105 protein-coding genes and 1 pseudogene (2 of these 106 cut by a window edge) are annotated in these 111,766 nt (G+C 62.1%); 52 read left to right on the forward strand and 54 right to left on the reverse strand.

Annotated elements, in window-relative coordinates; genetic code table 11:
- Positions 1–21, reverse strand: partial view of a glucose-6-phosphate dehydrogenase gene (zwf, locus tag J3A98_RS24500; RefSeq protein WP_209969084.1) — the beginning only. The gene continues 1,422 nt to the left of window position 1, outside the view; only the first 21 of its 1,443 coding nucleotides appear in the window; it begins with the start codon at positions 19–21; its stop codon lies beyond the left edge, outside the window.
- Between the two features lie 103 nt (positions 22–124).
- On the opposite strand from zwf, the gene hexR reads away from it, so the two are divergent.
- Positions 125–991 (forward strand): transcriptional regulator HexR, encoded by an 867-nt coding sequence (gene hexR / locus J3A98_RS24505; protein WP_003253273.1) that lies wholly within the window; start codon positions 125–127, stop codon positions 989–991.
- A 211-nt stretch (positions 992–1,202) separates the two neighbouring features.
- Complete coding sequence (locus J3A98_RS24510; protein WP_061405728.1) at positions 1,203–1,421, forward strand: hypothetical protein; 219 nt, start codon at positions 1,203–1,205, stop codon at positions 1,419–1,421.
- Here J3A98_RS24510 and J3A98_RS24515 read toward each other — a convergent pair.
- A complete protein-coding gene (locus J3A98_RS24515) occupies positions 1,363–2,325 on the reverse strand; it encodes a LysR family transcriptional regulator (protein WP_281067765.1) in 963 nt (320 codons plus the stop codon). The genes J3A98_RS24510 and J3A98_RS24515 overlap by 59 nt on opposite strands.
- Positions 2,326–2,514: 189 nt before the next feature.
- Between J3A98_RS24515 and J3A98_RS24520 the strand changes: the two genes are divergently transcribed.
- Positions 2,515–3,930 carry an acetyl-CoA carboxylase biotin carboxylase subunit gene (locus J3A98_RS24520; RefSeq protein WP_003253279.1) on the forward strand — a complete coding sequence of 472 codons (1,416 nt, stop codon included), beginning with the start codon at positions 2,515–2,517 and terminating at the stop codon, positions 3,928–3,930.
- A gap of 11 nt (positions 3,931–3,941) precedes the next feature.
- Entirely contained in the window at positions 3,942–5,750 is a 1,809-nt protein-coding gene (gene oadA / locus J3A98_RS24525; protein WP_209969087.1) for a sodium-extruding oxaloacetate decarboxylase subunit alpha, read from the forward strand.
- A gap of 92 nt (positions 5,751–5,842) precedes the next feature.
- Here the strand turns inward: oadA and J3A98_RS24530 are convergent, their stop codons facing one another.
- Genes J3A98_RS24530 through J3A98_RS24540 form a run of 3 tightly spaced genes read right to left on the reverse strand, consistent with a single transcriptional unit; the run spans position 5,843 to position 7,609 of the window.
- Positions 5,843–6,514, reverse strand: coding sequence for a GNAT family protein (locus J3A98_RS24530; RefSeq protein WP_209969090.1), 672 nt, complete (start codon positions 6,512–6,514; stop codon positions 5,843–5,845).
- 7 nt (positions 6,515–6,521) lie between these two features.
- Positions 6,522–6,968: a GNAT family N-acetyltransferase gene (locus J3A98_RS24535; RefSeq protein ID WP_003253286.1), complete on the reverse strand. Its 447-nt coding sequence runs from the start codon at positions 6,966–6,968 to the stop codon at positions 6,522–6,524.
- Positions 6,969–6,979: 11 nt separating this feature from the next.
- Complete coding sequence (locus tag J3A98_RS24540; protein WP_176682921.1) at positions 6,980–7,609, reverse strand: FMN-binding negative transcriptional regulator; 630 nt, start codon at positions 7,607–7,609, stop codon at positions 6,980–6,982.
- Positions 7,610–7,698: 89 nt separating this feature from the next.
- Between J3A98_RS24540 and J3A98_RS24545 the strand changes: the two genes are divergently transcribed.
- Positions 7,699–9,228: a PLP-dependent aminotransferase family protein gene (locus tag J3A98_RS24545; protein WP_209969093.1), complete on the forward strand. Its 1,530-nt coding sequence runs from the start codon at positions 7,699–7,701 to the stop codon at positions 9,226–9,228.
- A gap of 31 nt (positions 9,229–9,259) precedes the next feature.
- Here J3A98_RS24545 and J3A98_RS24550 read toward each other — a convergent pair whose 3' ends face one another.
- The 4 genes from J3A98_RS24550 to aspA all read right to left on the reverse strand — a co-directional run bounded on the left by J3A98_RS24550 (position 9,260) and on the right by aspA (position 14,345).
- On the reverse strand, positions 9,260–10,363 hold the full coding sequence (locus J3A98_RS24550; RefSeq protein WP_209969096.1) for an extracellular solute-binding protein: 1,104 nt from the start codon (positions 10,361–10,363) through the stop codon (positions 9,260–9,262).
- Positions 10,363–11,406 carry a histone deacetylase family protein gene (locus J3A98_RS24555; protein ID WP_209969099.1) on the reverse strand — a complete coding sequence of 348 codons (1,044 nt, stop codon included), beginning with the start codon at positions 11,404–11,406 and terminating at the stop codon, positions 10,363–10,365. The genes J3A98_RS24550 and J3A98_RS24555 overlap by 1 nt, the downstream gene beginning before the upstream one ends.
- A gap of 293 nt (positions 11,407–11,699) precedes the next feature.
- On the reverse strand, positions 11,700–12,692 hold the full coding sequence (locus J3A98_RS24560; protein WP_209969102.1) for an AraC family transcriptional regulator: 993 nt from the start codon (positions 12,690–12,692) through the stop codon (positions 11,700–11,702).
- Between the two features lie 228 nt (positions 12,693–12,920).
- Positions 12,921–14,345 carry an aspartate ammonia-lyase gene (aspA, locus tag J3A98_RS24565; protein ID WP_028697462.1) on the reverse strand — a complete coding sequence of 475 codons (1,425 nt, stop codon included), beginning with the start codon at positions 14,343–14,345 and terminating at the stop codon, positions 12,921–12,923.
- 182 nt (positions 14,346–14,527) lie between these two features.
- Here aspA and J3A98_RS24570 point away from each other — a divergent pair, with 182 nt between their 5' ends.
- From J3A98_RS24570 to J3A98_RS24590, 5 genes are all read left to right on the forward strand, one after another.
- Positions 14,528–15,445 (forward strand): LysR substrate-binding domain-containing protein, encoded by a 918-nt coding sequence (locus tag J3A98_RS24570; RefSeq protein ID WP_199880454.1) that lies wholly within the window; start codon positions 14,528–14,530, stop codon positions 15,443–15,445.
- A gap of 529 nt (positions 15,446–15,974) precedes the next feature.
- The gene (gene purE / locus J3A98_RS24575) at positions 15,975–16,466 is read left to right on the forward strand and encodes a 5-(carboxyamino)imidazole ribonucleotide mutase (protein WP_176682914.1); all 492 of its coding nucleotides are present in this window, start codon (positions 15,975–15,977) and stop codon (positions 16,464–16,466) included.
- Between the two features lie 10 nt (positions 16,467–16,476).
- Complete coding sequence (locus J3A98_RS24580; protein ID WP_176682913.1) at positions 16,477–17,559, forward strand: 5-(carboxyamino)imidazole ribonucleotide synthase; 1,083 nt, start codon at positions 16,477–16,479, stop codon at positions 17,557–17,559.
- 108 nt (positions 17,560–17,667) lie between these two features.
- Positions 17,668–17,913: a GlsB/YeaQ/YmgE family stress response membrane protein gene (locus tag J3A98_RS24585; protein ID WP_176682912.1), complete on the forward strand. Its 246-nt coding sequence runs from the start codon at positions 17,668–17,670 to the stop codon at positions 17,911–17,913.
- A gap of 12 nt (positions 17,914–17,925) precedes the next feature.
- A complete protein-coding gene (locus J3A98_RS24590; RefSeq protein WP_209969105.1) occupies positions 17,926–18,495 on the forward strand; it encodes a DUF3299 domain-containing protein in 570 nt (189 codons plus the stop codon).
- Between the two features lie 124 nt (positions 18,496–18,619).
- Here J3A98_RS24590 and J3A98_RS24595 read toward each other — a convergent pair whose 3' ends face one another.
- Positions 18,620–19,516 carry a D-hexose-6-phosphate mutarotase gene (locus J3A98_RS24595; protein WP_209969108.1) on the reverse strand — a complete coding sequence of 299 codons (897 nt, stop codon included), beginning with the start codon at positions 19,514–19,516 and terminating at the stop codon, positions 18,620–18,622.
- 71 nt (positions 19,517–19,587) lie between these two features.
- Positions 19,588–19,986 (reverse strand): acyl-CoA thioesterase, encoded by a 399-nt coding sequence (locus J3A98_RS24600; protein WP_003253317.1) that lies wholly within the window; start codon positions 19,984–19,986, stop codon positions 19,588–19,590.
- A 361-nt stretch (positions 19,987–20,347) separates the two neighbouring features.
- Between J3A98_RS24600 and J3A98_RS24605 the strand changes: the two genes are divergently transcribed.
- The 8 genes from J3A98_RS24605 to J3A98_RS24640 all read left to right on the forward strand — a co-directional run bounded on the left by J3A98_RS24605 (position 20,348) and on the right by J3A98_RS24640 (position 30,859).
- Entirely contained in the window at positions 20,348–21,637 is a 1,290-nt protein-coding gene (locus J3A98_RS24605) for an MFS transporter (RefSeq protein WP_014592874.1), read from the forward strand.
- A gap of 235 nt (positions 21,638–21,872) precedes the next feature.
- The gene (locus J3A98_RS24610) at positions 21,873–22,871 is read left to right on the forward strand and encodes a phosphate ABC transporter substrate-binding protein PstS (protein ID WP_176682909.1); all 999 of its coding nucleotides are present in this window, start codon (positions 21,873–21,875) and stop codon (positions 22,869–22,871) included.
- Positions 22,872–23,009: 138 nt separating this feature from the next.
- On the forward strand, positions 23,010–25,298 hold the full coding sequence (locus J3A98_RS24615) for an ABC transporter permease subunit (protein ID WP_176682908.1): 2,289 nt from the start codon (positions 23,010–23,012) through the stop codon (positions 25,296–25,298).
- A 71-nt stretch (positions 25,299–25,369) separates the two neighbouring features.
- On the forward strand, positions 25,370–26,986 hold the full coding sequence (gene pstA, locus J3A98_RS24620) for a phosphate ABC transporter permease PstA (protein ID WP_176683051.1): 1,617 nt from the start codon (positions 25,370–25,372) through the stop codon (positions 26,984–26,986).
- A gap of 72 nt (positions 26,987–27,058) precedes the next feature.
- A complete protein-coding gene (gene pstB, locus J3A98_RS24625) occupies positions 27,059–27,892 on the forward strand; it encodes a phosphate ABC transporter ATP-binding protein PstB (protein ID WP_021785270.1) in 834 nt (277 codons plus the stop codon).
- A 101-nt stretch (positions 27,893–27,993) separates the two neighbouring features.
- A complete protein-coding gene (gene phoU / locus J3A98_RS24630) occupies positions 27,994–28,764 on the forward strand; it encodes a phosphate signaling complex protein PhoU (protein ID WP_176682907.1) in 771 nt (256 codons plus the stop codon).
- 162 nt (positions 28,765–28,926) lie between these two features.
- Positions 28,927–29,817: a response regulator gene (locus J3A98_RS24635; protein WP_176682906.1), complete on the forward strand. Its 891-nt coding sequence runs from the start codon at positions 28,927–28,929 to the stop codon at positions 29,815–29,817.
- A 145-nt stretch (positions 29,818–29,962) separates the two neighbouring features.
- Entirely contained in the window at positions 29,963–30,859 is an 897-nt protein-coding gene (locus J3A98_RS24640) for a peptidoglycan DD-metalloendopeptidase family protein (protein WP_209969111.1), read from the forward strand.
- Positions 30,860–30,871: 12 nt separating this feature from the next.
- On the opposite strand, the gene J3A98_RS24645 is transcribed toward J3A98_RS24640, so the two are convergent.
- The 3 genes from J3A98_RS24645 to phoB form a co-directional block, all read right to left on the reverse strand.
- Positions 30,872–32,212 (reverse strand): hemolysin family protein, encoded by a 1,341-nt coding sequence (locus J3A98_RS24645; protein ID WP_209969115.1) that lies wholly within the window; start codon positions 32,210–32,212, stop codon positions 30,872–30,874.
- 173 nt (positions 32,213–32,385) lie between these two features.
- Entirely contained in the window at positions 32,386–33,693 is a 1,308-nt protein-coding gene (gene phoR / locus J3A98_RS24650; protein WP_209969119.1) for a phosphate regulon sensor histidine kinase PhoR, read from the reverse strand.
- 48 nt (positions 33,694–33,741) lie between these two features.
- A complete protein-coding gene (gene phoB / locus J3A98_RS24655) occupies positions 33,742–34,431 on the reverse strand; it encodes a phosphate regulon transcriptional regulator PhoB (protein WP_003253341.1) in 690 nt (229 codons plus the stop codon).
- Positions 34,432–34,603: 172 nt separating this feature from the next.
- Between phoB and J3A98_RS24660 the strand changes: the two genes are divergently transcribed.
- Complete coding sequence (locus J3A98_RS24660) at positions 34,604–34,975, forward strand: hypothetical protein (RefSeq protein WP_209969122.1); 372 nt, start codon at positions 34,604–34,606, stop codon at positions 34,973–34,975.
- Positions 34,976–35,008: 33 nt separating this feature from the next.
- On the opposite strand, the gene ubiA is transcribed toward J3A98_RS24660, so the two are convergent.
- Positions 35,009–35,899: a 4-hydroxybenzoate octaprenyltransferase gene (gene ubiA, locus J3A98_RS24665; RefSeq protein WP_176682901.1), complete on the reverse strand. Its 891-nt coding sequence runs from the start codon at positions 35,897–35,899 to the stop codon at positions 35,009–35,011.
- Complete coding sequence (locus J3A98_RS24670) at positions 35,899–36,456, reverse strand: chorismate lyase (protein ID WP_176682900.1); 558 nt, start codon at positions 36,454–36,456, stop codon at positions 35,899–35,901. Before J3A98_RS24670 ends, ubiA begins: the two co-directional genes overlap by 1 nt.
- Before the next feature lie 199 nt (positions 36,457–36,655).
- On the opposite strand from J3A98_RS24670, the gene J3A98_RS24675 reads away from it, so the two are divergent.
- The 4 genes from J3A98_RS24675 to J3A98_RS24690 all read left to right on the forward strand — a co-directional run bounded on the left by J3A98_RS24675 (position 36,656) and on the right by J3A98_RS24690 (position 38,998).
- A complete protein-coding gene (locus J3A98_RS24675) occupies positions 36,656–36,823 on the forward strand; it encodes a rubredoxin (RefSeq protein ID WP_003253349.1) in 168 nt (55 codons plus the stop codon).
- A 16-nt stretch (positions 36,824–36,839) separates the two neighbouring features.
- Positions 36,840–37,988 (forward strand): FAD-dependent oxidoreductase, encoded by a 1,149-nt coding sequence (locus J3A98_RS24680; RefSeq protein ID WP_209969125.1) that lies wholly within the window; start codon positions 36,840–36,842, stop codon positions 37,986–37,988.
- Positions 37,989–38,175: 187 nt separating this feature from the next.
- Positions 38,176–38,475 carry an HU family DNA-binding protein gene (locus J3A98_RS24685; protein ID WP_003253355.1) on the forward strand — a complete coding sequence of 100 codons (300 nt, stop codon included), beginning with the start codon at positions 38,176–38,178 and terminating at the stop codon, positions 38,473–38,475.
- A 148-nt stretch (positions 38,476–38,623) separates the two neighbouring features.
- Positions 38,624–38,998, forward strand: a complete 375-nt coding sequence (locus J3A98_RS24690; protein ID WP_176682898.1) for a helicase — start codon at positions 38,624–38,626, stop codon at positions 38,996–38,998.
- A 178-nt stretch (positions 38,999–39,176) separates the two neighbouring features.
- On the opposite strand, the gene J3A98_RS24695 is transcribed toward J3A98_RS24690, so the two are convergent.
- From J3A98_RS24695 to exbB, 6 genes are all read right to left on the reverse strand, one after another.
- Positions 39,177–40,580 (reverse strand): aminoacyl-tRNA deacylase and HDOD domain-containing protein, encoded by a 1,404-nt coding sequence (locus J3A98_RS24695; RefSeq protein WP_209969127.1) that lies wholly within the window; start codon positions 40,578–40,580, stop codon positions 39,177–39,179.
- Between the two features lie 78 nt (positions 40,581–40,658).
- On the reverse strand, positions 40,659–42,737 hold the full coding sequence (gene recG, locus J3A98_RS24700) for an ATP-dependent DNA helicase RecG (RefSeq protein WP_176682896.1): 2,079 nt from the start codon (positions 42,735–42,737) through the stop codon (positions 40,659–40,661).
- 3 nt (positions 42,738–42,740) lie between these two features.
- Entirely contained in the window at positions 42,741–43,667 is a 927-nt protein-coding gene (locus J3A98_RS24705; RefSeq protein WP_012274839.1) for a hydrogen peroxide-inducible genes activator, read from the reverse strand.
- 94 nt (positions 43,668–43,761) lie between these two features.
- The gene (locus tag J3A98_RS24710) at positions 43,762–44,493 is read right to left on the reverse strand and encodes an energy transducer TonB (RefSeq protein WP_176682895.1); all 732 of its coding nucleotides are present in this window, start codon (positions 44,491–44,493) and stop codon (positions 43,762–43,764) included.
- Complete coding sequence (gene exbD, locus J3A98_RS24715) at positions 44,490–44,918, reverse strand: TonB system transport protein ExbD (protein WP_176682894.1); 429 nt, start codon at positions 44,916–44,918, stop codon at positions 44,490–44,492. The genes J3A98_RS24710 and exbD overlap by 4 nt, the downstream gene beginning before the upstream one ends.
- 3 nt (positions 44,919–44,921) lie before the next feature.
- Positions 44,922–45,896 carry a tonB-system energizer ExbB gene (exbB, locus tag J3A98_RS24720; RefSeq protein ID WP_209969130.1) on the reverse strand — a complete coding sequence of 325 codons (975 nt, stop codon included), beginning with the start codon at positions 45,894–45,896 and terminating at the stop codon, positions 44,922–44,924.
- Between the two features lie 190 nt (positions 45,897–46,086).
- On the opposite strand from exbB, the gene J3A98_RS24725 reads away from it, so the two are divergent.
- Positions 46,087–46,944 carry an SDR family oxidoreductase gene (locus tag J3A98_RS24725; RefSeq protein ID WP_209969132.1) on the forward strand — a complete coding sequence of 286 codons (858 nt, stop codon included), beginning with the start codon at positions 46,087–46,089 and terminating at the stop codon, positions 46,942–46,944.
- Between the two features lie 169 nt (positions 46,945–47,113).
- Here J3A98_RS24725 and J3A98_RS24730 read toward each other — a convergent pair whose 3' ends face one another.
- The 5 genes from J3A98_RS24730 to J3A98_RS24750 form a co-directional block, all read right to left on the reverse strand.
- Positions 47,114–47,845: a hypothetical protein gene (locus J3A98_RS24730; protein ID WP_209969135.1), complete on the reverse strand. Its 732-nt coding sequence runs from the start codon at positions 47,843–47,845 to the stop codon at positions 47,114–47,116.
- 56 nt (positions 47,846–47,901) lie between these two features.
- Positions 47,902–48,282 carry a RidA family protein gene (locus tag J3A98_RS24735; RefSeq protein ID WP_003253379.1) on the reverse strand — a complete coding sequence of 127 codons (381 nt, stop codon included), beginning with the start codon at positions 48,280–48,282 and terminating at the stop codon, positions 47,902–47,904.
- A 23-nt stretch (positions 48,283–48,305) separates the two neighbouring features.
- Positions 48,306–50,414 (reverse strand): bifunctional GTP diphosphokinase/guanosine-3',5'-bis pyrophosphate 3'-pyrophosphohydrolase, encoded by a 2,109-nt coding sequence (gene spoT / locus J3A98_RS24740; protein ID WP_176682890.1) that lies wholly within the window; start codon positions 50,412–50,414, stop codon positions 48,306–48,308.
- Positions 50,415–50,473: 59 nt separating this feature from the next.
- Entirely contained in the window at positions 50,474–50,737 is a 264-nt protein-coding gene (gene rpoZ / locus J3A98_RS24745; protein WP_003253383.1) for a DNA-directed RNA polymerase subunit omega, read from the reverse strand.
- Between the two features lie 239 nt (positions 50,738–50,976).
- Positions 50,977–51,849: a LysR family transcriptional regulator gene (locus J3A98_RS24750; RefSeq protein ID WP_176682889.1), complete on the reverse strand. Its 873-nt coding sequence runs from the start codon at positions 51,847–51,849 to the stop codon at positions 50,977–50,979.
- Positions 51,850–52,053: 204 nt separating this feature from the next.
- On the opposite strand from J3A98_RS24750, the gene J3A98_RS24755 reads away from it, so the two are divergent.
- The 3 genes from J3A98_RS24755 to J3A98_RS24765 all read left to right on the forward strand — a co-directional run bounded on the left by J3A98_RS24755 (position 52,054) and on the right by J3A98_RS24765 (position 55,869).
- A complete protein-coding gene (locus J3A98_RS24755; RefSeq protein ID WP_176682888.1) occupies positions 52,054–53,436 on the forward strand; it encodes a glutamine synthetase family protein in 1,383 nt (460 codons plus the stop codon).
- Positions 53,437–53,440: 4 nt separating this feature from the next.
- Positions 53,441–54,208, forward strand: coding sequence for a gamma-glutamyl-gamma-aminobutyrate hydrolase family protein (locus tag J3A98_RS24760; RefSeq protein WP_209969137.1), 768 nt, complete (start codon positions 53,441–53,443; stop codon positions 54,206–54,208).
- A 119-nt stretch (positions 54,209–54,327) separates the two neighbouring features.
- Complete coding sequence (locus J3A98_RS24765; RefSeq protein WP_209969140.1) at positions 54,328–55,869, forward strand: APC family permease; 1,542 nt, start codon at positions 54,328–54,330, stop codon at positions 55,867–55,869.
- A gap of 131 nt (positions 55,870–56,000) precedes the next feature.
- Here J3A98_RS24765 and gmk read toward each other — a convergent pair whose 3' ends face one another.
- On the reverse strand, positions 56,001–56,621 hold the full coding sequence (gene gmk / locus J3A98_RS24770) for a guanylate kinase (protein WP_209969144.1): 621 nt from the start codon (positions 56,619–56,621) through the stop codon (positions 56,001–56,003).
- Positions 56,622–56,634: 13 nt separating this feature from the next.
- Positions 56,635–57,498 (reverse strand): YicC/YloC family endoribonuclease, encoded by an 864-nt coding sequence (locus J3A98_RS24775; RefSeq protein ID WP_176682884.1) that lies wholly within the window; start codon positions 57,496–57,498, stop codon positions 56,635–56,637.
- Between the two features lie 227 nt (positions 57,499–57,725).
- Between J3A98_RS24775 and rph the strand changes: the two genes are divergently transcribed.
- Together rph and J3A98_RS24785 are read left to right on the forward strand one after the other, a co-directional pair.
- Complete coding sequence (rph, locus tag J3A98_RS24780; RefSeq protein ID WP_176682883.1) at positions 57,726–58,448, forward strand: ribonuclease PH; 723 nt, start codon at positions 57,726–57,728, stop codon at positions 58,446–58,448.
- A gap of 23 nt (positions 58,449–58,471) precedes the next feature.
- Positions 58,472–58,840, forward strand: a complete 369-nt coding sequence (locus J3A98_RS24785; RefSeq protein WP_176682882.1) for a DUF4870 domain-containing protein — start codon at positions 58,472–58,474, stop codon at positions 58,838–58,840.
- A 33-nt stretch (positions 58,841–58,873) separates the two neighbouring features.
- Here the strand turns inward: J3A98_RS24785 and J3A98_RS24790 are convergent, their stop codons facing one another.
- Complete coding sequence (locus J3A98_RS24790) at positions 58,874–59,653, reverse strand: exodeoxyribonuclease III (protein ID WP_003253401.1); 780 nt, start codon at positions 59,651–59,653, stop codon at positions 58,874–58,876.
- An 80-nt stretch (positions 59,654–59,733) separates the two neighbouring features.
- Here J3A98_RS24790 and pyrE point away from each other — a divergent pair, with 80 nt between their 5' ends.
- Entirely contained in the window at positions 59,734–60,375 is a 642-nt protein-coding gene (gene pyrE, locus J3A98_RS24795; RefSeq protein ID WP_003253405.1) for an orotate phosphoribosyltransferase, read from the forward strand.
- Between the two features lie 180 nt (positions 60,376–60,555).
- On the opposite strand, the gene argB is transcribed toward pyrE, so the two are convergent.
- From argB to coaBC, 4 genes are all read right to left on the reverse strand, one after another.
- A complete protein-coding gene (argB, locus tag J3A98_RS24800; RefSeq protein WP_176682881.1) occupies positions 60,556–61,461 on the reverse strand; it encodes an acetylglutamate kinase in 906 nt (301 codons plus the stop codon).
- Between the two features lie 30 nt (positions 61,462–61,491).
- Positions 61,492–62,892 carry a phosphomannomutase/phosphoglucomutase gene (locus J3A98_RS24805; RefSeq protein WP_209969147.1) on the reverse strand — a complete coding sequence of 467 codons (1,401 nt, stop codon included), beginning with the start codon at positions 62,890–62,892 and terminating at the stop codon, positions 61,492–61,494.
- Positions 62,893–63,003: 111 nt separating this feature from the next.
- Positions 63,004–63,459: a dUTP diphosphatase gene (dut, locus tag J3A98_RS24810; RefSeq protein WP_176682879.1), complete on the reverse strand. Its 456-nt coding sequence runs from the start codon at positions 63,457–63,459 to the stop codon at positions 63,004–63,006.
- Positions 63,460–63,464: 5 nt separating this feature from the next.
- Positions 63,465–64,676 carry a bifunctional phosphopantothenoylcysteine decarboxylase/phosphopantothenate--cysteine ligase CoaBC gene (coaBC, locus tag J3A98_RS24815; protein WP_176682878.1) on the reverse strand — a complete coding sequence of 404 codons (1,212 nt, stop codon included), beginning with the start codon at positions 64,674–64,676 and terminating at the stop codon, positions 63,465–63,467.
- A 125-nt stretch (positions 64,677–64,801) separates the two neighbouring features.
- On the opposite strand from coaBC, the gene radC reads away from it, so the two are divergent.
- Entirely contained in the window at positions 64,802–65,482 is a 681-nt protein-coding gene (gene radC / locus J3A98_RS24820; RefSeq protein ID WP_176682877.1) for a DNA repair protein RadC, read from the forward strand.
- Positions 65,483–65,616: 134 nt separating this feature from the next.
- Here radC and J3A98_RS24825 read toward each other — a convergent pair whose 3' ends face one another.
- Positions 65,617–67,206 (reverse strand): ABC transporter substrate-binding protein, encoded by a 1,590-nt coding sequence (locus tag J3A98_RS24825; RefSeq protein WP_176682876.1) that lies wholly within the window; start codon positions 67,204–67,206, stop codon positions 65,617–65,619.
- Between the two features lie 361 nt (positions 67,207–67,567).
- Here J3A98_RS24825 and rpmB point away from each other — a divergent pair, with 361 nt between their 5' ends.
- Both rpmB and rpmG read left to right on the forward strand, forming a co-directional pair.
- Positions 67,568–67,804 carry a 50S ribosomal protein L28 gene (gene rpmB, locus J3A98_RS24830; RefSeq protein ID WP_003253504.1) on the forward strand — a complete coding sequence of 79 codons (237 nt, stop codon included), beginning with the start codon at positions 67,568–67,570 and terminating at the stop codon, positions 67,802–67,804.
- 11 nt (positions 67,805–67,815) lie between these two features.
- Entirely contained in the window at positions 67,816–67,971 is a 156-nt protein-coding gene (gene rpmG, locus J3A98_RS24835) for a 50S ribosomal protein L33 (RefSeq protein ID WP_003253507.1), read from the forward strand.
- A 65-nt stretch (positions 67,972–68,036) separates the two neighbouring features.
- Here the strand turns inward: rpmG and J3A98_RS24840 are convergent, their stop codons facing one another.
- Together J3A98_RS24840 and J3A98_RS24845 are read right to left on the reverse strand one after the other, a co-directional pair.
- The gene (locus tag J3A98_RS24840; RefSeq protein ID WP_020190325.1) at positions 68,037–68,240 is read right to left on the reverse strand and encodes a hypothetical protein; all 204 of its coding nucleotides are present in this window, start codon (positions 68,238–68,240) and stop codon (positions 68,037–68,039) included.
- A gap of 95 nt (positions 68,241–68,335) precedes the next feature.
- A complete protein-coding gene (locus tag J3A98_RS24845; RefSeq protein WP_010955786.1) occupies positions 68,336–68,695 on the reverse strand; it encodes a cupin domain-containing protein in 360 nt (119 codons plus the stop codon).
- 196 nt (positions 68,696–68,891) lie between these two features.
- Between J3A98_RS24845 and J3A98_RS24850 the strand changes: the two genes are divergently transcribed.
- On the forward strand, positions 68,892–70,385 hold the full coding sequence (locus J3A98_RS24850; protein WP_021785237.1) for an aldehyde dehydrogenase: 1,494 nt from the start codon (positions 68,892–68,894) through the stop codon (positions 70,383–70,385).
- A gap of 110 nt (positions 70,386–70,495) precedes the next feature.
- Entirely contained in the window at positions 70,496–71,635 is a 1,140-nt protein-coding gene (locus tag J3A98_RS24855) for an MFS transporter (protein ID WP_209969149.1), read from the forward strand.
- 35 nt (positions 71,636–71,670) lie between these two features.
- Here the strand turns inward: J3A98_RS24855 and J3A98_RS24860 are convergent, their stop codons facing one another.
- Together J3A98_RS24860 and J3A98_RS24865 are read right to left on the reverse strand one after the other, a co-directional pair.
- A complete protein-coding gene (locus tag J3A98_RS24860; protein ID WP_209969152.1) occupies positions 71,671–73,224 on the reverse strand; it encodes a phospholipase D family protein in 1,554 nt (517 codons plus the stop codon).
- A 60-nt stretch (positions 73,225–73,284) separates the two neighbouring features.
- Positions 73,285–74,715, reverse strand: a complete 1,431-nt coding sequence (locus tag J3A98_RS24865) for a PLP-dependent aminotransferase family protein (protein ID WP_176682872.1) — start codon at positions 74,713–74,715, stop codon at positions 73,285–73,287.
- 178 nt (positions 74,716–74,893) lie between these two features.
- Between J3A98_RS24865 and J3A98_RS24870 the strand changes: the two genes are divergently transcribed.
- Entirely contained in the window at positions 74,894–75,124 is a 231-nt protein-coding gene (locus J3A98_RS24870) for a DUF1127 domain-containing protein (protein ID WP_176682871.1), read from the forward strand.
- A gap of 200 nt (positions 75,125–75,324) precedes the next feature.
- Here the strand turns inward: J3A98_RS24870 and J3A98_RS24875 are convergent, their stop codons facing one another.
- Complete coding sequence (locus tag J3A98_RS24875) at positions 75,325–76,617, reverse strand: FAD-binding oxidoreductase (RefSeq protein ID WP_176682870.1); 1,293 nt, start codon at positions 76,615–76,617, stop codon at positions 75,325–75,327.
- Positions 76,618–76,760: 143 nt separating this feature from the next.
- On the opposite strand from J3A98_RS24875, the gene J3A98_RS24880 reads away from it, so the two are divergent.
- A complete protein-coding gene (locus tag J3A98_RS24880; RefSeq protein ID WP_176682868.1) occupies positions 76,761–77,114 on the forward strand; it encodes a YkgJ family cysteine cluster protein in 354 nt (117 codons plus the stop codon).
- 2 nt (positions 77,115–77,116) lie between these two features.
- Here J3A98_RS24880 and J3A98_RS24885 read toward each other — a convergent pair whose 3' ends face one another.
- Positions 77,117–77,605 (reverse strand): Lrp/AsnC ligand binding domain-containing protein, encoded by a 489-nt coding sequence (locus J3A98_RS24885; RefSeq protein ID WP_003253520.1) that lies wholly within the window; start codon positions 77,603–77,605, stop codon positions 77,117–77,119.
- 156 nt (positions 77,606–77,761) lie between these two features.
- Between J3A98_RS24885 and dadA the strand changes: the two genes are divergently transcribed.
- The 6 genes from dadA to J3A98_RS24915 all read left to right on the forward strand — a co-directional run bounded on the left by dadA (position 77,762) and on the right by J3A98_RS24915 (position 84,691).
- Positions 77,762–79,066 carry a D-amino acid dehydrogenase gene (gene dadA / locus J3A98_RS24890; RefSeq protein WP_209969156.1) on the forward strand — a complete coding sequence of 435 codons (1,305 nt, stop codon included), beginning with the start codon at positions 77,762–77,764 and terminating at the stop codon, positions 79,064–79,066.
- Between the two features lie 142 nt (positions 79,067–79,208).
- The gene (gene alr, locus J3A98_RS24895; protein ID WP_176682866.1) at positions 79,209–80,282 is read left to right on the forward strand and encodes an alanine racemase; all 1,074 of its coding nucleotides are present in this window, start codon (positions 79,209–79,211) and stop codon (positions 80,280–80,282) included.
- A gap of 107 nt (positions 80,283–80,389) precedes the next feature.
- Complete coding sequence (locus J3A98_RS24900) at positions 80,390–80,938, forward strand: cupin domain-containing protein (RefSeq protein WP_021785230.1); 549 nt, start codon at positions 80,390–80,392, stop codon at positions 80,936–80,938.
- Between the two features lie 154 nt (positions 80,939–81,092).
- A complete protein-coding gene (locus J3A98_RS24905) occupies positions 81,093–81,497 on the forward strand; it encodes a c-type cytochrome (protein ID WP_176683050.1) in 405 nt (134 codons plus the stop codon).
- Positions 81,498–81,811: 314 nt separating this feature from the next.
- Positions 81,812–82,699, forward strand: a complete 888-nt coding sequence (locus J3A98_RS24910; protein WP_209969158.1) for an RHS repeat-associated core domain-containing protein — start codon at positions 81,812–81,814, stop codon at positions 82,697–82,699.
- Between the two features lie 132 nt (positions 82,700–82,831).
- Positions 82,832–84,691, forward strand: coding sequence for an acetyl-CoA hydrolase/transferase C-terminal domain-containing protein (locus J3A98_RS24915; protein ID WP_209969161.1), 1,860 nt, complete (start codon positions 82,832–82,834; stop codon positions 84,689–84,691).
- Positions 84,692–84,800: 109 nt separating this feature from the next.
- On the opposite strand, the gene J3A98_RS24920 is transcribed toward J3A98_RS24915, so the two are convergent.
- Positions 84,801–85,373 (reverse strand): xanthine phosphoribosyltransferase, encoded by a 573-nt coding sequence (locus J3A98_RS24920; RefSeq protein ID WP_003253535.1) that lies wholly within the window; start codon positions 85,371–85,373, stop codon positions 84,801–84,803.
- Between the two features lie 111 nt (positions 85,374–85,484).
- Positions 85,485–87,494 carry a DNA helicase Rep gene (rep, locus tag J3A98_RS24925; RefSeq protein WP_021785228.1) on the reverse strand — a complete coding sequence of 670 codons (2,010 nt, stop codon included), beginning with the start codon at positions 87,492–87,494 and terminating at the stop codon, positions 85,485–85,487.
- A 294-nt stretch (positions 87,495–87,788) separates the two neighbouring features.
- Between rep and J3A98_RS24930 the strand changes: the two genes are divergently transcribed.
- Positions 87,789–89,456, forward strand: a complete 1,668-nt coding sequence (locus J3A98_RS24930; RefSeq protein WP_209969164.1) for a bifunctional diguanylate cyclase/phosphodiesterase — start codon at positions 87,789–87,791, stop codon at positions 89,454–89,456.
- Positions 89,457–89,547: 91 nt separating this feature from the next.
- Here the strand turns inward: J3A98_RS24930 and J3A98_RS24935 are convergent, their stop codons facing one another.
- On the reverse strand, positions 89,548–90,936 hold the full coding sequence (locus J3A98_RS24935; RefSeq protein WP_209969168.1) for a NorM family multidrug efflux MATE transporter: 1,389 nt from the start codon (positions 90,934–90,936) through the stop codon (positions 89,548–89,550).
- Positions 90,937–91,092: 156 nt separating this feature from the next.
- Between J3A98_RS24935 and J3A98_RS24940 the strand changes: the two genes are divergently transcribed.
- Complete coding sequence (locus J3A98_RS24940; protein ID WP_209969172.1) at positions 91,093–92,019, forward strand: LysR substrate-binding domain-containing protein; 927 nt, start codon at positions 91,093–91,095, stop codon at positions 92,017–92,019.
- 98 nt (positions 92,020–92,117) lie between these two features.
- On the opposite strand, the gene J3A98_RS24945 is transcribed toward J3A98_RS24940, so the two are convergent.
- Positions 92,118–93,512: a VOC family protein gene (locus tag J3A98_RS24945; RefSeq protein ID WP_209969175.1), complete on the reverse strand. Its 1,395-nt coding sequence runs from the start codon at positions 93,510–93,512 to the stop codon at positions 92,118–92,120.
- Between the two features lie 175 nt (positions 93,513–93,687).
- Complete coding sequence (locus J3A98_RS24950; protein WP_209969177.1) at positions 93,688–94,578, reverse strand: LysR family transcriptional regulator; 891 nt, start codon at positions 94,576–94,578, stop codon at positions 93,688–93,690.
- 135 nt (positions 94,579–94,713) lie between these two features.
- On the opposite strand from J3A98_RS24950, the gene J3A98_RS24955 reads away from it, so the two are divergent.
- Together J3A98_RS24955 and J3A98_RS24960 are read left to right on the forward strand one after the other, a co-directional pair.
- Positions 94,714–96,204: an aldehyde dehydrogenase family protein gene (locus tag J3A98_RS24955; RefSeq protein WP_003253547.1), complete on the forward strand. Its 1,491-nt coding sequence runs from the start codon at positions 94,714–94,716 to the stop codon at positions 96,202–96,204.
- Between the two features lie 157 nt (positions 96,205–96,361).
- Complete coding sequence (locus tag J3A98_RS24960) at positions 96,362–97,648, forward strand: FAD-binding oxidoreductase (RefSeq protein ID WP_209969179.1); 1,287 nt, start codon at positions 96,362–96,364, stop codon at positions 97,646–97,648.
- Between the two features lie 598 nt (positions 97,649–98,246).
- Here the strand turns inward: J3A98_RS24960 and J3A98_RS27220 are convergent.
- A pseudogene (locus tag J3A98_RS27220) lies at positions 98,247–98,481 on the reverse strand (hypothetical protein); the annotation flags it as partial.
- 115 nt (positions 98,482–98,596) lie between these two features.
- Here J3A98_RS27220 and ycaC (J3A98_RS24965) point away from each other — a divergent pair.
- From ycaC (J3A98_RS24965) to J3A98_RS24980, 4 genes are all read left to right on the forward strand, one after another.
- Positions 98,597–99,226 carry an isochorismate family cysteine hydrolase YcaC gene (gene ycaC, locus J3A98_RS24965; protein WP_019096461.1) on the forward strand — a complete coding sequence of 210 codons (630 nt, stop codon included), beginning with the start codon at positions 98,597–98,599 and terminating at the stop codon, positions 99,224–99,226.
- A 117-nt stretch (positions 99,227–99,343) separates the two neighbouring features.
- Positions 99,344–99,652 carry a hypothetical protein gene (locus tag J3A98_RS24970; RefSeq protein ID WP_176682857.1) on the forward strand — a complete coding sequence of 103 codons (309 nt, stop codon included), beginning with the start codon at positions 99,344–99,346 and terminating at the stop codon, positions 99,650–99,652.
- A 40-nt stretch (positions 99,653–99,692) separates the two neighbouring features.
- The gene (locus J3A98_RS24975) at positions 99,693–100,511 is read left to right on the forward strand and encodes an alpha/beta hydrolase (protein WP_209969182.1); all 819 of its coding nucleotides are present in this window, start codon (positions 99,693–99,695) and stop codon (positions 100,509–100,511) included.
- Positions 100,512–100,851: 340 nt separating this feature from the next.
- Positions 100,852–102,693, forward strand: a complete 1,842-nt coding sequence (locus J3A98_RS24980) for an amidohydrolase (protein ID WP_209969949.1) — start codon at positions 100,852–100,854, stop codon at positions 102,691–102,693.
- A gap of 177 nt (positions 102,694–102,870) precedes the next feature.
- On the opposite strand, the gene J3A98_RS24985 is transcribed toward J3A98_RS24980, so the two are convergent.
- From J3A98_RS24985 to J3A98_RS24995, 3 genes are all read right to left on the reverse strand, one after another.
- Positions 102,871–104,469, reverse strand: a complete 1,599-nt coding sequence (locus J3A98_RS24985; protein ID WP_209969187.1) for an MFS transporter — start codon at positions 104,467–104,469, stop codon at positions 102,871–102,873.
- A 1-nt stretch (position 104,470) separates the two neighbouring features.
- Positions 104,471–105,733, reverse strand: coding sequence for an OprD family porin (locus tag J3A98_RS24990; RefSeq protein ID WP_209969190.1), 1,263 nt, complete (start codon positions 105,731–105,733; stop codon positions 104,471–104,473).
- A 208-nt stretch (positions 105,734–105,941) separates the two neighbouring features.
- Entirely contained in the window at positions 105,942–106,853 is a 912-nt protein-coding gene (locus J3A98_RS24995; protein ID WP_209969193.1) for a LysR substrate-binding domain-containing protein, read from the reverse strand.
- A 262-nt stretch (positions 106,854–107,115) separates the two neighbouring features.
- Between J3A98_RS24995 and ycaC (J3A98_RS25000) the strand changes: the two genes are divergently transcribed.
- A complete protein-coding gene (ycaC, locus tag J3A98_RS25000) occupies positions 107,116–107,745 on the forward strand; it encodes an isochorismate family cysteine hydrolase YcaC (protein ID WP_012274792.1) in 630 nt (209 codons plus the stop codon).
- A 195-nt stretch (positions 107,746–107,940) separates the two neighbouring features.
- Here the strand turns inward: ycaC (J3A98_RS25000) and J3A98_RS25005 are convergent, their stop codons facing one another.
- From J3A98_RS25005 to J3A98_RS25020, 4 genes are all read right to left on the reverse strand, one after another.
- On the reverse strand, positions 107,941–108,519 hold the full coding sequence (locus tag J3A98_RS25005) for a PBECR2 nuclease fold domain-containing protein (RefSeq protein ID WP_209969196.1): 579 nt from the start codon (positions 108,517–108,519) through the stop codon (positions 107,941–107,943).
- A 170-nt stretch (positions 108,520–108,689) separates the two neighbouring features.
- Positions 108,690–108,983 carry a hypothetical protein gene (locus tag J3A98_RS25010; protein WP_209969199.1) on the reverse strand — a complete coding sequence of 98 codons (294 nt, stop codon included), beginning with the start codon at positions 108,981–108,983 and terminating at the stop codon, positions 108,690–108,692.
- Positions 108,984–109,672: 689 nt separating this feature from the next.
- Positions 109,673–111,460: a monovalent cation:proton antiporter-2 (CPA2) family protein gene (locus tag J3A98_RS25015; protein ID WP_209969202.1), complete on the reverse strand. Its 1,788-nt coding sequence runs from the start codon at positions 111,458–111,460 to the stop codon at positions 109,673–109,675.
- 154 nt (positions 111,461–111,614) lie between these two features.
- Positions 111,615–111,766, reverse strand: the end of a protein-coding gene (locus J3A98_RS25020) for a GlxA family transcriptional regulator (protein ID WP_176682851.1). It continues 823 nt past the right edge of the window; only the last 152 of its 975 coding nucleotides appear in the window; its start codon lies off the right edge, out of view — the gene reads right to left on this strand; the stop codon is at positions 111,615–111,617.

Consider the following 111,766-nt stretch of genomic DNA (forward strand, 5'->3'; position numbering starts at 1 on the left):
AATGTCGCAAGGAATAGTCAAACCACCACTCTCCACGTTCGTTTAACTGGGCGGGTTGGCGTCCATGTAGTATAACTACAAGAAAGCTACAACCCGGCAAGCCGATCATAACCGAGTCCAGCCTGTGAATCTGTTGCAACATATCGCCCAATCGCGCCACCTGCTGCGCAAATCGGAACTGAAAGTGGCCGACCACGTGCTGCTCGACCCGGCTGCCGTCATGCACAGCTCCATGGCCGACTTGGCGCACAGCGTGGGTATCAGTGAGCCGACCATCGTGCGTTTCTGCCGGGCCATTGGCTGCTCGGGCTTCCAGGACCTGAAGCTGAAGCTGGCACAAAGCCTGGCTGCAGGGGCCAGTTTCGGTCAGTTCGCCATCCACGAAGATGACTCGGTCGCCGACTACAGTCTGAAGATTTTCGACACCACCCTGCACACCCTGATGGAAGTGCGCGAGCACCTTGATCCGCAGGCGCTGCAACAAGCAGTGAGCGCCATGGCCCAGGCGCAGCGGGTAGAGTTTTATGGCTTTGGCGCGTCCGGTGCGGTTGCAGCCGATGCCCAGCACAAGTTCTTCCGCCTGCTGCTCAGCGCGGCAGCGTATTCCGACCCGCACATGCAAGCGATGTCGGCGGTTACCCTGAAACCCGGTGATGTGGCGGTGTGTATTTCCCAGTCGGGCCGTTCCAAGGACCTGCTGATCACTGCCAACCTGGTGCGTGAGAGCGGCGCCAACCTGATTACCCTGTGCCCCAGCCAGACGCCGCTGGCCGAGCTGTCAACGGTCAACCTGGCGATCGACGTGCATGAGGACACCGAGATCTACACCCCTCTGACCTCGCGTATTGCCCATCTGGTGGTGATCGACGTGCTGGCCATGGGCGTTGCCATGGCGCGCGGGCCAAGCCTGGTCAACCACCTGAAGAGCGTGAAGCGCAGCTTGCGCAGCTTGCGTCTGTCGCCCAAATCGATCAAGGCTACAGACGACTGAATTCAACCTGTAATGACCTCTTCGCGGGCTTGCCCGCTCCCACAGGTACTGTGCACCTGTATAAATCGGTGCCATTCCTGTGGGAGCGGGCAAGCCCGCGAAGAGGCCGGTACAGGCAGTGAAAATTCACGATTCTGTCACCATTCCACCGCAAAACGGTAAACCATCAAGGCCAGTCTGAAACTCCCGCATCCTATCTGGGAGACAGGCAATGGCTCGTGACTTCGACGGTACGTACCAACCCAACGCCAAGGCTCGCAAGCAGCAGGAAAAGGATCAGCGCCGTATGGAATACCGCCGCGCGATCGAGAGCTATTGCGACCAACGTCAACTGCTCCGCGACCTGGCGGACTACCCTGAGCTGCAAGCACTCACGGTATGGCAGTCGTCTGCGGCAACTTCCCCGAAAAACGTTCAACAAGCGCGCTGATCAGCGCACGTTCGCCGCGGATGAATGCCAGAAATGCCAAGGCCACCGGCGACTGTCGCTTGGCCTTGGCCTGCACCACGCACCAGCTACGGTACAGCGGCAGTTCCTCGACCGGCAATTCCTTCAGCACCCCGGTGGCCAGTTCCAGGTTGACTGCGTGGCGGGTCAGCAGGGCGATCCCCAAGCCGGCGATCACGCATTCGCGTTGGGCATCGGCCGAGGCTACTTCAAGCGTTTGGGCGAAATGCACGCGCTTGTCCTTGAAGTACTCTTCGCACGCCTTGCGTGTTCCCGAACCTTGCTCGCGGATTAACAGGGTATGAGGCTCCAGGTCCTGCATGCGCAAATGCTCCAGCTTGCACAGCGGGTGCTGCGGCGGGGCCACCGCAACGATCGGGTTGTTGAGGAACGGCAGAAACTCCAGGCCCATGTCTTGCGGCACCATCGACATGATGATCAGGTCGTCGCGGTTATCGGAAAGGCGGCGGATGGCTTGGGCGCGGTTGACTACCGTCAGGGTCAGGTTGACCTCCGGGTGACGCTGCTTGAAGGCGGCGAACAGGTGTGGCACGAAGTACTTGGCACTGGACTCGATCGCCAGTTTCAACTGGCCCTGCAATGAGCCCTGCATGTCCGACAGCTGCATGTCCAGGCTTTCCAGGCGCCCGAAGATATCGTGGCTGGCGCGCTGAAGGGCCTCGGCCGCCTCAGTCAGGTAGAGCTTCTTGCCCACGTACTCGAACAGCGGCTGGCCGATCAGCTCTTCAAGCTGGCGGATCTGTAGACTAACGGCGGGTTGCGTCAGCGCCATCTCCTCCGCAGCACGGCTGTACGAGCGCAAATCGCACACCTCATTGAAGATCTGAAGTTGACGCAATGTCATACGCATCAAGGACTTACGCATTTTAATCGGCTCCTCGGCAACACCCTGTTACCCAACTATAAGCTTTTACTAATACAGCCTCTAACAAATATTGATTTTTGTTTATCGACCTACAGCGCTAGGGTGATTACGCGACTGGCCAGCAACGTCTGGTCACGCGCCGACCGGTAGAACCGGCTCGACTGTTCCTACGGCTTTGGGAAGACTCCAGTGATAAAAAAAATCCTGATCGCCAACCGAGGTGAAATCGCAGTTCGGATCGTGCGTGCTTGCGCCGAGATGGGCATTCGCTCGGTAGCGATCTTTTCCGACGCCGACCGGCATGCCTTGCACGTCAAGCGCGCTGACGAAGCCCACAGCATCGGTGCCGAGCCGCTGGCCGGTTACCTGAACCCGCGCAAGCTGGTGAACCTGGCTGTGGAAACCGGCTGTGATGCCTTGCACCCGGGCTATGGTTTCCTTTCGGAAAACGCCGAACTGGCAGAGATTTGCGCCGAGCGCGGGATCAAGTTCATTGGCCCGGCCGCCGACGTGATCCGCCGTATGGGCGACAAGACCGAAGCGCGCCGCACCATGATCGCCGCCGGTGTGCCGGTAACCCCGGGCACCGAAGGCAACGTTGCCGATATTCATGAAGCCCTGAGCGAAGGTGACCGCATCGGTTATCCGGTGATGCTCAAGGCCACCTCCGGTGGTGGCGGTCGCGGTATTCGCCGTTGCAATAGCCGTGAAGAACTGGAACAGAATTTCCCGCGGGTTATTTCCGAGGCGACCAAGGCCTTTGGTTCGGCCGAAGTGTTCCTGGAGAAGTGCATCGTCAACCCGAAGCACATCGAGGCGCAAATTCTCGGTGACAGCTTCGGCAACGTAGTGCACCTGTTCGAGCGCGACTGCTCTATCCAGCGCCGTAACCAGAAGCTCATCGAAATTGCCCCCAGCCCACAGCTCACTCCCGAACAGCGTGCCTACATCGGCGACCTGGCGGTGCGTGCGGCCAAAGCGGTGAATTACGAGAACGCCGGTACCGTGGAGTTCCTGCTCGCCGATGGCGAAGTGTACTTCATGGAAATGAACACCCGGGTGCAGGTGGAACACACCATCACCGAGGAAATCACCGGGATCGACATCGTTCGCGAGCAGATCCGCATTGCCTCGGGGCTGCCCCTGTCGGTCAAGCAGGAAGATATTCAGCACCGTGGCTACGCCTTGCAGTTCCGTATCAATGCTGAAGACCCGAAAAACAACTTCCTGCCCAGCTTCGGCAAGATCACCCGTTACTACGCCCCCGGCGGCCCGGGCGTGCGTACCGACACGGCGATCTACACCGGCTATACCATTCCGCCGTTCTACGACTCCATGTGCCTGAAACTGGTGGTGTGGGCGTTGACCTGGGAAGAAGCCATGGACCGCGGCCTGCGGGCCCTGGACGACATGCGCGTGCAAGGGGTGAAGACCACCGCCGCGTACTACCAGGAAATCCTGCGCAATCCGGAATTCCGTAGCGGCCAGTTCAATACCAGCTTCGTTGAAAGCCACCCTGAATTGACCAACTACTCGATCAAGCGCAAACCCGAAGAGCTGGCCCTGGCCATCGCTGCCGCCATCGCCGCCCACGCAGGCCTGTGAGGAACCCCATAATGTCCAAGAAAATTCACGTAACCGACACGATCCTGCGCGACGCCCACCAGTCCCTGCTGGCCACCCGCATGCGTACCGAAGACATGCTGCCGATCTGTGACAAGCTCGACAAGGTCGGCTACTGGTCGCTGGAAGTCTGGGGTGGTGCCACCTTCGACGCCTGCGTGCGCTTCCTCAAGGAAGACCCGTGGGAGCGCCTGCGCAAGCTGCGCGCGGCGCTGCCCAACACCCGCCTGCAAATGCTGCTTCGCGGTCAGAACCTGCTGGGCTACCGCCACTACAGCGACGACGTGGTCAAGGCCTTCGTCGCCAAGGCTGCGGTCAACGGCATCGATGTGTTCCGCATTTTCGACGCCATGAACGACGTGCGTAACCTGCGCGTGGCCATCGAAGCGGTCAAGGCCGCCGGCAAGCACGCCCAGGGCACCATCGCTTACACCACCAGCCCGGTACACACCATCGAAGCCTTCGTGAAGCAGGCCAAGCAGATGGAAGCCATGGGTTGCGACTCGGTGGCGATCAAGGACATGGCTGGCCTGCTGACCCCGTTCGCCACTGGCGAACTGGTCAAGGCGCTGAAGGCTGAACAGTCGCTGCCGGTGTTCATCCACTCCCACGATACCGCCGGCCTGGCTGCCATGTGCCAGCTCAAGGCAGTGGAAAATGGCGCCGACCACATCGACACCGCCATCTCCAGCTTCGCCTGGGGCACCAGCCATCCAGGTACCGAGTCGATGGTTGCTGCACTCAAGGGCAGCGAGTTCGACACCGGCCTGGACCTGGAGCTTCTGCAGGAAATCGGCTTGTACTTCTACGCCGTGCGCAAGAAGTACCACCAGTTCGAAAGCGAGTTCACAACGGTGGACACCCGCGTGCAGGTCAACCAGGTACCGGGCGGCATGATTTCCAACCTGGCCAACCAGCTCAAGGAGCAGGGCGCCCTCAACCGCATGAACGAAGTGCTGGCCGAGATCCCGCGTGTGCGTGAAGACCTCGGCTTCCCACCGCTGGTCACCCCGACCTCGCAGATCGTCGGCACCCAGGCGTTCTTCAACGTGCTGGCTGGTGAGCGCTACAAGACCATCACCAACGAGGTGAAGTTGTACCTGCAAGGTGGTTATGGCAAGGCACCGGGTGTGGTCAACGAGCAACTGCGTCGCCAGGCTATCGGCAGCGAAGACGTGATCGATGTGCGCCCGGCTGATCTGCTGAAGCCGGAAATGGCCAAGCTGCGTAGCGACATCGGTACCTTGGCCCGTTGCGAAGAAGACGTGCTGACCTTCGCCATGTTCCCTGACATTGGCCGCAAGTTCCTCGAAGAACGCGAAGCTGGCACGCTGACGCCTGAAGTTCTGCTGCCGATTCCGGAAGCCGGTGCCGTGGCTGCGCCCGGTGGTGAAGGCGTGCCGACCGAGTTCGTCATCGACGTTCACGGCGAAACCTACCGCGTTGACATTACCGGTGTGGGCGTGAAAGCCGAAGGCAAGCGTCACTTCTACCTGTCGATCGACGGCATGCCGGAAGAAGTGGTCTTCGAGCCACTCAACGAGTTCGTCAGCGGTGGCGGCAGCAAGCGCAAGCAAGCGACTGACCCTGGCCACGTAAGCACCACCATGCCAGGGAACATCGTTGATGTGCTGGTCAAGGAAGGTGACATGGTCAAGGCCGGCCAGGCCGTCTTGATCACCGAAGCCATGAAGATGGAAACCGAAGTGCAGGCGGCCATCGCCGGTAAGGTCGTGGCCATCCATGTGGCCAAGGGTGATCGCGTGACGCCAGGTGAGATCCTGATCGAGATCGAGGGCTGATTTAAGCCCTCATCTACAAGTGGTTAACCTCTGGGGAGCGGATGCTCCCCTTTTTTGTGCTGGATTCACTAGCCTCTGATTCAGCACACCGTTCAACCTTTACGGCACACCTCAAGGCTTTCCACCTGGCCACCCGGTTGCTGGTTCTCTTCACTCAGCCACCGCTCAAACCCGGCAGCCACCGCCGGCCATTCATCATCGGTGATCGAATACCACGCCGTGTCGCGGTTATGGTCCTTGACCACCAGGTGCTTGCGGAACACCCCTTCGTAGACGAAGCCGAATCGTTCTGCCGCGCGTTTGGAACGGGCATTGGCGTTATTGCACTTCCACTCCAGCCGTCGATTACCCAGCTCGAAGCCCAGCTTGCCCAGCAGGTACACCGCCTCGGTACCCTTGGGCGTGCGCTGCATGGCGGCGCCGAAGGCGATGTGGCCGATCTCGATTCGGCCGTGGTCAGGCACGATCGACATCAGGCTGAGAATGCCTTGGGCCTGGCCACTGGCGCGGTCGATGACGGTGTAGAAAAGCGGGTCGCGGCCAGCTGCGTTGCCTTCCAGCCAGCGGTCAAAGGCGGCACGTTCGGCGAACGGACCGTAGGGCAGGTAGTCCCACAGTACCGGATCGGAGGCCGGCCCCTGCAGCACCTCCCAGAGGTCTTCGCCATGGCGCCCTGGATCGAGCTTTTCCAGGCGAATAAAGCGGCCTTCAATGGGCTCAGCCTTGGGGGTTGCGGCGGGTTTCCAGTTCAATACGTCTGTCATGTTCGACCTACAAGCCTTTGCGGAATTGGATGAAACCCGAGCGCTCGGCAACCTGCTGGTACAGGCTGATGGCGGTGGCGTTGGTTTCGTGGGTCAGCCAGTGCACCTTGATGCAGTTGTCGGCCTTGGCGGTGGTGTAGACGTGCTCGATCAACTGTCGACCAATGCCCAGGCCACGTTGCGTGCTGTCCACATACAGGTCCTGCAGGTAGCAGGAATTTTCGATGCTCCAGTTGGAGCGATGGTAGATGAAGTTGACCATCCCCACCGCCTTGCCGTCGACCCAGGCCAGTGCCGAATGGGTTGGCTCGCTGGGGTCGAGCAGGCGTTGCCAGGTGCTCAGGCTGACGGCATCGGCCAGCTCGGTCTCGTAGAAGTGCAGGTAGGCCTGCCACAGGGCGTGCCAGGCTGCGTGATCTTGGGCCGTGACAGGGCGCAGGGTAAGGTTGGGCATGGGCTATTCCTTCAGAGTTGGCGCATGTGCGCCGCGAGTTGATTGTCCAGTTGATCGGGACTGGCGCTCAGGCCTTCGCGCACGCCTTCGATGTCGTGCCCGGAGCGGTTCTGGCTGAGCTTGCGCGCACCTTGCAGGCGCGCAATGGGTAGGCGAATGCCGACGATGGCGCGGAGCATGCCGTCGATGTAGTCGGCAGGGGCGTCGGTGACTTTCCATGGTTCGCTGCGACCCTGTTCGTGACGGTCGGTCAGGCGGCTAACGATAGCCAGTAGCGGCTCGGCCTCATGGATGACTTCGGCCGAGCCGTAAGCGTGCACCGCCAGGTAGTTCCAGGTCGGCACCACCTTGGGGTTATCGGCCTTGCTTGGGTAATAGCTGGGGCTGACATAGGCATCGGCGCCGGGGAATACCAGCAGCGCTTCGCCGCCTTGCTGCAGGTCTTGCCATTGGCGGTTGGCCCGGGCCAGGTGAGCATACACAGTGCCGAAATCACCCTCGGCGGTATCGACCAGCACCGGCAGGTGTGTGGCCAGAAGGCCCTGTTCGCCCTGACTGACCAGAACGGCCAGGCGGGTGTCTAGCATGTGCTGGTGCAGGCGGGTGAGGTCGTGTTCCTGGTGAGGCTTACTGTTGTACATGGCGGGATCCTTGTCGAATGGCTCCATCCTAGGCAGGCTATTGGTTCTGGGTAAGAGCCATTACTGCCTGTTTTGATAGGTCCAATACCATGAGCGAGTCCCCCCTCATACTGCCTTTCGACCCTGCCGGGATCGCCCTCGATCGCCGCTGCGGGCTTAGCCAGCAGCTATATCAGGCGTTGCGAGCGCGGGTACTGGATGGACGCCTGAGCAGTGGTACGCGGCTGCCGGCCACGCGCGACCTGGCTGCCATGTTGGCGCTTTCACGCAACAGCGTGGTGCGCGCCTACGATCAACTGTATGCCGAGGGCTTCATCGAAAGCCGCGTCGGGGATGGCACTTACGTCAGCCGACTGCCAAAACTGTCCACACAAGTATCCACAGGGTTATCCCGGGGTTTATCAACAGGTTTATCCACATTTTGCGAAGAGAGTACTGAGGATTTATCCAGCGGAAGACTTCTTAGTGAGCCTCTGCAGCGCCTGAAAAGCAACCATTTGCCACCGCCCAGAAGCGGTGCGCCGCGTGCTTTTCGTGTTGGTATTCCGGCATTCGACCTGTTCCCGTTTGACGTCTGGGCCAAGCTACAGGCGGGTTTCTGGCGCAACCCGTGCCCTGCGCAACTGGGCTATGGTGATCCGGCAGGCGAGCCGGCTTTGCGCGATCTGATTGCGGCCTACCTACGACGCTCGCGGGGCCTGAACTGCACGGCTGAACAAATTGTGATCACTAGCGGTGCGCAGCAGGCCATCAGCCTTTGTGCACAGTTACTGCTGCAACCGGGCGACGGTGTGGCTGTGGAAAACCCAGGCTATCGGGCGGCCGCTCATGCCTTCACGCTCGCGGGTGGCCGGGTGGTTGGCGTGCCTGTGGATGAAGACGGACTGGACTGCAGCCGGCTGGAACAGTTGACGAATTGCCGACTGACCTATGTCACGCCTGCGCACCAATACCCGACCGGGGTGACCATGAGCCTTGCACGTCGCCTGGCATTGCTGGCCTGGGCTGAACGTACTGACGGCTGGATCATCGAGGACGACTATGACGGTGAGTACCGCTACAGCGGTGCGCCGCTGGCCCCGCTGGCAGCGCTCGACCGGCACGGGCGAGTGTTGTATGTCGGTACCTTCGGCAAGATAGCCTTCCCGGCCTTGCGTCTGGGCTACCTGGTGCTTCCGTCGAAGCTGGTGCAGGCGTTCAGCCAGGGCAGAGCGTTGGCAGTGCGGCATTCGGAAGTCAGCAGTCAGTGCGTGATGGCCGAGTTCATGGCGCGCGGGCATTTTCAGCGGCATATCCGCCGTATGCGCAAGGCGGCGTTGAAGCGGCGCGATGTGCTCAAGGCCGGTTGGCCGGTGGATATTCCGGGCTTGGGCGCAATGCCGGAAGTGGCCGCTGGGCTGCATGTGAAGGTGGGTGTGGATAACTTTACTCGGGAACAGGAGCTGGTGGCCAAGGCCGAGGCGGTGGGGGTGGAGGTGACGCCACTGAGCAGTTTCTGGTTGACGGACAGTGAGGCGTCTGTGGATAAACGGGCAGGACTGGTGCTGGGCTTTGCGGCGGTGCCAGAGGGCGAGATAGCCGAGGCCTTGATGAAACTACGCAAAGTCTGGAGAAAATGAAGGGGGCTGCAAAGCAGCCCCCGGTTCAACATCAGGTACCGGACTTTATCCGCGTCCAGGCGCGGGTCCTGGTCCGTTCGGCATTTCGCGTCAAGGGCTTGAGCGTATAGAGTTTGGCCATCGCCTCTGCCGTCGGATACAGGTTGGGGTTGTTGCGAATCGTCGGATTCACCTTGTCGGTCGCATCCTTGTTCGGGTTCGGATACCCGACGAAGTCGCTGATCGGCGCAATCACTTCTGGCCGCAGCAGGTAGTTGATGAACGTATGCGCATCCTCCGGGTTGGCTGCGCCCTTTGGAATCGCCAGCATGTCGAACCAGATCGGCGCGCCTTCCTTGGGCAGGCGCATGTCCACCACCACGCCGTTGTTCGCCTCACGGGCGCGGTTGGCAGCCTGCGAGAAGCTGCCGCTGTAGCCCACCGCCACGCAGATGTCGCCATTGGCGATGTCTGCCATGTACTTCGAGGAGTGGAAGTAGGTGATATGCGGACGAATCTTCAGCATCAGCGCCTCGGCCTTCTTGTAGTCGGCCGGCTTGTCGCTGTTCGGCGGCAAGCCCAGGTACTGCAGGGCCACCGGTAGAATCTCCGACGGCGAGTCGAGCAGGGCTACGCCGCACTGCTTGAGCTTGGCGATGTTCTCTTCCTTGAAAATCAGGTCCCAGCTGTCCACCGGCGCGTTGTCGCCGAGTGCAGCCTTGACCTTGGCCGGGTTGAAGCCGATCAGCACGGTGCCGTACATATACGGCACGGCAAACTTGTTGCCCGGGTCATTGGCTTCGATCAGCTTCATCAGCGCCGGGTCCAGGTGTTGCCAGTTCGGCAGCTTGCTGCGATCCAGCGGCTGGAACACCCCGGCTTCGATCTGCTTGGCGAGGAACACGTTGGACGGTACTACCACGTCATAACCGGAGTTGCCGGTTAGCAGCTTGGCCTCCAGCGCCTCGTTGGTGTCGAAGATGTCGTACACCAGCTTCACGCCGCTGTCCTTCTGGAAGGCAGTCAAGGTCTGCGGGGTGATGTAATCGAACCAGTTATATACACGCAGGGTACGCTGCTCAGCTTGCGCATGCAGGGCGCCCGCGAACAGGGTGGCAGCGATGAACGGGGCGAGCAGACGCTTGAGTCGGACCATTATCGGGCTCCTGGCTGGGCGCGCTGGAAACCTTCCAGCACATTGACCGCGTTGATGCCGATTTCTTCCACAGCGTAGCCGCCTTCCATCACGAACAGGGTCGGCTTGCCGAGTTGGCCGATGCGCTTGCCCATTTCCAGGTAGTCCGGGCTGTCCAGCTTGAACTGTGAGATGGGATCGTCCTTGAAGGTGTCCACACCCAGGGAGATGACCAGCACGTCGGCGTCATAGCTGGCGATGCGCTTGCAGGCATCCTCCAGGGCTGCGCTCCAGGCGGCCCAGTCGCTACCGGCGGGCAAGGGGTAGTTGATGTTGTAGCCCTGGCCTGCGCCTTCGCCGGTTTCATCGGCATAGCCGAGGAAGAACGGGAATTCGTCCTGCGGGTCGCCGTGGATCGAAGCGAAGAACACGTCGTCGCGGCTGTAGAAGATGTCTTGGGTGCCGTTGCCGTGGTGGTAGTCGACGTCAAGGATGGCGACCTTGCTTCGGCCTTGATCGAGGAAGGCCTGGGCGGCGATGGCGGCGTTATTCAGGTAGCAGTAGCCGCCCATCACTTCACCGGCAGCGTGGTGCCCTGGCGGACGGCACAGGGCGAACGCGGCATGGGCGCCTTGCTGAATCGCTGCCTGGGCGGTCAGGGCAACTTGTGCAGCACTATAGGCAGCCTGCCAGGTACCCGCGGTGATGGGGGCGCCGGCATCGAAGCTGTAGTAACCCAGTTCGCCATGTAGGCCGGTCGGTTTGACCTGGCGCAGTGTGCGGGCCGGCCAGGTGAAGGGCAGCAGGTCACCCTCGTGGCCCAGTGCAGCCCAGCGGGCCCAGGCGCCTTCGAAGAAATCCAGGTAATCGGTGCTGTGGACGCGCAGTAACGGCTCACGGCCGAAGTCGGTCGGGCCCTGGATGTCGCCGAGGTTGCGTTTTTTCACCTGGTCGAGCACATGGTCGGCGCGCGAAGGCATTTCGAAACAGGGCATCAGCTTGCCATCGATCAGCTCGCAGCGGCCGTGGTGCAGGCGGTGGTCATCGGAATAGATCGTCAGCATTGTTGTTCTCCGGTGGGACTGGCGTGGGTCCATTGTCATGGGCTGATCGGCAGGGGAGAACGACGCAAACGGCCAAAAGGGGATCGATATGGCCAAGGTCTATGGCCAGATGGGTGGTGACCTATCCCAGCCTCGTCGCGGGTAAGGCAGTGGCGGCAACGGTGAACGGCCTTTGGACATTAGCCGGCAGGCCCGGCCCTTTCGCGGGTGAACCCGCTCCTACAATGGGCACCAACGCGTCAGGGGTTGTGACACTGGAGGAGCGGGTTTACCCGCGAAGAGGCCAGAACAGGTCAACCACGAAAATGGCTCGGCGCCACGCCGCTCCAGCGCTGGAAGGCATGCCGAAAACTGGCCGTCTCACTGAACCCCAAAGTCTCTGCAATCCGGTAGATCGGCATCTGTTCATCGGCCAGCAACTGCTTGGCCCGCTCGAACCTCAGCTCGTCCAGCAGCTGTTGATAACTGCAGCCCAGTGCCTGCAAATGCCGGCGCAGGGTGCGCGACGAGCAGTTCATTTGCCGCGCAAGCCCTTCCAGTCCAGGGGCTGCGTCCAGTTGCTGCGCCAGCAGCTGGCGAATCCGTCCCAGCCATGCCTGGCGACCGGTGAATTCAAGGTTCAGGCGCCGGCAGCGCTCGCTCATGGCTTTGTGAGTAATCGGGTCGGCCAGCGGCAGCGGCATATCCAGCCATCGCCGTTCGAAGGCAAAGGCATTGTCCTCGGCGGCGAAACCGATCGGGCATTGAAACGCTCCGGCATAGAGCGCGTGGTAGCCAGGGCGAGGGTGTTCGAAGCGGGCGCCAAGCAGCGGCAACGGACGGCCAAGCAGGTCGTCGCAGATGACTTTCAGCGACACCAGGCAGAACTCGGCGTTGAAAGTGCTCAGCGCTGGGCTGTCCTGGTAATCGCTGGCGCTGAACCAGACACATTGGCCGTCGTCGAGCAAGCGCAGCTTGAAGACTGTTCCCAGCAGTGCCGGATACTGCAGCGCCAGGCGTAAGGCGTCACCCAAAGTGGCACTGGAGAGCAGCGCGTAACCGAGCATGCCGTAGCACGACACATGCATGCGTCGGCCCAGCTCCAGGCCAATGTCCTCGCGCCTGGCCACGGCATTGGCGCAAACCTGCAGTTCCTGCTGGGTGGTGATGCGCGCATCGGCATGCCCCAGGTCTGCCGGGCCAATGCCGCTGCCGGCCAGCAGCGCCGATGCCTCGCAACCGTCTGCCTGGAAGACGTTGAGGATCAGCGAAACTGCGTTGAGGGTGGTCAGGTGGCTGTGCAGCATGCTGGGTAATCCCGTTGGGCTGGGACGCATTATGGAGCAAGTTGTGTGCCGATATCCGGAACTGCAGGCAAACTACATACTCTGCAGGCGGGCCTGGTGTCGCGAAGGCCCGCAAAGCGGCCCCCAAACCTGCAGGCAAAAAAAAGGCCCGAAGCAAGCGCTCGGGCCTTGGAAAGGTTGAGAGGTGTCTAGTCCCTCGACCTGGTGAGACTGTTTACAGCGGCCTGATTACGCCTTCAGCGGAACCAGACGTGGAGCGATCATGTTTTCCGGACGCAGGATGTCGTCGAGCATCGCGTCGTCCAGCAGCTTCTCTTCGCGCACCAGTTCCAGTACGCCGCGGCCGCTTTCTAGGGCAACGCGGGCGATACGGGTGGCGTTCTCGTAGCCGATGTACGGGTTCAGTGCGGTAACCAGGCCGATCGAGTGCTCGACCAGTTCACGGCAGCGCTGTTCGTTGGCGGTGATGCCGACGATGCAGTGCTCGCGCAGCATGTCCATGGCACGTTGCAGCAGGCGGATCGAGTCGAAGATCTTGTAGGCGATCAGCGGTTCCATCACGTTCAACTGCAGCTGGCCACCTTCGGCGGCGACGGTCAGGGCCAGGTCGTTGCCCATGATGGCGAAGGCCACCTGGTTTACAGCTTCTGGAATAACCGGGTTGACCTTGCCTGGCATGATCGAGCTGCCTGGCTGACGCGCTGGCAGGTTGATCTCGTTGATGCCGGTGCGCGGGCCGCTGGACAGCAGGCGCAGGTCGTTACAGATCTTCGACAGCTTGACCGCAGTGCGCTTGAGCATGCCGGAGAACAGCACGAAGGCGCCCATGTCGGAGGTGGCTTCGATCAGGTCGGCAGCCGGTACCAGCGGATGGCCGCTGATGGTGGCCAGGCGCTGTACGGCCAAGGCCTGGTAGCCAGGGTCGGCGTTGATGCCAGTACCGATGGCGGTACCGCCCAGGTTGATTTCGGTCAGCAGTTCCGGAGCCAGCGAGCGCAGGCGCTGCAGGTCTTCGTTCATGGTGGTGGCGAAGGCGCGGAATTCCTGGCCCAGGGTCATCGGTACGGCGTCCTGCAGCTGGGTACGGCCCATCTTCAGTACGTGGTCGAATTCTTTACCCTTGGCAGCGAAGGCCTGGATCAGGCTATCAAGGCTGGCCAGCAGCGCGTCGTGACCCAGCAGCAGGCCCAGGCGAATTGCGGTCGGGTAGGCGTCGTTGGTCGACTGCGCCATGTTCACGTCGTTGTTGGGGTGCAGGTACTGGTACTCACCCTTCTGGTGGCCCATGGCCTCCAGCGCAACGTTGGCAATGACTTCGTTGGCGTTCATGTTGGTAGAAGTACCAGCGCCGCCTTGGATCATGTCAACCACGAACTGGTCGTGGTAATCGCCTTTGATCAGGCGGGCGCAGGCTGCGGAAATGGCAGCGTGCTTGGCATCGCTCAGGTGACCCAGCTCACGGTTGGCGTCGGCAGCGGCCTGTTTGACCATGGCCAGGGCCACGACCAGCTTCGGGTAGTGCGACAGCGGAACACCGGAGAGGTGGAAGTTGTTGGCAGCGCGCAGGGTCTGGATGCCGTAGTAGGCATCTGCAGGAACTTCAAGGGTACCCAACAAGTCTTTTTCGACGCGGAACGATGCAGCAGAGGACATGATGTATATCATCTCGATTTTGACCCGGCACATGCCGGAATGGCGCCAATCCTAGGCCTGAAGGTGTTTTTGCGGCCAATGCTATTGCACGCTAACCTATGCACAAACGGCATAGTGTTTCATGTGACGCCAATTGATATTCGAGCGTGTTCCATTTTGGTGCACGCCGGGAGATGTGCTTTGTGAACCTTGAAAGCAAATGGCTGGAAGACTTCAGCGCTCTGGCCGCTACCCGCAGTTTTTCTCAGGCGGCAGAGCGGCGTTTCGTTACTCAACCGGCCTTCAGCCGGCGCATTCGCAGCCTTGAGGCGGCGTTGGGCTTGCAACTGGTTAACCGCTCTCGCACACCCATCGAGCTGACCGAGGCCGGGCAGCTATTTCTCGTCACGGCGCGTACTGTTGTCGACCAGTTGGGCGAAATTCTCCGCCATTTGCATCATCTTGAAGGCGGGCAGGGCGAAGTGGTGCAGGTAGCTGCGGCACACTCCTTGGCGTCGGGCTTCTTCCCCCGTTGGGTGGCCCAGTTGCGCAACGACGGTTTGAACATCGCCACCCGCCTGGTTGCGACTAACGTCGGAGATGCCGTACACGCACTGCGCGAAGGCGGTTGCGACCTGATGCTGGCTTTCTACGACCCGGACGCGGCCTTGCAGATGGATGCCGAAATCTTCCCGTCGCTGCACATGGGCACCACTGAAATGCTGCCGGTGTGCGCCGTGGATGCCGATGGCAAGCCATTGTTCGACCTGGAAGGCGAGGGCAGCGTGCCATTGCTAGCCTATACCGCCGGCGCGTTCCTCGGCCGCTCGGTCAATTTACTGCTGCGCCAGCGCAACCTGCGTTATACCACCGTCTATGAAACCGCCATGGCCGACAGCCTCAAGAGCATGGCCCTGGAAGGGATGGGCATCGCTTGGGTGCCGCGCCTGTCGATGCGTGGCGAGCTCGAACGCGGTGAGTTGGCGATCTGCGGCGGTAGCCAATGGCATGTGCCGCTGGAAATCCGCCTGTATCGCTGCGCTTTGGTGCGTAAGGCTAACGTCCGCTTGCTATGGCGCAAGCTGGAGTCGTCTGGAGCACAAGGTGAAGCGTCACTTTGAGTTGCCTTTCAGGTAATCAGTGATATTTGCACGATTCCTGTCGCTGTAGCGGTAGCAGTTGGATCGTGTCGGTACACGGGGGGCGTGTACGTTTCACACACCCAGCCATTGAACTTCAGTTCGGCGTCTTCATGCGTGGCGCCTGGCAGATGGCCAATTTCATGAGCTGGTGACGGTGAGCGAGCGGGCTGCGGAAGCGCTTGGCAATTGCATGCCGAGTACCAGGCCAAACGAAAGTACGAAGAAGCATGGAGCGCTCATGTAGACGTACCAAAATGCTCGAGTAACGATGCAGGCTTACAGCACTCGTCGACCCCGAGGCGGCGGGAAAAAGTTGTCCCACGAGACAGCTTGCCCTTTGATCCGACATGTGCTTGTAGGGGTGGGCGGCCAGCCTTTAAATACGTTACAATCCCGCGCCTTCGGCCGACCTGGTCGATTCAGAATCCGTATGACAAGCCACGCCGGCCCACCTGCGTGGCTTGTTGCTTTTAGCGCGCCAGAAGGCGCTTGCAGGAGAGGCTCGACGATGAGTGCACTGGTTGGCGTGATCATGGGCTCCAAGTCCGATTGGTCCACCCTTAGCCACACCGCCGAAATGCTGGAAAAACTCGGCATTCCCTACGAAGTGAAGGTGGTCTCCGCCCACCGCACCCCGGATCTGCTGTTCCAGTATGCCGAGGAGGCTGAGGGCCGTGGCATCGAGGTGATCATCGCCGGTGCCGGTGGCGCAGCCCACCTGCCAGGCATGTGCGCCGCCAAGACCCACCTGCCGGTGCTGGGCGTGCCGGTTCAGTCGTCGATGCTGTCGGGCGTCGATTCGCTGCTGTCGATCGTGCAGATGCCTGCCGGTGTGCCGGTTGCCACCCTGGCCATCGGCCGTGCCGGTGCAGTCAACGCTGCCCTGTTGTCGGCCAGCATTCTGGGCGCCAAGTACCCGCAGTACCACGCGGCGTTGAAGCAGTTCCGCACGGAACAGACCGACACCGTGCTGGACAACCCAGACCCGCGCCAGGCTTGAGGCTCAACCCATGAAGATCGGTGTAATCGGTGGCGGCCAGCTCGGCCGCATGCTGGCCTTGGCGGGTACCCCGCTGGGCATGAACTTCGCCTTCCTCGACCCGGCCCCGGACGCCTGCGCTGCCCCCTTGGGCGAGCACCTGCGTGCCGACTACGGCGACCAGGATCACCTGCGCCAGCTGGCCGACGAAGTCGACCTGGTCACCTTCGAGTTCGAAAGCGTCCCGGCCGAGACCGTGGCCTTCCTCTCGCAGTTCGTGCCGGTGTACCCCAGCGCCGAATCGCTGCGCATCGCCCGTGACCGCCTGTTCGAAAAGAGCATGTTCCGCGACCTGGGCATTCCCACCCCGGCCTTTGCCGACATCCTCTCGCAGGCAGATCTGGACGCCGCAGTGGCCAGCATCGGCCTGCCGGCCGTGCTGAAAACCCGCACCCTGGGTTACGACGGCAAGGGCCAGAAGGTGCTGCGCACGCCAGAAGACGTGGTTGGTACGTTCGCCGAGCTGGGCAGCGTGCCATGCCTGCTGGAAGGCTTCGTGCCGTTCACCGGCGAAGTGTCGCTGGTGGCCGTGCGTGGCCGCGATGGCGAAACCCGCTTCTATCCGCTGGTGCACAACACCCACGAGAGCGGCATCCTGCGCTTGTCGGTAGCCAGCCAGGCACACCCGCTGCAGGCTTTGGCCGAAGATTACGTCGGCCGCGTGTTGCAGAAGCTGGATTACGTTGGCGTGATGGCCTTCGAGTTCTTCGAGGTTGACGGTGGCCTTAAGGCCAACGAAATCGCCCCGCGCGTGCACAACTCCGGGCACTGGACTATCGAAGGCGCCGAGTGCAGCCAGTTCGAGAACCATCTGCGTGCCGTTGCCGGCCTGCCACTTGGCTCGACCGCCAAGGTGGGTGAGAGCGCGATGCTCAACTTCATCGGTGAAGTGCCGGCCGTGGACAAGGTTGTCGCCATCGGGGACTGCCACCTGCACCACTACGGCAAAGCCTTCAAGGTTGGCCGCAAGGTAGGGCACGCCACCCTGCGCTGCGCTGACATGGCTACCCTCGAGCGCAAGATTGCTGAAGTAGAGGCGCTGATCAGCAACTGATCGGGCTTCGAATCGAACTTCTGCAAGCGGCATGCCCTCTGAATATGGCAACAAGTCGAAGCCCGTCTAGGCTTTGGCTTGTTCCAACTTCACTGCAGAGGGATTGCCATGGGTATCATTGGAACCATCTTCATCGGCCTCATCGTCGGCCTGCTGGCCCGCTTCATCAAGCCGGGCGATGACAGCATGGGCTGGATCATGACCATCCTGCTGGGTATTGCCGGCTCCTTGGTGGCTACCTATGGCGGCCAGGCGCTGGGTATATACCAGGCTGGGCAAGCGGCGGGCTTCCTTGGCGCGCTGGTCGGTGCCGTGGTGCTGCTGGTGATCTACGGATTCATCAAGAAGCGCTGATTACTGGTTAGAATGCTCGGCAATTCATTCGAGTTGCCGAGCATTTTCATGCGTGCCTTTTTCGTCATCCCCTTGCTGTTGGCCAGTACCCTGGCCCATGCCGAACTGCCCGAAACCGACTGGCTGGAGCTGATGCCCAAGTCGGACCAGAAGGCACTCGAACAAATGCCTGAAATCGACCACAACTCGCCGGAAGCCATGGGCACCTTTACCGACAAGGGCGGCCTCAAGCAGGGCAAGGGTTTGCCGGCGGTGATGTACTCGACCAAGACCGTGGCGGCCATGAACAACAGGGATATCCGCCTGGGCGGGTACCCGGTACCGCTGGAAAGCGATGCCAAGGGGAACAGCACGCTGTTCTTCCTGGTGCCGTACCCAGGCGCGTGCATCCATGTGCCACCACCGCCGCCGAACCAGCTGGTGCTGGTGCGCTACCCGAAAGGGTTGAAGATCGATGACATCTACACACCGCTGTGGGTCAGCGGCAAGCTGAAGGTGGAAAAGGTCAGCAATGACCTGGCCGATGCGGCCTATGCACTGGATGCGGGGAAGGTGAGGGTGGTGGAGGATGCTGATCTCTGAACGGCTGTGCCGGCCTCTTCGCGGGTAAACCCGCTCCTACGGAACCTCCGCAGGCCTTGCATGCCGCGGGGTATCTGTAGGAGCGGGTTTACCCGCGAAGAGGCCGGCACAGGCACTGTAAAACTCAGATCATTTCGCTGACAATCCTGACCCCCAGCGAACTGCTGCGCCCAGGCTCCAACTCCACCAGGTCATCCCACACATTCGCCGTCTCGATGCACAACATCCGCTGCCAGCCATCGTCAGCCATGTCTGCCAGCTCCTTGGCCCGCTCGGTCCAAGGGTTCCAGATCACCGCCGAGCGCGAGCCGCTGCTGGTCAAGGTAATCCGCCGATTCCAATGCGGGTCGACGATGCTCAGGGTCTGCGGGGTGTTCAGGTAGATCCGGTCAGTTTCCCCGGCAAACATCAGGGCCCCTTGCTGCTGGCGCTGTTCCCAGTCCGCCAGGGTCTCGATGTAACCCAGCCCGTCGACACCCTCGACTCGTGCCTGGCGCACATCGCTCACTGCGAAGTAGCTATGCAGGGCCTGGCTGATGGTCACGGGGGTATTGCCCATGTTGCGGCTGGTCAGGCTCAGTTTCAGGTCTGCGCCCATCTCCACCACCAGTTTCAGCTCGACATCATGGGGCCAACCGGGCAGGTCGCCCTGTGCTTCAGGCAGTTCGAACTCGATCCGCAGGGTCTCCCCCACGTCCTCGATACCCAGCAATTGCCAGTCACGCGTGCGCGCAAGCCCGTGGGCAGGCGCCTGTGCTCCGTGGTACATGGCCTGGACGGCCTGAGGGTTACGCTGCAGGTTGCCAAACCATGGCCAGCACACCGGTACCCCGGCGCGTACCGACTTGCCTTGGCGGAAGAGGGCCTGGTCGCTCAGCCACAGCAGTGGCGGTTCGCCTACCTGCTGGTAGCTGAGGACCTGTGCGCCTTGCTGGGCGATCAGGAGTTCGGCGCGGTCACTGCTGATACGCCAGCAGTTGAGTTCGCCATGTTGCTCGGTTACGACCTGAAAGGTAGCCATTGCGTTCTTCTCATTGATTGCCAGTGGGCCTTGGACCCGGGCAGATGCAATGAGTTTACCGCCAGCGTGGCTCAGCGACGAGGCACCGAGCGGGTACGACCACTGCCGTCGATGGCGACGAAGACGAATACCGCTTCGGTGACCTTGCGCCATTCGCTGGACAGCGGGTCGTCGCTCCACACTTCGACCATCATCTGGATCGAGCTGCGGCCGATTTCCAGGGTCTGGGTATAGAAAGACAGTTGTGCACCTACCGCGACGGGTACCAGGAAGGCCATGCGGTCGATGGCTACGGTGGCTACGCGGCCGCCGGCGACACGGCTGGCCATGGCCGTGCCTGCCAGGTCCATCTGCGCAACCAGCCAACCGCCGAAAATATCGCCAAATCCGTTGGTTTCTCGCGGCAATGCGGTGATTTGCAAGGCCAGGTCGCCTTGCGGGATTGGATCTTCTTGTTCGAGCTCAATCATGCGATGGGGCCTCTGACCCGTGACGCTTTTCGTTGGTGTGGCGCAAAGGCCGGGTAAACGATTCAGCTTGAAACATACTACGCCGATTTCGTTTCACTGGGCGGCCGTAGGGAAACTCTGCGAAACCGCCTGACAATAGTGACCGGCGTTTTCGCACAACATCCCACGTCAGGAGCAACATAATCCTACGAACTGCCAGTATATAGGGCATAACGGCCAGCGACGACCGCGCATTCACGAATATCTGTGTGGATTTTGTATCGCTTTCGGCGTAGCTCGGCAATTTGCTATCTTCGCCTGTCTCCAATCCAGAAGCCGCGCGCCAAGCGGCCTGCATGCCCTATAAAGAGAACAACGAGCGATGACTTCCGTGCCCAGCAGTATCGAGCAGCCCTCGCGGCCGCTGACCCGCAGCGACTACAAGACCCTCTCACTGTCCGCCCTGGGTGGTGCGCTGGAGTTCTACGATTTCATCATTTTCGTGTTCTTTGCCACGGTGGTGGGCAAGTTGTTCTTCCCGGCCGACATGCCCGAGTGGCTGCGGCTGATGCAAACGTTCGGCATCTTCGCCGCCGGCTACCTGGCGCGGCCGCTGGGCGGCATCATCATGGCTCACTTCGGCGACTTGCTCGGGCGCAAGAAGATGTTCACCCTGAGCATCTTCATGATGGCCCTGCCGACCCTGATCATGGGCCTGCTGCCGACGTATGCGCAGATCGGCATGTGGGCACCGATCCTGCTGTTGCTGATGCGCGTGATCCAGGGCGCGGCAATCGGCGGCGAAGTACCGGGCGCATGGGTGTTCGTCTCTGAACACGTGCCGGCTCGCAACACCGGCTATGCCTGCGGCACCCTGACCGCCGGCCTGACCGCCGGCATTCTGCTGGGCTCGCTGGTAGCGACCTTGATCAACAGCGTGTACAGCGCGGAAGAGGTGGCTGACTACGCCTGGCGTATCCCGTTCCTGCTTGGCGGTGTGTTCGGCCTGTTCTCGGTTTATCTGCGCCGTTGGCTGCACGAAACCCCGGTGTTCGCCGAAATGCAGCAACGCAAGGCACTGGCGGAGGAGTTGCCACTGCGCGCCGTGCTGCGTGACCATCGTGGTCCGATCATCCTGTCGATGCTGCTGACCTGGATGCTTTCGGCCGGCATCGTGGTGGTCATCCTGATGACCCCGGCGCTGCTGCAGAGCATCTACCACATCAGCCCGACCGACTCGCTCAAGGCCAACAGCCTGGCCATCGTGTTGCTCAGCTTCGGCTGTATTGGTGCCGGCAGCCTGGCTGACCGGTATGGGGCGGGTCGGGTGTTCGTGATCGGCAGCCTGCTTTTGCTGGCCAGTTCCTGGGTCTTCTACCACAGCCTGCCGACCCGGCCCGAGTTGCTGTTCCCCCTGTATGCCGTGACCGGCCTGTGCGTGGGCGTGATTGGCGCAGTGCCTTATGTCATGGTCAAGGCGTTCCCGGCGGTGGTGCGTTTCAGCGGGCTGTCGTTCTCGTACAACGTGGCCTACGCCATCTTTGGCGGGCTGACGCCGATGGTGGTGACCGCGCTGCTGAAGGTGAGCCCGATGGCGCCTGCCTACTACGTGGCAGGCCTGTGCGCCGTTGGTCTGGCTGTGGGCCTGTACCTGCTCGCCAACAAGCGCTGATCGGCGCTACGGCTGCTGGCCACTTCGCGGCTAAAGCCGCTCCGGCAGGGGGGGCACAGGGCTCAAGGCCGACACCAAACCTGTAGGAGCGGCTTTAGCCGCGAAGTGGCCAGACCTGCTTCCAGTGATGGCCTTTCATCCAATTGTCATAATGAAGTCATATCGTATTCATGCGGCCTGCCGATACTTGGGCCCGTTCCATCCAACACCCCAATATTCCTGCTAGGAGCAAGGCATGAAACTGAAGCGTTTGATGGCGGCCCTTACCTTTGCCGCCGCTGGCGTTGCAACCGCCAACGCGGTAGCCGCTGTCGATCCTGCGATCCCGACCTACACCAAGACCACTGGTGTATCGGGCAACCTCTCCAGCGTCGGTTCCGACACCCTCGCGAACCTCATGACTCTGTGGGCCGAGGCCTACAAGAAGGAATATCCGAACGTAAACATCCAGATCCAGGCTGCCGGCTCCTCTACCGCGCCACCCGCGCTGACCGAAGGCACCGCCAACCTCGGCCCGATGAGCCGCAAGATGAAGGACGTCGAGCTGCAAGCCTTCGAGCAGAAGTACGGCTACAAGCCGACCGCCATCCCGGTTGCCGTCGACGCCCTGGCCGTGTTCGTGCACAAGGACAACCCAATCAAGGGCCTGACCATGGCTCAGGTCGACGCCATCTTCTCCTCCACTCGCCTGTGCGGTGGCAAGGCCGACATCAAGACCTGGGGCGACGTCGGTGTGACCGGTGACCTGGCCAACAAGCCAATTCAGTTGTTCGGCCGCAACTCGGTATCCGGCACCTACGGCTACTTCAAGGAAGAAGCCCTGTGCAAAGGCGACTTCAAGCCTAACGTCAACGAACAGCCTGGCTCGGCTTCGGTCGTGCAGTCGATCAGCTCCTCGCTGAACGGCATCGGCTACTCGGGTATTGGCTACAAGACCGCCAGCGTCAAGACCGTAGCCCTGGCCAAGAAAGAAGGCGGCGAGTTTGTTGAAGACAACGAAGCCAACGCCCTGAACGGCACCTACCCGCTGTCGCGCTTCCTGTACGTCTACGTAAACAAGGCGCCGAACAAGCCTCTGGCCCCGCTGGAAGCCGAGTTCGTCAAGCTGGTGCTGTCGCAAGCGGGCCAGCAGGTGGTGGTGAAGGACGGCTACATCCCGCTGCCGGCAAAAGTCGTCGACAAGACCCTGGCTGACCTGGGCCTGTCGCACACCGGTAACGTTGCAAAGAAGTAAGTAATTAAGAAGAGGCCGGTGCCACTGCCCGGCCTCTTCCACGCATTTTCAGTCCGAAGCCAGGCTCCCTGTGCGGCGGGCTTTCGCGCGTCACCACTTTGTAATGTTTTTGTCACACGGGACCGCTAGGGTGTGCGCATGAATGATCTGGCCAATTCCAACATGACCCAAAACTCCCAGCCCGTGCGCATTGATTTCAATACGCCCGAGTTGCAACGCAAGCGGCGCATGCGCGCGCTCAAGGACCGCCTGACCCGCTGGTACGTACTGGTAGGCGGGCTTGCCGTATTGGCGGCCATCACGCTGATCTTCTTCTACCTGGCTTATGTGGTGTTGCCACTGTTCCAGGGCGCCGAGCTGACCAGCAAGAAGGCCCTGGAGCCGACATGGCTGCAGCAGGATGCCGGTAAGCCACTGATGATCGCGCTTGAAGAGCAGAATCAGGTGGGGATGCGTGTTTCGGACAAGGGCCAGGCACTGTTCTTCGATACCAAGACCGGTAACGAACTCAAGCGTGTCGATCTGGCAGTGCCGGCGGACACCCAGGTTACTTCCATCAGTACTGACCAGCCGGGCAGCGCGCTGGTGGTACTGGGCTTGTCCAATGGTCAGGCCCTGGTGTTCCACCACACCTACAAGATCACCTACCCGGACAACAAGAAAACCATCACCCCTGGCATCGATTACCCGTACGGCGAGCAATCGTTCGTGCTCGACGAGCAGGGGCGTGCGCTGGACCATGTCAGCGTCAACGTCAATGGGGACACCCTGCTGCTGGCCGGCTCTACTGGTGCTCAGCTGCAGGTGGTCGAACTGACCCGCACGGAAAACATGATGACCGAAGAGGTCACCACCGAGCAGAACCGCATCGACCTGCCGCAAATGACCGAAACGGTGAAGAATATCTTCATCGACCCACGCCAGCACTGGCTGTATGTGATCAACGGTCGCGCCACGGCCGATGTGTTCAGCCTGCGCGACAAGAGCCTCAACGGCCGTTATAAGCTGTCTGAAAGCGCTGACACCGAAATTACCGCCACCGCCCAGCTGGTTGGTGGCATTTCGCTGATCATCGGTGACTCCAAGGGGGGGCTGGCCCAATGGTTCATGGCCCGTGACCCGGATGGCGAATCGCGCTTCAAGCAGATCCGTACCTTCCAGATGGGCAAGGCGCCAATCGTGCAGATCGACGCCGAAGAGCGCCGCAAGGGCTTCATCGCCCTGGACGCCGAAGGCAAACTGGGCGTGTTCCACAGCACTGCACACCGAACCCTGCTGGTTGAGCCGGCTGCCGAAGGCCCTGGCACGCTGGCCCTGTCGCCACGCGCCAACCGCATCATCATCGAAGAAGGCGGCAAGCTGTTGCCGTTGAGCCTGCGTAACCCGCACCCGGAAGTTTCGTTCAGCGCGCTGTGGGGCAAGGTGTGGTACGAGAACTATGACGAGCCGAAATACGTCTGGCAATCGACCGCTTCGAACACTGACTTCGAGCCCAAACTGAGCCTGTCGCCGCTGACCTTCGGTACCTTGAAGGCCGCGTTCTACGCCATGATCCTGGCTGCCCCGCTGGCCATTGCCGCAGCCATCTATACCGCCTACTTCATGGCCCCGCGCATGCGCCGCAAGGTCAAGCCGGTGATCGAGTTGATGGAAGCGATGCCGACGGTGATCCTTGGCTTCTTCGCCGGCCTGTTTTTGGCCCCGTACCTGGAAGGCCACCTGCCCGGTGTGTTCAGCCTGTTCCTGCTGATGCCGATCGGTATCCTGCTGGCCGGCTTTTTCTGGAGCCGACTGCCGGAGTCGATCCGCCTGCGTGTACCGGATGGTTGGGAAGCGGCGATCCTGATTCCGGTCATCCTGTTCACCGGCTGGTTCGCCCTGACCATGAGCCCGCATCTGGAAAGCTGGTTCTTCGGCGGCGACATGCGCCTGTGGATCACCAACGACTTGGGTATCACCTACGACCAGCGCAACGCCCTTGTAGTCGGTATCGCCATGGGCTTCGCGGTCATCCCGAACATCTACTCGATTGCCGAAGACGCCGTGTTCAGTGTGCCGCGCAGTCTGACCCTGGGCTCGCTGGCACTGGGCGCGACGCCTTGGCAGACGCTGACCCGCGTGGTCATCCTCACTGCCAGCCCGGGCATCTTCTCGGCGTTGATGATCGGCATGGGCCGTGCGGTAGGCGAGACCATGATCGTGCTGATGGCGACCGGCAACACACCGGTGATGGAGATGAACCTGTTCGAGGGCATGCGCACCCTGGCCGCCAACGTGGCTGTGGAAATGCCGGAATCGGAAGTCGGTGGCAGCCACTATCGCGTGCTGTTCCTGGCCGCCCTGGTGCTGCTGATGTTCACCTTCGTCATGAACACCTTGGCCGAGCTGATTCGCCAGCGTCTGCGCAAGAAATACTCGTCGCTTTGATAGAAAGGTAGCGATCCGTGAAAAAGGATTCCCTCAAAGGCTGGTTCAAGAGCGGCGCCCCAGGCGTCTGGATGAGCGGCGGTGCGGTGGCCATGGCCGTGATCATGACCGTCGGCCTGCTGGCGGTGATCGCCGTGCGTGGCCTGGGCCACTTCTGGCCAGCCGATCTTGTCCAGGCCACCTACAAGGTGCCGGGCCAGGCCGATCACGTCGTCATTGGTGAAGTGGTGCAGAAGGAGGAAGTACCCCGAGCTCGTCTGAAGGGGGCTGGCCTGCCGGTGCCTGACCAGGGGCCGGAGTTCATGACCCGAGAGCTGATCAAGGTGGGTAACCGCGACCTCAATGGTAGCGACTTCACCTGGGTGGTCGGCGACTGGCTGGTCGATGAGCAACACCCAGCCGACCTGATTGCCGTGGAACGCCGTGAGTGGGGCAATTTTTACGGCTACCTGGTCAGCGTCAAGGAAGAAGGCCGCGTAGTCGCTGAGGGGCCTGCCGCCTGGAACGAACTGCAGGCCCGTCTCAAACGCGCCAACCAGCTCAACAACGAGCTGCAAAGCCTCGAGAAGAAGGATATCGGGGCCATCAACCATGGCCTCGAGCGCCTGCGTTTGCAGGCGCGCAAGCTGGAGCTGGACGGCAAGCTGGACGCCGCCGCGCAAGCCGACATGGACGCCGACCGTGCCGAACTGAACAGCCGCTACAAGGCTATCGAAGACCGCCTGACTGGCCTGCACCAGGCCTTTGCCCGTGACAGCCTGGTGGCCCGCGATGCCAATGGCCGTGAAGTGGAAATCAACCTGAGCAAGGTGGTGCATGCCATTCAGCCGAACGGCATGTCGGCGCTCACCAAGTTGGGTACTTATTTCGGCAAGGTCTGGGAGTTCCTCAGCGACGACCCGCGTGAAGCCAACACCGAGGGCGGTATCTTCCCTGCCATCTTCGGTACCGTGATGATGACCTTGATCATGGCGGTGATCGTCACCCCGTTCGGCGTGCTGGCTGCCGTTTACCTGCGTGAATACGCCAGGCAGGGTCCGGTCACCCGGCTTATCCGCATTGCGGTGAACAACCTGGCCGGTGTTCCTGCGATCGTCTACGGTGTGTTCGGTCTGGGCTTCTTCGTCTACGTACTGGGTGGTTCGATCGACCGCCTGTTCTTCCCGGAAGCACTGCCGGCGCCGACGCTGGGTACTCCGGGGCTGCTGTGGGCATCGCTGACCCTGGCATTGCTGGCGGTGCCGGTGGTGATCGTGGCCACCGAAGAAGGCCTGGCGCGTATCCCGCGCACCGTGCGTGAAGGCTCGTTGGCGTTGGGTGCAACCAAGGCCGAGACCCTGTGGAAAATCGTCCTGCCCATGGCCAGTCCGGCCATGATGACCGGCATGATCCTTGCCGTGGCCCGTGCCGCCGGCGAAGTGGCGCCGCTGATGCTGGTGGGTGTGGTGAAGCTGGCGCCATCGCTGCCGGTGGATGGTAACTACCCGTATCTGCATCTGGACCAGAAGATCATGCACCTGGGCTTCCACATCTATGACGTCGGCTTCCAGAGCCCGAACGTCGAAGCCGCTCGGCCGCTGGTATACGCCACTGCGCTGCTGCTGGTGCTGGTAATCGCGACCCTCAACCTCTCTGCCGTGTGGATCCGCAACCACCTGCGCGAGAAGTACAAGGCGCTGGACAGCTGACCCTGATTGCAAGCGTGCCGCCCGTAAGCCGGGCGGGCCTTTGAAACGAATTGATAGCGTATGGAGTTGACCATGCAGCAAGATTCCCACACCCATGGCATCGACATGTCTGCCCTGGGCCGCAACAAGCAGAGCCTGCGCCTGGCTGAAGAAACCGTGGCCATCGAAGTGCCGGGCCTGAGCCTGTTCTATGGCGACAAGCAAGCGCTGTTCGACGTGCAGATGAACATCCCGAAGCAGCGCGTGACCGCCTTCATCGGCCCATCCGGCTGCGGCAAGTCGACCCTGCTGCGCACCTTCAATCGGATGAACGATCTGGTTGACGGTTGCCGTGTGGAAGGTGCCATCAACCTGTACGGCAACAATATTTACCGCAAAGGCGAAGACGTTGCCGAACTGCGCCGGCGTGTGGGCATGGTGTTCCAGAAGCCGAACCCGTTCCCCAAGACCATCTACGAGAACGTGGTCTACGGCCTGCGCATCCAGGGCATCAACAAGAAGCGCGTGCTCGATGAAGCCGTCGAGTGGGCGTTGAAGGGCGCCGCCTTGTGGGACGAGGTCAAGGATCGCCTGCACGAGTCGGCGCTGGGCCTGTCCGGTGGCCAGCAGCAGCGTCTGGTCATCGCCCGTACCATTGCCGTGGAGCCGGAGGTGTTGCTGCTTGACGAGCCGTGCTCGGCGCTGGACCCGATCTCGACCTTGAAGGTCGAAGAACTGATCTACGAATTGAAATCCAAGTACACCATCGTCATCGTGACCCACAACATGCAGCAAGCGGCGCGTGTTTCGGACTACACCGCGTTCATGTACATGGGCAAACTGGTCGAATTCGGGGATACCGATACCCTGTTCACCAACCCGGCGAAGAAGCAGACCGAAGACTACATCACCGGTCGCTACGGCTAAGCGCCGCTCGCGAAACAGGCACCTCGGTGTCTGGCACTGGCGTTGCCGGTGTTCGCGGGTGAACCCGCTCCTACAGGGCCGCGCTACCAAAGGACAAAACGATGATCAACAAAGAAAGCCTTACCCATCACATTTCCCAGCAGTTCAACGCCGAGCTCGAAGAGGTGCGCAGCCACCTGCTGGCCATGGGCGGGCTGGTGGAAAAGCAGGTCAACGACGCGGTTACCGCGCTGATCGAAGCCGACTCTGGTCTGGCCCAGCAGGTGCGCGAGGTTGACGAGCAGATCAACCAGATGGAGCGCAACATCGACGAGGAGTGCTTGCGCATCCTCGCCCGCCGCCAGCCAGCGGCCTCGGACCTGCGCCTGATCATCAGCATTTCCAAGTCGGTGATCGACTTGGAACGCATCGGTGACGAGTCGACCAAGATCGCCCGCCGCGCCATCCAGCTGTGCGAAGAGGGCGAGTCGCCACGTGGCTATGTCGAGGTACGCCATATTGGCGACCAGGTGCGCAACATGGTCCGTGATGCGCTGGACGCCTTTGCCCGCTTCGACGCCGACCTGGCGCTGTCGGTGGCCCAGTACGACAAGACCATCGACCGCGAATACAAGACCGCGCTGCGTGAACTGGTGACCTACATGATGGAAGACCCGCGCTCTATCTCGCGGGTGCTGAGCGTGATCTGGGTGCTGCGTTCACTGGAGCGTATTGGCGACCATGCGCGCAACATCTCCGAACTGGTGATCTACCTGGTGCGCGGCACCGATGTGCGCCACATGGGGCTCAAGCGCATGACGGCAGAAGTGCAGGGCACTGCTGTCGCCAACGGCGAAAAGGCTAATGTTCTGGGCGAATCTGACGATAAGTAAGGTTGCTCCCGAGCATCGACGCCCGGCCTTGGCCGGGCGTTTTCGTTTGCGGTCGAGAGCCGGCAGGCACCCGCGAACGATGTGAAGAGGTCCCGGCGTGACCAGGTTGTGGCAAGTAGCCATCATTGGCAGTAGGCTAGGCGGGATTCGTAAGGAGTATCGATGAGTAAAGTGAATGTGCTGGTCGTGGATGACGCCCCGTTTATCCGTGATCTGGTCCGCAAGTGTCTGCGTAATGCCTTCCCGGGTATGGCCATCGACGACGCGGTCAACGGTCGCAAGGCCATGGCCATGCTCGGCAAGGAAGCGTTCGACCTGGTCCTGTGCGACTGGGAAATGCCGGAAATGTCAGGCCTGGAACTGCTTACCTGGTGCCGTCAGCAGCCTGCACTGAAAAATCTGCAGTTCATCATGGTGACCAGCCGTGGTGACAAGGAAAACGTCATTCAGGCGATCCAGGCAGGCGTTTCCGATTTTGTAGGCAAGCCGTTCACCAACGAGCAACTGCTGACCAAGGTAAAGAAAGCCCTGACCAAGATCGGCAAGCTCGACAGCCTGATGGCCATCGGCCCGGCACGAGCCAATTCGGCGTTTGCCAACGATTCGTTGAACGCGCTGACTGCGGGCAAGCCGGAAGCGGTCAAGGTTGCGGCGCCAGCGCCGGCGTCGGCCAAGCCTTTGGTCGCGGCTCCTGCACCTGCTGCCCCCGCGCCGAGCGGTCGTGGCCAGGGCCAGCTGCGCCTGGCCAGTGGTACGCAGCCATGTGTGATCAAGGCGTTGAGCCTGAAAGAGGCACTGCTGGTGGTACGCCGCAGCGAAGCGCTGCCACAGGTGCTGGAAGGTGCGGTGCTGGACCTGGAGCAGGGCGAAAGTGCCGAAGTCGCTCGCCTGAACGGCTACCTGCATGCTGTCGCGGCGCTGGAGCCAAAACCAGACAGTGACTGGTTGCAGTTGACGTTCAAGTTTGTCGACCAGGATGCCCAGAAGCTCGACTACCTTTCTCGGTTGATCGCCCGCGGCACTGCGCAGAAGCACTTCACACCTGGTGGCTGACCCCGGCCCCGCGCCATGCTTTTGGCAGGAGCAGCACAAGGTGCTCCTGGCAAAAGCTCGCGTCGCCCATCCGACCAGCTGCAATACCGACCGTAAAACCCGCTGCTAGGCTTCGACAGATCATAACTGTCAAAAAGCCACTATCATGCCCGCCCGCCTGCTGCTGTTCTGTGCATTGCTCATGGCCTCAGTGTCGAGCCAGGGCGTGACGCTCTACAAGATCACCGACGATTCCGGTGTCATCTCCTATTCCGACCGGCCTGGCCCCGGCGCCAAGCCCTTGGTGCTGCGCGAGCCCATGGTCGAAACGCTCGAAGGCCAAGTGCGGCTGAATGCGAAAACCTTCGACGGTGGCGTGAGCTTTTCCGCACGTAACGAGCTGCATGTGCCGGTAGAGGTAGAGTTGCGGCTGGACAACCTGGTCAACGCACAAGGCGGCGATGCCCCGCGTATCGTGCGCCGGCTGCTGCCGCCGCGCAGCACGCAGATGCTCAGTGTGCTCAGGGGGCGGCCCGGGCTGCTGCTGAACTACCGTTCGACCCTGCTGCAGGCCATGGGTGACCCGGGCAAACGGCCCCAGGGCTTCCGCTATGCGTTCCCGTGGATTGGCGGGCCGTTCCGTGTCACTCAGGGCCCCAATGGTCGCGTCAGTCATTTTGGACCCAAAGGGCGCTACGCCATGGATATCGCCATGCCCGAAGGCACCACCATCATCGCGGCGCGGGAAGGGGTGGTGGTGAAGACGGAGAACAGCCAGAGCGGGCGCGGCCCCAACCCCTCGGGTAACTTTGTCAGGATTTTGCACCCTGATGGCACCATGGGCGTATACCTTCACCTGATGCGCGGTTCGGTGGTGGTGGCGGAGGGGCAACGGGTACGGCAGGGCCAGATGCTGGCCAAGTCGGGCAATACCGGCAACAGCACTGGGCCGCACCTGCATTTTGTGGTGCAGCGCAATGTGGGGTTGGCGCTGGAGTCGATACCTTACCGCTTCGACAGGCCGATCAGCGGGATGCCGGATTTCACTGCCGGCAACCCCTGAGCGATTTGGCCATCAATCCAGCTTCAGCACCTTGGCCAGTACGATCTTGGGCCCTTTCATCTTCTTGATGATGATGCGCAGCCCTTCGACCTCCAGCGACTCCTCTTCTTCAGGCACGCGCTTGAGCGTTTCGTAAATCAGCCCGGCCAAGGTTTCTGCCTCGATGTGGTCAAGGTCGATACCCAGCAAGCGCTCGACCTTGAACAGGGGGGTGTCGCCGCGCACCAGCAGCTTGCCCGGCTGGTAGGCGAGAATGCCACGCTCGGTCTTGCGGTGTTCGTCCTGGATGTCGCCTACCAGCACTTCCAGCACGTCTTCCATGGTCAGGTAGCCGATCACCTTGCCATCGGCTTCCTCGACCAGCACGAAGTGCGCTCCGCCCTTACGGAACTGCTCCAGCAACTGGGCCAGCGGCATGTGCCGCGACACGCGTTCGAGTGGCCGGGCAAGGTCCTCCAGGTCGATGGTCTCTGGCAAGTGCTCCAGCTCAGCCAGCTCCAGCAGCAGGTCCTTGATGTGCAGCAGGCCGGTGAATTCTTCTCGTTCGGCGTCGTACACCGGGTAGCGGCTGAACTTGTGGCGGCGCACCAGGGCCAGGATCTGCTTCAGAGGCGCATGAGCGTCGATGCTGATCATGTCCTCACGCGAGTTGGCCCAGTCGACCACTTCCAGCTCGCCCATTTCCACGGCCGAGGCCAGCACGCGCATGCCTTGGTCGCTTGGGTCCTGGCCACGGCTGGAGTGCAGGATCAGCTTGAGCTCTTCGCGGCTGTAGTGGTGTTCGTGGTGCGGGCCAGGCTCGCCCTGGCCCGCAATGCGCAGGATGGTGTTGGCACTGGCATTGAGCAGGTAGATGGCCGGGTACATCGCCCAGTAGAACAGGTACAGCGGCACGGCAGTCCACAGCGACAGCAGCTCTGGCTTGCGGATAGCCCAGGACTTGGGTGCCAGTTCGCCGATCACGATGTGCAGGTACGAGATGACGAAGAAGGCGACGAAGAACGAGATGCCCTTGATCAGCTCGGCGCTGTCCACGCCGAAATAAGCCAGCAATGGCTCCAGCAGGTGGGCGAAGGCGGGCTCACCCACCCAGCCCAGGCCCAGCGAGGCGAGGGTGATGCCCAACTGGCAGGCCGACAGGTAGGCGTCGAGCTGGTTGTGAACCTTGCGCAGGATGTTGCCGCGCCAGCCGTGCTTTTCGGCGATGGCCTCTACGCGTGTGGCGCGCAGCTTGACCATGGCGAACTCCGCAGCAACGAAGAAGCCGTTGAGCAGCACCAGCAGGAAGGCAAAAATGATCATGCCGAAATCGGCGAATAACGAGGTGAGGCTGATACCAGAAGAAGGGTCCATGATGGAGTTTTTACGGGGTCCGTCTTTGAGATAGAGAGAAAAAAAGTGCCAGCTTTTGCTGGCACGGGGAATCCAATGTAGCGGCTGGGGCCGTAAAAGCAAAGGGCAGCGGACTCATTGCGGTCCAAGTGGCAGCAGGCATGCCCGCGAAGGGCTGCGCCGCAGCCCCAATCTCAAGCCTTTTCGTTGGCCAATTGTGCTGGCGGAAAGTGGCAGGTGAAGGTGCTGCCATGCCCCGGTACACTGCTGATTTCCAGCTTGCCGCGGTGGCGCATCAGCACATGCTTGACGATTGCGAGCCCCAACCCGGTCCCGCCGGTATTCGATGCACGGCTGGAGTCTACCCGGTAGAAACGCTCGGTCAGGCGTGGCAAGTGCTTGGCATCGATGCCCACCCCCGAGTCCTGCACCGACAGGTGAGCGCCCTGGGCATCGACCCACCAGCGGATACGGATGTTGCCTTCGTCCTGGGTGTACTTGACTGCATTGAACACCAGATTGGAAAAGGCACTGCGCAGTTCCGACTCGCTGCCCTTCAGCTTCAGGCCGGGCGCAGCTTCCAGGCTGATGTGCTGGTTGCGCGGCCCGGACAAGGCCTGGGCGTCGTTCTTGATGGCGGCGAGCAGGGCATCGACTGCCACCGGCTGGTTGTCCGATGGGTAATCGGTGGCTTCCAGTTTGGCCAGTAGCAACAAATCGTTGAGCAGGGTTTGCATGCGCGAGCCTTGCTGGCTCATCTGCTGCAGGGCGCGGCTCCACCGTGGGTTCACGTCTTCGACGTTGTCCAGCAGGGTTTCCAGGTAGCCGGTGATTACCGTCAGCGGCGTGCGCAGCTCGTGGGACACGTTGGCGACGAAGTCCTTGCGCATCTGTTCCAACTGGTGGATGCGGGTGACATCGCGCACCAGCATCAGGTGTTCATTGTTGCCGTAGCGGGTGATGTGCAACTGCACACGCATGCGATCATTGATCGGCGAAGGGATTTCCAGCGGTTCGAGGTAGTTTTCTGCCTCGAAGTACTCTTTGAAGAGCGGGTGGCGCACCAGATTGGTCACCTGCTGGCCGCCGTCCTGTGGGGTCTTGAAGCCCAGCAGGGTCTCGGCGGCGCGGTTCCACCATTCCAGGTTGCCGTCGCTGTCGAGCATGATCACCGCGTCACGCAGCGCGGCGGTGGACTCCTGCACCCGGTCGATCACTGCCTGCAGGCGGCCGCGCACACGCTGGTCGCGGCGTTGCAGGTGGTAGATGCTATCGAACACCTCGCCCCACAGGCCGTAGCCATCGGGTGGTGCTTCGTCAGGTTGGTGATTGCGCAGCCAGTCGTGCAAGCGCAGCAATTGCTTGAGGGTCCAGCCCAGATAGAGCGCCAGGCCAATGGCCAGGCTCCAGCCGTAGTAGCCGCTGACCAGCCCGCCGATCAGGCAGACGGTAATCAGCAACAGCAGATGGCGAATCAGGGTTGCGTGCCAGTTCTGGTTCAATTGACGGTCCTTGTACAACGACGTGCAGCTTGGCGCTCTGGAACTCGATCAGCTCTTGGTCGAGAAGCGGTAGCCAGTGCCCCGGACGGTTTGTACCAGATTCTCGTAAGCTTCACCCAGTGCCTTGCGCAAGCGACGGATGTGCACGTCGACGGTACGTTCCTCGACATAGACGTTGCCGCCCCACACCTGGTCCAGCAGTTGGCCTCGGGTATAGGCGCGCTCCTGGTGGGTCATGAAAAACTGCAGCAGGCGGTATTCGGTAGGGCCCATCTCGGCCGGCTTGCCGTCGATGGTCACGCGGTGGCTGATCGGATCGAGCAGCAGGCCGCCGACCTCGATCGGCGCCTCGCTGTCGCTCGGGCCAGTGCGGCGCAGCACGGCTTTCAGTCGCGCCACCAGTTCACGCGGCGAGAACGGCTTGGTGATGTAGTCGTCGGCGCCCACTTCCAGGCCCTGGATCTTGTTGTCCTCTTCACCCTTGGCGGTGAGCATGATGATCGGGATATCACCGGTCAGCTCGTCGCGCTTCAGGCGACGGGCCAGCTCGATGCCGGAGGTGCCCGGCAACATCCAGTCGAGCAGGATCAGGTCCGGTTTGCGGTCGACGATGATCGCATGGGCCTGTTGCGAGTTTTCCGCTTCCAGGCAGTCATAGCCGGCCATTTCCAGGGCAACGGCGATCATCTCGCGAATGGGCGCTTCGTCGTCGACGATCAGAATGTTCCTGCCTACCATGCTCAAAACCTCTCCTGGATTCGGTGTCTTGGCCCGCATTAGATAACGGAATTATTGCAGCTGTGTGACAGGGTGTTGGCCGTTCTGGCGACATTCCGTGACTGAACTAGGCTACAGAGGGCCGCCGTAATGGCAACCCGAACTCATTTCCCCCGAAACAATGGTGAATCCAATGACACGACATACGCTGAGCTGGATGGCCCTTTTCACTGCGCTGGCGCTCCCGGGGGTGGCGTTGGCCCACCATGCCATGGAGAAGGACGGCATGTGGGTCGATCATTCCGGCATGACCCTGTACACCTTTGACAAGGATGCGGGTGGCAAGTCGATGTGCAATGGCGATTGTGCCAAGAACTGGCCACCGTTGATGGTCAAGAAAGAAGACGAAGCACCGAAGGATAAATGGACCCATGTAACGCGTGACGACGGTTCGATGCAGTGGGCTTACGACGGCAAGCCGCTGTATACCTTCATCAAGGACAAGAAGGCCGGCGACATGACCGGTGACGGCGTGAAAGACGTCTGGCACGTTGCCAAGCCTTGAGATAGCCGGGGCCGCACAGCGGCCCCAAAACACTCAGCGCAACGCGTAATCCAGCACCACCCCGATAAACACCAGCAACCCAGCCCAGTGATTGTGCAGAAACGCCTTGAAGCACGATTCCCGGTCCAGCTTGCGCGTCGACCAGTATTCCCAGGCAAAGCACGCCGCCGCACCCAGCAACCCGAGGTGGAACCAGCCACCCAGATCGAAGCGGCTACCGGCCAGCAACAGGCAGCCCAGCGACAGCAACTGCAGGGTCAGGATGATGCTGCGATCGGCGTCGCCGAACAGGATCGCGGTCGATTTCACGCCAATCTTCAGGTCGTCATCGCGGTCGACCATGGCGTAGTAGGTGTCATAACCCACCGTCCACAGCAGGTTGGCGATATACAGCAGCCAGGCACTGGCCGGCAGGTCACCACCGGCCGCCGTGAACGCCATCGGAATGCCCCACGAATACGCCGCTCCCAGCACCACCTGCGGGTAGTAGGTGTAGCGCTTCATGAACGGGTAGCAGAACGCCAACGCCACCGCCCCGAATGACAGCCAGACGGTTCGGCTGTTGGTGCACAGCACCAGCAGGAAACTCACTCCTACCAGAATCGCGAACAGTGTCAGCGCCTCGCGTGGCCGCACTCGGCCACTGGCCAGGGGCCGGTCGGCGGTACGCTTGACGTGGCCGTCAACCTTGCGGTCGGCAAAGTCGTTGATACAGCAGCCGGCCGCGCGCATCAGCACCACACCAAGGCCGAAGATGAGCACATTGGCCAGTGTTGGTGACCCGTTGCCGGCAATCCACACTGCCGACAGGGTCGGCCACAGCAGCAGGTAGATGCCTATCGGCCGGTCCATGCGGCTGAGCTGGACGAAGTCCCAGGCCCGCGGGTGCAGGCGGTTGAGCGACTTGAGCAGTTGCAGGTACATCAGCGGTTTTCCTCCTTGGCCGCTTGCCACAATGCCGGCAGAAACACTTCTGCCACCAGCAGGTCCAGGCCGTTGCGCTCGAAGCGCGAGCGGCGGCCCCACAGCGCCGCATGTGCAGCTTCGGACGGTAGCCAGGCCTGTGGATAACTGCACACTTCGAGTGGATGACGGATGAACGCCTGGTCGCAGAACAGCAGCTCGCCCAGCGAGCGGCTGCCCAAGGTTTCCAGGTCCAGTCCTCCGCGTTCCAGGGCGCTGCGGCTGGCCACGCTGCGGGCGAATACCCAAGGTTGGCCATGGCCGCGCAGATACACTTCGCGCACCCAGCCTTCGGCGCCGGCAGCGATGCCCAGCGCCTGGCATTCGTCATCGCGCAGCGGCTGCCAGCCTTCGAACAGCGGGGTGACGGAAAAGTGATCGATGGACAGACGGGTCAGGCGGCGGGTCAGCGAGCCCTCGTCGAACAGCCAGTCAAGGGTGGGCTGGTCGATGTCGGTCGCCAGTTGTGAATACGGCAGCCACGCGACAGCGGCTGCTTGCGGGGATTCGTACGACACGTCGGTATGCTTTGTTACAGCCAGAGAGGCGGCGAGCTTAGCATGATTGCCCCAACTGCTTGCATACTGCCGGCAGGGCCGCTACAAAGCCCCCACGAATTGAGCACTGGCCCCATTCGCGGTCGCTGCAGGAGCGGGCTTACCCGCGAAGAGACCATCAGCAGCACAAGCCCCAGCCTGAACCGAGGAAATAGACCTGATGAAAAAGTGGCAATGTATTGTCTGTGGCCTGATCTACGACGAAGCCGAAGGCTGGCCCGACGACGGCATCGCCCCCGGGACCCGTTGGGAGGATGTACCTGAAGACTGGCTGTGCCCCGACTGCGGCGTCGGCAAAAGCGACTTTGAAATGATCTCCATCGGTTAATCGAGGAAAGCACGACATGACGTCCCCTGTGGTAATCATCGGTACCGGCCTTGCGGGCTACAACCTGGCCCGTGAATTTCGCAAGCTCGATGCGCAGACGCCGTTGTTGCTGATCACCGCCGACGATGGTCGCTCTTACTCCAAGCCGATGCTTTCCATGGGCTTTGCCAAGCAGAAGGACGCCGACGGCCTGTGCATGGCTGAGCCGGGCGCCATGGCCGAGCAACTGAACGCAGAGATCCGTACTCATACCCGCATCAGCGGCATCGACCCGGGCCACAAGCGGCTGTGGATCGGCGAAGAGGCCGTGGAATACCGCGACCTGGTGCTGGCCTGGGGGGCGCAGACCGTGCAGGTGCCGATCGAGGGTGATGGCGGCCATCTGGTATTCCCGATCAACGACCTGGAGGACTACGCGCGCTTCCGTGCTGCCGCCGCTGGCAAGCAGCGTGTACTGATCCTCGGTGCCGGCCTTATCGGCTGCGAATTCGCAAACGACATGAGCCTGGGCGGCTTCAAGGTTGACGTCGTGGCGCCGTGTGAACAGGTCATGCCGACCCTGCTGCACCCGGCCGCTGCGGCGGCAGTGCAGGGTGGGCTGGAGGGCCTGGGTGTACGCTTCCACTTGGGGCCGGTGCTGACCCGCCTGCAGCAGGTAACCCAAGGCCTCGAGGCGCACCTGTCGGACGGCAGCGTGATTGCCAGCGACCTGGTGGTTTCGGCCATCGGCCTGCGCCCACGTACCGACCTGGCTGCCGCGGCCGGCCTGCAGACCAACCGTGGCGTAAGCGTAGACCGCGAGCTACGTACTTCACACGCCAACATCTTCGCCCTTGGCGACTGTGCCGAAGTCGATGGCATCAACCTGCTGTACGTGATGCCGCTGATGAGCTGTGCCCGGGCGCTGGCGCAAACCTTGGCCGGCAAGCCGACGGCAGTTTCCTACGGGCCGATGCCTATCACCGTGAAAACCCCGGCGTGTCCGCTGGTGGTCTCGCCAGCGCCACAGGGCTGCGAAGGCATCTGGCAGGTAGAGGGGCAGGGCAGTGACCTCAAGGTGCTCTGCCTTGATGCCGACGGCAAGCTGCTGGGCTACGCCCTTACCGGGACGGCGGTGATGGAGAAGCTGGCGCTGAATCGTCAGTTGCCACCGGTTATGGCGTAAATAGCGCGCGTTCTGTCGGATTTATCCTGTTGTTGCCTGCACAATGGCCGCCCAGATACTGGCGCGGCCCCTGAGCTCGTGCCATTCTCACTCCCGTCTGCCGCAGATTAGAGCCTGCGGTGCCTTGAGCGCTGCTCCCAGAGGCAGCACGGCATAACAACAAGAATTCCGTCAAAGAGGCTTCACTATGCGCAAACCAGAACTCGCCGCCGTCATCGCCGATAAGGCTGATCTGACCAAGGAAAAGGCCAATCAGGTTTTGAACGCGATTCTCGACAGCATCACCGGTGCCCTGGACAAGGACACAGTTACCCTGGTCGGTTTCGGCACCTTCGAAAAACGTCATCGCGGCGCGCGTACCGGCAAGAACCCGCAAACGGGTGAGCCGGTCAAGATCAAGGCCAGCAATACCGTGGCCTTCAAGCCTGGCAAGAACCTGCGCGACAGCGTTAACGCTCCCGCCAAGCCAGCCAAGAAAGGCAAGTGATCGCTCCCTGACAATTCCAGTGTCAGCCAAGCGGGCGCCTCGGGGCGCCCGTTGTGCTTTCTGCAGGCAAAATGTTTCGAACTTGCATAAATAGTTCTGGAAAAGGATAAACTGCGCGCCTTAGTCACTTTTCATTCGAGGCGCGTTGATGAAGTTTCGCTTTCTTCTCTGGGCCATGGGGCTGTTGATGGCCAGGGCCAGTCGTAATAACCCCGCATTCCAGCAGCAGCTCAAGGGCAAGGACCTGGTGTTCCAGATGCAGACCCTGGACGGCAAGGTCGCCCGGCACTTCATCGTCGAGAATGAGCGCATCAGCAGCAAGGGCGGCGCACACCCACAGCCGGCGTTCGCCATTGCCTTCAAGGACGCCGCCTATGGCTTCGCCACCATGCAGGCGGGTAACAAGCAGCTGGCGTTCATGCAGGGGATTCAGGACAAGCACATCCAGATCAAGGGCAACCCGGCGTTGGTGATGTGGTTCCAAGGGTTGATGAAATACCTGAAACCGAAGAAGAAAGGCTGAAGCCCGACGGGGATGCCGATGCTTTACCTGTGGGAGCGGGCGTGCCCGCGAAACAAGCGACGCGGTGCATGGCACCGGCTTCGCCGGTGTTCGCGGGCAAGCCCGCTCCCACAGTCAAATCGCGCCAGCTTTTAGAAATTGAGCAAGACAGTTGCTCCCACAGGCTATGTGTTAATGCTTAATGCGGTGCATGGAACTGCGAAGCCAGCTCACGCAACAGGTTCTCGGCTTCGAGCACCTTGTTCACCACATCCTCGGCCTTGTCCCGGGTAATGCTCAGGCGTTCCAGCAGCTCGTCAGGAATCTCTTCCTGCGGCCCTGAGCCTATACCTCGCAAGCGCAGCAGGCGGGTGGCCAGGCATACCAGGTTGGGGAACGCGAAATATTCGCCGTCGTAGGCCGGATCGTGCTGAAAGCGCAAGGCAGTCGACAGCTCTTCCGGCATGTCCCACAGCTTCATCAGCCAGGCACCGATCTGTTCACGGCTGATGCCCAGCAAGTGTTGCTCCACATAGGTGTGGTTCAAATGCGGGTTGACCTCAAGGTGGCGGCAAATCAGCGAGAAGTGCGGCGGGAACACGTGCGCCAGCAGCAGGTAGCCGAAGTTGTGCAGTAGCCCGGCCAGGTAGGTCAGCCCGGCCTCGGGGCGTTCTGCGCGAGGCATGGCGCGGGTCAGGCCTTCGATGATCGCAGCGGTGTAGATCGACTGTTGCCAGTAGGGCGTGGCCTGCTGCGGGTGGTCCTTGGGCAGGCTCAAGGTCTTGCCTAGCGCCAGGCCCAAGGCCAGGTTGATCACAAGGTCGAAACCCAGCACACGCACGATGGCGTCTTCAACCGAGCGGATCTTGCCCGGCGAACCATAGTAGGGCGATGCAGCCCAGCTCACCACCTGTGCCGCCAGCGCCGGGTCGGTTTCGACCACGCCGGTGATGTCGTCGATGCTGGCGTTGGGATCTACCCGCAGCTTGATGATCTTCTGCGCGCTGTCGGCGAGCGGTGGGATTTCGATGGTTTCTTCCAGGCGCTTCTGAATGCGTCGGGCAGTGAAGGCCTGGACCGCATTGGTGATTTCCCGGGTGTCATCATCGGGGCGGTCGAGGTTGGGGCTGATGGCTTCGACTTGCTGGCCGAAGCTGCTGGCGCTGGCCTTGGCCAGCATGCGCTTGAAGTGTGCGCGTTCGATTTCCAGCAACAGGCCGGCTTCGCCGGACTGGATAAAGACCGTTTCGGCGTCGAGCAGGGCCTTTTCGTACTGACATGGCGAGCTGGTCAGCGCCGGGATGCCCGGCAGCGCCTTGAGGTGGTGCTTGTCGAGCATCTGCTTCAGGCGCGGTACCGACACGGCGGTCAGCTTGCGCCCGGTCAGCTCGGCCAGGCGGTTGAGGTCCAGCAGGTGGCTCTGCGGGAACAGCACCATGAGGGCGCCGACCTCGTCGTCGAGAAGGACAGCCTGCACCCGCGAAGCCGCTGGCAGGTACGGGTGTTCGACCACCTGGCGGTAGGGCACGCCGAGCTTGTCGAGCAGCAGCCTGATGACAGAGGGGGCGTGTGGGGTTGCGGTGTCCAGGGCAACTTCAGTCATGGTCCGTATCCACTGTTTCTTTTAAACGCGAAGTATAACCAGCCTGCGAGCAAATCTGGATCCATTCTGGGACTGCCGTCACACTTGGCCATATTGTTGGCCATGGCGCAGCCAGCGGTCCAGCAGCGGGCTGACGTGTTCCGGCCAGCGTGATACCAGGGCCTGGGCCGCGTCGCGCACGGCTGGCAGCAGGTCGGCGTCGCGCATCAGGTCGGCGACCTTGAACTGCAGCAGACCGGTCTGGCGGGTACCAAGCATCTCGCCCGGGCCACGCAGTTCAAGGTCTTTTTCGGCGATGATGAAGCCATCGTTGGTCTCGCGCATGATCCCCAAGCGCTCGCGGCCGATCTGCGACAGCGGTGGGTGGTACAGCAGTACGCAATGGCTAACGGCGCTGCCCCGACCAACCCGGCCACGCAGCTGGTGCAACTGTGCAAGGCCCAGGCGCTCGGGGTTCTCGATGATCATCAGGCTGGCGTTGGGCACGTCCACGCCCACCTCGATGACCGTGGTGGCGACCAGAAGCTGCAGGTTGCCAGCCTTGAACTCGGCCATGATCTCGGCTTTTTCTGCCGGTTTCATGCGCCCGTGGATCAACCCTACCCTCAGCTCGCCAAGCGCGCTGCCAAGCTCCTCGTAGGTGCTTTCGGCGGCCTGGCAGGTGAGTTCTTCGGACTCTTCGATCAGCGTGCATACCCAATAGGCCTGGCGCCCCTCGGCGCAGGCGGCACGTACCCGCTCGACCACTTCGAAGCGGCGGCTGTCGGCCACCAGCACGGTGTTCACAGGCGTACGCCCTGGCGGCAATTCGTCGAGCACCGAAGTGTCCAGGTCGGCGTAGGCGCTCATGGCCAGGGTGCGCGGAATAGGCGTGGCGGTCATGATCAGCTGGTGTGGGCACAGCTCGCCGGCCACGCCCTTCTTGCGCAGGGCCAGGCGTTGCTGCACGCCAAACCTGTGCTGTTCGTCGATGATCGCAAGGGCCAGGTGCTTGAACCTTACCTCTTCCTGGAACAGCGCGTGGGTGCCGACCACCATGGGGGCGCCGTTGGCGATCTGCTCCAGGGAAGCGGCCCGGGCCTTGCCCTTGAGTTTACCGGCTAGCCAGGCGACTTCGATGCCCAGCGGTTCCAGCCAGCGCTTGAAGGTAATGTAGTGCTGCTCGGCGAGGATCTCGGTGGGTGCCATCAATGCCACCTGGTAGCCAGCTTCCAGCGCCTGCAACGCTGCCAGTGCAGCGACCACGGTCTTGCCGGCACCCACGTCGCCCTGCACCAGGCGCATCATCGGTTCGTGCTGGCTAAGGTCGTAGGCAATTTCGTTGGCTACCCGTTGCTGCGCGCCGGTCGGCTGGAAGCCCAGGTTAGCCAGGTACTGCGCCTGCAGGTGCGTGGCCTTGGGCAGTACCGGCGCACGCAGGCTGCGCAGGCTTTCGCGCAGGCGTTGTTGCGACAGCTGATGGGTCAGCAACTCTTCGAAGGCCAGGCGGTGCTGGGCCCAGTGCTGGCCTTCGGCGAGTTCGTCGAGGTCGGCATCGGCCGGCGGATTGTGAAGGTAGCGGATGGCTTCGTCCAAGGGTGCCAGCTGGTAGTCCCGGGCAAGTTCGTCAGGCAGCCAGTCGGGCAGGCTGCGCGGGCCAAGCAGGGCAAGGCTCTGCTGGCACAACAGGCGCAGGCGTTGCTGGGTAAGGCCTTCGGTGGACGGGTAGATCGGCGTCAGAGTCTGCTCCACCGGTGGCGGCGGCTCGCTGCCGTTCAGCGCGCGGTACTCCGGGTGGTAGATTTCCAGGCCCGAAGCGCCGGGGCGGGCTTCTCCGTAGCAGCGCAGGTGGGTGCCCCGCTTCAGGCCCTCCTTCTGCGCGTTGCTGAAGTGGTAGAAACGCAATGTCAGCACACCGCTGCCGTCGCCCAGGCGCACCACCAGGCTGCGGCGCTTGCCCATGGTCACATCGGTACCACTGACCACTCCCTCGATAACCGCATCCTGGCCCGGACGCAGCTGGCCGATTGGCACCACGCGCGTGCGGTCCTGGTAGCGCAGGGGCAGGTGGAACAACACGTCCTGCAGGTTTTCCAGGCCAACCTTGGCGAGTTTCTCCGCCATTGCCTCGCCCACACCTTTCAGTACTGTGACCGGGACCTTCGACAGCTCACTCATGACTCAGGCCGGTTGTTCCGCAGGGTTTTTGGCGACCGAGCACAGGCGGATCGAATCGGCGAGGATCTCGATCGCCTTTGGCCGCGGGAAGCTGGCGCGCCAGGCGATGGCTACCGTGCGGAACGGTGCCGGTGCCGTCAGCGGGCGCACTTCGATGACGCCGGGGGCGTAGTGATGGCTGTGCACTGCCGACAGCGGCAGGATCGAAACGCCAAGGCCCGAAGCCACCATGTGACGGATGGTTTCCAGCGAGCTGGACTCTACCGTGGTATGCCTTGAGCCTTCACCCCCCTTGTTCAGGGTCGGGCAGGCTTCCAGTACCTGGTCGCGGAAACAGTGGCCTTCACCGAGCAGTAACAGGCTCTTGTCGTTGAGCATGGCGGTGTCGATGGTCTTCTTCGCCGTCCATGGGTGGTCGGCAGGCATCAGGGCGCAGAACGGTTCGTCGTATAGCGGTAGCGTCAGCACGTCGGCTTCGTTGAACGGCAGGGCGATGATCACCGCGTCCAGTTCGCCGTTGCGCAGCTTTTCGCGCAGTACGTGGGTGAAGTTTTCTTCGATGTACAGCGGCATTTGCGGCGCCACGCGGTGCAGCTGCGGGATCAGGTGCGGGAACAGATAGGGGCCGACGGTGTAGATGGCGCCGACCTTGAGCGGGGCGGTCAGCTGATTCTTGCCGGCCTGGGCCAGCTCGCGAATGCCTTGGGCCTGCTCCAGTACCTTCTGCGCCTGGGCGACGATGCTTTCGCCGACCGGGGTCAGACGTACTGCGCTTTTGCTGCGCTCGAAGATCAGAACGCCAAGCTCGTCCTCGAGCTTCTTCACACCGACCGACAGGGTTGGTTGGCTCACGTGGCAACGCTCGGCGGCATGGCCGAAGTGCTGTTCCTGGGCGAGTGTGACGATGTAGCGTAATTCTGTGAGGGTCATAACGTGCGTCCATGAAGTTGCGGGCCCAGCATAGCGGCTGCAATCGATAGACGCACGTTATCAGACTTGCCGAATTGTGACAGAAACAAAAGTCTCAGCGGCGGTCCAGTGAGTAGACGAACGGTGCCACGACTTCAATCGTGCCATTGTTCAGCAACTCGGGTGGCGGCTTGGGTACCGTGCCGGCCCGACGGATCATTTCCAAGGTCGCCCGATCCAGTGAAGCACTGCCTGAACCACCGGCCATGGAGTACGACACGACCTTGCCTTCGGCGTCGACCACGAAGCGCAGGCGGTTCATACCTTGCAAGCCGCGACGGCGCGCGTCTTCCGGGTAGCGCTTGTACTTGGCCAGGTGGCGCAGCAGGTCGCTCTGCCAGGTTGGCAGGGCGTTGCTGTTGGACGCAATGCTCGGTGCCGGTGCCGCGGACTTCTGCGGTGGCGTGTTGCTGGGCGGCGCATCCACCGTTTGCTCGGTGGGGGGTGCTTCCTTCGGCGGCTCAGGCTTTTTCTCGGGCTTGGGCGGCTGGGGCTTGGCCTTCGGCTTGGGCGGCTTGGGGATGGCAATCTTGGGCTTGGGCGCTTCTGCCAGCTTCGGCATCGGCGGTTCCTCGACCGGGGCCGGTGGCTGCGGAGCTGCCTTTGGGGGTGGTGGTGGCGCAGGCTCCGGCAACGGTGCCAGTTCGACCATCATCGCTGCCGGGGGCAGCTCGATGGCCTGGGGCACCGACCAGTTGAGCGTCAGCAGCACGGCGACCACGTGCACGCCCAGCACGATCGCCAGGCTGCCACCGTAGCGCGCCATGTTAGAGCGCGTTTTCATCATTTCTTGGCTGCCGTCTCGAGACCTACCAGACCGACTTTCAGGTAGCCGGCCGCGCGCATGTTGTTCATCACTTCCATCAGGTCGCCGTAATCCACGCCTTTGTCAGCCTGGAAGAAGATGGTGGTTTCCTTGTCACCCTTGGTCTTGGCGTCGAGCATCGGGCCAAGCTGGTCGGGTGCAGCAACCAGATCGTCGCCGACATACAACTTCTGGTCGGCCTTGACGCTGACGAACACCGGTTTCTCGGGCCTTGGCGCTGGTTTGGCGGTTGAGGCCGGCAGGTCGACCTTGATGTCGACCGTTGCCAAGGGGGCGGCGACCATGAAGATGATCAGCAGCACCAGCATCACGTCGATGAACGGCGTAACGTTGATTTCGTGGTTTTCGGCGAGGTCGTCGCCACCTTCGTTGAGATGCAGGCCCATGGCTTACCCCACTTTCACCATGTGCGGGGCGGCGCGCTCGCTGCCCTGGTGGTCCAGATCACGGCTGACCAGCAGCAGTACCTGGGCGGAGGCATCGGACACCTGCGCCTTGTAACCGGCAATGGAGCGGGCGAAGACGTTGTAGATGACCACGGCCGGGATTGCCGCGACCAGGCCCAGAGCAGTGGCCAGCAGCGCTTCGGCGATACCTGGGGCAACTACGGCCAGGTTGGTGGTCTGGGTCTTGGCGATGCCGATGAAGCTGTTCATGATGCCCCATACGGTACCGAACAGACCGACGAACGGCGCGGTGGAGCCGATGGTGGCGAGGACGCCGGTGCCGCTGCTCATGGTACGGCCGCTGGCATGCACCAGGCGCTCCAGACGGAAACTGACGCGTTCCTTGATGCCTTCTTTTTCGCGAGCGTTCGCCGAAAGACGCATCTCTTCGAGGGCATCATGGACCAGGGTATGGGCCAGGGTGCCTGCCTTGTTGGAGACTTCGCTGGCTTCTTTGAGGGTGGTGGACTTCTTCAGCTGGGCGATTTCGCCACGCAGGCGGCGCTTGGCGCCCATCAGCTCGAAGCCTTTGGCAATCCAGATGGTCCAGGTGATGATGGAGGCGATGGCCAGGCCGATCATGACGATCTTCACCACGATGTCGGCGTTCTTGTACATGCCCCATGGCGACAGGTCATGGGCCATGCCCAGCGAGGTGTCTTCGACCAGGGCTTGAACGCTCGGGTCTGCCGCGGCCGGTGCATCTGCCGGGTTGGTGGCAGTGGCATCAGGCGCCGGCGCATCGGCTGGGGCAGCAGCGGGTGCGGCCGGAGCAGTGGCAGCAGCAGGTGTGGCGGCGTTGGTGGTTGGCTCATCGGCCATGGCCACCGGGGCCAGCACCAGGCTAAGTGTCAGCGCGGCGATGGCGCGCCAGGCGCGCGACGGGGTTGGCGAAGCGGAAGATTGAGTACGTGTCATGCTGGCCGGACCTGATGAAGAAAAAGTGAACGTTCTCCAAGGCCTCGATGCAGGCCGAGAACAAATTGGCGGCCATTATTGCAAGTAATTCTTGTTAACAAAAGTAATATTGTAGCTTTTTTCGCCTATGGTCTAGCCGCCCATCGTGTAGCGTGGCCAGGCTGATCAATTGGTCTAGGGGAGTTTAGAGATGTCAGACCTTTCCGTGATGGTGGTGGGTTGTGGTGATGTGGGTGGGCGTCTGGCCAGGCAGATGTTGGCTAAAGGTTGGAAGGTGAGCGGCCTGCGCCGTTCTGTTAATCAGCTGCCCGCTGGGGTTCAGCCGGTTGCTGCAGACTTGGCCGAACCGTCGATACCGCAGGCCTGGCCACAGGGCGCGCTGGACTACCTGGTGTACTGCGTGGCAGCCAGCCAGCACGATGAGGCGGGTTACCAGGCAGCCTATGTCGATGGTTTGCGCCATGTGTTGGCCTGGTTGGCCGAACGTGGCCAACGCCCGCGCCGGCTGTTGTTCGTCTCCAGCAGCAGCGTGTATGCGCAGAAGGGCGGCGAGTGGATAGAGGAGGGCGCTGCCACCGAGCCTGAGGGCTATTCCGGGCGGGTGATGCTGGAGGCTGAACGGTTGGCATTGGGCAGCGGCATCCCGGCGAGCGTGGTCCGCCTGACCGGTATCTATGGCCCGGGGCGCGAGTGGTTGCTGAGCCAGGTGCGTCAGGGTTACCGCGTGGCCGAGGAGCCGCCGCTGTATGGCAACCGCATTCATGCCGAAGATGCCGCCAGCCTGCTGGCGTTTCTGCTGCAGGCCGATGCTGATGGCAAGGCAGTGGATGATTGCTACATCGGTGTCGACGATGACCCGGCGCCGCTGGCCGATGTGGTGGCCTGGCTGCGGGCGTATATGGGGGTTACCGAGTGGTCCGATGAGCAACGGGTACGGCGTACCGGCAGCAAGCGCTGCAGTAATGCCCGGGCGCGGGCGCTGGGTTGGGCGCCGGTATATCCGAGCTACAAGGAAGGCTACGCCGCGATCCTGGCAGGAAAAGCCTAGCTGGCAACTGGCGCGATGCCTTGTGGGAGCAACTGTCTTGCTCAATTTCTAAAAGCTGGCGCGATCCCTGTGGGAGCGGGCTTGCCCGCGAACACGGGCGAAGCCCGTGCCATCCACCGCGGTGTCTTCTTCGCGGGTAAACCCGCTCCTACAGGGGGCGCGCATCATCTCAGGTGCGCTCCAGCGTCCACTGACGCTTGCCGGCTGCCAGCTCCGGCATTTCATCCGGCTGCGCACGGTTCACTGCCTGGAAAATCTCCAGCTTGTCGCCATCGCGCTTGATGATGAACGGTGCACCGCGCTGGTTGCGCTCCAGCCACAGGCTGTCATTGCTGCCACCCATGGTCGCACAATCACCCGCCAGGCACAGGGCGAAGCGGTCCGGCCCGGGTAGGCCGGTGACGTTGCCGGTGTCGCTGAAGCGCACGCTGGCACCTTTGCCCTGGCCTTCGACGATCTTCCAGTTACCGCCCAGGTAGGCCTGGTACAGCGCTTTCTCGAAGCTGCTGCCAAGTGGTGCGTTGGCTGACACCGACGCCTTTGCGCGCACGAAGGTTTGCTTGGCGCCGTTCTGGTCGACGGCCAGCAGCTCGTCGCCATCGAGCGAAAGCTGCTCGGTCTGGCCGCCCTGGAAGCTGGCCTGCCATTGCTTGTCATTGGCGCTCAGCTGGCCGTCAGCGGCCTCGAAACCATTGCTATAGCTAGCTTGCTGATTGGCCACGTCGAGCTTCCACTCGAACACTGGGCCGTGCTCATTCAGCGCCTGGCGCAGGCTGCCGGCTTTGACCGCCGCAGTGATGGCTTCCTGGTTGATCCAGATGCCGTTGAAATCTTCGGGTTTGTGGCTGGTGCAGCCGCCCAGTAGCAGGGCTGCCAGCGCGAAGGGCAGTGCTTGACGCATGACGGGATAACCTTGCGGAGTAAGGAGGGTGACGGGCAGGGCCCGTCACCCGGGCATCATTCGATGACCAGGATGGCGTCCATTTCGACCTGAGAGCCTTTCGGCAGCGCGGCAACGCCGATGGCAGCGCGGGCTGGGTAGGGCTGTTCGAAGTAGCGGCCCATCACCTCGTTTACCTTGGCGAAGTGGCTCAGGTCGGTGAGGAAGATGTTCAGTTTCACGATGTCCTTGAACGAACCGCCAGCGGCTTCAGCCACGGCCTTGAGGTTCTCGAACACCTGCACGGTCTGGGCTTCGAAGCCTTCGACCAGTTCCATGGTCTTCGGGTCCAGAGGGATTTGGCCCGACATGTACACGGTGTTGCCGGCCTTGATCGCCTGCGAGTAGGTGCCGATGGCGGCAGGGGCCTTGTCGCTGTTGATGACGGTTTTGCTCATGATGACTCCTTGCGGTTGGCGGACTACGTACGCATGCGGGTGATGCGGACCACACCGGTCAGGGTACGCAGCTTCTTGATCACACGCGCCAGGTGCACGCGGTCGTGCACGCTGACCACCAGTTGGACCACGCTGATACGGCCGTCGCGTTCGTCCATGCTGATCTTTTCGATGTTACCGTCGGCGGCGTTGACGCTGCTGGCCAGCAGGGCGATCAGCCCGCGCTGGTGTTCCAGCTCGACACGCAGTTCGACATTGAACTCGCCAGTGATGTCCTTGGCCCAGGAGAGCTGCACGCACTTTTCGGGGTTGTGGCGGATTTCACTGATGTTGCGGCAGTTCTCCAGGTGCACGACCATGCCCTTGCCGGCCGACAGGTGGCCGACAATCGGGTCACCCGGGATCGGCGTGCAGCACTTGGCGTAGCTCAGCACCAGGCCTTCGGTACCGCGGATCGCCAGCGGGCCTTCTGGCGCCGGCAGCTGTTCGCCTTCGGCCGACAGCAGGCGGCGCGCGACCACGTAGGCCATGCGGTTGCCCAGGCCGATGTCTTCGAGCAGGTCTTCTATCAGCTCCAGGCGGTATTCGGCGAGAATAGACTGGACGCGTTCCTGAGGGATTTTCTCCAGGCTGCTGTCGAAGCCTGTGAGCACCTTGTTCAGCAGGCGCTCGCCCAGGCTGATGGACTCCGAGCGGCGCTGTTGCTTGAGCGCGTGGCGGATATTCGTGCGCGCCTTGCCGGAGACCACAAAGTTGAGCCAGGCCGGGTTTGGCCGAGCGCCCGGGGCGCTGACGATTTCTACTGTCGAGCCGCTTTGTAGCGGTTCGGACAGTGGCGCCAGGCGGCGGTTGATGCGGCACGCGATACAGCTGTTACCAACGTCGGTGTGCACCGCATAGGCGAAATCGACGGCCGTGGAGCCTTTGGGCAACTCCATGATCCGGCCTTTGGGGGTGAATACGTAGACCTCGTCCGGGAACAGGTCGATCTTCACGCTCTCGATGAATTCCAGGGAGTTGCCGGCACGTTGCTGCAGTTCGAGGATGCCCTTGACCCACTGGCGGGCACGCGCGTGGCTGCCCTTGGGCTGCTCGTCGTCGTTGGACTTGTACAGCCAGTGTGCAGCGATGCCGTTGTTGGCCATCTCTTCCATTTCGCGGGTGCGGATCTGGATTTCGATGGGCACGCCGTGCATGCCGAACAGGGTAGTGTGCAACGACTGGTAGCCGTTGGCCTTGGGGATCGCGATGTAATCCTTGAAGCGCCCGGGCAGCGGCTTGTAGAGGTTGTGCACGGCGCCGAGCACGCGGTAGCAGGTATCCACCTTGTCGACGATGATGCGGAAGGCATACACGTCCATGATCTCGTTGAAGGCACGGCGCTTGCCGCGCATCTTCTTGTAGATGCCATAGAGGTGTTTCTGCCGACCGCTGACCTCGCCCTCGATGCCGTCGGCGGCCAGGCAGTTGGCCAGCGAGTGCTCGATCTTGGCGACGATCTCTTTGCGGTTGCCGCGTGCGCTCTTCACTGCACGGTAAATCAGCGACGAGCGCATCGGGTGCATGGCCTTGAAGCCAAGGTCTTCGAACTCCACCCGCACATTGTGCATCCCCAGGCGGTTGGCGATGGGGGCGTAGATTTCGAGGGTTTCCTTGGCGATGCGCCGGCGTTTTTCGCCAGACAGCACTTCCAGTGTGCGCATGTTGTGCAGGCGGTCCGCCAGCTTGACCAGGATCACGCGGATGTCGCGGGCCATGGCCATGGCCATCTTCTGGAAGTTTTCCGCCTGCGCCTCGGCCTTGGTTTCGAAATTCATCTGGGTCAGCTTGCTGACCCCATCGACCAGTTCGGCCACGGTCTCGCCAAACTGCTGGCTGAGGGCTTCCTTGGCGATGCCGGTGTCTTCGATCACATCGTGCAACATGGCCGCCATCAGGCTCTGATGGTCCATGTGCATGTCGGCGAGGATGCTGGCCACGGCCAGCGGGTGGGTCACGTAGGGCTCGCCGCTGCGGCGGCGTTGCCCATCGTGGGCCTGTTCGGCGTAGAAATAGGCACGCCGGACCAGGTTGACCTGTTCGGGGCCAAGATAGGTCGAAAGCCGTTCGGCCAAGGCTTCTATACCCGGCATGGGTTCACCTCCTGCCGAGGAAGAGGGCCTTGCGCCGTACGACGTCGACCTGGCATCAATCAGACAGCCTCGTTGTTCTCGTCCTCGAACGCGGCGAACACCGGATCCTCGGTGACGATCTCTTCAGCGGCGATGAACTCGTTGGTGACGATGCCTTCGGCAATTTCACGCAGGGCAACAACGGTTGGCTTGTCGTTTTCCCACGCAACGCGTGGCTCTTTGCCGCCGGTCGCCAGTTGGCGAGCGCGCTTGGTCGAGAGCATGACCAGCTCAAAGCGGTTATCCACGTGTTCCAGGCAGTCTTCAACAGTTACGCGGGCCATGGTCTTCCTCAGTAGCAATTGCGGTGGGCGTGCAGCCCATTAGTGGGCAGGCGGACTCGATAGTATAAAAATTCACCAGCCAATAGGGAAGCGCTGTTTTGCCGGGTGGTACCTTCAGGCCCGCGTCGGCTTCTTCGCGGGTAAACCCGCTCCTACAGGTACCACTTACCTCGTAGGAGCGGGTTTACCCGCGAAAGGGTCGCAACAGACACCCTCGACGCTTTGTCCCGACGATAACCTCAGAGCATCGCGTCACGCAACCGCGGGGTCAGCTCTTCGAACAAGGTCTGCACCGAGCGCAACGCCCGACAATCCGGCCGGGTCAGCAGCCACAACTGGGTGTCGCAGCCGGGCAGGGGGCCGCTCAGTGCATCCACCCCGGGCAGCGCATGCACCATGTAGTCTGGCAGTGCTGCCACGCCCAGGCCGGCCGTGACCAACTGGGCAATGGTCGACATGCTGCTGCACTGGTAGCGCGGGCTCAGGCCCGGGTGCTGCTGGTTGCGCCAGACCACCGTAGGGTGGTCCTGCATCGAGTCGTCAGGTGCGATCCATGGCACGCTGGCGGGCGACTCGCTCAGGCGCTCGCGCCACTGTGGCTGACCGCAGAGTACATAGGAGGTAGAGCCCAGGTTGCGGCCCACCAGGTGCTCCGGTGGCGTGTTGGTCAGGCGCAGGGCAATGTCGGCGTCGCGCCGGCTGAGGTTGGCGAAGGTGTTGGAGGTACCCATTTCCAGCGACAAGGCCGGGTAGTTGGGCATGAACTCGGCCAGTGCCGGCAGCAACAGGCTGTGCATCACCGCCTCGGTGCAGGTCAGGCGCACCGTGCCGCTGACCACCTGCTCGCCACTGGTCATGGCAATGCGCGCCGCTTCCAGCGCCTGCTCGGCACGTTCGGCCTGCTCTGCCAAGGCCTGGGCGGTGTCAGTCGGCAGATAGCCCTTTCGGCTCTTGACGAACAAGGCGGTGCCCAGCGCCGACTCCAATCGGCGGATCGAGCGGAACACGGTCGAAACGTCGACTTTGAGCAGTTCGGCGGCTTTGGCCAGCGAGCGGCCACGTTCCAGTGCCAGGACCAGAGAGAGGTCGGCGTGGGTAATCTGATATTGCATTGATGCACGCTCTGCTTGCCAAATTGCCAATGTCTGTTGCGTCTGAGCCATTTTATAGTGAAACGGCCCCCCGGAATCAATGCGCCCGGTCGGGTAACCAGTCCCCACGATGGGAAAGTGAAAACAACAACAGCTGCAACCATCGTCGCCCGTGAGGCGCCAGCCGTATCCCACATCGCCGCAGCACATCAAAGGATGTACACCATGACGTCGGTAACCCCGTGCGCCAGTTCTTCCAGCGAGATGAATGACTTCCTCCAGGCCCATCCGGACACGCAGTACGTAGACCTGCTGATCTCCGACATGAACGGCGTGGTGCGTGGCAAGCGCATCGAGCGGGCCAGCCTGCACAAGGTGTACGAGAAGGGCATCAACCTGCCCGCATCGCTGTTCGCCCTTGATATAAACGGCTCCACTGTCGAAAGCACCGGCCTTGGCCTGGACATCGGCGACGCCGACCGCATCTGCTTCCCGATCCCCGGCACGTTGTCGGACGAGCCGTGGCAGAAGCGCCCCACCGCCCAGCTGCTGATGACCATGCACGAACTGGATGGCCAGCCGTTCTTCGCCGACCCGCGTGAAGTGCTGCGTCAGGTGGTGAGCAAGTTCGACGAACTGGGCCTGACTATCTGCGCCGCGTTCGAGCTGGAGTTCTACCTGATCGACCAGGACAACCTCAACGGCCGCCCGCAGCCACCGCGCTCGCCGATCTCCGGCAAGCGCCCGCATTCGACCCAGGTGTACCTGATCGATGACCTCGACGAGTACGCCGACTGCTTGCAGGACATGCTCGAAGCGGCCAAGGAACAGGGCCTGCCCGCCGACGCCATCGTCAAGGAAAGCGCACCAGCGCAGTTCGAGGTCAACTTGCACCATGTGGCCGATCCGCTGAAGGCCTGCGACTATGCGATCCTGCTCAAGCGCCTGATCAAGAACATCGCCTACGACCATGAAATGGACACCACCTTCATGGCCAAGCCCTACCCGGGCCAGGCAGGCAACGGCCTGCATGTGCACATTTCATTGCTGGACAAGAAAACCGGCAAGAACATCTTCGCCAGTGACGATCCGCTGCAAAGCGATACGCTGCGCCACGCCATCGGTGGCGTGCTGGAAACCATGCCGGCGTCGATGGCCTTCCTTTGCCCTAACATCAACTCGTACCGCCGCTTCGGTGCGCAGTTCTATGTGCCCAATGCGCCGAGCTGGGGGCTGGACAACCGCACCGTGGCCGTACGTGTGCCCACCGACAGCAGCGACAATGTGCGCCTTGAACACCGTGTAGCTGGCGCCGATGCCAACCCGTACCTGATGCTCGCAGCGATTCTTGCCGGGGTTCATCACGGCCTGACCAACAAGGTCGAGCCCGAGGCGCCGATCGAAGGCAACTCCTACGAACAGTTGGAGCAAAGCCTGCCGAACAATCTGCGCGATGCCCTGCGCGCGCTGGATGACAGCGAAGTCCTCAACCAATACATCAGCCCGGACTACATCGATATCTTCGTGGCCTGCAAGGAAAGCGAACTGGCCGAGTTCGAAGTTTCGATTTCCGACCTCGAGTACAACTGGTACCTGCACACGGTGTAAGCCCATGAGCGCAAATGCGGTCCCTTTGATCGGTGTCAGCGCCTGCCGCCAGCAGGTAGGGAAGAACTCATCGCACACGGTCGGCGACAAATATGTCGAGGCGGCCGGCTTTGCCGGCTTGCCGCTGATCTTGCCGGCCCGTGATGGTGGCAGCGACTCGCATACGCTGCTGGCCAGCCTGCACGGCATTGTTTTTACCGGCTCGCCTTCAAATATCGAGCCGCATCATTACAATGGCGCCCCCAGTGTGTCGGGTACCCGGCATGATCTGGCGCGTGATCGCCTGACCCTGCCGCTGCTGCAGGCAGCCATTGCCGCCGGTGTGCCCGTATTCTGCATCTGCCGTGGCTACCAGGAACTGAACGTAGCCCTTGGCGGCAGCCTGCACCAGCGTGTGCAGGAACTGCCTGGCTACCTTGACCACCGCGAACCTGAGGATGCCCCCCTGGAGGTGCAATACAGCCCTCGCCACTCGGTCAGTATCGAGCCTGGCGGGTTGTTCGAGCGCTTGGGCCTGGCGGCGCAGTTCGAGGTCAATTCGCTGCACAGTCAGGGCATCGACCGTCTGGCCCCTGGCCTGCGCGTTGAGGCGCGGGCCCCGGATGGCCTGATCGAGGCGGTGTCCATGCCGGCGGCGCCGGGCTTTGTGCTCGGCGTGCAGTGGCATCCGGAATGGCGCTTCAACGAAAACCCGGTCTCGCTGCGTCTGTTTCAGGCGTTTCGCGAGGCCTGCATTGCCTACGCAGTACGGGAGGGCTTACGGCAGGAATGATTCTGACGTCAGCCGAAGGTCTCGGATGACTCGTCCCCGATAGCAAAATTTCAATGAGTGAAAGCGAGCCTTGCACTCAAGGCTTGTGAAAACAATTCCAAAATCTACGGCAAATACTCATGAGCAATTACACAGAAGCCGGTCGCCCACCCGATGTGGCGACCGACGCGGGCAACACTCAGCGCAGCAAAGGCCTGGCCAAGGGCCGCTTGGGCCTGCTGGCCAGCGTGGTGCTGGGCATTTCCACCATCGCCCCGGTCTATACCCTGACCGGCGCCCTTGGCCCTACCGTGCGTGAGGTGGGTGCCCACCTGCCTGCCGTGTTCATCGTAGGCTTCCTGCCGATGCTGCTGGTGGCCCTGGGCTATCGCGAGCTGAACTCGGCGGAGCCGGACAGCGGTACTTCGTTTACCTGGTCGGCGCGTGCATTCGGCCCGATGATCGGCTGGATCGGCGGCTGGGGACTGGTGGTTGCCACCACGATCGTGTTGTCGAACCTGGCAGGGGTGGCGGTGGACTTCTTCTACCTGTTCCTTGGGCAGATCACCGGCAAGCACGAATTGGCAGCATTGGCCGACAACCTGTTGATCAACATCATTACCTGTTGCGTGTTCATCGGCCTGGCAGTGTGGATCTGCTGTCGGGGTATCGCCACCACCATGACTGTGCAGTACGGCTTGGTGGCACTGCAGTTGCTGGTGTTGGTCGGCTTTGCTTTCGCCGCTTTCGGCGGCACGACCGCGCCTCCACCGCTGGCGTTCGATTTCGCCTGGTTCAACCCTTTCGGTGTCGAGTCGTTCTCGGCCTTTGCCGCTGGCCTGTCACTGTCGATCTTCATCTTCTGGGGCTGGGACACATGCCTGACCGTCAGTGAAGAGTCGGTGGGCAGTGAAGAGGTGCCGGGCAAGGCCGCCACCTGGACAGTGATGTTGATCCTCGGCCTGTACCTGTTCACCGCCATCGCCACCCTGCAGTTTGCCGGTATCAGCGAAACGGGCCTGGGCCTGAACAACCCGCGCATCCAGGAGAACGTCTTTGCCCACCTGGCCGGCCCGGTCATGGGGCCGCTGGCGATCCTGATGTCCATCGCCGTGCTGGCCAGTACGGCGGCGTCGCTGCAGTCCACCTTCGTGGCGCCGGCGCGCACCTTGTTGGCCATGGGTTATTACGGTGCGGTACCACAGAAGTTCGCCAGCGTCTGCCCGCGCTCGCAAACGCCACGCTATGCCACCATCTGCGCCGGCGTGGCTGCAGGCCTGTTCTACGTGACCATGCGTACGCTGAGCGAGAACGTACTGGCAGATACCATCACTGCACTGGGCATGATGATCTGCTTCTACTATTCGCTGACCGCGTTTGCCTGCGTCTGGTATTTCCGCGACAGCCTGTTCGACAGCCTGCGCCACTTCATCATGCGCGGCCTGTGCCCGCTGGTGGGCGGGGTGATCTTGTCGGTGATCTTCGTGCGTACCGCCATCGACAGTGCCTCGCCGGACTTCGGCAGCGGCTCGCATGTGGGTGGGGTGGGGCTGGTGTTCGTGATTGCTGCGATCATCTCGGTGCTGGGTATCGGGCTGATGATCCTGTCGCGCATGCGTGCGCCGGCGTACTTCCTCGGGGCTACCCTGCGCCAGCAGGCTACCTTGCCTCTGCAGGAATAAATCATTGGGGCCGCTTTGCGGCCCTTCGCGGGCACGCCCGCTCCCACAGGTACGGCACAAGCCTCAAGGCAGTGATTAACCCGTGGGAGCGGGCGTGCCCGCGAAGGGCTGCAATGCAGCCCCATCGATCTTTAGCCGATCATTTGCTCCAGCAGCGCTGCATGGCGCTGCTGTTGCTTCTTCAGCAGCAGCCGATTCGAGCGGAACACTGCCTTCAAATCTTCCAGCGCCACGTCGAAATCATTGTTGATGATCACGTAGTCATACTCGTCGTAGTGCACCATCTCGCTGACCGCTTCCTTCATGCGCCCGGCGATGATCTCTTCGCTGTCCTGCCCGCGTCCGTCCAGGCGCTGGCGAAGCGCCTCCTGGCTTGGCGGCAGGATGAACACCGACAGCGCCTGTGGCATCAGCTTGCGCACTTGCTGGGCACCTTGCCAGTCGATTTCCAGGATCAGGTCGTAGCCCTGGTCCAGGGTCTGCTGCAGCGCGCTGCGCGAAGTACCGTAGAAGTTGCCGAACACTTCGGCATGCTCCAGAAAGTCACCTTGCGCGATCAGAGCCTTGAATTCCTCATGGACGACGAAGTGATAGTTCACCCCGTGCTGTTCGCCCGGGCGCATGGCGCGGGTGGTGTGCGAGACCGAGACGCGGATCTGCTGGTCGTCCTTGGTCAGGGCGGTGACCAGGCTGGTCTTGCCGGCGCCCGAAGGGGCCGAAACGATGTAGAGGGTGCCGCTGCTGTGGTTCATGGTCGGGGTGGCCTTACTCGATGTTCTGTACTTGTTCACGCATCTGTTCGATCAATACCTTCAGGTTGACCGCCGCTTGCGTGCTGCGTGGGTCGAAGGCCTTGGAGCCGAGGGTGTTGGCCTCGCGGTTGAGTTCCTGCATCAGGAAGTCCAGGCGCCGGCCAGCGGCCCCACCACCCTTGAGCACTCGGCGTACTTCAGTGACGTGGGTGCTGAGGCGGTCGAGCTCCTCTGCCACGTCGCTTTTCTGGGCCAGCAGGACCATCTCCTGCTCCAGGCGCTGCGGGTCGAGCTCGGCTTGCATGTCGCCGAAGCGGTCGAGAATCTTCTGCCGCTGCGCCGCCAGCATCTGCGGCACCAGGGCGCGCAGGGTAGTGACTTCGCTGGCCATGTTGTCCAGGCGTTCGTTGATCAGCCGGGCCAGCTCCAGGCCTTCGCGCTGGCGCCCGGCCTTGAGTTCGGCCAGCGCTTCGTCGAACAGCGCCATGGCTTCGGCATTCAGTGCCTGTGGATCGCTGGTGTCGGCCACCAGTACGCCTGGCCATGACAACACTTCCAGCGGGTTCAGGGGGGCCGGCTGCTTGATCAGGCCGGCCACTTCCTCGGCGGCGGCAACCAGTTGCGCGGCGCGCTCATGGTCCACCTTCAGCGGTTTGCCGTTGCTGTCTTCGTTGAGGCGCAAGGTGCATTCCACCTTGCCGCGTGACAGGCCCTGGCGCAGGCCTTCACGTACGCCGCCTTCGAGGTCGCGCAGGGCCTCAGGCAGACGCAAATGCGGCTCCAGGTAACGGTGGTTGACCGAACGCAGCTCCCAGACCAGGGTGCCTTGGCTGCCGGCGCGCTCGACACGAGCAAAAGCGGTCATGCTGTGCACCATGGGAGTACCTCGCGTAGATGAATGAACGGTGGGAGCCTCTCGGCTGCAAGGCGCAGGATTGTAGCGCAGTGTCGCCGTGGCGCCCAATCCACCTATGTTACCGACGGGTGGCTACTGGGGTAGGAAAAGGCGACGGGCTGTGCCGGGCGCGACAATAGGCATGTCTTCCCTGGGCTACGGGCTCTATAATGCTCGGCAGATTCAAAGTCCCAGTACAGGTATCCCAGATGAAACGTCCAAGTGGTCGCGCCGCCGATCAGCTCCGCTCGATCCGCATCACCCGCAACTACACCAAGCACGCCGAAGGGTCGGTACTGGTCGAGTTCGGTGACACCAAGGTCATCTGCACGGTCAGCGTTGAAAACGGTGTACCGCGCTTCCTCAAAGGCCAGGGCCAAGGCTGGCTGACCGCCGAGTATGGCATGCTGCCGCGCTCCACCGGCGAACGTAACCAACGCGAAGCCAGCCGTGGCAAGCAGGGTGGCCGCACCCTGGAAATCCAGCGCCTGATCGGCCGTTCGCTGCGCGCCGCGCTGGACATGAGCAAGCTCGGTGACATCACCCTGTACGTCGATTGCGACGTGATCCAGGCCGATGGCGGTACCCGCACCGCGTCCATTACCGGCGCCATGGTCGCCTTGTGCGACGCTTTGGCAGTGATCAAGAAGCGCGGCGGCCTCAAGGGCGGCAACCCGCTCAAGCACATGATCGCAGCCGTATCTGTCGGCATGTACCAGGGCGAAGCGGTGCTGGACCTCGACTACCTGGAAGACTCCGCAGCCGAAACCGACCTGAATGTGGTCATGACCAGCGCCGGTGGCTTCATCGAAGTCCAGGGTACTGCCGAAGGTGCACCGTTCCAGCCGGAAGATTTCAACGCCATGCTCGCTCTGGCGCAGAAGGGCATGGACGAGATTTTCGAGCTGCAGCAGGCGGCACTGGCTGACTGAAGCCAGCCCAGGAGGTGCGGGGCATGAGCGATTCGAACCTGTCGGTCACCCCGCCCAATGCCGAAGTGCGGCAATGGGCGATGCTCTGCCACCTCTCCGCGCTTCTGGGCCTGGTAGTGCCGCTTGGCCACCTGCTGGGCCCGCTGGTGCTATGGCACCTCAAGCGCGAGCAAGACCCTTTTATCGACGCCCAGGGCAAAGAGGCGCTGAACTTTCAGATCAGCGTGACCATTGCCGGGCTCATCTGCTTCCTGCTGATGTTCGTGGTCATCGGGCTGGTGCTGTTTGCCATGCTCGCAGTGGCCGTGATGATCCTGATCATCATTGCGGCGGTGCGGGCGAATGAGGGCAAGCCTTATCGCTACCCGATGATCTGGCGGCCGATCAAATAACCATTGGGGCTGCAATGCAGCCCCAATGGCCTTTTAGATGGTCAGCGTCCAGTCATAGTCGACGATCAGCGGCGCATGCTGGGAGAAGCGTGGCTGACGCGGCAGGCGGGCGTTGCGCACGAAGCGGCGCAGGCCCGGGGTGAGGATCTGGTAGTCGAACCGATACCCCAGGTTGAGCATCTCGGCCTGCTCGTTGTCCGGCCACCAGCTGTACTGGTCGCCTTCACGGCTGACTTCGCGCAAGGCATCGACATACCCCATCTCGCCAGTGATCGCATCCATCCAGGCGCGTTCTGGCGCCAGGAAGCCCGGCGACTGCTGGCTGTCACGCCAGTTCTTGATGTCGAGCTTCTGCTGCGCCACGTAGAACGAGCCGCAATAGATGTATTCGCGACGCTTGCGACGCTGCTTGTCCAGGTACTTGGCGAAGTCGTCCATCAACTTGAATTTCTGGTTCAAGTCTTCGTCGCCGTTCATGCCCGAAGGCAGCAGCAGGCTGGCAATACTGACTTTGTCGAAATCTGCTTGCAGGTAACGCCCGTAGCGGTCGGCTGTCTCGAAGCCCAGGCCGGTGATGACTGCCTTGGGCTGCATGCGCGAGTAAAGGGCCACACCACCTTGGGCAGGCACTTCCGCGTCGCAGGCATAAAGGAAATAGCCATCGAGCTGGAAAGCTGGGTCGTCGAGTTCAAAGGCCGAGGCGCGGGTATCCTGAAGGCAGATGACGTCGGCATTCTGGGCTTGCAGCCAGCTGAGCAAACCACGCTCGGCCGCAGCCTGAATGCCATTTACGTTCACACTGATGATCCGCATAAATGGCCCCAAAAATCTCGTGCGTGTATGATACCCGAGCTCAACCCATTTAGCTAAATCCGTGGTGTCCGGGACTATTCATGCAGCCGTATCAGCGCGACTTTATCCGTTTTGCCATCGATCGCGGGGTACTGCGTTTCGGTGAATTCACCCTGAAATCGGGGCGTACCAGCCCGTATTTCTTCAATGCCGGCTTGTTCAACACCGGCTCCGCACTGGCTGAGCTGGGGCGTTGCTACGCCGCCGCCATCGTCGACAGCAAGATCCCGTTCGATGTGCTGTTCGGCCCGGCCTACAAGGGTATCCCTTTGGCGGCGACTACCGCCGTGGCCCTTGCCGACCAGCATCAGCTGGACGTGCCATGGTGCTTCAACCGCAAGGAAGCCAAGGACCATGGCGAAGGTGGCAGCCTGGTCGGCGCGCCGCTGGCCGGTGACGTGCTGATCATCGACGACGTGATTACTGCCGGTACCGCCATTCGTGAGGTCATGCAGATTATCAACGCCCAGCAGGCCAAGGCCGCTGGTGTACTGATCGCGCTGAACCGTGAAGAGCGCGGCAATGGCGAACTGTCGGCGATCCAGGAAGTGGAACGCGACTTCGGTATCCCGGTGGTCAGCATTGTTTCGCTGACCCAGGTGCTGGAGTTCCTGGCTGACGATCCACAGTTGAAGCAGCACCTGCCGGCTGTCGAGGCCTATCGGGCGCAGTACGGGATCTGATCCTGGCCTGGGAATGAAAAAGGCGACCTTCTTCAGAGGTCGCCTTTTTTGTGCCGCCTGATCTGGCCCTTTCGCGGGTAAACCCGCTCCTAAATGGGGCAGCGCCAGGCTCGAGGTCGGCGATTCCCTTTGTAGGAGCGGGTTTACCCGCGAAGAGGCCAGTGCAGGCTAACCGATCAATCAGCGCGGCTTGCGATTGGTAATCAGGGTGCCCACACCGCTGTCGGTGAAAATCTCCAGCAGCACCGCATTCGGCACGCGGCCATCGATGATGTGCGAGCTGTTCACGCCGCCCTGCACCGCATCCAGCGCGCACTTGATCTTCGGCAGCATGCCGCCATAGATGGTGCCGTCAGCGATCAGTTCGTTGACCTGCTCGGTGGTCAGGCCAGTCAGCACCTGGCCCTGCTTGTCCATCAGGCCGGCGATGTTGGTCAGCAGCATCAGCTTCTCGGCTTGCAGCGCCTCGGCCACCTTGCCCGCCACCAGGTCGGCGTTGATGTTGTACGACTCACCGTTGGCGCCCACGCCGATCGGCGCAATCACCGGAATGAAATCGCCCTTCACCAGCATGCTCAGCAGGTCGGTGTTCACGCTTACCACTTCGCCCACGTGGCCGATGTCGATGATTTCCGGAGTGGTCATCTCTGGCGTCTGGCGGCTGACAGTCAGCTTGCGGGCGCGAATCAGCTCCGCGTCCTTGCCGGTCAGGCCGATGGCGCTGCCGCCGTGGCGGTTGATCAGGTTGACGATGTCCTTGTTGACCTGGCCGCCCAGCACCATCTCGACAACGTCCATGGTCGCCGAATCGGTGACGCGCATGCCGTCGATGAAGTGGCTTTCGATCGACAGGCGCTTGAGCAGGTCACCGATCTGCGGGCCACCGCCGTGGACCACCACCGGGTTGATGCCCACAGCCTTCATCAGCACGATGTCACGGGCGAAGCCCGTCTTGAGCTCCTCGCTCTCCATCGCGTTGCCGCCGTACTTGATCACCAGGGTCTTGCCGACAAAGCGGCGGATGTAAGGCAGTGCTTCGGACAATACCTCGGCTACATGGGAAGCGGCATCGCGATCGAGGGTCATGCAGGGCTCCTGTAAGGAACAGATAGTCGGTCAGAACGGCAGTTGCAGCTCAGGCTCTACCCGCAGCAACTGGGTGCGGAAAACATCCTTGATACGTTGCAATTCGGCGTCGCTGTCGGCCTCGAAACGCAGCACCAGCACCGGGGTGGTGTTGGAGGCGCGAACCAGGCCCCAACCATTGGCGTAGTCGACCCGCACACCGTCGATGGTGGTCAGGCTGGCTTCGCCCCAGTCGGCGTCGCGTTGCAGTGCATCAATGATGCTGAATTTACCCTCGTCGGTCACATCAATATTGATTTCCGGCGTGGAAATATCGTTCGGGAAGGCGGCGAACAGGTTTTCGGCGCTCTGCTCGGTCTTGCTGAGGATCTCCAGCAGGCGCGCGGCGCTGTAGATGCCGTCGTCAAAACCGTACCAGCGTTCCTTGATGAAGATGTGACCGCTCATCTCGCCTGCCAGCAGCGAACCGGTCTGCTTCATCTTCTTCTTGATCAGCGAATGGCCGGTTTTCCACATCAAGGCGCGGCCACCGTGCTGTTCGATCAGCGGGGTCAGGCGGCGGGTGCACTTGACGTCGAAGATGATCTCGGCGCCCGGGTTGCGCGACAGCACGTCCTGGGCAAACAGCATCAGCAGGCGGTCGGGGTAGACGATGCTGCCGGTGTTGGTCACCACGCCGACGCGGTCGCCGTCACCGTCGAATGCCAGGCCGATGTCGGCACCGGTTTCCTTGACCTTGGCGATCAGGTCTTCGAGGTTCTCTGGCTTGCCCGGGTCCGGGTGGTGGTTGGGGAAGTTGCCGTCGACCTCGCAGAACAGCGGGATCACTTCGCAGCCCAGGGCTTCGATCAGTTGCGGTGCAATCACGCCGGCGGCGCCGTTGCCGCAGTCCACCACCACCTTGAGCTTTTTCGCCAGATCTACGTCACCGACGATCTGCTGGAAGTAGCGGTCGAGGATCTCGACCTTTTCCACGCGGCCCGGGGCCTGCGTCAGGTCGTTGGTTTTCAGGCGGGTCAGCAGGGCCTGGATCTGTTCGTTGGCCAGGGTGTCACCGGCGATGACGATCTTGAAACCGTTGTAGTCCGACGGGTTGTGGCTGCCGGTCAGCATCACACCAGACTTGCCGGCCAGCACGTTGGCGGCGTAGTACAGTGCCGGGGTGGGCACCAGGCCGACGTCGCTGGCATGGCAGCCCGCATCGACCAGGCCTTTGATCAGTTGTTCCACCAGCATCGGGCCCGACAGGCGGCCATCGCGCCCTACCGATACCTGCGGTTCGCCCTGGGCCAGGCTTTGCGCGCCGATGGCACGGCCGATCCAGTAGGCGGTTTCGGCGTGAAGGGTCTTGCCGACCACACCACGTATGTCATAGGCGCGGAAAATGCTGTCGGGCAATGCGGCGGGGACCAGGTGGGCCATGTCGTTCATCTCTGGAAGCTCCATTAGTCAAAGGCTTTCTGGGCAGGCGCAAACTGAACGCTTGGACGGTGGTTTCGCCAGAGAGTTCGCCATCCTTGGCCTGAACGGTCATCTGCCGGCTCAGTGGCTGCCGGAGTGACCGAAGCCGCCAGCGCCACGCTGGCTTTCGTCGAACGCTTCGACGATGTCGAAGTGAGCCTGCACCACCGGTACCAGCACCAGCTGGGCGATGCGCTCGCCAACCGCGATGGTGAACGGCGTGTTTCCGCGGTTCCAGCACGACACCATCAGCTCGCCCTGGTAGTCCGAGTCGATCAGGCCGACCAGGTTGCCCAGCACGATGCCGTGCTTATGGCCCAAGCCCGAGCGTGGCAGGATGACTGCCGCCAGGCCTGGGTCGCCGATGTAGATCGACAGGCCGGTAGGAATCAGAATGGTCTGGCCTGGCTCGAGGACGGTGTCTTCCTTGAGCAGGGCGCGCAGGTCGAGGCCGGCGGAGCCGGGGGTGGCGTACGCGGGTAGCGGGAATTCGCTACCCAGGCGTGGGTCGAGGATCTTGGCTTGAAGAGCGTGCATGTAACTTATTGAACCTGGTTGAGCCGTTCGGCGATGAAGGCGACCAGTTGCCGGGCGATCTTGCCCTTGCTGGTCTGCGCGAAGAGGGTCTGGTGCTGCTGGCGGTCGATCACGGTCAAGGCGTTTTCTTCGCTGTTGAAGCCGATGCTGGGGTTGGCCACATCATTGGCGACGATCAAGTCGAGGTTCTTGTCCTTGAGCTTGCGCGTGGCGTAATCGAGCAAGTGTTCGGTTTCGGCGGCAAAGCCGACGCTGAACGGGCGGTCGGCGCGGCCAGCAATGGTGGCAAGGATATCGGGATTACGCACCATCTGCAGCAGCATGCCGTCGCCGGTCGTAGGATCTTTCTTCAGTTTTTGTGTGGCAACCACTTCGGGGCGGTAGTCCGCAACCGCTGCCGAGGCGATGAACAGGTCGCACGGCATGGCCGCTTCACAGGCCGCGAGCATGTCTCGCGCGCTGACGACGTCGATACGGCTGACCCGGTCAGGGGTTGGCAAGTGCACAGGGCCCGTGACGAGGGTAACCCGAGCTCCTGCTTCGGCGGCCGCTTCGGCCAAGGCGAAGCCCATCTTGCCGGAGCTATGATTGGTGATGTAGCGCACCGGGTCGATGTTTTCCTGGGTCGGCCCGGCGGTGATCAGCACGTGCTTGCCGGTCAGAGCCTGGCGTTTGAAGCTTTCTGCGGCGCACCAGGCCAGGTCGGTGGCTTCGAGCATGCGCCCCAGGCCGACGTCACCACAGGCCTGGCTGCCGGATGCCGGGCCGAACACCTGAATGCCACGGCTCTTGAGCTGCTCGAGGTTGGCCTGGGTGGCCGGGTCACGCCACATGGCCTGGTTCATCGCCGGCGCCACGGCGACGGTGGCGTCAGTGGCCAGCACCAGCGTGGTCAGCAGGTCGTCTGCCATGCCCTGGGCCATGCGTGCCATGAGGTCGGCGGTGGCTGGGGCGATCAGCACCAGGTCTGCCCACTTGGCCAGTTCGATATGGCCCATGGCAGCTTCGGCGGCCGGGTCGAGCAGGTCCATGTGTACCGGGTGGCCCGACAGTGCCTGCAGGGTCAGCGGGGTGATGAATTCTGCACCACCCCGGGTCATGACGACGCGCACCTGCGCGCCGTGCTCCAGGAGACGGCGAATCAGCTCGGCGCTTTTGTAGGCGGCAATGCCACCACCCACGCCGAGAACGATGCGCTTGCGATACAGCCGCTGCATAGGCTTGCCTTTTTCCAGTGAGAGCGGGCGACGACGTTTGAAATGCCTGCGGCGGAACGTCGCATGTACGAGGCGAAATAGATTAACACAGGGCCGAAATGGGCCGCAGCAAAGGCAGGGGTGGAATGAACATCAGGGAGTGGCCGGCGGAAGAACGGCCTAGGGAGAAGTTGTTGCAGCGAGGGGCAGGGAGCCTGACAGATACGGAGCTGCTGGCCGTTTTTCTCGGCTCAGGCGTACGTGGGCGTAATGTCGTGGAGCTTTCGCGAGGCTTGTTGGTGAAGTTCGGCAGCTTGCGCCGGTTGCTGGAGGCTGACCGCGAGGCCTTCGTCGGCGAGCTTGGGTTGGGCCCGGTGAGGTACAGCCAGCTGCAGGCACTGCTTGAGATCGGCCGCAGGCACCTTGCAACGTCGATTGAGCGGGAGTCTGCCATGGACAACCCGGCAGCGGTGCGACGCTACTTGAAAGCCATGCTCAGGCATGAGGCCAGCGAGGTGTTCGGGTGTCTGTTTCTCGATACCAAGCACCGGCCACTGGCATTTGAGATCCTGTTCAGGGGCACGATAGATCGGGCGAGTGTCTATCCGCGAGAGGTGGTGCGGCGGGCGTTGGTGCACAACGCTGCGGCATTGATCCTGTGCCACAACCATCCTTCAGGGATCAGTGAACCGAGTCAGGACGATGTGCATTTGACCCTGTCGTTGAAGCGGGGGTTGGCGTTGATCGACGTGCGGGTGCTGGATCACATCATCATTGGTGACGGGGAGCCGTTGTCGATGGTCGAGCATGGGTGGATTGTGGCCTGAGGGAGTACTGAGCGCCTTGTAGGGTCAGTACGGGCCCTTTCGCGGGTAAACCCGCTCCTACAGGGGTAGCGTCAACTGCCAGGCTGGCGCTGTCCTGTAGGAGCGGGTTTACCCGCGAAGAGGCCGGTACAGGCTTACCTGGTGACCGACACCTTGCTGAAATCCAGCCGCCCGAACGGGCTCACCTGGTACCCCTCGACGCCTTGGCGCAGCAAGGTCGCCGCCGTCGGGTGCGCCAGTGGCACCCACAGCGCCTGCTGCTGGATCAGCGTCTGCGCCTGCTGGTACAGCCGGCTGCGCACGCTCTGGTCGTTGGTGGTACGCCCGGCGCTGATCAACTGGTCGAGGCGGCTGTCGCAGAAGCGTGCGAAGTTGGTCCCTGACTCGACCGCCGCACAGGAAAACTGCGGGCTGAGGAAGTTGTCCGGATCGCCGTTGTCGCCTGCCCAGCCCATGAACAGCAAGTCATGCTCGCCAGCCTTGGCGCGGCGGATAAGCTCGCCCCATTCGATCACGCGGATTTCCGCCTTGATACCGATCTTGGCCAGGTCGGCTTGCAGCATCTGCGCGCCAAGGCTGGGGTTGGGGTTGAGCAGGCTGCCCGATGGGCGAGTCCAGATGGTGGTGCTGAAGCCTTCTGCCAGGCCGGCCTTGGCCAGTAGGGCCTTGGCTTTCTTCACATCCAGCGGGTAGCCGGGCAGGTCCTTGGCGTAGCTCCAGGTGTTGGGCGGATAGGGGCCGTTGGCTGCCACTGCAGAGTCTTCGAACACGGCCTTGAGGTAGGCCTGCTTGTCGAAGGCCAGGTTGATGGCCTGGCGCACTTCCGGCTTGTTCAGGGGGGGGTGCTGGCTGTTGATGGCGACGAAGGCCGTCATGAATGCCGGTGTAGCGGCCACCTTGAGGTTGCCGTCCTTGCCCGCTTCGGCAATGTCCAACGGCTTGGGCGACAGGGCAACCTGGCACTCGCCACGCTTGAGCTTCTGCAGGCGAACGTTGGCATCGGTTGTGATGGCGAAGATCAGCGGGTCGACCGCCGGCTTGCCGGCGAAGTAGTCCGGGTTGGCGCGGTAGCGCACCACGGCGTCTTTCTGGAAACGCTGGAACACGAACGGCCCGGTGCCGATCGGTCGGCTGTTCAGCTTCTCCGGCGTGCCGGCCTTCAGCAGCTTGTCGGCATATTCGGCGGAGTAGATCGAGGCGAAGCCCATGCTCAGGGTGGCCAGGAAGGTGGCGTCCGGGTGGCTGAGGGTGAAGCGCACGGTGTTCGGCGCGGGTGCATCGATCGCTTTGATCAGGCTGCCCAACTGCAGCGATTGGGCATGCGGGTAGCCGCCCGGCGCAGTCTTGTGCCAGGCATGAGCCGGGTAGAGCATACGCTGGAAGCTGAACAGCACATCGTCGGCATTCAGCTTGCGGCTTGGCTTGAAATAGGCGGTGCTGTGAAACTTCACGTCATCGCGCAGGGTGAAGTCATACACCAGGCCGTCGGCCGATACCGTCCAGCTGGTCGCCAGGCTCGGCACCACCTTGCCTTGCGCCGCGTCGAACTCCACCAGGCGGTTCATCAGTACGTCGGCGGTGGCGTTGGTGGTGGTGAGCGAATTGTACTGCACCACGTCGAAGCCTTCGGGGCTGGCCTCGCTGCAAACGCTCAGCGGAGCGGCCTGGGCAACGCCGGCGGCGAACAGGGAAGTGAACAATAAGGAAAGTGCGGCGGCACGCATGGTGGCTCCTTGGCTGTCAGTGGCCCATCTGCCAGTGCAGTCTGGAAAAGGCCTACCCTAGTGCGCCCGCCGGTAAATGACCACACCCTTTTTTGCAAATGTTGCGACGAGCGGTCGACGACTGGCGGGGCCTGCCGCTATGCTGGCCCGGCGCGTTCTGGCTTGCGGCAATGTGCATCTACTGTTGTTGCAGCCAAGTCTTTCTGGTATAAAGCAGCGCTCTTTTCTAGGGGCTCGGCCTGTCGCATAAGCGGATCCGGTCGATAAGGCCTCCAGAATCACGGCGCCCAGGCGCCAAAGACTGAGAGATTAAGCGGCCAACCCATGCCGGGTTGGGCATGTGGTTTTAGAGGGCTGAGTCATGTCGAGAGTCTGTCAAGTTACTGGTAAGGGTCCAGTAACCGGGAACAACATTTCCCACGCAAACAACAAAACCCGTCGTCGTTTCCTGCCGAACCTGCAGCACCACCGTTTCTGGGTTGAATCCGAGAAGCGTTTCGTGCGTCTGCGCGTTTCCGCCAAAGGCATGCGTATCATCGACAAGCGCGGCATCGACGCCGTTCTGGTTGACATCCGTAAAGCTGGCGCCAAGGTTTAAGGGAGAGCATCATGCGTGAATTGATCCGTCTGGTTTCGAGTGCCGGTACCGGCCACTTCTACACCACCGACAAGAACAAGCGCACCACCCCGGACAAAATCGAGATCAAGAAATATGATCCGGTTGTTCGCAAGCACGTGGTGTACAAGGAAGCCAAGATCAAGTAATTGATCGGCGACCTGAAAAAACCCGCTTCCGAAAGGAGGCGGGTTTTTTTATGCCTGCTGCCGGGTCAGTTGAAGTCGAAGCCCTGGATCAGCAGGTCGGCACCGGCCTTGATCTGGATGCGCTCGACGTCGTACTCGCGGGTGCACATTTCGTTGGGGCCGACCACCCGGGTGCGGCCGGTAAGGGTGCGGATGGTGTCTTTGAGCGCTGGCGCGTAAGGGGTGCCGACCAGGTGGGCGAGGGTTCGCAGCACTTCTTCGTTGGTCATGGTGTTCTTCCTGTTGAAGTTGGATGGCCCGACATGGGCAGGGCCATCCTCACGCATGCCTGCGAATTGCCTGCGCTACATAGATACTGCTGTGGTTACTTCTGCTCGAACATCACATAGATCTTGCGGCAAGGCTCCAGCACCTCCCAAGTGCCTTTGAAGCCGGCGGGGATTACAAAGCGATCGCCGGCACGCAGGGTTTTCGCCCCGCCATCCTCGTCGCGCAGCACCGAAACGCCCTGGACGATCTCGCAGTATTCGTGCTCGGTGTAGTTCACTGTCCACTGGCCCACCTCACCTTCCCATACGCCAGCGGCAAACTGCCCGCACGGGCTGGAATAGTGGTTGTAGACCGCCTGGTCCGGCTCGCCCTTGAGAATTTTCTCCGCTGCCGGGCGGTAGCGTTCAGCTTCGGTGATGACCTGCGCGAAGTCGATGATGCTATCAATACTCATGGTTCGGCTCCTGTTGTTGTTTAATAAAATGAACATCAGTAGGCTTTTGAGCCTTCCGTGTCAAATATATTGATAGTTTACACCGGCTGGTTTAGGGTATCGCTTGCCAGTGTGCGCTCGGCGCCCGGCCAGAATTCTGACAACGCCTGTGAGTCCTCAGTGCGGCGTTGCACCTAAACAAGAGGAGGAGTTTCGTATGACCACCCTGACCCGTGCGGACTGGGAACAACGTGCCCAGCAACTGAAGATCGAAGGCCGTGCCTTCATCAACGGCGAATACACCGATGCCGCATCCGGTGAAACCTTCGAGTGCCTGAGCCCGGTCGACGGACGCTTCCTGGCCAAGGTTGCCAGCTGCGACCTGGCCGATGCCAACCGCGCTGTGGAAAACGCCCGCGCCACCTTCAACTCCGGCGTGTGGTCGCAGCTGGCCCCCGCCAAGCGCAAGGCCAAGCTGATCCGCTTTGCCGACCTGCTGCGCAAGAACGTCGAAGAGCTGGCACTGCTGGAAACGCTGGATATGGGCAAGCCGATCGGCGACTCCTCCAGTATCGATATCCCGGGCGCGGCCAATGCCATTCACTGGACTGCCGAAGCCATCGACAAGGTCTACGACGAAGTCGCCCCGACCCCGCACGACCAGCTTGGCCTGGTTACCCGCGAAGCAGTGGGTGTGGTCGGTGCGATCGTACCGTGGAACTTCCCGCTGCTGATGGCCTGCTGGAAGCTTGGCCCAGCGTTGGCCACCGGTAACTCGGTCGTGCTCAAACCGTCCGAAAAATCGCCGCTGACCGCCATCCGCATCGCCCAGCTGGCGATCGAAGCCGGTATCCCGGCTGGCGTGCTGAACGTGCTGCCAGGCTACGGCCACACTGTGGGCAAGGCGCTGGCCCTGCACATGGACGTCGACACCCTGGTGTTCACCGGTTCGACCAAGATCGCCAAGCAGCTGATGGTTTACGCGGGCGAGTCGAACATGAAACGCATCTGGCTGGAAGCCGGCGGCAAGAGCCCGAACATTGTCTTTGCCGACGCCCCGGACCTGCAAGCTGCCGCCGAAGCCGCCGCCAGCGCCATCGCCTTCAACCAGGGCGAAGTGTGCACCGCAGGCTCCCGCCTGCTGGTCGAGCGTTCGATCAAGGACAAGTTCCTGCCGATGGTTGTAGAGGCCCTGAAAGGCTGGAAACCAGGTAACCCGCTGGACCCACAGACCACTGTCGGTGCCCTGGTCGATACCCAGCAGATGAACACCGTGCTGTCGTACATCGAGGCTGGCCACAAGGACGGCGCCAAGCTGTTGGCCGGCGGCAAGCGCACCCTGGAAGAGACCGGCGGCACCTACGTCGAGCCGACCATCTTCGACGGCGTGACCAACGCCATGCGCATTGCTCAGGAAGAAATCTTCGGCCCGGTGCTGTCGGTGATTGCCTTCGACACTGCCGAAGAAGCTGTGGCCATTGCCAACGACACGCCGTATGGCCTGGCGGCGGGCATCTGGACTTCGGACATCTCCAAGGCCCACAAGACCGCCCGTGCCGTGCGTGCAGGCAGCGTCTGGGTCAACCAGTACGACGGTGGCGACATGACCGCGCCGTTCGGTGGTTTCAAACAGTCGGGCAACGGCCGTGACAAGTCGCTGCACGCGCTGGAGAAATACACTGAGCTGAAGGCGACCTGGATCAAGCTGTAATCCAGTAGGTCCTTTTCGCGGGCAAGCCCGCTCCTGCAGGTCTTCGCGACCGTTGCAGGAGCGGGCTTGCCCGCGAATGGGCCTCTAGAAATATTGGCTGGGAGGCTGCAATGCGTTGGGGTACCTACTTCGCCGTACTGGCATCGGTGCTCAGTGTCGGGCTGGCGCTCGGCGTGAGCATGCCGCTGGTGTCCCTGCGCCTGGAGGCCTGGGGCTACGGCAGCTTCGCCATCGGCGTAATGGCGGCAATGCCGGCGTTGGGTGTGCTGGCAGGGGCCAGCCTGGCCAGCCGCCTGGCTGGCTGGGTTGGCGTGCCCTCGGCGATGCGCCTGTGCCTGTGGGGCGGGGCGCTGTCGATTGGCCTGCTCGCGCTGCTGCCTAGTTACCCGTTGTGGCTGCTGCTGCGGCTGATGATCGGCATGTCCCTGACCGTGGTGTTCATCCTCGGCGAAAGCTGGATCAACCAACTGGTGGTCGAACAGTGGCGTGGCCGGTTGGTGGCGCTGTATGGCAGCAGCTACGCCCTGAGCCAGTTGGCCGGGCCGTTGGTGCTGGGCTTCCTCGGCTCTGATGACGACTTCGGCTTCTGGGCAGCGACCGGTCTGCTGCTGGCCGCGCCGCTGGTTCTGCTGGGGCGTGGTGGAGCACCGAGCACGGAGGCCTGTAGTGTCACCTTTGGCGACCTGTTCGCCTTCTGCCGACGCTTGCCGGTAATTGCCTGGGCCATTGCCCTGTTCGCCTCGTTCGAGGCGATGATCCTCACTTTACTGCCGGTGTACTGCCTGCAGCAGGGCTTCACCACCGAAATCGCCTTGTTCATGGTAAGTACCGTGGTGGTGGGTGATGCGGTGCTGCAGTTGCCCATCGGCGCGCTGGCCGACCATATGTCGCGACGCACCCTGTTCACTGGCTGTGCGGTGACGCTGCTGGTGTCCAGCCTGGCAATCCCGCTGCTGTTGCACACGCCGGTTATCTGGCCATTGTGGGTGTTGTTCGGCGCCAGTGCCGGCGGCTTGTTCACCTTGTCGCTGGTGCTGATCGGTGAGCGCTACCGCGATGATGAGTTGGTGCGTGCCAATGCCCACGTGGCACAGCTGTGGGGTATCGGCTGTTTGCTCGGGCCGTTGTTGGCGGGTGCGGGGAGCCAGTGGATCAGCGGGCATGCGTTGCTGTTCCTGATGGCGGCCGGGGCTGCAGGGCTGGTGGTATTGACCCGGCGGCGCGGAGCCTTCGAGCCGGTCTCTGCCTGATGGTTTTTGGAGCGCAAGGCCCCCGGAAGTCGCAGTTACAGCATCTTCTCCAAGCCAACCGCCTTGCTGATCCAGGCATTGAGCCGCCGCCAGATCCCACCCGGCTCAGACGTCAGCACGTGCCGTTGGCCATTGTCCTCGGTCGCCCACACTAGCTTGTCACCTATCAGTTTCACCTGATAGCTCAGCGCAGGCGCCATACCCTGCTGGGCCAGCTCGCGGGTGTATTCGGCCAGTTCCGGGCTGTCCACCAGTACCCCGACCTCGGTGTTCCACAACACGGAGCGCGGGTCGAAGTTGAACGAGCCGATGAAGGTCTTGCGTCGGTCGAACACGATCGCTTTGGTGTGCAGGCTTGAATCCGAGCTGCCACGGAAACTCAATCGTCCCGCGCTGGGGTCGCCTGGCTGGCGGCGAAGCTCGTAAAGCTGCACACCGTGTTCAAGCAAGGCACGACGATAGGGTGCGTAGCCTCCATGCACTGCCGGCACGTCGGTGGCTTCCAGCGAGTTGGTCAGCAGCTTTACCGAAACCCCTGCATCGGCGCGGCCGGTCAGGTACAGCAGCCCCGGCTCACCCGGTACAAAGTAGGCCGATGCCAGGACCAGTTCGCGGTGCACGTTAGCCAAGTCCGGTGCCAGTTGCTGGCTCAGCAGTAATTGCGGGTCCGGCTCGTCTTCGGCCAACACCTTGCTGGGCGCATCCCATAGCGCCTGAGCGTGAGCCCAGATCAGCTCGTTGCGCCACACATCCAGGTGCGGCTGCGACTGATAGGCCATCAACCGGTCGTACAGGGCCTTGCGCTGGGTCCTTGCTTCGGCCAGCGACACTTCCAGACGATGGCGGCTGGCACGCAGGTCGTTGGCATCCGGGTCATGCCAGAGGAAGTCGGTGATCGGCCGGCTGAGGGCGCTGTTCCAGTACTGGTCGAAGCTGTGCCCCAGTTGCTCGGCCACCGGGCCCACGCCCAGCAGGTCGATGTCGGTGAAGTTGAGGTTGGGCTCGGCATCGAAATACTCGTCGCCCAGGTTGCGCCCGCCGACGATGGCCATGCTGTTGTCCACCAGGAACAGCTTGTTGTGCATGCGCCGGTGCTGGCGCGACAAGTTGAACAGCCGGCCCACGGCGCGCGTGACGCCGGTACTGCGCCCCAGGTGCAGTGGGTTGAACACACGGATATGGATGTTCGGGTGGGCATCGAGGGTGCCCATGACGGTGTCCAGGCCATCGCTGGTGGTGTCGTCGAGCAGGATGCGTACGCGCACGCCACGGTCGGCAGCGCGTAGCAGTTCATGCACAAGGGCGCGGGTACTGAGGCCGTCGTGGACGATGTAGTACTGCAGGTCGATGCTCGCCTGGGCGTTGCGGATCAGTTCAGCACGGGCGCGAAAGGCCTCGTTGCTGTTGGGCAGCAAGCGAAAGCCCGAGCGGCCGCCATAGGGCGCGGCCTGGCGCAGCACCGAGCGGCCAAAGGCCGAGTCGTTGGCAGGCAACGCCTGACTGGTTTCGCGGGGCACGCTGATGCTTGTGCAACCGGCAAGGCCGAGCAACAACACCAGCAGCAGAGGCAACGCTCGCTGGAGTCTCAAAGGTGAACCGTCCTGTACAGCAAGGGCTTTAGGGTTTTGACCGTGACGGGCGGCGCAAAGTTACGCGTCGACGCTTTCTTCATCCAGTAGACGAAGGGCGGTTTCACCGACCTTGCGCACGGAGGCTTCGATTTGTGGCGTTGGCCTGGCGGCGAAGTTCATGCGCAGGCAGTGGCGGAACTTGCCCGAGGCCGAAAAGATGCTGCCCACGGCAACCTGCACGCCCTGCTCCAGTAAAGCGCGGTTCAGCCGAAGCGTGTCGAGATGTTCGGGTAGCTCCACCCAGAGCATGAAGCCACCCTGGGGCCGGCTGATCCGGGTCCCCGCCGGGAAGTAGCGGGTCACCCAGTCGCTCATCAGGTCGCGGCCACGTTGGTACTGGCTGCGCATGCGCCGCACATGGGGCTGGTAGTGCCCGCCTGCGATGAAGTCAGCAATGGCCAGCTGAGGCTGGCTGGCGGTGCTGCCTGTGCTGATGTACTTCATGTGCAGCACTCGCTCCAGGTAGCGCCCGGGTGCCACCCAGCCGATCCGCAGGCCGGGTGCAAGGGTTTTGGAGAACGAACTGCAGAGCAGCACGCGGCCATCGTCGTCGAACGACTTCAGGGTGCGTGGGCGTGGGTAGGTATAGGCCAGGTCGCCGTACACATCGTCTTCCAGAATCGCCACGTCATAGCGCTGGGCAAGGCTCAGCAGGGCCTTCTTGCGTGCTTCGGGCATGATGTAGCCCAGCGGGTTGTTGCAGCTGGGGGTGATCTGTATGAGCTTGATCGGCCACTGCTCCAAGGCCAGCTCCAGCGCCTCCAGGCTGATGCCGGTGACCGGGTCGGTGGGGATTTCCAGCGCTTTCATGCCCAAGCCTTTGAGGGTTTGCATGGCGCCGTGGAAGCTGGGCGAGTCGACTGCGACGATGTCGCCTGGCTCGCAGACCGCGCGGATGCTGCATGACAGCGCCTCATGGCAGCCGGTGGTGATCACCAGGTCGGCGGGCCCCAGGCGGCAGCCGGAGTCGAGCATCAGCCGGGCCACCTGTTCGCGCAGGGCCAGGTTACCGTGGATGTTGTCGTAGTACAGGCCAGGCATGTCCTGGCGCCGGCTCAACTGGGCGAGGCTGCGCAGCAGCGGCTTCAGGGTAGGGCTGTCGATGTCGGGCATGCCGCGACCGAGCTGCACCACGTCCTGGCGCGGGTTGCTTCGTACCAGTTCCAGCACCTGCTCCCACTGGGAGATGTCCACCGGGCGCTGGGCCGGGCGGCTGATTGCGGGTAGTGCCGGCAACTGCCGTTGGTCGCTGACGAAGTAGCCGGACTTGGGCCGCGGCAAGACCATGCCGCTGTCTTCGAGCATGCGATAGGCCTGCTGCACGGTGCTCAGGCTGACCCCGTGCTCCTCACTCAGTGCGCGCACAGACGGCAGGCGCTGGCCGGGGCGATAGAGGCCCTGCTCGATGCGGGCGCCGAGTATTTCGGCGAGATTCAGGTAGAGGGTCACGGCATACTCCTGCGCTGCATTGGCATAGCGACCGGTACAGTTGGGCTGAAAATACAGCATTCAGTCGGCCAGCGGCCAATTCTGTATGGGAATAATAAGGCTGTATTGGATCTGTATTGTCGAGGGTGCCGACGCGCATGCTTTCTCCACGGTAACAACTGAACGGGAGGATGCGGTGATGGGTGGCATGAGCGATGTGCGCTTGCAACTGTTGGCCAAGGAACTGGAAGCCGGGCAGCAGGCCAAGGTGTTCAACGCGCCAGAGGGTTTGGGGCGTTGGGGGCTGATGTTGCATCGCTGGCATACCCGCAGGGCGTTGCTGCAGCTGACCGATGACGAGTTGCGCGATGTCGGGCTGAGCTGGGAGCAGGCCAGGATCGAAGGGCGGAAAGCCTTCTGGAAGGACTGACAGGGTGGTCGCTGGAGGGCCTGTTGTGCCCCAGACTTGAAACTTGCACCGACCCTGTGGGAGCGGGCATGCCCGCGAAGCAGGCGTCGCGGAGGATGGCACGGGCTTCGCCCGTGTTCGCGGGCACGCCCGCTCCCACAGGGGGCTAGTCAGCTTTTAGATTTTAAGCAAGACAGTTGCTGCCACAAGGATGGGGACTTTCAGGCCAGCTCTTTCAGGCGATGCCACAGCATCCCCAGCGCCAGCAATGGCGAGCGCAGGTGCTTGCCGCCAGGGAAGGTGATGTGCGGCACCTTGTTGAAAAGGTCGAAGCGCCCGCTTTCCTGGCCACTGATGGCTTCACCCAGCAGGCGCGCGGCCAGGTGGGTGGCGTTGAGCCCATGGCCCGAGTAGGCCTGGGCGTAATACACGTTCGGCTGGCTGGCCAGGCGGCCAACCTGCGGCAGGCGATTGGCACCAATGCCGATCATGCCGCCCCACTGGTAGTCGATGCGCACGTTGGCAAGCTGCGGGAACACCTTGAGCATCTTCGGCTGCATGTAGGCGGCGATGTCCTTCGGGTCGCGGCCTGAATAGTGGCAGGCACCGCCAAACAGCAGGCGGTGGTCGGCGGACAGGCGGTAGTAGTCCAGCGCCACGCGCTGGTCACACACCGCCATATTCTGCGGCAGCAAGGCGCGTGCGCGTTCTTCGCCCAGCGGCTCGGTGGCGATGATGTAGCTGCCGGCCGGCAGCACCTTGCCGCCCAGTTCGCGGTTGAGGTCGTTGTGGTAGGCGTTGCAGCACAGTACCAAGGTCTTTGCGCGTACCCGGCCTTGGGCTGTATGCACCTGCACTTCAGTGCCGTAGTCGATGCGGGTGACTTCGGATTGCTCGAACAACTTCACGCCCAGGCGGGCGGCTGCGGCGGCTTCACCCAATGCCAGATTGAGCGGATGCAGATGCCCGGAGCCCATGTCGACCAGCCCCCCCACATAGCAGTCGGCACCGACCACGCTGTGGATATCGTCCTTGCCGACCAGCCGCAACTCATGTGCATAGCCCAGGCTGCGCAGCTCCTCGGCGTCTTCGGCGAAGCCCAGCAGCTCGGCGGGTTTGTTGGCCAGGTCGCAGTAGCCCCAGGCCAGGTCACAGGCGATGGCATGCTTTTCTACCCGCTCGCGCACGATCTGTACGGCCTCCAGGCCCATCAGCTTCAGGGTGCGCACGCCTTCCTCGCCGATGACCGGGAGGAACTGCTCCAGACCATGACCGACTCCACGGATCAGTTGACCGCCATTGCGCCCACTGGCACCCCAGCCAAGTTTGCGCGCTTCCAGCAGGATGACCGAGAAACCACGCTCGGCCAGCTCGATGGCGGTGTTCAGGCCCGAGTAGCCGCCGCCGATGATGCACACGTCGGCGTTGTGTTCGCCTTGCAGGAAGGCGTGGTCGGGGTGTGGCGCGCTGCTGGCGGCGTAATAGGAGGCGGCGTGCTGCGCGCTGTGGATCATCGGGGCGGCCCTGAAAATTGGAGGGGGGACGAGGATAAGCTTTGCCATCGCGGCCGGGCAACCAGCGAGGGCTGCATCCTCATTCGCGGGTGGAGCCGCGAATAGGCCTATAATCCAACTACTTTGTCAGCTTGTATCCCGCCATGTCCTGTAACCGCCACAAGATCCACTTCCTGCGCGAACTCATCCCTTCATTCGAGTGCGAGCCCGGCTGCCATGACTGCTGCGGGCCGGTCACCACCTCGGCGGAGGAAATGGCCCGCCTGCCGCGCAAGTCCCAGGCCGAGCAGGACGCTGCTCTGGAGCGTCTGGACTGCGTGCACTTGGGCCCCAACGGCTGCACGGTGTATGAAGAGCGGCCGATGATCTGCCGGCTGTTCGGTACCACCCCGCGTATGGCCTGCCCGCGTGGTCGTGGCCCTGACCCGATGATCGACCCCGCCGCTGAACAGTTGGTCCACCAGTTCATTGCCACCACCCGCCAGGTGCTGGTCTAGCCTCAGTCCGGGATCGGCAGGCAGAGGCTCTCCTTCACCTCTTCCATCACGATGTAGCTCTTCGATTCGCGCACGTGCGGCAGTTTCAGCAGGATGTCCCCGAGCAGCTTGCGGTACGAGGCCATTTCCGAAATACGCGCTTTCACCAGGTAGTCGAAGTCGCCCGACACCAGGTGGCATTCCAGCACGTGGGGCAGCTTCAAGACAGCTCGGCGGAACTCCTCGAAGGTGTCGCCCGACTTGTAGTCCAGGCTGATTTCCACGAACACCAGCAGGCTGCCCTTGAGGTGCTGCGGGTTCAGGCGGGCGTTGTAGCCCATGATGATGCCCTCGCGCTCCAGGCGGCGAACCCGCTCGGTGCAAGGGGTAGTGGACAGCCCAACTTTCTCGCCCAGTTCGGTGAAGGAAATACGCCCGTCATTCTGCAGGATACGCAGGATGTTACGGTCGATCTTGTCCAGTTCACGCTTGGTCTGGTGCTGGGTTCTCATAGGGGATGCCCCTCCGTGAAAGGCGTTTTTGCCGAGAATTCTCGCCAATAATAGGCTTTTATATAGTGAATTGCACTGGTCTCAAATTCCTATACTGCGCTCATTCATGCCATTTCAATAAAAGTGTGCGGCGCGCCGCGTGTGAGGGATAAAACGATGCGAGTTCTGGTACTTGGTAGCGGTGTAATCGGAACCGCCAGTGCCTACTATCTGGCCCGGCAAGGTTTCGAAGTCACGGTGGTCGACCGCCAGCCGGCGGTGGCCATGGAAACCAGCTTTGCCAACGCCGGCCAGATCTCGCCCGGCTATGCCTCGCCCTGGGCTGCCCCAGGTGTACCGCTCAAAGCCATCAAATGGCTGCTGGAGCGTCACGCCCCCTTGGCCATCAAGCTCACGGGCGACGTTGACCAGTACCTGTGGATGGCACAGATGCTGCGCAACTGTACCGCCAGCCGTTACGCGGTGAACAAGGAACGCATGGTGCGCCTGTCCGAGTACAGCCGTGACTGCCTCGACGAACTGCGCGCCGAAACCGGCATCAACTACGAAAACCGCAGCCTGGGCACCACCCAGCTGTTCCGCACCCAGGCCCAGGTCGATGCTGCGGCCAAGGACATTGCCGTGCTTGAACAGTCCGGCGTGCCCTACGAGCTGCTCGACCGCGACGGCATTGCCCGCGTCGAACCTGCCCTGGCTGGCGTGAAAGACATCCTGGCCGGCGCCCTGCGCCTGCCGAACGACCAGACTGGCGACTGCCAGCTGTTCACCAGCAAGCTTGCCGACATGGCGTTGAAGCTGGGCGTGGAGTTCCGCTTCGGCCAGGACATCCAGCGCCTGGACGTTGCGGGTGACCGCATCAATGGCGTGTGGATCGACGGCAAGCTGGAGACGGCAGACCGCTACGTGCTGGCACTGGGCAGCTACTCGCCACAGATGCTCAAGCCGCTGGGCATCAAGGCCCCGGTATACCCGCTGAAAGGCTATTCGCTGACAGTGCCGATCACCGACAGCGACATGGCCCCGACTTCGACCATTCTCGACGAGACCTACAAGGTTGCCATCACCCGTTTCGACAACCGCATCCGCGTTGGGGGCATGGCTGAGATCGCTGGTTTTGACCTGTCGCTGAACCCGCGTCGGCGCGAAACGCTGGAGATGATCGTCAACGACCTTTATCCTCGCGGCGGTGACCTGAGCCAGGCCAGCTTCTGGACCGGCTTGCGCCCGGCGACCCCGGACGGCACGCCTATCGTGGGTGCCACGGCGTTCCGCAACCTGTTCCTGAACACCGGTCACGGTACCTTGGGCTGGACCATGGCGTGCGGTTCCGGTCGCTTGCTGGCCGACCTGATTGCGCGCAAGAAGCCGCAGATCAGTGCCGAAGGCCTGGATATCTCTCGTTATGGCAATAGCGGGGAAGTGGCCAAGCACAGGCAAAGCGCGCCGGCTCACCAGCAGTAATAGCCTGTGCCGGCCCATTCGCGGGCTTGCCCGCTCCCACAGGAACACCACAGCTTTTCAACGCTGTGCGCTATCTGTGGGAGGGGCAGGCCCGCGAAGAATCCACCACCGATTTCAACCCGAACACCATAAGGCAGCCGCCATGCGTCCCGCCCGCGCCCTGATCGACCTCCAGGCCCTGCGCCACAACTACCGTCTGGCCCGTGAACTGACGGGTGCCAAAGCCCTCGCCGTGATCAAGGCCGACGCCTATGGCCACGGCGCCGTGCGCTGCGCCCTGGCCCTGGAGGCCGAAGCCGACGGCTTTGCCGTGGCCTGCATCGAAGAGGCGCTGGAACTGCGCGCTGCCGGTATCAAAGCCCCGGTGCTGCTGCTGGAAGGTTTTTTCGAAGCCAGCGAACTGGCGCTGATCGCCGAGCACGACCTGTGGTGCGTGGTGCACTCGCTATGGCAACTGGAAGCCATCGAGAAAACACCGCTGCACAAGCCGCTCACCGCCTGGCTGAAGCTGGACAGTGGCATGCACCGCGTTGGCCTGCACCCCAAGGACTACCACGACGCCTACCAGCGACTGCTGGCCAGTGGCAAGGTTTCGCGCATCGTGTTGATGAGCCACTTCGCTCGCGCCGACGAACTGGACGCTGACGCCACCTCCCAGCAAATCGCCGTGTTCGAAGCTGCCCGACAGGGCCTGGCCGCCGAATGCAGCCTGCGTAACTCGCCCGGCGTGCTGGGCTGGCCGCAAGCGCCCAGCGACTGGGTGCGCCCAGGCCTGATGCTGTACGGCGCCACGCCGTTCGAAGTGGCGCAGGCCGAGGCCGCACGCCTGCAACCGGTGATGACCCTGCAATCGCGGGTGATCAGCGTGCGCGAGCTGCCTGCCGGCGAGCCTGTGGGCTATGGTGCCAAGTTCGTCAGCCCTCGGCCGACCCGCGTGGGTGTGGTTGCCATGGGCTATGCCGATGGCTACCCGCGCCAGGCGCCCAACGGCACCCCGGTGCTGGTCGCCGGCAAGCGCACCCAACTGATCGGCCGGGTGTCGATGGACATGCTCAGCATCGACCTCACCGACGTACCAGAAGCCGCTGTCGGCAGCCCGGTAGAACTATGGGGCAAACAGGTGCTGGCCAGTGAGGTGGCCGCGCATGCGGGCACTATTCCCTACCAGATCTTCTGCAACCTGAAGCGAGTACCACGGGACTACATCGGCGAATGACACGCTGAAGCGGACAGGTTGGGGGCGGTGTGTTGTAAATACTGAACGGCATTGCCATGATATCGTTCACAACCACCCCTTTCCCACTGTTTCAGGAGGCTCCAGCTTTGGACGTCGGCGAACGACTGCAAGCCATCCGCAAGCTCAAGGGCCTGTCCCAGCGCGAACTCGCCAAGCGTGCAGGCGTGACCAACAGCACCATCTCGATGATCGAGAAGAACAGCGTAAGCCCCTCTATCAGCTCGCTGCGCAAAGTGCTGAGCGGCATTCCCATGTCCATGGTCGAATTCTTTTCGGTCGAGCTGGAGCCCGAAAGCCCCACTCAGATCGTCTACAAGGCCCACGAGCTGATTGATATCTCGGACGGTGCGGTAACCATGAAGCTGGTTGGCAAGTCGCACCCCAACCGTGCCATCGCTTTTCTGACCGAGGTGTACCCGCCAGGCGCCGACACCGGTGCCGAAATGCTGACCCACGACGGCGAGGAGACCGGTATCCTGCTTGAAGGCCGCCTGGAACTGGTGGTCGGCAACGAGATTTTCGTTCTCGAAGAGGGCGACAGCTACTACTTCGAAAGCACCCGCCCGCACCGCTTTCGCAACCCATTCGACCAGCCGGCGCGGCTGATCAGTGCGGCGACGCCTTCAAACTTTTGATCCAGCGCAGTGCATTGATTCGGCAATACCCCTTTCCTGTGTGGGGTCGTTTCACGGCTTCTGGGTTCCCGCTATACTTTTCAACGCTCGCCGATCCGTGGCCGCGAGCGTGATTAGCCACCATGAGGGTGTTCGCGTGAATCAAATCAAGAAGATGCTGGCCGTACCAGCAGCCGTATTCGCCCTCTGGGCAATGAGCGCAACCGCTGCGACCGATGACGACATCGCCAAACGCCTGGAGCCGGTTGGCCAGGTATGCGTCCAGGGTCAGGAATGCAAAGGCATGGAAGTGGCCGCTGCAGCAGGTGGCGGGGGAGCCAAGACGCCGGATGAAATCATCGCCAAGCACTGCAATGCCTGCCATGGCAGCGGCTTGCTCGGCGCGCCTAAAATTGGTGACACCGCCGCGTGGAAAGAACGCGCCGACCATCAGGGCGGCCTGGACGGCATCCTGGCCAAGGCCATTACCGGCATCAACGCCATGCCGCCGAAGGGGACCTGTGCAGACTGCTCGGATGAAGACCTGAAAGAAGCGATCAAGAAAATGTCCGGGCTGTGATTTACAGCTGAATTGCATGAGGCCCGCCGTTGATGGCGGGCTTTGTTTTTGTGGTGCCTGTGCTGGCCCTTTCGCGGGCACACTCGCTCCCACAAGCCCCCCTCAGAACCTGAGGATTATGGTTATCCTGTGGGAGCGGGCGTGCCCGCGAAAGGTCCAGCACAGGCAACCAACCCGCTAGAGCCATGTCCATGGATGTCTCCAGAAGCCCCGATCGGGCTGAGCCTGATTCCATGAGAACTAGCATTTTTACCAGTTCTATTTTTCAGGGTTCTGAAGAACACTGACGCTTCTGATTGCAGTGGTGGCTAACAATGGATCTGGGCGATAACTGTCCCGAGCAACATGCAGCCGGTCGAACACAGCCGCAAAAGCTGATCCCCGGCAGCGCCCCTCGGCATCTGGCCTATTCGCCTTATGGCTATCTCTCGATTTTCCAGGCCGTGCTCGGCTTTAATGGTGGCCGACAGGACCCTGTTACCGGCTGTTATCTACTGGGTAACGGTCGTCGAGCATTTAACCCATCATTGATGCGCTTTATTAGCCCGGACAGCATGAGCCCGTTCGCAGCGGGAGGGTTGAATTCATATGCGTACTGCATAGGCGAGCCTATAAACCGTCTGGACCCAAGCGGTAATGTCCCTGTTGTAAAATTGGCCAAGCAGTTTTTTGGACAAGCTTTTTCAAATAAGCCTGCTTTGAGCGGTAAGCCGCCTACTCAAAAAAACCTGCCTGCATCCATAAAAGCTAACCGCACAGACTACACTTGGAGTTATGCGGGAACTGATTATCCCATGAGCCTGGTTATCGGGACTGACATCGGTAACGCCCCGGAGGGCTATAAATTGTTCGGGCTGCATGGAACCAAGAGGAAGTATATTGATTCCTTGGAGTCAGGACCGGACATTAACTTCTCCAGCGGTGGCATGGCAGGGCGAGGTTTGTATGTGACACAGTCAGCAGAGTTGGCCAATAATTTTGCGGGCGCTGATGGGATTATAATGGGTGTTTACGTTAAAGACTCTTCGCGCTGGGTTGAAAGCGTACATTATTCCTATGTGCGTCGTGATGTGATGGTTATTCATGAGAGAGCTTACTACGCGGTTAAAGTGCGAAGAGATATAAGATTCCCGATAGAACTCAGTGCAGCTTATGGAAAACCACCCTCTGACGAGCCTTATGCGGGTCGAAATTGGTTCTAGACCTTCGGGCTAAAGCGGCTGTTGGGAAATGTCAAAGTCTGGGTGAGGCCTGGCCACAAAGAGGCAGGCCAGGCAACCAACCCGCCAGTGCCATGTCCAATCCCTGAACCCATGGATGTTTCAGGAGGCCCCATGCACCTCTGCTCCATCGACCAGGCTGTCGAGCAGGTCTTGTCCCGGCTGCCAACCCATATCCATATGGGCCTGCCTTTGGGCCTGGGGAAACCCAATGCCTTCGTCAACGCGCTTTACGCCCGCGTACGCGAGCTGCCCGAACGGCGCCTGACCATCTACACCGCACTTTCCCTCGGCCGCCCGCCACTGGGCGATGGCCTGCAGCGGCGCTTTCTCGAACCCTTCGTCGACCGAGTCTTCGCTGACTACGAAGAGCTCAGTTACCTCGCAGACCTGCGCAACGACACGTTGCCACCCAATATTCGGGTCGAACAGTTCTTCATGCAGCCCGGTAGCCTGCTGCACAGCGAATCAGCCCAGCAGGACTACGTCAGCAGCAACTACAGCCATGCCGCACGGGATATCAACGCCAAGGGCCTGAACCTGATCGCCCAGTTGGTGGCCGCCACCCCCGAAAAGCCCGTGCACTTGAGCCTGGCCTGCAACCCAGACATCACCCTCGACCTGCTGCCGATGATCGCCAAGCGCCGCGCGGCTGGCGAAACCATCCTTATGCTGGGCCAGGTGCATGCCGAGCTGCCCTACATGCCAGGCGATGCCGAGCTGCCCATCGATTCCTTCGACCTGCTGCTCGACGAAGCCGAGCAACGCCGGTTGTTTTCCACGCCAAATATGCCGGTCGGCATCCAGGACCACTGCATCGGTCTGCACGCCAGCAGCCTGGTACGCGATGGCGGTACGCTGCAGATCGGCATTGGTGCCATGGGCGATGCGGTTGCCGCGGCATTGCTGGCGCGTCAGGGCGACAACGCCGGTTACCGTGCGGTGCTCAAGGCGCTGGATGTCGGACCGTGGCAGACATTGATCGAGCGAGAAGGGGGTCTGGGCACCTTTGCCCACGGCTTGTACGGCTGCAGCGAGATGTTCGTCAACGGCCTGCTGGTGCTGGCTGAAGCAGGGCTGCTACGACGCCCGGCGGACGAGCAGGGCACAATACTGCATGGCGGCTTTTTCCTCGGCCCGCAAGCGTTCTACCAGCGCTTGCGCGAGATGCCGCTGGAGCAGCGCGCGCAGTTTGCCATGACCCGTATCAGCTTCATCAACGAGCTCTATGGGCAGGAGGCACTCAAGCGCCGACAACGTCGTGATGCGCGCTTCATCAACACCGCGTTCGGCATGACCCTGCTCGGCGCCGGGGTGGCCGACCAGCTTGAAGACGGCCGCGTGCTCAGTGGCGTGGGCGGGCAGTACAACTTCGTTGCACAGGGCCATGCGCTGGAGGGCGGGCGTTCGATCCTGCTATTGCGCAGCTGGCGCGAGGCAGGCGGGGAGGTGACCTCGAACCTGTTCTGGACCTATGGCCACTGCACCATTCCTCGGCATCTGCGCGATATCGTGGTGACCGAGTACGGTATCGCGGACTTACGTGGGCAGACTGACAGCGAGGTGATAGCGCGGTTGTTGGCGGTGAGCGATTCGCGGTTCCAGCCGGGCCTGATCAAGCAGGCCAAAGAAGCTGGCAAGCTTGCCGACGACTTTCAGCTGGAGGCGCGCTTTACCGACAATACCCCGCAACGCCTGGAGGCGATCAGGGCACAGCATGCGCGGCTGTTCCCGGAGTATCCGATGGGCACCGACTTTACGGCCGAGGAGCGGGATCTGTTGCGGGCGCTGAACTGGTTGAAGAGCAAGTTCAAGCTGAGCGAGGTGCTGGAGCTGGGCAAGGCAGCGTTGGATGCACCGGGGCCGGAGGGGTATGAAAGCCACCTGGAGCGGATGCAGTTGGGGCAGCCGCAGGGGCTTAAAGAAGAACTTTACCAGCGCTTGTTGTTGGCGGGGCTGGCGGCAACCAGATAAAAGGGTTGCGGCCATTCGCGGGCACGCCCGCTCCCACAGGTACGGCACAGCGTTCGAGACCTGTGCTGTCCCTGTGGGAGCGGGCGTGCCCGCGAAGCAGGTGTCGCGTTTATTCGATGAAGCTGACTACACCACCTTCCAGCGACTTCACCCGGGCCAGCGATTCAACGCGGTAGCCCTGGCTGTCCAGTTCGGCACGGCCGCCCTGGAACGACTTCTCGATCACGATGCCCAGGCCCGCCACGGTGGCACCTGCCTGCTTGATGATCGAGATCAGCGCCTGCGAGGCCTTGCCGTTGGCCAGGAAGTCGTCGATCACCAGCACACGGTCGCTGCTGTTGAGGTGACGCGGCGAGATGGCCACGGTGTTCTCGGTCTGCTTGGTGAAGGAATACACCGAGGCGGTCAGCAGGTTCTCGGTCAGGGTCAGCGACTGGTGCTTGCGAGCGAAGATGACCGGCACACCCAGTTTCAGACCGGTCATCACCGCCGGGGCAATGCCTGAGGCTTCGATGGTGACGATCTTGGTCACACCGGCGTCGGCGAACAGGCGAGCGAACTCGTCACCGATCAGCTGCATCAGCGCCGGATCGATCTGGTGGTTGAGAAACGCGTCGACTTTGAGAACCTGATCGGAAAGCACGATGCCTTCTTCGCGAATCTTCTGATGCAGTGCTTCCACTGTGATTTCCTCGATGTAGATAGTGGTCTGTATGGCCGATCTGTGAGCTCAAATCGGCCATACAAACCACCGTGGCCGCTAACAGCGGCAAAGTTAAAGAGTAATGGTTGATCAGCGTTTGAGCATTGCCCGGATATCGGCCAGGGCGTTGTTGCCGCGTGCGGCCTTCACCTCGACCGGCGCATCGTCCAGGCCCTCCCAGGCCAGGTCGTCCGGAGGCAGTTCGTCGAGGAACCGGCTGGGCGTGCAGTCGATGATTTCACCGTACTGCTTGCGCTTGGCGGCGAAGGTGAAGGCCAGGGTCTGGCGCGCGCGGGTGATGCCCACGTAGGCCAGGCGGCGTTCCTCTTCGATGGTGTCGGCCTCGATGCTGGAGCGGTGCGGGAGGATTTCCTCTTCCATGCCCATGATGAACACGTAGGGGAATTCCAGGCCCTTGGAGGCATGCAGGGTCATCATCTGCACACCTTCGGCGTTCTCTTCTTCTTCCTGCTGGCGCTCGAGCATGTCGCGCAGCACCAGCTTGCCGATGGCGTCTTCGATGGTCATGTCACCCTCTTCGTCCTTCTCGAGGGTGTTTTTCAGCGCTTCCACCAGGAACCAGACGTTGCTGATGCGGAATTCTGCAGCCTTGTCGCTGGCGGTCTGCTGGCGGATCCAGTTCTCGTAGTCGATGTCGCGGATCATCTCGTGCAGCGCGGCAATCGGGTCTTCCAGGGCGACCTTGTGGCGCACCCCATCCAGCCAATGCTTGAAGCGCTGCAAACGCTCGGTGTAGCGCGCGTCCAGGTGCTCGCCCAGGCCCAGTTCCTCGCTGGCGGCGTACATCGATATACCGCGCTCGGTGGCGTAGTTGCCGAGCTTTTCCAGGGTGGTGGAGCCGATTTCCCGGCGCGGTACGTTGATCACACGCAGGTAGGCGTTGTCGTCGTCCGGGTTCACCAGCAAGCGCAGGTAGGCCATCAGGTCCTTGACCTCCTGGCGGCCGAAGAAACTGTTGCCACCCGACAGGCGATACGGCACCTGGTGGTGCTGCAGCTTCAGTTCGATCAGCTTGGCCTGGTAGTTGCCGCGGTAGAGGATGGCGAAGTCGCTGTACGGGCGGTTGGTGCGCAGGTGCAAGGTGAGGATTTCCATGGCCACGCGTTCGGCCTCGGCTTCCTCGTTCTTGCAACGGATCACGCGGATCTCGTCGCCCACACCCATTTCGCTCCATAGCTGTTTCTCGAACGCATGCGGGTTGTTGGCGATCAACACGTTGGCACAGCGCAGGATGCGGCTGGTGGAGCGGTAGTTCTGCTCGAGCATGACGATCTTCAGGGAGGGGTAGTCTTCCTTGAGCAGCATCAGGTTCTCAGGGCGTGCACCACGCCAGGCGTAGATCGACTGGTCGTCGTCGCCTACCACGGTGAACTGGTTGCGCATGCCGATCAGCATCTTCACCAGCAGGTACTGGCTGGCGTTGGTGTCCTGATATTCGTCTACCAGCAGGTAGCGCACACGGTTTTGCCAGCGTTCCAGCACCTCGGGGTGCTCCTGGAACAGTTTGACTGGCAGCAGGATCAGGTCATCGAAGTCCACTGCGTTGAACGCCTTGAGCGTACGCTGATAGTGGGTGTAGACGATGGCTGCGGTCTGCTCGCGTGGGTTGCGCGCTTTTTCCAGGGCCTCTGGTGGCAGGATAAGGTCGTTCTTCCAGGCACCGATCATGTTCTTGATCTCGTCGATGCCGTCGTCGCCGGAGTATTCCTTCTGCATGATGTCCGACAGCAACGCTTTGATGTCGGACTCGTCGAAGATCGAGAACCCCGGCTTGTAACCCAGGCGCTCGTGTTCCTTGCGGATGATGTTCAGGCCCAGGTTGTGGAACGTACACACGGTCAGGCCACGGCCTTCTCCCGGGCGCAGCAAGGTGGCAACCCGCTCCTTCATCTCGCGCGCGGCCTTGTTGGTAAAGGTCATCGCCACGATGTACTGGGCGCGGATGCCGCAGTTCTGGATGAGGTGGGCAATCTTGCGCGTGATCACGCTGGTCTTGCCCGAACCTGCACCGGCGAGCACCAAAAGAGGGCCGCCGACATAGTCACGGGCTTCCTGCTGCCGGGGATTGAGTCGGGACATGCTAGAAACCGGGGGTCGCCAGAAAATAGCCGCGCATTCTAACAGGCATGGGGCCGTTGTGGCGCGACCGTCTGACGTCTGAGTCAGACTTTTGTCCGTCTCACTATTAGCGCTACTAATGCTAGTAGCTGAAAAAATCATATTTGCCGGTTTGTGCCGTTTCGCGCAGGATGCACGACAAAATACGTCGGGATGCTACGCCCGAGAAACATGTATAAAATTGAAAATCATTTTCATTGAATGCAGTGGCATACCCGCCAGTCTCGTTGCACCGTGAAGCCCTAAGGAGCCCGCTTGTCCACGCCTGTCGAACCTTTGCGTTTGCTGCTGTTGGCCGATGAGCCGGAATGGGCCGCCTTGTTGCACGCCTGCATGCCTGCACTGGGTGGCAGCGCCGTGCTACTGACTGCGCCAAACTGGGAGGCGGTCGACAGCCTGTTCAGTCATGATCGCCAGGCCGTCGTGCTGGCAACGCCAGGCTTGCAGCCCGCCGCCGGGCGTTGCGAGCTGCCGACCATCCTGCTGCTTGACCACGAGCCTGAGGCGGCGCCCAGCGCTGTCAGCGACTGGCTGGTACGCGACCAGCTCAACGCCGATACCCTGCGCCGCTCACTGCGCCATGTGCGAGAGCGCGGTGTGCTGGTCGCCACCTTGCAGCGCCTGGCCGAGCAGGATCCGCTGACCGGCATCGCCAACCGCCAGGGCTTCCAGGCTTTGCTCAATGCGCGCCTGGCCGAAAACGACGGCCGTGGTGTTGCGCTTGGCCACCTGGACCTGGACAACTTCCGCCACGTCAACGATGCCCTCGGCCACCAGTGCGGTGACCGGTTGATCCTGCAGGTCGTGGCACGGCTGAAGCATCAGTTGGAAGCGGGCGACCAGTTGGCACGACTGGGCAGCGACGAGTTTGCCCTGCTGATCGACACCCGCCGCGATGCCAACCGCGCCGAATGGATGGCCGACCGCATCGTCGAGGCCTTGGCCGAACCTTATTGGATCGACGGCGAAAGCCTGTTGTTGGGCTGCAGCCTGGGCCTGGCCCATGCTCGCGCACAGAGCGGCGCCGATCCGCTGATGTGGCACGCGCACATCGCCATGCGTCAGGCCAAGGGCAGCCAAGGCTGCACCTTCCATGTGTTCAACGAACGCATCAACCGCAACGCCCGCAGCCTTGCCGACCTGGAAAGCGAATTGCGCCGCGCCCTGCGCCGCGACGAGCTGGAGCTGCACTATCAGCCCCGCCTTAACCTGGCCGACGGGCGCATTGTCGGGCTGGAGGCGCTGGTGCGCTGGCGCCATGGCGAGCGCGGGCTGCTGCCGCCCAGCGAGTTCGTGCCACTGGCCGAGCAGAGCGGCCTGATCGTGCCCTTGGGCTATTGGGTTATTTCCCGTGCCTTGAGTGACATGCAGGCACTGTGCGAGCGCGGCCTGGAACCGCTGCACATGGCGGTCAATTTGAGTTTCCGCCAGTTCCAGGACAGCCAGCTACTGGCCACCTTGAGTCGCCTGATCCTCGAGCACGGTGTGGATGCCCGCTGGCTTGAGTTCGAACTGACCGAGACGGCGGTGATGCGCCGCAACGAGGTGGTGCGCCAGACCATGGACGCGCTGGGTCGCCTGGGCGTGCGCTTCTCGCTCGATGATTTCGGCACCGGGTTCTCTTCGTTCGTGCACCTCAACAGCCTGCCGATCACCTTGCTCAAGGTGGACCGCAGCTTTGTTGCGGAAATGGAAATGCGTGAAGAAAACCGTAAGCTGGTGCACGCCATGATCAACCTGGCGCACAACCTCAACCTCGAGGTGGTGGCCGAGGGGGTGGAGAGTGAAGAGCAGCTGGCGTTGTTGCGTGGGTTTGGCTGCGACCAGGTGCAGGGTTTCCTGGTCAGCAAGCCGCTGCCGATAGAGGAATTGATGGCGTATTTGCTGCAGGCGCCTGGCCGCCAGTTGGAGGGTGTCCTTTAGGGCCCTTTCGCGGGTACGCTCGCAGGGGACGCGCAATTTTGAGCCTGCGCAATCCTGTAGGAGCGGGTTTACCCGCGAATAGGCCCCCAAGTCAGGCCGAAGCCGTCGCTTTTCCGGTAGCCCAAGCCTTCCCCAGCAACCGCTTCATCCGCCACTCAAAGCCAAAGGTCAGCGCCACCGCCGCACATGCCAGCCCCAGCGCCAGCCCCCACCAGATCCCTACTGCACCACCGCCCAGGGTAAAGGTGAACAACCAGGCGCTCGGCGCCCCCACCAGCCAGTAGCACACCAGCCCGATCAGGAAGGTGGTCTTGGCATCTTTCAGCCCTCGGATAGAGCCCATGGCAATCGTCTGCATGCCGTCGAACAGTTCGAACCACGCCGCCACCATCAACAACTGCACGGCCACCTGGAAGATCGCGGCAAAGGCCGGGTCATTACGGTCGATAAACAGCCCTACCAGCGCTTCGGGCAGCAGCAGGAACAGGGCGGCGAAGGCAAACATGATCATTGCCCCGAAGCCGATGCCCACCCGCCCGGCGCTGCGTGCTGCCAGCAGGTTACCGGCGCCGTAGTACAGGCCTACGCGCATGGTCACCGCATAGGACAAGCCTGTCGGTACCATGAATGCCGTGGACACGATCTGCAGGGCAATCTGGTGCGCCGCCAGTTCGGTGCTGCCCAGTACGCCCATGCACAGCGCGGCGAAGGCGAACAGGCCCACTTCCACCATGTACGTGCCGCCAATCGGCAGGCCCAGCCGCCACAGTTCGCGCAAGGCCGCCAGTGATGGGCGTGACAGGCCCTTGCGCAGCGGGTAGGCGGCGTAGGCCGGGTGCCAGCGGATGTACAGCGCCAGGGCGATGGCCATGCCCATCGACACCACTGCAGTGACCAGGCCGATGCCCATCAGCCCCAGCTTGGGCAGGCCGAACATGCCCTCGATCAGCGCCACGTTGAACAGGTAGTTGAGCACCGTGCCTACCAGGCTGATGACCATCACCGGGGTCGAGCGGCCCAGCGCGCTGGTGAAGCCGCGCAAGGCCATGAAGGTCAGGTAGCCGGGCAGGGCCAGCGGCAGCAGGGTAAGGAATTGCGCCGCCGAGGCCACGTTCTCGGGCTTTTGCCCGAACAGCAGCAGCACCGGTTCAAGGTTCCACAGCACCAGCGCAGCGAACAGTGCAAGGCCCCAGGCCAGCCACAGACCGTTCTGCGCCAGGCGGGTAGCGCCCTCGATGTCGTTGGCACCCTTGCGAATGGCCACCAGCGTGCCGACTGCGGCGATCACGCCCAGGCAGAAGATCGATACGAACGAATAGCTGGCTGCCCCCAGACCACCACCCGCCAGAGCCTGAGGGCTGATGCGGGCCATCATCAGGGTGTCGGTCAGCACCATCAGCATGTGCGCCAACTGCGAGGCAATCAGCGGCCCGGCCAGGCGCAGCAAAGCCTTGAGTTCTGTGGTGGGCGCGACGTGCATGGGGCGGTCCTTCATTCTGGAGTGATCAACGAACGGCGATTCTGAGGCTTCGGTCAACTTTGCACAAAAGGATAAAAGCGATAGTTGGCATGAGTTGAACTCATGTATATAGGTTTCTCGGTGACTTGCCTCACACGCCTATATTGCAGGTGCCTCATGCCACGCCAGCTACCACCCCTGTATGCACTGCGCGCATTCGAAGCTGCCGCGCGGCTAAGCTCCTTCACCCGTGCGGGCGAAGAGCTTTCTATTACCCAAAGCGCCATCAGCCGGCATATCCGTACGTTGGAAGAGCATTTTGCCTGCCGCCTGTTCGTGCGCAGTGGCCGCAGCCTGCAACTTACCGAAGCGGGGCGGGTACTGCTGCCGGGCGTGCGCGAGGGCTTTGCGGCGTTTGAGCGGGCCTGCGAAACCTTGAGTGGTGAAGACGACATACTGCGCATGAAAGCCCCCTCGACCCTGACCATGCGCTGGTTGCTGGCGTGCCTCAGTCGCTTTCGCCACCTGCAACCGGGCAATGAGGTGCAGCTGACCAGTGCCTGGATGGATGTCGACCATGTGGACTTCCACCAGGAGCCGTTCGATTGCGCGGTGTTGCTCAGCGACGGGGTATTCCCGCCGGAGTGGGAGGTGCGCAAGCTGTTCCCTGAGTTGTTGATCCCGGTCGGCGCGCCGGACCTGCTCGACGAGGAACCCTGGAATGTGTGCAGGCTGGCCTCTGTCGAACTGCTGCACCCCACGGTGGACAAGCGTGACTGGCGGGAGTGGCTGGAGCGTATGGGGCTTGGCGACAAGGTATCGCTCAAGGGCGGCCAGGTGTTCGACACCCTGGAGCTGGGCATGATTGCCGCAGCGCGTGGCTACGGGATATCCATGGGCGACTTGCTGATGGTGGCCGAAGATGTGGCGCAGAAGCGCTTGAGCCTGCCATGGCCGACGGCGGTGCCCAGCGGCATGGATTACTACCTGGTGTGGCCGCGTACCCGCCCGGGTGGTGAGCGTTTGCGGCGGTTGAGTGCGTTTCTGGAAGACGAGGTGGCGGCGATGGATTTGCCGGATGTGGAAGTCTTGCCGCGTCTTTGATCACCTGCACCGGCCTCTTCGCGGGCTCGCCCGCTCCCACAGGTCGTATGCCCTGTACCTGTGGGAGCGGGCAAGCCCGCGAAGAGGCCGGTACAGATTTACATCGAGCCCAGATTCAACGCTTGTGCGCAGGCCTGCAGCGACCGGCGCTCGCTTTGCGCATACAGCGCCAGCTCATCCTGTACCTGCAACCCCAACGCCGCTTCGAACGCTTCGCGGTTGGCGTTGCTACCGTACTCGGCCTGCGCATCGTCGCCCAGGTTGGACTGGAAGATCCCCGCTGCGCTCACTGGCAGGAAGTCCTCGTACACCAGCGCCTCGAAGTGCACGTGGCCCGCGTCGATCAAGCCTTGCAGGGTGGTCGGGCGGCCTTCCTGGTCGCGTGCGGCCAGGCCTTTCTCGGTGGCGAAGTAGCGGAAATATGCAAGGCCTTGTTCGCGCATCTGCGCCAGGTCATCCGGGAATTCGGCAAAGTTTGCCTTCAGCAGCGCCATGTAACGCTCGGCATTGGCTTCGGCTGGAGCGCCACCCAGCGCAGCGCGGGTAGCGTCGAGCAACTTGTCGTAGAGCTGGCGACCTTTCGGCGTCAACGCTGCACCGCGTTGCTCGATTTCGCCAAAGCGTGCGGTGTGGCTGCCTTTGCTGCCTTGCTGGTCGCTGAAGGCGACCGTTTCCTGCAGAGCCTTGAAGCTGGTCTGGCGCAGCAGGATTGGGTGGCGGCGGGTGGGCGGGCCTTCAACCACGGCCTTCGGCGGGATACCCTTGGCCGGCATGCCGCGCTGGATTGCATCGATATCCAGGGTACGTGGGGTCAGGTGGTTGATGTGCGGGCCCTTGAAGGCCACCACATCGGCGATCAGGCGGTGTTGGTCGTGCAACTGCTGGTATTGCTCGGCAGTGACGGTAGCGTCCTGGTGCCAGCGGAAGGTGTGCAGCGCTTCCTGCACGAACGTCTCTGCATCCGCGGCGTCAAGGCCACCCTCGCGCTCACACTGGGCGATCAGTTCGAGGGCGCGGGCGGTGAAGATCTGGCGCTTGGCCAGGATGCCCTGTGCCAGCTCGCGCAACTGCGGGTTGTCGATCAGCTCCAGGCGCAGCAGCGAGGTGAACACACGGAACGGGCTGACATGCAGCGATTGCTCGTGCACCGCGCGGAAGGCAGTGGAATGCACCGGTACGCCAGCGGAGCTGAGGTCATAGTAGCCGACCGGCTGCATGCCCATGACGGCGAACAGGCGGGCGATGGTGGCCAGTTCTTCGGCGGTGCCGACGCGGATGGCGCCGTGGCGTTCCTGGTCAAGGCGCTCGATTTCGCCGGTCCAGCGCAGGGCCTCGGCCACTTCGGGTTGCCGGGCCATCACCTGCTGGTTGATTTCGCTCACCAGCTCCAGCAGCGTGCCGTACAGCGGCACTTCCTGTTTGTACATGAGCGACATGGCGGCAGAGAACTGCGCGCGGATGCTGTCTGGGCTGACGAAATCGTGGGCTGGCATCGCTAGCTTCCTGGTTGGGTTCGGACGCTTACATGAAAGCTGGGAATGCACTTTGCTCACAAGCGAAAAAAAGTGAGTGTGTCATTCCTTTTTTGATCGACCTCGACGGCCCTTTCACGGCTAAAGCCGCGCTTACGCGGTCCCCGTAGGAGCGGCTTTAGCCGCGAAGAGGCCCTCAAGCCTGTAGCTGTTCGTGGATCCACTCCACCAGCGCCCGCACCTTGGGCACCTCCGCCGCATGCTCGGCATACGCCAGGTAATGCGCCCCGGCGCTGCGCATCGCATGATTCCACGGCACCACCAGGCTACCTTCCGCCAGTTCCTTCGCCGCCAGATAGCGTGGCACCAGCGCCACCCCGCAGCCGGCCTGCGCCGCGCTCAACGCCATATAGAACGTATCGAAGCGCGGCCCGTGGTAGGCGCTGACGCTTTGCAGGCCCTGCTCCAGGAACCACTCATGCCAGGCCTCCGGGCGCGAGGTGCTTTGCAGCAGCACCAGCTCGGCCAGCTCCTCGGCACCGGCCAGCTTGCGCCCGGCCAGCAGCTCTGGCGCACACACCGGCACCACCTCTTCACGGAACAACTCCACGCAGGTGGCCCCGGGCCAGGTGCCCTGGCCATAGAAGAACACTACGTCAGCCGAGCCTTGCAGAAGGGCGAACGGTTCCATCTCGTTGCGAATGTCCAGGTGGATATTGCTGTGCCGTTTGCCAAAACCCTTCAGGTGCGGGATCAACCAGCGCACGCCAAAACTTGGTTGAGTGGCTACCTTCAATATTTCGGTCTGCTCGCCGTAGGTGAGTACGTAGCGGCTGGACATGTCCACCTGGGTGAGGATTTTGTTGACCTCGGCCAGGTACAGGCTGCCGGCCGGGGTCAGTTGCAAGCGCCGGCGGATGCGCAGGAACAGGTGGTGGCGCAGCATGTCCTCCAGCTGCGCCACCTGCTTGCTGACCGCGCTCTGGGTCAGGTGCAGTTCTTCAGCGGCACGGGTAAAACTCAGATGGCGGGCTGCAGCTTCAAAGCACTGCAGGGCGGTCATGGAGGGTACCAGGCGTTTTGACATAGCGGTCTCTGCGGCTCAAATCATTACCTGACGGAATGATATGCGGAATAAAGGTCGTTTGTTGTACCTATGTGATCGGATTAATACTGATCCACATCATTTTTCCACCCCATCACCGATGTAGGAGATGCACAAATGGTTGCTGGATTGCTCGAGCGCCTTGGCGTTGCCGCCGAGGCTTACACCCAGGGCGACTACCCTGTTCACACGCCGATCGACGGCAGCCAGATCGCCTCGGTGAAACTGCTCGGCAAGGCCGAGACCATCGCCCGCATCGATCAGGCCCAGAGCGCCTTCGAAGCCTGGCGCAGTGTGCCGGCTCCGCGCCGTGGCGAACTGGTGCGCCTGTTCGGCGAAGTGCTGCGTGAGCACAAGGCCGACCTCGGCGAGCTGGTCTCGATCGAAGCCGGCAAGATCACCCAGGAAGGCCTGGGCGAAGTGCAGGAAATGATCGACATCTGCGACTTCGCCGTAGGCCTGTCGCGCCAGCTGTACGGCCTGACCATCGCTTCCGAGCGCCCTGGCCACCACATGCGTGAAACCTGGCACCCGCTGGGCGTGGTCGGCGTCATCAGCGCCTTCAACTTCCCGGTTGCCGTGTGGGCCTGGAACACCGCGCTGGCGCTGGTGGCCGGCAACTCGGTGGTATGGAAGCCGTCCGAGAAAACTCCGCTGACCGCCCTGGCCTGCCAGGCGCTGTTCGAAAAAGCCCTGAAAGCCTTCGGCGATGCTCCGGCTGGCTTGGCACAACTGGTTATCGGCGGCCGTGAAGCTGGCGAAGCCATGGTCGACGACCCGCGCGTACCGCTGGTCAGCGCCACCGGCAGCACCCGCATGGGTCGCGAAGTCGGCCCACGCGTGGCTGCCCGCTTCGGCCGCAGCATCCTGGAGCTGGGTGGCAACAACGCCATGATCCTGGCCCCGAGCGCCGACCTGGACCTGGCCGTGCGTGGCATCCTGTTCTCGGCTGTCGGCACTGCCGGCCAGCGTTGCACCACCCTGCGCCGCCTGATCGTGCACCGCTCGATCAAGGACGAAGTGGTTGCCCGCGTCAAAGCCGCCTACGGCAAAGTGCGCATCGGCGACCCACGTAAAGACAACCTGGTAGGCCCGCTGATCGACAAGCAGTCGTTCGACGCCATGCAAGGTGCACTGGCCAAGGCCCGTGACGAAGGTGGCCAGGTATTTGGTGGCGAGCGTCAGTTGGCCGACCAGTACCCGAACGCCTACTACGTTTCGCCAGCCATTGCTGAAATGCCGGCGCAGAGTGACGTGGTGCGCCACGAAACCTTCGCCCCGATCCTGTATGTGCTGGCCTATGACGACTTCGAAGAGGCCCTGCGCCTGAACAACGAAGTGCCACAAGGCCTGTCGTCCTGCATCTTCACCACCGACATCCGTGAGGCCGAGCGCTTCCAGAGCGCCTCGGGCAGCGACTGTGGTATCGCCAACGTCAACATCGGCACCAGCGGCGCCGAGATCGGCGGTGCGTTTGGTGGCGAGAAGGAAACGGGCGGTGGCCGTGAGTCGGGCTCGGATGCCTGGAAAGGCTACATGCGTCGCCAGACCAACACCGTGAACTACTCGCGTGAGCTGCCGCTGGCGCAGGGTATCGTGTTCGACTGATGTATTGATGCTGCATGGCCGGGGGCCTGGCCCCCGGTTCGCGGGTAGACCCGCTCCTACAGGGTTCGTCCAAGCGACACCGACCCCTGTAGGAGCGGGTTTACCCGCGAATGGGCCGCCTTGCGGCCCCAACAAGAACAAATTGCTGGAGCCGGCCATGTCCGAACTGCGTCAACAATGCTTGTGGGAACACGTCAGCAAACCGACCGTCGCCGCCCAGGCCCTGGCCGGTGAGCACAAGGCCGATGTCTGCGTGATCGGCGGCGGTATTACCGGCCTGTCGGCGGCCATCCACCTGCTCGAACAGGGCAAGTCGGTGATCGTGCTGGAGGCCTGGCAGATCGGCCACGGTGGCTCCGGGCGCAACGTCGGCCTGGTCAACGCCGGCACCTGGATCCGCCCCGACGACGTCGAGGCCACCCTTGGCCAGAAGCAGGGCAGCCGACTGAACAAGGTGCTTGGCGAAGCCCCGGCTGAAGTGTTCGCCATGATCGAGCGCCTCGGCATCGATTGCCAGGCCCAGCACAAAGGCACGCTGCACATGGCGCACAACGCCACCGGCATCGCCGACCTCGAAGCGCGTCACGAACAATGGCGCCGCCGAGGTGCCGACGTCGAGCTGCTGACTGGCGCCCAGTGCCAGGAATACTGCGGTACCGACAAGATTTCCGCTGCGCTGCTTGATCGCCGCGCCGGCACCATCAACCCCATGGGCTACACCCAGGGCCTGGCGGCCGCCGTGGCGCGCCTGGGCGGCAAGATTTTCCAGCAGTCTTCGGTCGAAGGCCTGGAGCGTGAGGGGGATGGCTGGCGGGTGAAGACTGCGCGTGGCGCTGTGCGCGCCGAAAAGGTGGTGATTTCCACCGGCGCCTACACCGAAGGCGACTGGAGCAACCTGCAGAAGCAGTTTTTCCGTGGTTACTACTATCAGGTAGCCTCCAAACCGCTGCAGGGCGCTGCAGCCGACAAGGTGCTGCCACATGGCCAAGGTTCGTGGGACACCCGCACCGTACTCAGCAGCATCCGCCGCGACGACCAGGGCCGCCTGCTGCTCGGCAGCCTGGGCCGGGTAGACAACAAGCCAGCCTGGTTCGTGCGTAGCTGGGCCGACCGCATCCAGAGCCACTATTACCCCGAGCTGGGCAAAGTCGAGTGGGAAATGCACTGGACCGGTTGCATCGACTTCACCCCCGACCACCTGATGCGCCTGTTCGAGCCGGCGCCGGGGCTGGTGGCGGTAACCGGGTACAACGGGCGGGGTAACACAACCGGCACCGTGATCGGGCGTGCGTTTGCTGAGTTCCTGCTCAAGGGCGAGGCGGACAGCCTGCCCATTCCGTTCTCGCCGATGAGCGGCGTGAGCGCGCCTTCGCTGCGTACGGCGTTCTATGAGTCCGGGTTCTCGCTGTACCACGCGGGTCAGTGCCTGAGGGTTGTGTTGTAGCTGCTGGCCTCTTCGCGGGTGAACCCGCTCCTACGCGCGGAGCGGGGGGCACAGATCGGTGGCCCGGCGCAGGCCATTGTGTAGAAGCGGGTTCACCCGCGAAAGGGCCGGACCTGCTGGCCAATTTCCAAAGGCCGATCACCGTTGCCGCCGCTACCGTCTTCGCGGGTAAACCCGCTCCTACGCGCGGAGCGGGGGGCACACATCGGTGGCCCGGCGCAGGCCATTGTGTAGGAGCGGGTTCACCCGCGAAAGGGCCGGGCCTGCTGGCCAATTTCCAAAGGCCGATCACCGTTGCCGCCGCTACCGTCTTCGCGGGTAAACCCGCTCCTACGCGCGGAGCGGGGGGCACACATCGGTGGCCCGGCGCAGGCCATTGTGTAGGAGCGGGTTCACCCGCGAAAGGGCCGGGCCTGCTGGCCAATTTCCAAAGGCCGATCACCGTTGCCGCCGCTACCGTCTTCGCGGGTAAACCCGCTCCTACAGGCGACCGCGCAGGTTGTTCAAATTTTGAGCAAGACAGTTGCGCCTGTTTAGCGCCTGAGAGGTCTGTGGTGAACATGTGAGCGGGTTTACCCGCGAAGAAGCCAGCACAGGCTCACGTGTGCGACCAACCATGGAAGCCGCCCTTCTTGATTGAAGCCGGCTTCTGCAGCGACAACGACTCCCGGCTCTGTCGCCGAACCGCTGCAACTTGCTCACGCCGTCGGCAGCTCTTCACGCTGCTGCAAACAACTCTTCATCTGCTCCTTGTCGATCCGTTACAGCACGCAGTTGGTCAGCGTGTGGAATTCGGCCAGTCAACCCATTACGTTCTTCATCGTTCCTAAAACAGAACGCTAAAGCCAAAAACCGCTATCTACCGCTCCAAAGGTGATGGTTTTAATCTTCTCCCATCAACGCGAAACACCCAGCTGACTGAACATCAAAACCTTAGGAGCAACGACCATGACCAACTTCAAATACAACCGCCTGAACAAAGACGACGCCGCTGTGCTGCTGGTCGATCACCAGGCTGGTCTGTTGTCGCTGGTGCGCGACATCGAGCCGGACGCGTTCAAGAACAACGTGCTGGCCCTGGCCGACCTGGCCAAGTTCTTCAACCTGCCGACCATTCTCACCACCAGCTTCGAGCAAGGCCCCAACGGCCCACTGGTACCGGAGCTGAAAGCCCTGTTCCCGGACGCTCCGTACATTGCCCGCCCTGGCCAGATCAACGCCTGGGACAACGAAGACTTCGTCAAGGCCGTGAAAGCCACTGGCAAGAAGCAGCTGATCATTGCCGGTGTGGTGACTGAGGTCTGTGTAGCTTTCCCGGCCCTGTCGGCCCTGGAAGAAGAGTTCGACGTGTTCGTGGTCACTGATGCCTCCGGCACCTTCAACGCCATGACCCGCGACGCTGCCCACGACCGCATGAGCCAGGCGGGTGCCCAGCTGATGACTTGGTTCGGCGTGGCCTGTGAGCTGCACCGCGACTGGCGCAACGACATCGAAGGCCTGGCCGCGCTGTGCTCCAACCACATCCCGGACTACCGCAACCTGATGACCAGCTACAACGCGTTCAACGCCGGCAAGTAAGCCGACCCGCCCCGGGCGCCGTGAGTCGGTGCCCGCGCAGGGCAGCACACCCATCCAATCCTCCGCCCGTTCGCCGTTGCACAGTGAATGCGGGCAAGCTCATCCCAAGGAACGCCGATGAACACCGCACTCCATGACAACCGCGAAGTGGTGACCGTATGCCTGCAACACAAGGTGCTTGATAGCTCGCCGGGCACCCCGGCGTTGCAACCGCCGCGTTGGAAGCAGGCACTGCTGACCTACCTGGTGATCTGCCCGATGACCATGGTCATCCCGCAACTGCTGGCGCCGCTGTTTGCACGCTTCCCGCAGTTGGGCGGCGTAATCACCGGCAACCTGATCGTCAACCTGTTCGTCATCCTGCCCGTGGTGTTCTACATCATGCCTTGGGTAACCCGCCGCTGCGCCAACTGGCTGCGCGGCTGAGCCGACGCCTTCACCTGGAAACTTTCAAGGAGATACCGCTATGAGCATGTTCGTTACCCGCGATGGCACTTCGATCTACTTCAAGGACTGGGGCAGCGGCAAACCTGTGCTGTTCAGCCACGGCTGGCCGCTGGACGCCGACATGTGGGATTCGCAGATGGAGTTCCTGGCCAGCCGCGGTTACCGCGCCATCGCCTTCGACCGCCGGGGTTTCGGGCGCTCGAGCCAGCCGTGGAGCGGTTACGACTACGACACCTTCGCCGATGACATTGCCCAGCTGATCGAACACCTCGACCTGCGCGACGTCACCCTGGTGGGCTTCTCGATGGGGGGCGGTGATGTCAGCCGCTACATCGCCCGCCACGGCAGCGAGCGGGTGGCCGGGCTGGTGTTGCTGGGCGCGGTGACGCCAGTGTTCGGCAAGCGTGACGACAACCCTGACGGTGTCGACCTATCGGTGTTCGAGGGCATCCGGGCCGGCCTGCGTGCCGACCGCGCACAATTCATCGCCGATTTCGCCACGCCGTTCTACGGCCTGAACCATGGGCAGCAGGTGTCCCAGGGTGTGCAGACGCAGACCCTGAACATTGCGCTGATGGCGTCAATCAAAGGCACCCTGGACTGTGTGACGGCCTTCTCGGAGACCGATTTCCGTCCGGACATGGCCAAGGTCGATGTGCCGACGTTGGTGATCCATGGCGATGACGACCAGATCGTGCCGTTCGAGACCACCGGCAAGCAGGCGGCGGAGCTGATTCGCGGCGCCGAGCTGAAGGTGTATGCCGGGGCGCCGCACGGGTTTGCGGTGACCCATGCACAGCAACTGAATGAGGACCTGCTGGCGTTCCTTCAGCGGTAAATGTGGGAAACATTCGCGGGTGAACCCGCTCCTGCGGACGTTGCAGGAGCGGGTTTACCCGCGAAGAGGCCGGCCCAGGCAGCAAAAAGCTTGACCAGGGCTAACCTTCTTCAACCCACCGCACATCCATTCAAGCCCAGGCCTTGCATCAACCGGCATGCTTCGCAGTCCCCCTGCCGGCCCCTAGTCGGAGAAGCCCATGTCCCAGGATCGCAACGACAAGACCCGTCGCCAGTTCCTCGCCACCAGCACTGTGCTCGGTGCCGCCGGCGCACTCTGGTCCGCATTGCCTTTTACCGGCCAAGCCGGTTCCGCTCACGCATCCACGCAAGGAGGTTCCATGACCGCCGACCTGATTCTGTTCAACGGCAAACTGCACACCGTTGACCGCGAAAAGCCCACCGCGACTGCTGTCGCCATCAAGGACGGCCGTTTCATCGCCGTGGGCAGCGACGCCGAGGCCATGGCCCACAAGGGTGCCGCCACGCAGATCATCGACCTCAAGCAACGCACGGTGATCCCGGGTCTCAATGACTCGCACCTGCACCTGATCCGTGGCGGTCTGAACTACAACCTCGAGCTGCGTTGGGAAGGGGTACCGTCGGTGGCCGATGCCCTGCGCATGCTCAAGGACCAGGCGGCGCGCACGCCCACCCCGCAGTGGGTGCGCGTGGTCGGTGGCTGGAACGAATTCCAGTTCGCCGAAAAGCGCATGCCCACCCTTGAAGAAATCAACCAGGCCGCACCCGACACCCCGGTGTTCCTGCTGCACCTGTACGACCGCGCGTTGCTCAACCGCGCCGCACTCAAGGCCGTTGGCTACACCAAGGACACACCGAACCCGCCGGGTGGCGAGATCCAGCGCGACAAGTTCGGCAACCCGACCGGCATGCTGATCGCCCGCCCGAACGCGATGATTCTCTACGCTACGCTGGCCAAGGGGCCTAAGCTGCCGCTGGAGTATCAGGTCAACTCCACTCGCCAGTTCATGCGTGAGCTCAACCGGCTGGGCCTGACCAGCGCCATCGACGCCGGCGGCGGCTACCAGAACTTCCCCGACGACTACTCCGTGATCCAGGAGCTGGCCGACAACGATCAATTGACCGTACGCATCGCCTACAACCTGTTCACCCAGAAGCCCAAGGAAGAACTCGACGATTTCAAGAAGTGGACCTCCAGCGTCAAGCTGCACAGCGGTACCGACTTCTTGCGCCACAATGGCGCTGGCGAAATGCTGGTGTTCTCTGCCGCCGACTTCGAAGACTTCCTCGAGCCGCGCCCAGACCTGCCGCAAACCATGGAAGAAGAGCTGGAGCCGGTGGTGCGCCACTTGGTCGAGCAGCGCTGGCCATTTCGCCTGCACGCCACCTACAACGAATCGATCACGCGCATGCTCGACGTGTTCGAGAAGGTCAACCGTGACATTCCATTCAACGGCCTGCCCTGGTTCTTCGACCACGCCGAAACCATCACCCCGCATAACATCGAACGCGTGCGAGCGCTGGGCGGTGGTATTGCCATCCAGGACCGCATGGCCTTTCAGGGTGAATACTTCGTCGACCGCTACGGCGCCAAAGCCGCCGAGCAGACCCCGCCGATCAAGCGCATGCTCGAGATGGGCGTGCCGGTGGGCGCGGGTACCGACGCCACTCGGGTGTCCAGCTACAACCCATGGACTTCACTGTACTGGCTGGTCAGTGGCAAGACGGTCGGTGGCATGGAGCTGTACCCGGAAGGTCTGAGCCGTGACACCGCGCTGCAACTGTTCACCCAGGGCAGCGCCTGGTTTTCCAGCGAGCAAGGCAAGAAAGGCCAGATCAAGGTGGGCCAGCTGGCTGACCTGGCCGCGTTGTCGCTGGACTTCTTCAGTGTCGATGAGGAAGCGATCAAGTGTATCGAATCAGTGTTGACCATCGTTGATGGCAAGGTGGTGTACGGTGCTGGTGAGTTCGACAAGCTTGGCCCGCCGCAGGTGCCGGTGCTGCCCGAGTGGTCGCCGGTGACCAAGGTGCCGGGGCACTGGCGTGTCGGTACGCCATCTTTGGCAGCCACCGTGCACCAGTGCAGCGGGCCTTGTGGTGTGCATGCGCACAGCCACGAAAAGGCGCGGCATTCGAGCGTGCCGGTAAATGACTTCCAGGGCTTCTGGGGGGCGCTGGGCTGTTCGTGCTTCGCTTTCTAAGCTGAGCTGATGTGACGAACGGGGGCCAATAACTGGCCCCTTTCTTGTGTCTTCAGTGCCGGCCCTTTCGCGGGTAAACCCGCTCCTACAACGGCCTGTTTCCAACGTCCGGTGTGTGTCTACCGCAGATCATGTGTAGGAGCGGGTTCACCCGCGAATGGGCCGTAAGGGCCGGCATCAATGGTGTGCCTTATGCTCCCCACCAGCCAATAGATGCCGAATCCGCACCTCAACCCCATCGGTCTGCAGCACCCTGACCCGCGCCTCGATCTTCAGTTCGCCACGGGTCACCCGATGGTGATGCCGCAGATGCTCCAGCCACGATTCCTCGAAGAAGAACTCCAGCCACAGCGCCGGATCAGCACTGTCCCGCATCAACCCCCACGACAATGCGCCATTGCGCTTGCGCATCGCTTCCAGCTCTCGCGCCGCCTGCTGGAAGGCCTCGGCTTTGGTGGGGGCGATGTGGTACTCGACGGTGACCATCACCGGTCCGACTTCCTTGTCCATGTCATCGCTCAGCACCGGCACCGGCCAATGCAGCGACGGCGTCAGCTCCTCTGCCTCGGTTTCCGGCAGCGTCACCTTGCAGGTCAGCAAGGTACCCAGCGCCAGGCCGCCTGCGGCCAGCAGCAGGCTGAAGGTGAGCGTTGCATGGCTGGCCAGCGTGCCCCACAGCAGGCCGCCACAGGCCATGGCGCCGAAGAAGATCAGAATGTATACCGACAAAGCCCGCGCCCTTACCCAGGCTGGCACCGAAGTCTGCGCAGCCACTTGCAGGTTGGACAGCACCGCGATCCACGCCGCGCCGCTGAGCAGCATCGCTGGCAGCAGCACATAGAAGTTGCGCACCAGCGCCAGGGCCAGCAGGAACAGGGCATACAGCAGGCTGGCCAGTAACACCAGGCGGTCACGGCTGATGCGCTCACGCAGGCGCGGCAGCAAGGTGGCACCCGCCACTGCGCCAATACCGATGGCCGCCAGCAGCAGGCCGAAGTCCGCTGCGGTGCCGCGCATCTCGCCACGCACGATCAGCGGCAGCAGTGAAGTGCCGGCGCTGGCGCAGAAAAAGAACGCCAACGCGCGTAGCATCACGGCCTGCAAAGGCTTGGCGCTGCGGGCAAAGCGCAACCCGGTGCGCATGGCGCCAACGAAGCGTTCGGCCGGCAGCAGTGGTTCCTTCACCTCGCGCTTCCACAGGAACAACACCAGGATCACACCCGCGAACGAGATGGCATTCAGGGCAAAGGTCAGCCACGGGCCTACCATGCTCACCACCACCCCCGCCAGTGCCGGGCCGATGGCCCGTGACACGTTGATGCCGACACTGGAAAGCGCCACCGCGTTGGCCAGGTCCTCCTTGCCCACCAGTTCCGGTGTCAGTGCGCTCCACGCCGGCATCATCAGCGCTGTACCAATGCCCAGTGCCAGGGTCAGCACCAGCAGCAAGGTGACGTTCATCATCCCGAGCAACGTCAGGGCCGCCAGCACCACCGCTACGCAAGACATCCACAGCTGCACCAGCAACAGGTAGCGGCGTTTGTCGACGATGTCCGCCGCTGCGCCGGCCGGCAGGGCCAGGAAGAACATCGGCAGCGAGCCGGCTACCTGGATCAACGCCACGTGCAGCGGGCTGGCCGACAGCGTGGTCATCAGCCAGCCTGCGCCCACCTCGTGCATCCAGGTGCCGATGTTGGAGGCGATGGTGGCGACCCACAGCATGCGGAAGGTGGTGTTACGCAACGGGCTCCAGGCACCTGAAGGGGATGTACTCATGTCAGAAGCTGCCTTTGAGTGGGTATTCGATGATCAGGTAAATGCGGTCGATATCACCGCCCGCCTGGGCCTGGTTGGCGCGGTGGCTGACGTGGGAGAACGACAGGCTCAGGTCCTTGGCAGCCCCTGACTGCACCACGTATTTCAGGTCGATATCGCGTTCCCAGTGCTTGCCGCCGTCGCCGTACTGGTTCACATAGATGCCGCCCGCAGGCGCATGGCTGCCGTCGATGCCGCGGCCGATGACATAGCGGCCCATCAGGCTCAGGCCAGGTACACCGAGGGTGGCGAAGTTCAGGTCGTAGCGCAGTTGCCACGAGTGCTCGCCAGGGCCGTTGAAGTCGGCGTACTTGATCGCGTTGGCCAGGTAGATCGAGTCGCCGCCGACAAAGTCGAAAGGCGTGTTGCCCTCGACCTTCTGGTAGGCCAGGCTCAGCGCCTGGGCGCCGAAGCTGTACCTGGCCAGCAGGCTGTAGGCGAGGGTGTCGATCGCCCCTGCGCTGGCGTTACCGGTGTCGCGGGTTTTGTACAGGTTGCCGTCCAGGCGCCAGTTGCCCTCGGCCAGGTTCAGGTTGAGGTAGGCCTGGCGCCAGGTGTTTTCCAACTGCCCGGCATACAGTGCGGCGCCGAACGGCCCGTTGGGCGCGAAGGTGGCACCGGCCAGGCTGATGGCCCGGTTGTGGGTGCTGGCGCCGTAGCCGCTGAAGTCGTCGTGGGTGGAACTGTTGTCCTGGTTGTTGAAGGCAGTGAAACGCCCGGCCTGCAGGCGCCAGTCGGGCAGGTCGGTGTTTTCCACCAGCCAGCCGGTGGCGTATTCCGGGTGCAGGCGTTTGTCACCGGTGTCGAACACCGGGGTTTCCACCATCATCTCGCCATAGCGCAACCGGGTGTTGCCTAGCTGCAGTTTGAGCGCGACCCCGGCGCTGGAGTACTCGGATTCGGCGCGGCCATCGCTGTTGCGTGGCAGCAGGCCGGTGCCGGCATGGCCGCGGCCGCCGTCGAGCTTGAGGCCAAGAAAGCCATGGGCATCGATGCCGACGCCGACAGTGCCTTCGGTGAAACCGGAACGCACCTCGCCGATGAAGCCTTGGGCCCATTCCTGGCGGTAGTTCTGGCCACTGCCGGAGGGCGAGCGGAAGTCACTGTGCAGGAAATAGTTGCGGCTGAGCAGCGACCAGCCGGGTTCATCGGCCTGGCTGAGCGCCGGCCAGAGGGCGAGGGTGGCGAGCAGGGCGCGGCCTGGTCCGTGAGTGGCGCGGATCATGAGGGGCTCCGGGGGATGATCCGGGAGTGTGGAAGAAGAGTAGACCCAAGGTCTTGTAAGGGTGTGCTGGGTGGGGATTTGCATTGCCTGTACCGGCCCTTTCGCGGCTAAAGCCGCTCCTACAGGGCCACCACCGGCCCCGAGCCTTGTGCAAATACCAGTGGGAGCGGGCATGCCCGCGAAGAGGCCGGGTCAGCCAGTCGGGACCTCAAGCCATGTCGCTGATGGCAAATTCCTCAGCCAGATGGTCGATCAGTGCCCGCACCGACGGCAGCAACCCTCGCCGCGATGGGAAGATTGCATGCACGATACCGCAGCGCGGGTGCCAGTCCGGAATCAGCTCAACCAGACGTCCCGCCGCCAGATCCTCACGCACCGCCACCCGCGGCAAGTGGGCGATCCCCACTCCGGCCACCACGAAATGGCGCAGGGCAAACAGGTCGTCAGTCACCATGCGTGGTGTATGCGGGATGACAATACGGCGGCTGTTGTCCTCACCCTGGAACAGTTCCCACTGGTACTCGCGCTGGGCACTGCCCCAATGCACGCTGGGTAGCGTGCCCAGCAACTGTGGGTCAAACCCTTTGGGCAGTTGCGCCAGGTATTGAGGCTGGCCGACCAGGCACTGGGTGCTGTTACTCAGCACCTTCATCACCATGTCGGTGTTCTCCAGCGGCGGAAAGCGCACCCGCAGGGCGATGTCGAAACCCTCATGCAGCAGGTCGACGCGGCGGTTGGTGCTTTCGATGAACAGTTCCACCTGCGGGTACTTGAGCATGTAGCGGGTCAGCATCGGCCCGACCCAGGAGTTGAGCAGGGTGGTCGGGCAACTGATGCGCACCAGGCCGCGCGGTTCGCTGCGGTTGCGCTCGATTATTTCCGCCGCGCCCTCTGCCTCCACACGCATGGCCAGACAACGGTTGTAGTAGGCCTGGCCGATCTCGGTCAGCGAGCAGTGGCGGCTGGTGCGGTTCAGCAGCCGCACGCCCAGACGGTCTTCAAGGTCGGCGATTCGCCGGCTGAGTTTTGACTTGGGCATGTCCAGCGCCCGGCCGGCCGGGGCGAAGCCGCCATGTTCGACGACCTGGGTGAAGTAGTAGAGGGAGTTGAGGTCTTCCAATGATCGGTCTCCGGGTATTTGGTTGCCTTTGCCGGCCTCTTCGCGGCTGAAGCCGCTCCTACAGGGTTATGCGGTCCGTGTAGGAGCGGCTTTAGCCGCGAAGAGGCCGGCACAGCCCCCGACAAATCCATCGTTCATAAATCAGAACGCTAAAGCCAGATTCTGCTAACTACCGCCGCAAAGGTGATGATTTTAATCTGTGCCCATCAACGCGAAACACCCCGGATTGCTGAAAAATTCATAACCCTTAGGAGCACAGACCATGAGCAAATTCACCTACAACCGCCTGAACAAAGACGACGCTGCCGTACTGCTGGTCGACCACCAGGCTGGCCTGCTGTCCCTGGTGCGCGATATCGAGCCGGACAAGTTCAAGAACAACGTGCTGGCGCTGGCTGACCTGGCCAAGTTCTTCAACCTGCCGACCATCCTCACCACCAGCTTCGAGCAAGGCCCCAACGGCCCGCTGGTGCCGGAACTGAAAGCCCTGTTCCCGGATGCGCCGTACATTGCCCGCCCTGGCCAGATCAACGCCTGGGACAACGAAGACTTCGTCAAGGCCGTGAAAGCTACCGGCAAGAAGCAACTGATCATCGCCGGCGTTGTGACTGAAGTGTGCGTAGCTTTCCCGGCCCTGTCTGCCCTGGAAGAAGAGTTTGACGTGTTCGTGGTGACTGATGCTTCCGGCACTTTCAACGAAATGACCCGCGATGCTGCCCATGACCGCATGAGCCAGGCGGGTGCGCAACTGATGACCTGGTTCGGCGTGGCCTGCGAGCTGCACCGCGACTGGCGCAACGATGTCGAAGGGCTGGCTGCACTTTGCTCCAACCACATTCCGGATTATCGCAACCTGATGACCAGCTATAACGCGCTGACTGCGGGTAAGTAACACTAAGTAACCTGATGGGTAGCCTCCCCTTGGGGCTACCGTTGACTTGATCGTAGAGTGTTGTTAGCGTTTGAACTGAGCGCGAAACCAGCTGCCATTCAGCGGTAAAAGCTGGCGTAGGAACCCCGTCGATGGCTGAATCATCAGCGTCGGGTGAGACCTCCACACCCCTGCTTGAGGGTGTGTATATGAATATCAAGCGCAAATACAGGGCCACTGGTGACAGTGGCCCTTTTCTTTTCTTGGCAGAAAATTGTACCGCTTGTAGAGCAGCAGCCCGTGGCGATGTTTGTTCAGTGCTTTTGCATCGCACTGCATGAAATTCCACAGCGTTTTGCCGTTGTCGAGGGTCACGATTACCAGCATCTGGCGCCTGGTTTCGTAGACGCCGATGAAGGCCAGCCTGAAAGTGTCATTGGTGTAAGCGACCTGCCATACCTCAAATAGTCCGATTAACGTATCCAGCGCTACCTTTACATAGCGTTCCCGGGCGTCCTGTCTCTTCTCGACGATGTGGTAGATACAGCTGCGCTGAATCCGGATGTCGCCCAGTGGGCTGCTGATGCTGACTACCTCAACGTTTTCGCTGTCCAAGCCCAGATGCAGTGCAGCAACCTCGACTGCAGCGTCATGCGAATCAGCAGGCGCTAGTTCTTCGATAGCCTGGGCGCGTAGTTCACGCGCAAGTGTTCTGAGGTCGGGTAATTGTTCGTCCAGCCAGGAGTTCTGGCCTTTCTTTTCGGCATTTTTTGCGGCTGGGCTGTTGGGGCTCAATGAAATACCTGACTGGGAACAGTCGCTGATGTGGCGGCGGCCAGGTAAGCCTATGGCGAAGGGGCCCCCCTAACAATCAGACGGAGGGTGACGCGTTGTGTAGGGTATTTCCGGCGTTTGGGTAGAGCAGGCTAGTCATTGCAGCCTGCTCAGGACTGATGTAAATCGCTTCAACTTATTGGCTGTGACTCAATCCCATCCAGCAATGCCTCAACCAAACCTTCTGCCATTTCGAGTGCGTTCAGGTTGCTCCAGAACAGGCTCTTGCCTGTGTCATCCAGATGCTCCAAGGCTTTGTAGCCACAGTCGTAGGCACCGCGCAGGTATTGGGCGACATGCACCAGGGCATCGTGGGCGGAAACGCCGGGGTTTACGGTGAACAATGGGGGATGGCCGGCATCGCAGCGGCTGAAAGAGCGTTGTGTGGTGTTGGGGAGGGGTGGATCGGGGACGATTCTTTTCATGGCAATTCCTTCTCCAGGATTGAACTGCAACCACCCGTTTCCACGCAGAAGGCGGCAGTTGTGCGCGGGGTGGAAAACCGGTGAGAAGGCAAGCCGGTAGGCCAAACGGCCTCACGCGCACAACTGCCATAACGGCAGCCCTTCATCACATCCGGGTTTCCACACCCGATCGCTGAACCGACAGCGACCCGGTCAGCCTAGAGAGCAGGCCTTCCCCGGACAATCAGATGGGCGTCGACACGATGCGTAGGATAATTCCTTGGGATTGGCGTGAACGTAGGAAATGGTTCGCGGGGAAGTAGGACCCAGCTGAGAATTAGACGATTTTGTGATGGCTTTTGTGTGTTCGCGTCATGGCGGCGAGGTGATCGTCAGGAAATTGCAGGATGGCTTCCAGGTGCCTGGCGATAGTTTTTGGGCGCCCATGAGATCGAGCGCCGCCCGCGCGGCGCTTCGCGGGTAAACCCGCTCCTACGTTTGTTTCTGGCCAGTCCCTCCTGTGCCAGGCGCGCGCGACCGCCTTGTTTGTACGACGCGATATCGAGGCGTGCGCCAGGGGGCTCGCGTGCGCGTCCCACAGGAATAACTGGCCCGAAACAGACGTAGGAGCGGGTTTACCCGCGAAGCGCCGCGCGGGCGGCGCTCGATCTCACAGGCACTACAACCCTCAAGGCATGCGCCAAAAGGCCTCAATCCGCATCCGATTCAAACAACCGTTCCAGCTCCACCCGCGCCTCCTTGCCCGTCTGCATCACCTTGGCCCGGTCATCACGTACCTGCCCCTGGGCCTCCAGCACCTCTTCGTCATGCTGGGTGAACCGTGCAATGCGGTCCGCCGCCTGTTCATCGCTCAGGCCCAACCCCACCAGTGCCCGGCGGGCCATTTCCAGGCTGGAGTGGTATGTCTCGCGAATCGGTTCGGCGCCCACATCCGCCAGTTTGTGCACGTGCTGGCGGTTACGCGCCCGGGCCAGCACTTTCAGGTGCGGGTACAGGCGTTTTACCCGTTCAGCGCTACGAATGGCGGCTTCCGGGTCATCGATGGTGATGATGAAGTACTCCGCCTCACCCACCTTGGCCGCATGCAGTACCTCGGGGCGCAGCGGGTTACCGTAGAACACCGGCACCTGCTCGAATATACGGGTCATCTCGATGGCATCCACCGAGGTTTCCAGGGCAACGAACGGGATCTTCTGTGCCCGCAGGATACGCGCGACGATCTGGCCCATACGGCCCATGCCGGCGATTACCACCCGCGGTGTGCCGGCGTCGATGGCCTTGTAATGTTCGGGCACTTCACGCACTGGCTGCGCACGTTTGAGGGCGTGGGCGCAGCCAATCATGAGCAGTGGGGTGATGGCCATCGACAGGGTAATGGTCATCAGCAGCAGGTCGTAGGTCTGGGTATCGAACAGGCCCTGGTCCTTGCCCAGCTTGAACACCACGAAGGCGAACTCGCCGCCGGCGGCCAGCACCATGCCCAGTTGCAGCGCGCTGGCGCCGCTCAGGCCGCCGGCCAGGCGACCGGTGCCGACCAGCAGCACCAGCTTCACGGCCACCAGCAACAGGGTCAGGCCCAGCACCACCAGCGGCATCTCCAGCAGCAGGTGCAGGTTTGCACCCATCCCGACACTGATGAAGAACAGCCCCAGCAGCAGGCCCTTGAAGGGTTCGATCTGTGATTCCAGCTCGTGGCGGTATTCCGAGTCTGCCAGCAGCAGGCCGGCGAGGAAGGCGCCCAGGGCCATGGAAATACCGGCTTGTTCCATGAGCCAGGCGGTGCCGATCACCACCAGCAGTGCGGTGGCAGTGGACACTTCCGGCAGGCCGGTGCGAGCCACGGTGCGGAACAGCGGGCGCAACAGGTAGCGGCCGCCGATGATGACCACGGCGATGCTGGCGAATACCTTCAGCCCATTCTCCAGGCTGTCGCCACTGCTGGTGTCCGGGCCAGTGGCGGCCAGCAGTGGTACCAAGGCGATCAGCGGGATCGCGGCGATGTCCTGGAACAACAGGATGGCGAACGCCAGACGGCCGTGCGGGGCATTGAGCTGTTTGTTCTCTGCCAGGCTCTGCAGGCCAAGGGCGGTTGACGAAAGCGCCAGGCCCAGACCGAGCACGATGGCCGCGGGCAGCGTCTGGCTGAAGCCGAACAGGGCGATGGCGCCGATAGCTGCGCCGGTCAGCAGCACTTGGGCAGTGCCAACACCGAACACCGACTTGCGCATCAGCCACAAGCGTTTGGGCGACAGCTCCAGGCCGATGATGAACAGCAGCAAGACCACGCCCAGTTCGGAAATGTGCGCCACCCTTTCTGTGTCGTGGACCAGGCCAAGTGCTTGCGGGCCGATGACCACACCGGCGAGCAGGTAGCCGAGCATGGCACCCAGTTGCAAGCGCTTGGCCAGGGGGACGGCGAGGACGGCGGCAAGCAGGAAGATCACTGCAGTTTGCAGAAGGCTGCCTTCGTGTGGCATTGGCTCTTACTCCATGAGCTGCCGGGGCAGCGTTATTACAGGTTGGCCGACGATTCTGGAGGCTGGGCTGGCATTAGACAATCTGATGTCGGGAAGAAACATTGTCCTGAAAAAAGAGACGGTGGCTGCGGTCAGTTGTGGGAGTGGCCCGCGCTCATCCCCCACCAAACTGTGCCCGATACTGCGCCGGCGTCATGCCAATCCGCTCACAGAATACCTTGCGCAAATGCCGGTCGCTGCCAAACCCGCACTGCGCTGCCACAACCTTTAACGGCAGGTCGCTGCCTTCGAGCAGCTTGCGCGCGC

Source organism: Pseudomonas sp. BP6, assembly GCF_017875935.1.
Classification (GTDB): Bacteria; Pseudomonadota; Gammaproteobacteria; order Pseudomonadales; family Pseudomonadaceae; genus Aquipseudomonas; species Aquipseudomonas putida_Y.

What these genes read in the sequence shown, in the direction of transcription:
- J3A98_RS24510 (WP_061405728.1), top strand. Translation starts at nt 1,203, where the DNA reads ATGGCTCGTGACTTCGACGGTACGTACCAACCCAACGCCAAGGCTCGC.
- J3A98_RS24945 (WP_209969175.1), bottom strand. Translation starts at nt 93,512, where the DNA reads ATGCCAGCCCACGATTTCGTCAGCCCAGACAGCATCCGCGCGCAGTTC.
- J3A98_RS24735 (WP_003253379.1), bottom strand. Translation starts at nt 48,282, where the DNA reads ATGAGCAAAACCGTCATCAACAGCGACAAGGCCCCTGCCGCCATCGGC.
- pyrE (WP_003253405.1), top strand. Translation starts at nt 59,734, where the DNA reads ATGCAGCCGTATCAGCGCGACTTTATCCGTTTTGCCATCGATCGCGGG.
- rep (WP_021785228.1), bottom strand. Translation starts at nt 87,494, where the DNA reads ATGTCCCGACTCAATCCCCGGCAGCAGGAAGCCCGTGACTATGTCGGC.
- J3A98_RS24685 (WP_003253355.1), top strand. Translation starts at nt 38,176, where the DNA reads ATGCGCAAACCAGAACTCGCCGCCGTCATCGCCGATAAGGCTGATCTG.
- J3A98_RS24980 (WP_209969949.1), top strand. Translation starts at nt 100,852, where the DNA reads ATGACCGCCGACCTGATTCTGTTCAACGGCAAACTGCACACCGTTGAC.
- J3A98_RS24615 (WP_176682908.1), top strand. Translation starts at nt 23,010, where the DNA reads ATGAATGATCTGGCCAATTCCAACATGACCCAAAACTCCCAGCCCGTG.
- J3A98_RS24940 (WP_209969172.1), top strand. Translation starts at nt 91,093, where the DNA reads ATGCCACGCCAGCTACCACCCCTGTATGCACTGCGCGCATTCGAAGCT.
- J3A98_RS24600 (WP_003253317.1), bottom strand. Translation starts at nt 19,986, where the DNA reads ATGATTGAGCTCGAACAAGAAGATCCAATCCCGCAAGGCGACCTGGCC.
- rpoZ (WP_003253383.1), bottom strand. Translation starts at nt 50,737, where the DNA reads ATGGCCCGCGTAACTGTTGAAGACTGCCTGGAACACGTGGATAACCGC.
- exbD (WP_176682894.1), bottom strand. Translation starts at nt 44,918, where the DNA reads ATGGGCCTGCATCTCAACGAAGGTGGCGACGACCTCGCCGAAAACCAC.
- rph (WP_176682883.1), top strand. Translation starts at nt 57,726, where the DNA reads ATGAAACGTCCAAGTGGTCGCGCCGCCGATCAGCTCCGCTCGATCCGC.
- J3A98_RS24985 (WP_209969187.1), bottom strand. Translation starts at nt 104,469, where the DNA reads ATGAGTACATCCCCTTCAGGTGCCTGGAGCCCGTTGCGTAACACCACC.
- J3A98_RS24695 (WP_209969127.1), bottom strand. Translation starts at nt 40,580, where the DNA reads ATGACTGAAGTTGCCCTGGACACCGCAACCCCACACGCCCCCTCTGTC.
- J3A98_RS24825 (WP_176682876.1), bottom strand. Translation starts at nt 67,206, where the DNA reads ATGCGTGCCGCCGCACTTTCCTTATTGTTCACTTCCCTGTTCGCCGCC.
- aspA (WP_028697462.1), bottom strand. Translation starts at nt 14,345, where the DNA reads ATGTCCTCTGCTGCATCGTTCCGCGTCGAAAAAGACTTGTTGGGTACC.
- J3A98_RS24765 (WP_209969140.1), top strand. Translation starts at nt 54,328, where the DNA reads ATGAGCAATTACACAGAAGCCGGTCGCCCACCCGATGTGGCGACCGAC.
- J3A98_RS24760 (WP_209969137.1), top strand. Translation starts at nt 53,441, where the DNA reads ATGAGCGCAAATGCGGTCCCTTTGATCGGTGTCAGCGCCTGCCGCCAG.
- J3A98_RS24555 (WP_209969099.1), bottom strand. Translation starts at nt 11,406, where the DNA reads ATGCTGACGATCTATTCCGATGACCACCGCCTGCACCACGGCCGCTGC.
- J3A98_RS24885 (WP_003253520.1), bottom strand. Translation starts at nt 77,605, where the DNA reads ATGAGAACCCAGCACCAGACCAAGCGTGAACTGGACAAGATCGACCGT.
- spoT (WP_176682890.1), bottom strand. Translation starts at nt 50,414, where the DNA reads ATGCCGGGTATAGAAGCCTTGGCCGAACGGCTTTCGACCTATCTTGGC.
- phoU (WP_176682907.1), top strand. Translation starts at nt 27,994, where the DNA reads ATGATCAACAAAGAAAGCCTTACCCATCACATTTCCCAGCAGTTCAAC.
- J3A98_RS24905 (WP_176683050.1), top strand. Translation starts at nt 81,093, where the DNA reads ATGCTGGCCGTACCAGCAGCCGTATTCGCCCTCTGGGCAATGAGCGCA.
- purE (WP_176682914.1), top strand. Translation starts at nt 15,975, where the DNA reads ATGAGTGCACTGGTTGGCGTGATCATGGGCTCCAAGTCCGATTGGTCC.
- J3A98_RS24580 (WP_176682913.1), top strand. Translation starts at nt 16,477, where the DNA reads ATGAAGATCGGTGTAATCGGTGGCGGCCAGCTCGGCCGCATGCTGGCC.
- J3A98_RS24730 (WP_209969135.1), bottom strand. Translation starts at nt 47,845, where the DNA reads ATGCGTCAAGCACTGCCCTTCGCGCTGGCAGCCCTGCTACTGGGCGGC.
- alr (WP_176682866.1), top strand. Translation starts at nt 79,209, where the DNA reads ATGCGTCCCGCCCGCGCCCTGATCGACCTCCAGGCCCTGCGCCACAAC.
- J3A98_RS24880 (WP_176682868.1), top strand. Translation starts at nt 76,761, where the DNA reads ATGTCCTGTAACCGCCACAAGATCCACTTCCTGCGCGAACTCATCCCT.
- J3A98_RS24610 (WP_176682909.1), top strand. Translation starts at nt 21,873, where the DNA reads ATGAAACTGAAGCGTTTGATGGCGGCCCTTACCTTTGCCGCCGCTGGC.
- phoB (WP_003253341.1), bottom strand. Translation starts at nt 34,431, where the DNA reads ATGGTAGGCAGGAACATTCTGATCGTCGACGACGAAGCGCCCATTCGC.
- recG (WP_176682896.1), bottom strand. Translation starts at nt 42,737, where the DNA reads ATGAGTGAGCTGTCGAAGGTCCCGGTCACAGTACTGAAAGGTGTGGGC.
- J3A98_RS24640 (WP_209969111.1), top strand. Translation starts at nt 29,963, where the DNA reads ATGCCCGCCCGCCTGCTGCTGTTCTGTGCATTGCTCATGGCCTCAGTG.
- rpmB (WP_003253504.1), top strand. Translation starts at nt 67,568, where the DNA reads ATGTCGAGAGTCTGTCAAGTTACTGGTAAGGGTCCAGTAACCGGGAAC.
- J3A98_RS24850 (WP_021785237.1), top strand. Translation starts at nt 68,892, where the DNA reads ATGACCACCCTGACCCGTGCGGACTGGGAACAACGTGCCCAGCAACTG.
- J3A98_RS24635 (WP_176682906.1), top strand. Translation starts at nt 28,927, where the DNA reads ATGAGTAAAGTGAATGTGCTGGTCGTGGATGACGCCCCGTTTATCCGT.
- J3A98_RS24875 (WP_176682870.1), bottom strand. Translation starts at nt 76,617, where the DNA reads ATGATCCACAGCGCGCAGCACGCCGCCTCCTATTACGCCGCCAGCAGC.
- J3A98_RS24845 (WP_010955786.1), bottom strand. Translation starts at nt 68,695, where the DNA reads ATGAGTATTGATAGCATCATCGACTTCGCGCAGGTCATCACCGAAGCT.
- J3A98_RS24785 (WP_176682882.1), top strand. Translation starts at nt 58,472, where the DNA reads ATGAGCGATTCGAACCTGTCGGTCACCCCGCCCAATGCCGAAGTGCGG.
- J3A98_RS24790 (WP_003253401.1), bottom strand. Translation starts at nt 59,653, where the DNA reads ATGCGGATCATCAGTGTGAACGTAAATGGCATTCAGGCTGCGGCCGAG.
- J3A98_RS24535 (WP_003253286.1), bottom strand. Translation starts at nt 6,968, where the DNA reads ATGCCCAACCTTACCCTGCGCCCTGTCACGGCCCAAGATCACGCAGCC.
- J3A98_RS24710 (WP_176682895.1), bottom strand. Translation starts at nt 44,493, where the DNA reads ATGATGAAAACGCGCTCTAACATGGCGCGCTACGGTGGCAGCCTGGCG.
- J3A98_RS24755 (WP_176682888.1), top strand. Translation starts at nt 52,054, where the DNA reads ATGACGTCGGTAACCCCGTGCGCCAGTTCTTCCAGCGAGATGAATGAC.
- J3A98_RS24545 (WP_209969093.1), top strand. Translation starts at nt 7,699, where the DNA reads ATGAGCGAGTCCCCCCTCATACTGCCTTTCGACCCTGCCGGGATCGCC.
- rpmG (WP_003253507.1), top strand. Translation starts at nt 67,816, where the DNA reads ATGCGTGAATTGATCCGTCTGGTTTCGAGTGCCGGTACCGGCCACTTC.
- J3A98_RS24540 (WP_176682921.1), bottom strand. Translation starts at nt 7,609, where the DNA reads ATGTACAACAGTAAGCCTCACCAGGAACACGACCTCACCCGCCTGCAC.
- ubiA (WP_176682901.1), bottom strand. Translation starts at nt 35,899, where the DNA reads ATGTACCTGCAACTGCTCAAGTCGCTCAACCGCCTGCACCCGCGGGCC.
- J3A98_RS24840 (WP_020190325.1), bottom strand. Translation starts at nt 68,240, where the DNA reads ATGACCAACGAAGAAGTGCTGCGAACCCTCGCCCACCTGGTCGGCACC.
- J3A98_RS24725 (WP_209969132.1), top strand. Translation starts at nt 46,087, where the DNA reads ATGTCAGACCTTTCCGTGATGGTGGTGGGTTGTGGTGATGTGGGTGGG.
- J3A98_RS24675 (WP_003253349.1), top strand. Translation starts at nt 36,656, where the DNA reads ATGAAAAAGTGGCAATGTATTGTCTGTGGCCTGATCTACGACGAAGCC.
- J3A98_RS24595 (WP_209969108.1), bottom strand. Translation starts at nt 19,516, where the DNA reads ATGGCTACCTTTCAGGTCGTAACCGAGCAACATGGCGAACTCAACTGC.
- J3A98_RS24530 (WP_209969090.1), bottom strand. Translation starts at nt 6,514, where the DNA reads ATGACAGACGTATTGAACTGGAAACCCGCCGCAACCCCCAAGGCTGAG.
- J3A98_RS24870 (WP_176682871.1), top strand. Translation starts at nt 74,894, where the DNA reads ATGGGTGGCATGAGCGATGTGCGCTTGCAACTGTTGGCCAAGGAACTG.
- oadA (WP_209969087.1), top strand. Translation starts at nt 3,942, where the DNA reads ATGTCCAAGAAAATTCACGTAACCGACACGATCCTGCGCGACGCCCAC.
- J3A98_RS25010 (WP_209969199.1), bottom strand. Translation starts at nt 108,983, where the DNA reads ATGAAAAGAATCGTCCCCGATCCACCCCTCCCCAACACCACACAACGC.
- J3A98_RS24915 (WP_209969161.1), top strand. Translation starts at nt 82,832, where the DNA reads ATGCACCTCTGCTCCATCGACCAGGCTGTCGAGCAGGTCTTGTCCCGG.
- J3A98_RS24645 (WP_209969115.1), bottom strand. Translation starts at nt 32,212, where the DNA reads ATGGACCCTTCTTCTGGTATCAGCCTCACCTCGTTATTCGCCGATTTC.
- J3A98_RS25015 (WP_209969202.1), bottom strand. Translation starts at nt 111,460, where the DNA reads ATGCCACACGAAGGCAGCCTTCTGCAAACTGCAGTGATCTTCCTGCTT.
- J3A98_RS24605 (WP_014592874.1), top strand. Translation starts at nt 20,348, where the DNA reads ATGACTTCCGTGCCCAGCAGTATCGAGCAGCCCTCGCGGCCGCTGACC.
- exbB (WP_209969130.1), bottom strand. Translation starts at nt 45,896, where the DNA reads ATGACACGTACTCAATCTTCCGCTTCGCCAACCCCGTCGCGCGCCTGG.
- J3A98_RS24855 (WP_209969149.1), top strand. Translation starts at nt 70,496, where the DNA reads ATGCGTTGGGGTACCTACTTCGCCGTACTGGCATCGGTGCTCAGTGTC.
- J3A98_RS24660 (WP_209969122.1), top strand. Translation starts at nt 34,604, where the DNA reads ATGACACGACATACGCTGAGCTGGATGGCCCTTTTCACTGCGCTGGCG.
- radC (WP_176682877.1), top strand. Translation starts at nt 64,802, where the DNA reads ATGAACATCAGGGAGTGGCCGGCGGAAGAACGGCCTAGGGAGAAGTTG.
- J3A98_RS24585 (WP_176682912.1), top strand. Translation starts at nt 17,668, where the DNA reads ATGGGTATCATTGGAACCATCTTCATCGGCCTCATCGTCGGCCTGCTG.
- gmk (WP_209969144.1), bottom strand. Translation starts at nt 56,621, where the DNA reads ATGAACCACAGCAGCGGCACCCTCTACATCGTTTCGGCCCCTTCGGGC.
- pstA (WP_176683051.1), top strand. Translation starts at nt 25,370, where the DNA reads ATGAGCGGCGGTGCGGTGGCCATGGCCGTGATCATGACCGTCGGCCTG.
- J3A98_RS24690 (WP_176682898.1), top strand. Translation starts at nt 38,624, where the DNA reads ATGAAGTTTCGCTTTCTTCTCTGGGCCATGGGGCTGTTGATGGCCAGG.
- J3A98_RS24970 (WP_176682857.1), top strand. Translation starts at nt 99,344, where the DNA reads ATGAACACCGCACTCCATGACAACCGCGAAGTGGTGACCGTATGCCTG.
- J3A98_RS24560 (WP_209969102.1), bottom strand. Translation starts at nt 12,692, where the DNA reads ATGCTGCACAGCCACCTGACCACCCTCAACGCAGTTTCGCTGATCCTC.
- coaBC (WP_176682878.1), bottom strand. Translation starts at nt 64,676, where the DNA reads ATGCAGCGGCTGTATCGCAAGCGCATCGTTCTCGGCGTGGGTGGTGGC.
- J3A98_RS24950 (WP_209969177.1), bottom strand. Translation starts at nt 94,578, where the DNA reads ATGTCAAAACGCCTGGTACCCTCCATGACCGCCCTGCAGTGCTTTGAA.
- J3A98_RS24550 (WP_209969096.1), bottom strand. Translation starts at nt 10,363, where the DNA reads ATGGTCCGACTCAAGCGTCTGCTCGCCCCGTTCATCGCTGCCACCCTG.
- ycaC (WP_012274792.1), top strand. Translation starts at nt 107,116, where the DNA reads ATGAGCAAATTCACCTACAACCGCCTGAACAAAGACGACGCTGCCGTA.
- J3A98_RS24990 (WP_209969190.1), bottom strand. Translation starts at nt 105,733, where the DNA reads ATGATCCGCGCCACTCACGGACCAGGCCGCGCCCTGCTCGCCACCCTC.
- J3A98_RS24515 (WP_281067765.1), bottom strand. Translation starts at nt 2,325, where the DNA reads ATGCGTAAGTCCTTGATGCGTATGACATTGCGTCAACTTCAGATCTTC.
- dut (WP_176682879.1), bottom strand. Translation starts at nt 63,459, where the DNA reads ATGCACGCTCTTCAAGCCAAGATCCTCGACCCACGCCTGGGTAGCGAA.
- dadA (WP_209969156.1), top strand. Translation starts at nt 77,762, where the DNA reads ATGCGAGTTCTGGTACTTGGTAGCGGTGTAATCGGAACCGCCAGTGCC.
- J3A98_RS24935 (WP_209969168.1), bottom strand. Translation starts at nt 90,936, where the DNA reads ATGCACGTCGCGCCCACCACAGAACTCAAGGCTTTGCTGCGCCTGGCC.
- J3A98_RS24805 (WP_209969147.1), bottom strand. Translation starts at nt 62,892, where the DNA reads ATGAACGACATGGCCCACCTGGTCCCCGCCGCATTGCCCGACAGCATT.
- J3A98_RS24910 (WP_209969158.1), top strand. Translation starts at nt 81,812, where the DNA reads ATGGATCTGGGCGATAACTGTCCCGAGCAACATGCAGCCGGTCGAACA.
- J3A98_RS24590 (WP_209969105.1), top strand. Translation starts at nt 17,926, where the DNA reads ATGCTCGGCAATTCATTCGAGTTGCCGAGCATTTTCATGCGTGCCTTT.
- ycaC (WP_019096461.1), top strand. Translation starts at nt 98,597, where the DNA reads ATGACCAACTTCAAATACAACCGCCTGAACAAAGACGACGCCGCTGTG.
- J3A98_RS24705 (WP_012274839.1), bottom strand. Translation starts at nt 43,667, where the DNA reads ATGACCCTCACAGAATTACGCTACATCGTCACACTCGCCCAGGAACAG.
- J3A98_RS24955 (WP_003253547.1), top strand. Translation starts at nt 94,714, where the DNA reads ATGGTTGCTGGATTGCTCGAGCGCCTTGGCGTTGCCGCCGAGGCTTAC.
- J3A98_RS24975 (WP_209969182.1), top strand. Translation starts at nt 99,693, where the DNA reads ATGAGCATGTTCGTTACCCGCGATGGCACTTCGATCTACTTCAAGGAC.
- J3A98_RS24680 (WP_209969125.1), top strand. Translation starts at nt 36,840, where the DNA reads ATGACGTCCCCTGTGGTAATCATCGGTACCGGCCTTGCGGGCTACAAC.
- J3A98_RS24750 (WP_176682889.1), bottom strand. Translation starts at nt 51,849, where the DNA reads ATGCAATATCAGATTACCCACGCCGACCTCTCTCTGGTCCTGGCACTG.
- argB (WP_176682881.1), bottom strand. Translation starts at nt 61,461, where the DNA reads ATGACCCTCGATCGCGATGCCGCTTCCCATGTAGCCGAGGTATTGTCC.
- pstB (WP_021785270.1), top strand. Translation starts at nt 27,059, where the DNA reads ATGCAGCAAGATTCCCACACCCATGGCATCGACATGTCTGCCCTGGGC.
- J3A98_RS24960 (WP_209969179.1), top strand. Translation starts at nt 96,362, where the DNA reads ATGTCCGAACTGCGTCAACAATGCTTGTGGGAACACGTCAGCAAACCG.
- J3A98_RS24775 (WP_176682884.1), bottom strand. Translation starts at nt 57,498, where the DNA reads ATGGTGCACAGCATGACCGCTTTTGCTCGTGTCGAGCGCGCCGGCAGC.